General features: G+C 44.7%; 85 protein-coding genes and 4 tRNA genes. 30 read left to right on the top strand and 59 right to left on the bottom strand.

The window, feature by feature from the left end; genetic code table 11:
• Window positions 1-75: 75 nt before the first annotated feature.
• The 3 genes from yiaA to NO989_RS09445 form a co-directional block, all read right to left on the bottom strand.
• A complete protein-coding gene (gene yiaA, locus NO989_RS09455) occupies window positions 76-546 on the bottom strand; it encodes an inner membrane protein YiaA (RefSeq protein WP_371342432.1) in 471 nt (156 codons plus the stop codon).
• A complete protein-coding gene (locus tag NO989_RS09450) occupies window positions 530-1,366 on the bottom strand; it encodes a DUF2145 domain-containing protein (RefSeq protein WP_371342431.1) in 837 nt (278 codons plus the stop codon). The genes yiaA and NO989_RS09450 overlap by 17 nt, the downstream gene beginning before the upstream one ends.
• 153 nt (window positions 1,367-1,519) lie before the next feature.
• The gene (locus NO989_RS09445; protein WP_278346044.1) at window positions 1,520-1,930 is read right to left on the bottom strand and encodes a hypothetical protein; all 411 of its coding nucleotides are present in this window, start codon (window positions 1,928-1,930) and stop codon (window positions 1,520-1,522) included.
• Window positions 1,931-2,061: 131 nt separating this feature from the next.
• Here NO989_RS09445 and NO989_RS09440 point away from each other — a divergent pair, with 131 nt between their 5' ends.
• Entirely contained in the window at window positions 2,062-2,796 is a 735-nt protein-coding gene (locus NO989_RS09440; RefSeq protein ID WP_075177917.1) for a helix-turn-helix transcriptional regulator, read from the top strand.
• A 127-nt stretch (window positions 2,797-2,923) separates the two neighbouring features.
• Here NO989_RS09440 and NO989_RS09435 read toward each other — a convergent pair whose 3' ends face one another.
• From NO989_RS09435 to rutA, 9 genes are all read right to left on the bottom strand, one after another.
• Entirely contained in the window at window positions 2,924-4,426 is a 1,503-nt protein-coding gene (locus tag NO989_RS09435; protein WP_371342430.1) for an NCS1 family nucleobase:cation symporter-1, read from the bottom strand.
• 345 nt (window positions 4,427-4,771) lie between these two features.
• A complete protein-coding gene (locus tag NO989_RS09430; protein ID WP_278344123.1) occupies window positions 4,772-7,090 on the bottom strand; it encodes a TonB-dependent receptor in 2,319 nt (772 codons plus the stop codon).
• Between the two features lie 311 nt (window positions 7,091-7,401).
• Window positions 7,402-8,892 carry a CoA-acylating methylmalonate-semialdehyde dehydrogenase gene (locus tag NO989_RS09425; protein WP_371342429.1) on the bottom strand — a complete coding sequence of 497 codons (1,491 nt, stop codon included), beginning with the start codon at window positions 8,890-8,892 and terminating at the stop codon, window positions 7,402-7,404.
• A gap of 19 nt (window positions 8,893-8,911) precedes the next feature.
• The gene (locus NO989_RS09420; protein WP_014977451.1) at window positions 8,912-9,442 is read right to left on the bottom strand and encodes a flavin reductase; all 531 of its coding nucleotides are present in this window, start codon (window positions 9,440-9,442) and stop codon (window positions 8,912-8,914) included.
• Between the two features lie 22 nt (window positions 9,443-9,464).
• Window positions 9,465-10,085, bottom strand: coding sequence for a malonic semialdehyde reductase (locus NO989_RS09415; protein ID WP_014977452.1), 621 nt, complete (start codon window positions 10,083-10,085; stop codon window positions 9,465-9,467).
• Window positions 10,086-10,262: 177 nt separating this feature from the next.
• The gene (gene rutD, locus NO989_RS09410; RefSeq protein ID WP_014977453.1) at window positions 10,263-11,099 is read right to left on the bottom strand and encodes a pyrimidine utilization protein D; all 837 of its coding nucleotides are present in this window, start codon (window positions 11,097-11,099) and stop codon (window positions 10,263-10,265) included.
• A gap of 58 nt (window positions 11,100-11,157) precedes the next feature.
• A complete protein-coding gene (rutC, locus tag NO989_RS09405) occupies window positions 11,158-11,541 on the bottom strand; it encodes a pyrimidine utilization protein C (protein WP_014950778.1) in 384 nt (127 codons plus the stop codon).
• 132 nt (window positions 11,542-11,673) lie between these two features.
• On the bottom strand, window positions 11,674-12,408 hold the full coding sequence (gene rutB, locus NO989_RS09400) for a pyrimidine utilization protein B (protein ID WP_014977454.1): 735 nt from the start codon (window positions 12,406-12,408) through the stop codon (window positions 11,674-11,676).
• Entirely contained in the window at window positions 12,408-13,496 is a 1,089-nt protein-coding gene (gene rutA, locus NO989_RS09395; protein WP_014950780.1) for a pyrimidine utilization protein A, read from the bottom strand. Before rutA ends, rutB begins: the two co-directional genes overlap by 1 nt.
• A gap of 309 nt (window positions 13,497-13,805) precedes the next feature.
• Here rutA and rutR point away from each other — a divergent pair, with 309 nt between their 5' ends.
• On the top strand, window positions 13,806-14,480 hold the full coding sequence (gene rutR, locus NO989_RS09390) for an HTH-type transcriptional regulator RutR (protein WP_014977455.1): 675 nt from the start codon (window positions 13,806-13,808) through the stop codon (window positions 14,478-14,480).
• 87 nt (window positions 14,481-14,567) lie between these two features.
• Here the strand turns inward: rutR and NO989_RS09385 are convergent, their stop codons facing one another.
• Entirely contained in the window at window positions 14,568-15,239 is a 672-nt protein-coding gene (locus NO989_RS09385; RefSeq protein ID WP_014977456.1) for a Crp/Fnr family transcriptional regulator, read from the bottom strand.
• A gap of 87 nt (window positions 15,240-15,326) precedes the next feature.
• Between NO989_RS09385 and NO989_RS09380 the strand changes: the two genes are divergently transcribed.
• Window positions 15,327-16,232, top strand: a complete 906-nt coding sequence (locus tag NO989_RS09380) for a sterol desaturase family protein (protein ID WP_014977457.1) — start codon at window positions 15,327-15,329, stop codon at window positions 16,230-16,232.
• A 69-nt stretch (window positions 16,233-16,301) separates the two neighbouring features.
• Window positions 16,302-16,541 carry a VF530 family DNA-binding protein gene (locus NO989_RS09375; RefSeq protein WP_014950784.1) on the top strand — a complete coding sequence of 80 codons (240 nt, stop codon included), beginning with the start codon at window positions 16,302-16,304 and terminating at the stop codon, window positions 16,539-16,541.
• A 74-nt stretch (window positions 16,542-16,615) separates the two neighbouring features.
• On the opposite strand, the gene NO989_RS09370 is transcribed toward NO989_RS09375, so the two are convergent.
• A complete protein-coding gene (locus NO989_RS09370; RefSeq protein ID WP_014977458.1) occupies window positions 16,616-17,956 on the bottom strand; it encodes a GntP family permease in 1,341 nt (446 codons plus the stop codon).
• Between the two features lie 260 nt (window positions 17,957-18,216).
• Between NO989_RS09370 and NO989_RS09365 the strand changes: the two genes are divergently transcribed.
• Both NO989_RS09365 and NO989_RS09360 read left to right on the top strand, forming a co-directional pair.
• Window positions 18,217-18,735: a gluconokinase gene (locus NO989_RS09365; protein WP_044583774.1), complete on the top strand. Its 519-nt coding sequence runs from the start codon at window positions 18,217-18,219 to the stop codon at window positions 18,733-18,735.
• Window positions 18,736-18,803: 68 nt separating this feature from the next.
• Window positions 18,804-19,811 (top strand): LacI family DNA-binding transcriptional regulator, encoded by a 1,008-nt coding sequence (locus tag NO989_RS09360; RefSeq protein ID WP_014950787.1) that lies wholly within the window; start codon window positions 18,804-18,806, stop codon window positions 19,809-19,811.
• A gap of 178 nt (window positions 19,812-19,989) precedes the next feature.
• On the opposite strand, the gene NO989_RS09355 is transcribed toward NO989_RS09360, so the two are convergent.
• The 3 genes from NO989_RS09355 to dinB form a co-directional block, all read right to left on the bottom strand.
• Entirely contained in the window at window positions 19,990-20,880 is an 891-nt protein-coding gene (locus NO989_RS09355) for an MBL fold metallo-hydrolase (protein WP_014950788.1), read from the bottom strand.
• Between the two features lie 63 nt (window positions 20,881-20,943).
• Window positions 20,944-21,192, bottom strand: coding sequence for a DUF1653 domain-containing protein (locus NO989_RS09350; protein ID WP_014977460.1), 249 nt, complete (start codon window positions 21,190-21,192; stop codon window positions 20,944-20,946).
• A 216-nt stretch (window positions 21,193-21,408) separates the two neighbouring features.
• The gene (gene dinB / locus NO989_RS09345) at window positions 21,409-22,482 is read right to left on the bottom strand and encodes a DNA polymerase IV (protein ID WP_014977461.1); all 1,074 of its coding nucleotides are present in this window, start codon (window positions 22,480-22,482) and stop codon (window positions 21,409-21,411) included.
• 252 nt (window positions 22,483-22,734) lie between these two features.
• Here dinB and NO989_RS09340 point away from each other — a divergent pair, with 252 nt between their 5' ends.
• Entirely contained in the window at window positions 22,735-22,977 is a 243-nt protein-coding gene (locus NO989_RS09340; RefSeq protein WP_044583775.1) for a type II toxin-antitoxin system ParD family antitoxin, read from the top strand.
• Window positions 22,977-23,276 carry a type II toxin-antitoxin system RelE/ParE family toxin gene (locus NO989_RS09335; RefSeq protein WP_014977463.1) on the top strand — a complete coding sequence of 100 codons (300 nt, stop codon included), beginning with the start codon at window positions 22,977-22,979 and terminating at the stop codon, window positions 23,274-23,276. The genes NO989_RS09340 and NO989_RS09335 overlap by 1 nt, the downstream gene beginning before the upstream one ends.
• 105 nt (window positions 23,277-23,381) lie before the next feature.
• Here NO989_RS09335 and nqrM read toward each other — a convergent pair whose 3' ends face one another.
• The 10 genes from nqrM to NO989_RS09285 all read right to left on the bottom strand — a co-directional run bounded on the left by nqrM (window position 23,382) and on the right by NO989_RS09285 (window position 33,207).
• The gene (nqrM, locus tag NO989_RS09330) at window positions 23,382-23,615 is read right to left on the bottom strand and encodes a (Na+)-NQR maturation NqrM (protein WP_014950791.1); all 234 of its coding nucleotides are present in this window, start codon (window positions 23,613-23,615) and stop codon (window positions 23,382-23,384) included.
• 9 nt (window positions 23,616-23,624) lie between these two features.
• Window positions 23,625-24,650, bottom strand: coding sequence for an FAD:protein FMN transferase (locus tag NO989_RS09325; protein ID WP_014950792.1), 1,026 nt, complete (start codon window positions 24,648-24,650; stop codon window positions 23,625-23,627).
• A 137-nt stretch (window positions 24,651-24,787) separates the two neighbouring features.
• Window positions 24,788-26,020: an NADH:ubiquinone reductase (Na(+)-transporting) subunit F gene (gene nqrF / locus NO989_RS09320; RefSeq protein WP_014950793.1), complete on the bottom strand. Its 1,233-nt coding sequence runs from the start codon at window positions 26,018-26,020 to the stop codon at window positions 24,788-24,790.
• A 20-nt stretch (window positions 26,021-26,040) separates the two neighbouring features.
• Window positions 26,041-26,649, bottom strand: coding sequence for an NADH:ubiquinone reductase (Na(+)-transporting) subunit E (nqrE, locus tag NO989_RS09315; protein ID WP_014950794.1), 609 nt, complete (start codon window positions 26,647-26,649; stop codon window positions 26,041-26,043).
• Between the two features lie 3 nt (window positions 26,650-26,652).
• Complete coding sequence (locus NO989_RS09310) at window positions 26,653-27,285, bottom strand: NADH:ubiquinone reductase (Na(+)-transporting) subunit D (protein ID WP_014950795.1); 633 nt, start codon at window positions 27,283-27,285, stop codon at window positions 26,653-26,655.
• 10 nt (window positions 27,286-27,295) lie between these two features.
• The gene (locus NO989_RS09305) at window positions 27,296-28,060 is read right to left on the bottom strand and encodes a Na(+)-translocating NADH-quinone reductase subunit C (protein ID WP_014977464.1); all 765 of its coding nucleotides are present in this window, start codon (window positions 28,058-28,060) and stop codon (window positions 27,296-27,298) included.
• Window positions 28,050-29,252 (bottom strand): NADH:ubiquinone reductase (Na(+)-transporting) subunit B, encoded by a 1,203-nt coding sequence (locus NO989_RS09300; protein ID WP_014950797.1) that lies wholly within the window; start codon window positions 29,250-29,252, stop codon window positions 28,050-28,052. Before NO989_RS09300 ends, NO989_RS09305 begins: the two co-directional genes overlap by 11 nt.
• 3 nt (window positions 29,253-29,255) lie before the next feature.
• A complete protein-coding gene (locus NO989_RS09295) occupies window positions 29,256-30,596 on the bottom strand; it encodes a Na(+)-translocating NADH-quinone reductase subunit A (RefSeq protein WP_061486584.1) in 1,341 nt (446 codons plus the stop codon).
• Window positions 30,597-31,108: 512 nt separating this feature from the next.
• A complete protein-coding gene (gene fabV / locus NO989_RS09290; protein WP_014950799.1) occupies window positions 31,109-32,287 on the bottom strand; it encodes an enoyl-ACP reductase FabV in 1,179 nt (392 codons plus the stop codon).
• 299 nt (window positions 32,288-32,586) lie between these two features.
• The gene (locus tag NO989_RS09285) at window positions 32,587-33,207 is read right to left on the bottom strand and encodes an FKBP-type peptidyl-prolyl cis-trans isomerase (RefSeq protein WP_014950800.1); all 621 of its coding nucleotides are present in this window, start codon (window positions 33,205-33,207) and stop codon (window positions 32,587-32,589) included.
• Window positions 33,208-33,439: 232 nt separating this feature from the next.
• Between NO989_RS09285 and ppc the strand changes: the two genes are divergently transcribed.
• Window positions 33,440-36,061 carry a phosphoenolpyruvate carboxylase gene (ppc, locus tag NO989_RS09280; protein ID WP_371342428.1) on the top strand — a complete coding sequence of 874 codons (2,622 nt, stop codon included), beginning with the start codon at window positions 33,440-33,442 and terminating at the stop codon, window positions 36,059-36,061.
• A 146-nt stretch (window positions 36,062-36,207) separates the two neighbouring features.
• Here ppc and mdh read toward each other — a convergent pair whose 3' ends face one another.
• Window positions 36,208-37,146: a malate dehydrogenase gene (gene mdh, locus NO989_RS09275; RefSeq protein WP_014950802.1), complete on the bottom strand. Its 939-nt coding sequence runs from the start codon at window positions 37,144-37,146 to the stop codon at window positions 36,208-36,210.
• 237 nt (window positions 37,147-37,383) lie between these two features.
• Here mdh and argR point away from each other — a divergent pair, with 237 nt between their 5' ends.
• A complete protein-coding gene (gene argR / locus NO989_RS09270; protein ID WP_014977468.1) occupies window positions 37,384-37,848 on the top strand; it encodes a transcriptional regulator ArgR in 465 nt (154 codons plus the stop codon).
• Between the two features lie 84 nt (window positions 37,849-37,932).
• Here the strand turns inward: argR and NO989_RS09265 are convergent, their stop codons facing one another.
• Window positions 37,933-38,616 carry a type 1 glutamine amidotransferase domain-containing protein gene (locus NO989_RS09265; RefSeq protein ID WP_014977469.1) on the bottom strand — a complete coding sequence of 228 codons (684 nt, stop codon included), beginning with the start codon at window positions 38,614-38,616 and terminating at the stop codon, window positions 37,933-37,935.
• Window positions 38,617-38,804: 188 nt separating this feature from the next.
• Window positions 38,805-42,014: a TonB-dependent receptor gene (locus NO989_RS09260; RefSeq protein WP_014977470.1), complete on the bottom strand. Its 3,210-nt coding sequence runs from the start codon at window positions 42,012-42,014 to the stop codon at window positions 38,805-38,807.
• A gap of 384 nt (window positions 42,015-42,398) precedes the next feature.
• Between NO989_RS09260 and NO989_RS09255 the strand changes: the two genes are divergently transcribed.
• The 5 genes from NO989_RS09255 to NO989_RS09235 all read left to right on the top strand — a co-directional run bounded on the left by NO989_RS09255 (window position 42,399) and on the right by NO989_RS09235 (window position 47,310).
• On the top strand, window positions 42,399-43,292 hold the full coding sequence (locus NO989_RS09255; RefSeq protein ID WP_014977471.1) for a PhnD/SsuA/transferrin family substrate-binding protein: 894 nt from the start codon (window positions 42,399-42,401) through the stop codon (window positions 43,290-43,292).
• Entirely contained in the window at window positions 43,292-44,245 is a 954-nt protein-coding gene (locus NO989_RS09250; protein ID WP_014977472.1) for a hypothetical protein, read from the top strand. The genes NO989_RS09255 and NO989_RS09250 overlap by 1 nt, the downstream gene beginning before the upstream one ends.
• Window positions 44,246-44,453: 208 nt before the next feature.
• On the top strand, window positions 44,454-45,077 hold the full coding sequence (gene udk, locus NO989_RS09245) for a uridine kinase (RefSeq protein WP_014950808.1): 624 nt from the start codon (window positions 44,454-44,456) through the stop codon (window positions 45,075-45,077).
• Window positions 45,078-45,089: 12 nt separating this feature from the next.
• On the top strand, window positions 45,090-46,301 hold the full coding sequence (locus NO989_RS09240; protein WP_014950809.1) for a NupC/NupG family nucleoside CNT transporter: 1,212 nt from the start codon (window positions 45,090-45,092) through the stop codon (window positions 46,299-46,301).
• Between the two features lie 169 nt (window positions 46,302-46,470).
• Window positions 46,471-47,310, top strand: a complete 840-nt coding sequence (locus NO989_RS09235; RefSeq protein WP_014950810.1) for an isopenicillin N synthase family oxygenase — start codon at window positions 46,471-46,473, stop codon at window positions 47,308-47,310.
• Between the two features lie 55 nt (window positions 47,311-47,365).
• Here the strand turns inward: NO989_RS09235 and NO989_RS09230 are convergent, their stop codons facing one another.
• The gene (locus NO989_RS09230; protein ID WP_061486586.1) at window positions 47,366-48,523 is read right to left on the bottom strand and encodes a lipopolysaccharide assembly protein LapB; all 1,158 of its coding nucleotides are present in this window, start codon (window positions 48,521-48,523) and stop codon (window positions 47,366-47,368) included.
• Window positions 48,524-48,808: 285 nt separating this feature from the next.
• Between NO989_RS09230 and NO989_RS09225 the strand changes: the two genes are divergently transcribed.
• From NO989_RS09225 to NO989_RS09215, 3 genes are all read left to right on the top strand, one after another.
• Window positions 48,809-49,315 (top strand): fasciclin domain-containing protein, encoded by a 507-nt coding sequence (locus NO989_RS09225; RefSeq protein WP_039228607.1) that lies wholly within the window; start codon window positions 48,809-48,811, stop codon window positions 49,313-49,315.
• A 222-nt stretch (window positions 49,316-49,537) separates the two neighbouring features.
• Window positions 49,538-49,957 carry an MAPEG family protein gene (locus NO989_RS09220; RefSeq protein WP_061486587.1) on the top strand — a complete coding sequence of 140 codons (420 nt, stop codon included), beginning with the start codon at window positions 49,538-49,540 and terminating at the stop codon, window positions 49,955-49,957.
• Between the two features lie 134 nt (window positions 49,958-50,091).
• Entirely contained in the window at window positions 50,092-51,072 is a 981-nt protein-coding gene (locus tag NO989_RS09215) for a diguanylate cyclase domain-containing protein (protein WP_061486588.1), read from the top strand.
• Between the two features lie 32 nt (window positions 51,073-51,104).
• Here the strand turns inward: NO989_RS09215 and NO989_RS09210 are convergent, their stop codons facing one another.
• The 4 genes from NO989_RS09210 to NO989_RS09195 all read right to left on the bottom strand — a co-directional run bounded on the left by NO989_RS09210 (window position 51,105) and on the right by NO989_RS09195 (window position 55,703).
• Window positions 51,105-51,794 carry a 3'-5' exonuclease gene (locus NO989_RS09210; RefSeq protein WP_014980376.1) on the bottom strand — a complete coding sequence of 230 codons (690 nt, stop codon included), beginning with the start codon at window positions 51,792-51,794 and terminating at the stop codon, window positions 51,105-51,107.
• A 4-nt stretch (window positions 51,795-51,798) separates the two neighbouring features.
• Window positions 51,799-53,628, bottom strand: a complete 1,830-nt coding sequence (locus NO989_RS09205; protein WP_061486589.1) for a putative nucleotidyltransferase substrate binding domain-containing protein — start codon at window positions 53,626-53,628, stop codon at window positions 51,799-51,801.
• A 98-nt stretch (window positions 53,629-53,726) separates the two neighbouring features.
• Window positions 53,727-55,433 (bottom strand): sodium:solute symporter family protein, encoded by a 1,707-nt coding sequence (locus tag NO989_RS09200; protein WP_014980378.1) that lies wholly within the window; start codon window positions 55,431-55,433, stop codon window positions 53,727-53,729.
• Between the two features lie 3 nt (window positions 55,434-55,436).
• Window positions 55,437-55,703 carry a DUF4212 domain-containing protein gene (locus NO989_RS09195; protein WP_014950817.1) on the bottom strand — a complete coding sequence of 89 codons (267 nt, stop codon included), beginning with the start codon at window positions 55,701-55,703 and terminating at the stop codon, window positions 55,437-55,439.
• Window positions 55,704-55,960: 257 nt separating this feature from the next.
• Between NO989_RS09195 and NO989_RS09190 the strand changes: the two genes are divergently transcribed.
• The gene (locus NO989_RS09190; protein WP_014980379.1) at window positions 55,961-59,404 is read left to right on the top strand and encodes a PAS-domain containing protein; all 3,444 of its coding nucleotides are present in this window, start codon (window positions 55,961-55,963) and stop codon (window positions 59,402-59,404) included.
• A 47-nt stretch (window positions 59,405-59,451) separates the two neighbouring features.
• On the opposite strand, the gene NO989_RS09185 is transcribed toward NO989_RS09190, so the two are convergent.
• Window positions 59,452-60,075: a mechanosensitive ion channel family protein gene (locus NO989_RS09185; RefSeq protein WP_014950819.1), complete on the bottom strand. Its 624-nt coding sequence runs from the start codon at window positions 60,073-60,075 to the stop codon at window positions 59,452-59,454.
• 539 nt (window positions 60,076-60,614) lie between these two features.
• Between NO989_RS09185 and rimK the strand changes: the two genes are divergently transcribed.
• From rimK to NO989_RS09165, 4 genes are all read left to right on the top strand, one after another.
• Window positions 60,615-61,520: a 30S ribosomal protein S6--L-glutamate ligase gene (rimK, locus tag NO989_RS09180; RefSeq protein WP_061095924.1), complete on the top strand. Its 906-nt coding sequence runs from the start codon at window positions 60,615-60,617 to the stop codon at window positions 61,518-61,520.
• A gap of 48 nt (window positions 61,521-61,568) precedes the next feature.
• Window positions 61,569-62,600, top strand: a complete 1,032-nt coding sequence (locus NO989_RS09175; RefSeq protein ID WP_061486590.1) for a succinylglutamate desuccinylase/aspartoacylase family protein — start codon at window positions 61,569-61,571, stop codon at window positions 62,598-62,600.
• Window positions 62,601-62,617: 17 nt separating this feature from the next.
• Window positions 62,618-63,052 carry a RimK/LysX family protein gene (locus NO989_RS09170; protein WP_014977481.1) on the top strand — a complete coding sequence of 145 codons (435 nt, stop codon included), beginning with the start codon at window positions 62,618-62,620 and terminating at the stop codon, window positions 63,050-63,052.
• 68 nt (window positions 63,053-63,120) lie between these two features.
• A complete protein-coding gene (locus NO989_RS09165) occupies window positions 63,121-64,110 on the top strand; it encodes a hypothetical protein (protein WP_014977482.1) in 990 nt (329 codons plus the stop codon).
• On the opposite strand, the gene NO989_RS09160 is transcribed toward NO989_RS09165, so the two are convergent.
• Together NO989_RS09160 and acs are read right to left on the bottom strand one after the other, a co-directional pair.
• Window positions 64,070-64,714, bottom strand: coding sequence for a response regulator transcription factor (locus NO989_RS09160; protein WP_014977483.1), 645 nt, complete (start codon window positions 64,712-64,714; stop codon window positions 64,070-64,072). The two genes, NO989_RS09165 and NO989_RS09160, sit on opposite strands and share 41 nt — an antisense overlap.
• A gap of 18 nt (window positions 64,715-64,732) precedes the next feature.
• Window positions 64,733-66,679, bottom strand: a complete 1,947-nt coding sequence (gene acs, locus NO989_RS09155) for an acetate--CoA ligase (RefSeq protein ID WP_014977484.1) — start codon at window positions 66,677-66,679, stop codon at window positions 64,733-64,735.
• Window positions 66,680-66,924: 245 nt separating this feature from the next.
• Between acs and NO989_RS09150 the strand changes: the two genes are divergently transcribed.
• Window positions 66,925-68,088: a DcaP family trimeric outer membrane transporter gene (locus tag NO989_RS09150; RefSeq protein WP_014977485.1), complete on the top strand. Its 1,164-nt coding sequence runs from the start codon at window positions 66,925-66,927 to the stop codon at window positions 68,086-68,088.
• Between the two features lie 93 nt (window positions 68,089-68,181).
• Here the strand turns inward: NO989_RS09150 and NO989_RS09145 are convergent, their stop codons facing one another.
• The 3 genes from NO989_RS09145 to NO989_RS09135 form a co-directional block, all read right to left on the bottom strand.
• Complete coding sequence (locus tag NO989_RS09145; RefSeq protein WP_014977486.1) at window positions 68,182-69,336, bottom strand: Na/Pi symporter; 1,155 nt, start codon at window positions 69,334-69,336, stop codon at window positions 68,182-68,184.
• 109 nt (window positions 69,337-69,445) lie between these two features.
• Complete coding sequence (locus tag NO989_RS09140) at window positions 69,446-70,498, bottom strand: aldo/keto reductase (protein WP_014977487.1); 1,053 nt, start codon at window positions 70,496-70,498, stop codon at window positions 69,446-69,448.
• An 82-nt stretch (window positions 70,499-70,580) separates the two neighbouring features.
• Window positions 70,581-71,639 (bottom strand): hypothetical protein, encoded by a 1,059-nt coding sequence (locus NO989_RS09135; RefSeq protein ID WP_014977488.1) that lies wholly within the window; start codon window positions 71,637-71,639, stop codon window positions 70,581-70,583.
• 393 nt (window positions 71,640-72,032) lie between these two features.
• Here NO989_RS09135 and NO989_RS09130 point away from each other — a divergent pair, with 393 nt between their 5' ends.
• From NO989_RS09130 to NO989_RS09105, 6 genes are all read left to right on the top strand, one after another.
• Window positions 72,033-74,510: a S8 family serine peptidase gene (locus NO989_RS09130; RefSeq protein ID WP_014977489.1), complete on the top strand. Its 2,478-nt coding sequence runs from the start codon at window positions 72,033-72,035 to the stop codon at window positions 74,508-74,510.
• 92 nt (window positions 74,511-74,602) lie between these two features.
• The gene (locus NO989_RS09125) at window positions 74,603-75,448 is read left to right on the top strand and encodes a DUF6689 family protein (protein WP_371342427.1); all 846 of its coding nucleotides are present in this window, start codon (window positions 74,603-74,605) and stop codon (window positions 75,446-75,448) included.
• Between the two features lie 154 nt (window positions 75,449-75,602).
• Entirely contained in the window at window positions 75,603-76,442 is an 840-nt protein-coding gene (locus tag NO989_RS09120; protein WP_156086953.1) for a GAF domain-containing protein, read from the top strand.
• A gap of 79 nt (window positions 76,443-76,521) precedes the next feature.
• The gene (locus tag NO989_RS09115; RefSeq protein WP_156086954.1) at window positions 76,522-79,680 is read left to right on the top strand and encodes a serine/threonine-protein kinase; all 3,159 of its coding nucleotides are present in this window, start codon (window positions 76,522-76,524) and stop codon (window positions 79,678-79,680) included.
• Window positions 79,673-80,362, top strand: coding sequence for a sensor histidine kinase (locus tag NO989_RS09110; RefSeq protein WP_014950835.1), 690 nt, complete (start codon window positions 79,673-79,675; stop codon window positions 80,360-80,362). Before NO989_RS09115 ends, NO989_RS09110 begins: the two co-directional genes overlap by 8 nt.
• Window positions 80,359-80,988, top strand: coding sequence for a response regulator transcription factor (locus NO989_RS09105; RefSeq protein WP_014977493.1), 630 nt, complete (start codon window positions 80,359-80,361; stop codon window positions 80,986-80,988). The genes NO989_RS09110 and NO989_RS09105 overlap by 4 nt, the downstream gene beginning before the upstream one ends.
• Before the next feature lie 253 nt (window positions 80,989-81,241).
• Here NO989_RS09105 and NO989_RS09100 read toward each other — a convergent pair whose 3' ends face one another.
• From NO989_RS09100 to NO989_RS09015, 18 genes are all read right to left on the bottom strand, one after another.
• Window positions 81,242-83,689: a S8 family serine peptidase gene (locus tag NO989_RS09100; RefSeq protein ID WP_061486592.1), complete on the bottom strand. Its 2,448-nt coding sequence runs from the start codon at window positions 83,687-83,689 to the stop codon at window positions 81,242-81,244.
• Window positions 83,690-83,912: 223 nt separating this feature from the next.
• Window positions 83,913-84,455, bottom strand: coding sequence for a hypothetical protein (locus NO989_RS09095; RefSeq protein WP_014977495.1), 543 nt, complete (start codon window positions 84,453-84,455; stop codon window positions 83,913-83,915).
• Between the two features lie 108 nt (window positions 84,456-84,563).
• The gene (locus tag NO989_RS09090) at window positions 84,564-85,181 is read right to left on the bottom strand and encodes an ankyrin repeat domain-containing protein (RefSeq protein ID WP_014950839.1); all 618 of its coding nucleotides are present in this window, start codon (window positions 85,179-85,181) and stop codon (window positions 84,564-84,566) included.
• A gap of 150 nt (window positions 85,182-85,331) precedes the next feature.
• On the bottom strand, window positions 85,332-86,948 hold the full coding sequence (locus NO989_RS09085) for a catalase (RefSeq protein WP_273070703.1): 1,617 nt from the start codon (window positions 86,946-86,948) through the stop codon (window positions 85,332-85,334).
• Window positions 86,945-87,121: a hypothetical protein gene (locus NO989_RS09080; RefSeq protein ID WP_155279885.1), complete on the bottom strand. Its 177-nt coding sequence runs from the start codon at window positions 87,119-87,121 to the stop codon at window positions 86,945-86,947. The genes NO989_RS09085 and NO989_RS09080 overlap by 4 nt, the downstream gene beginning before the upstream one ends.
• A 273-nt stretch (window positions 87,122-87,394) precedes the next feature.
• Complete coding sequence (locus NO989_RS09075) at window positions 87,395-88,747, bottom strand: alkaline phosphatase PhoX (RefSeq protein WP_061486594.1); 1,353 nt, start codon at window positions 88,745-88,747, stop codon at window positions 87,395-87,397.
• Between the two features lie 171 nt (window positions 88,748-88,918).
• Window positions 88,919-91,477 carry an EAL domain-containing protein gene (locus NO989_RS09070; RefSeq protein WP_371342426.1) on the bottom strand — a complete coding sequence of 853 codons (2,559 nt, stop codon included), beginning with the start codon at window positions 91,475-91,477 and terminating at the stop codon, window positions 88,919-88,921.
• Between the two features lie 415 nt (window positions 91,478-91,892).
• Window positions 91,893-93,077: an elongation factor Tu gene (gene tuf, locus NO989_RS09065; protein WP_014977498.1), complete on the bottom strand. Its 1,185-nt coding sequence runs from the start codon at window positions 93,075-93,077 to the stop codon at window positions 91,893-91,895.
• Window positions 93,078-93,144: 67 nt separating this feature from the next.
• Window positions 93,145-93,220: transfer RNA gene (locus NO989_RS09060), tRNA-Thr, on the bottom strand.
• A 7-nt stretch (window positions 93,221-93,227) separates the two neighbouring features.
• A tRNA-Gly gene (locus NO989_RS09055) sits at window positions 93,228-93,302 on the bottom strand.
• 33 nt (window positions 93,303-93,335) lie between these two features.
• Window positions 93,336-93,420: transfer RNA gene (locus NO989_RS09050), tRNA-Tyr, on the bottom strand.
• Between the two features lie 7 nt (window positions 93,421-93,427).
• Window positions 93,428-93,503, bottom strand: a tRNA-Thr gene (locus tag NO989_RS09045).
• Window positions 93,504-93,612: 109 nt separating this feature from the next.
• A complete protein-coding gene (locus tag NO989_RS09040; RefSeq protein WP_061486596.1) occupies window positions 93,613-94,371 on the bottom strand; it encodes a type III pantothenate kinase in 759 nt (252 codons plus the stop codon).
• A 147-nt stretch (window positions 94,372-94,518) separates the two neighbouring features.
• Entirely contained in the window at window positions 94,519-95,505 is a 987-nt protein-coding gene (birA, locus tag NO989_RS09035; RefSeq protein ID WP_039222269.1) for a bifunctional biotin--[acetyl-CoA-carboxylase] ligase/biotin operon repressor BirA, read from the bottom strand.
• A complete protein-coding gene (gene murB / locus NO989_RS09030; RefSeq protein WP_278344385.1) occupies window positions 95,502-96,533 on the bottom strand; it encodes a UDP-N-acetylmuramate dehydrogenase in 1,032 nt (343 codons plus the stop codon). Before murB ends, birA begins: the two co-directional genes overlap by 4 nt.
• A 176-nt stretch (window positions 96,534-96,709) precedes the next feature.
• A complete protein-coding gene (locus NO989_RS09025; protein WP_371342425.1) occupies window positions 96,710-98,275 on the bottom strand; it encodes a methyl-accepting chemotaxis protein in 1,566 nt (521 codons plus the stop codon).
• A 332-nt stretch (window positions 98,276-98,607) separates the two neighbouring features.
• Window positions 98,608-99,135, bottom strand: coding sequence for a hypothetical protein (locus NO989_RS09020; RefSeq protein WP_371342424.1), 528 nt, complete (start codon window positions 99,133-99,135; stop codon window positions 98,608-98,610).
• Window positions 99,136-99,161: 26 nt separating this feature from the next.
• On the bottom strand, window positions 99,162-99,320 hold the full coding sequence (locus tag NO989_RS09015) for a hypothetical protein (RefSeq protein ID WP_371342423.1): 159 nt from the start codon (window positions 99,318-99,320) through the stop codon (window positions 99,162-99,164).
• Window positions 99,321-99,699: the final 379 nt, after the last annotated feature.

Genomic DNA, 99,699 nt, shown 5'->3' with positions numbered 1-99,699 from the left:
ATGTTCCCTTTATTTTTTATCTTACTGAATTTTAGTCATTATTTGTGGGGATACCTCAGACTCTGACCCCATTTTTTAAGCAGCTTTCACTTTGGGAGAGTCTTTGTGCTCAGTAGCGCTGCTTTGAGTATCGCTTTTTGTGTTGCGTGACTCGTCTGCAGTTTGGCTATCGCGTACGTTCTTCTGCACCGTTATAGCGGCGAAAAGGCTTAGAGTGAAGGCCATACCGAAGAAGCCTTTTTCGCTTAATAAAAGCTCAGCATTTAATAAGCCAATTACCAACAATACGATGGCTGATGCAGTAGCTATAGCTGATGCAAGGAAGTACGCTTTGGTAGTTGGCACACCTTCCATTTTATCGCGTACCGTTTTTTGTAAGCTCACCACAGAAAACAAGCCAAATAACATAATGGCGAAGTAATAACCTTTTTCATTAAGCGCCATTGGGGCATTGTAAAGGCCGATAAAATAAGCGCCTACACCCACAATTAGGGCTGCCAGTGATGCTATTCGAAATGCTTTCGTTGGTTTATTCTGAATCTGCATTGTTAAATTCCTCGATAATAGTTGTCTCACCGCTACTCGCAAAAATGACTGCCTTTTCCGATAAATCGTATTTCTGCATGTAGCGAGCAAGGCTTCCAAATGTAGTCGTTTCTACCTTACGACCGTGATCGGACAGCGTCACGCCGTCACTGAACACACTCGCCAAGCCAAGTTTTGCGCGGCTCATGTTGACCTTTTGCGGCGTAAAATATGCTTTTGCATTAGCTTTTAGTTGGGCTATATCTGTGGTGGAGTACACCGCAGCATTGAGCACGTCTAATGTGTACTCGGTACAGTTTTGTCGTTCACTGTTGAATGGGTTAGCAACCACTGAATAGCGTGGGTTATGCAACAATTTGGCTTTATCTTCGCTGTACATACTTATAAGCGCTTGCTGCACGGCAACCGATGGGATAATCAGGCCTGCTTCGAGCGCATAAGCACTCCAGAAAAAATCTACAGGATAATCGGTAACTAGATGACTCACGTCTTGTTCATCAGCATCTTGATACAAGTTATGGATAGCATAGCCTTTGGCTGTCTCTCCATTATCTAGCTGTATGCTTGAGTAGATAGCAATAGCAGTGTGAGTGAAGCGAATGCCCTCCGGCATGTCTTCAATCGGTCTGCCTCGCCTTGCAATAATGAAGGCACGAGCTCCTTGGCTTGCCGCATACTTTTCTACTTCTTTAGAAAAAATGGCAATGGCTTCTGGTGAAAACGAAGGTTTTCCGTGCTGCTGACTACCTGCCAAAGCGTGATTAGCGTTGGCAGTAAGTAGTACCAAAGCCACAGCTATTGAATACAAAAATGTTTTCATACTCTTCCCTGCTTAAATTCTCTCGACTTGCACTGAATAAGAGCCACCTAAAGCGCTAGATGCACAACGCTTCGCTGTAGCAGTTTTTTACCAAGCTACAGCTACTTTTTTAGCTTCCAGTCGCGCTTCAAAGTTCGAGCAATTAATTAACCGTTAGCGTTTAGTTGTGGTAGTAGTTGTTGTAGTCGTTGTTGTGTTAGTAGTCGCAACGACTTTGTTTGGCGCAGGGTCTGCAGTAATGATCGTTTCGGTAACCACTAACGGCTGGTTATTATTAACGGAGGACTGATGACTAGCTCCGTGAATACTGCGGCTACTCTCGTCAATCACACTTTCAGCAACTGCGCTACCTGCCACTACAGCACTGCCGGTTAGTATCACCGGAACAGCGACTACGGCACTCGCTACTGACGCCGTCGTTGCTAAGCCTTCAGATGCTGCAAGCGCGCTATGTTTACTGGCTTTGCCACTGTGGTCGATGGAATCATCTGCCATTACAGAATGGGTAAGAAGCGCACTACTTAATAGTGCAGTTAACATCAATGTTGAACGCGAATTTTTCATATCACTTGCTCCTAGTATGTAAAGGCGAGATGTGCCTGAACATGTTCTACACTAGAACCAAGAATAAATTTCGTAAACCACAATCGCTGATGTAGTATTAAATTACACCACAAGTATAAATATTTAATACCATGAGCCAAATTAACCTTGTTTATGACACGCTTAAACAATGTTTACGAGAGCAGCGATTTACCTACAAACAGATCGCACAGAAACTGAACGTAAGCGAGGCCAGCGTAAAACGAAATTTCTCTCTACAGGCTTTCAGCCTCGACAAGCTGGAACAGATTTGTGAATGCCTAAATTTGTCATTGAGCGACCTTTTTAGCCTGTCGCAAAAGCAGCAGGAAAAAATTTCCCAGCTATCTGAGCAACAAGAAATGGAGTTACTTGCCAATCCCAAGCTACTGCTTGCAGCCGTATGTGTGCGTGATGGCTGGCGATTCTCGGAAATCATCAAGCACTACAATATTTCTGAGGTCGAGGGCATTAAGCTAATGACAACCTTAGATAAACTTAAGCTTATAGAGTTGTTACCGAACAACCGCTACAAGCTACTTATTGCGCAAAACTTTCGCTGGATCCCTGGCGGCCCGCTAGAGAAGTTTATGGAACAGGAAGTAATGGTGAAGTTTATGGATCCAAAGAAAAACGAGCCATGGATGTTCCGTTTCTATTTACGCGGCCGCTATTCTCAGACCTCGGTTTCGATTATTCAGCGCCGTCTTGAACAACTGCGACAAGAAGCCGCAAAACTCAGCAGCGAAGATAATGCCCTACCAATTGAAGAGCGTCAGCACATTGGTCTTTTAATGGCGATGCGGCCTTGGGAGCCTTCACTTTTTGAAAACATGAAGCGAAAATAACCCTGTCGAAGTATATTTGGGGGGTCAGAGTACATTAAATAGAAAAGTACTCTGACCCCATTAGTTTCCTGCTCAGAAAAGTAATCCGACCCCATTTTTTGCTACTCAGAAATGTACTCTGACCCCATTATTGGGAGGCGCTTTTTGCCTGCATGGTGACGGGTGCTCTGTTGGAGAGCAGCAGATAAACCATGCTGGCGATGATTAACCCTACAAACCATGCGTAGGCGTAAAGCGTATCGAAAACGGCTGGCACGCTTTCTAGAAAACCAGCTGCGTGAAGAAAACCGGGGATATTGGGTAAAATGCCTATAACAAGCGCAGTCACACCCGCCATGTTCCAACCGTTGTTCGCGCCATATTCGCCAGCGTGTTGAAATAGCGCATCTATGTTTAAGGTCGATTTTCTTAAGATAAAATAGTCGGCAATTAGAATACCCGCGATAGGGCCAAGTAGCGCAGAATATCCCGTAAGCCACGTAAATAAATAGCCACCCGCGGTTTCAAGCAGCTTCCAAGGAAAGATAGCAACGCCGATACCAGCGGTTATATAGCCGCCCATTTTGAAGCTTATTTTCGAAGGCGCCATGTTCGAAAAGCCATAAGCTGGGGCTACCATATTAGCGGCTAGATTTGTAGTTAACGTTGCAAGTGCTAACGCAGCAAGTGCCAGCACTACACCCATACCGCCCATTCGACCGGCTAGTGCAACAGGGTCCCATATGGCCTCACCATAAATGGTGACCGTTGCTGATGTAACCGCTACACCGATAAAGGCAAACAGCGCCATGGGTAATGGCAAGCCAATAGCTTGGCCTAACATTTGGTCTTTTTGTGATTTTGCAAAACGCGTGAAATCGGGAATGTTCAACGCCATGGTTGCCCAGAAGCCCACCATAGAGGTCAAGCCCGCGAAGAAGGCTGTCCAAAACTGCCCTTCTTTGGCTCCACCTTCAACAAACTGAGACGGCGTTGACAACATTTCGCCAAACCCACCAGCATTAACGTATGCCCAACCAAGAAGCGCTAAGCCCATTAAGATCAAAAATGGTGCAGCAAAAGTTTCAAGCCAACGAATAGATTCGGTACCGTGTTTTATATAAACCAAGTGCATCGCCCAGAAAGCGAAGAAGCACAGAGTTTGTGTGATATCGATACCTAAAAATGGTAGTGCCTGCCCCACAAATGCGTCGCCGCTCACGCTATTTAAAATAACGTAAATGGCACTGCCGCCCACCCATGTGTTAATTCCAAACCAGCCACATGCAACAAGCCCTCGGGCCAAAGCAGGAATCTTCGCGCCTTTGGTACCAAAGGCGCTACGTAATAATACGGGAAAAGGTAAGCCGTATTTTGCACCTGCATGACCAATTAGCATCATAGGTACAAGCACGATGATGTTGCCCAACAGTACGGTGATAACCGCTTGATACCAATTCATGCCTTCTGATACCAGGCCGGCAGATAAGAGATAAGTAGGTACACAAACCACCATCGCAACCCATAATGCCGCATAGTCTTTCCACACCCAGGTTCTGGTTTCCGCGTTGGTTGGCGCTAAATCTTCATTCCATAAATCGCCATCGTAATGGGAAGGTTTTGTCATGGTCTGATTGTTGGTGTTATCCACGATCTATTTCCTTATTGGGTTTGCTATTACTTGTTGCTTCTTTTTACACAGCGTCATGCTCGGCAAAGCGGTAGGTTAAAAAATGCATCTGCACTCTCAACGGCGAAACGATTAGATTAGAGGCTCGCTGCTAACCTTTATTGGGGCCTGCTGATCTTTGGTGTACAACAAAGGTCAACAGCCCCTATCAAAAAAGAAAAGCAAAAATACTGCCGCTTCGCGCGCTTTGTTAACGCAAAACCTAAATACCGTTTTGCTACGTCGGTATTTAGGTTAGCTACGCACGTTTCTTTTTAGAAGTAGGTGATACGCTTTATATTGTTAAATAAAGCGCAACTACGCTAATTAGAAATTACGTCTTACCGTTACGCCATACGTCCTAGGCTTCGCATAGGAAATCTGGCTGGTTCCATAAAAACCAGTTACGTCAAAGCCAATAAGTTCGTGGTCTGAGTCAAACAGGTTATCTACATAAGCCGCTATTAGCCATTTGTCCTCAGCGTCTACCCAGGTTAAACGAGTATCAGCCGTGGCATAGCTATCAATTTCATGAGCGGTAAAATTCCGCGCATTGTGAAAGGTTTCCGACTGATAATTGGCTGACAGTTGGGCTGCCATATTGCCGTCGAAGGCGTCCCAGTTATAGCGAAGCATGGCAGACGCTTGATACTCTGGGGTGAATGGCGGCGTTGTATCAGCAAAGTACCCAGAAGCCACTTCTAAGTCTTCAACCACTGCATCGGTATATGAAAAGTTAACCATAACATCTAAGCTATCTGTCGGGGTTAAGAACACTTCTAATTCAACGCCGCTAAATGAGGCTTCTTCGTTTGACACCACCCCCGCATTATTCACCCACGAAAACGACTGGTAATCGCTGTAGTCATAATAAAAAACATTGGCATTAAAAACGCCGCTTCCCTGCATAAAACTGTGCTTTAAACCCGCTTCATACGCAGTAAGTTCTTCAGGTTCGTACAAGCTGAAACCTCCTTGAAGCGGGGCATTGAAACTCCCCGCTTTTACGCCCCGATTGATGCCTGCATAGTACAAACTATTACCCACACTGTATTCCAGCTGTAGCTTGGCCGACCACAGGTTTTGATCGTTAGAATCGACCAAAGTTTCTAAAGAGGTCGTAGTGGTATCAATTTCGATAACGCGGTCGTTAGTATTCTCGTTCTGATACACATTACCTACAAAGTCTTTGTCTTCACGGGTGTAACGCAACCCACCAACCAGAACAAGATCGTCACTCAGGCTATAGTCTATTTGCCCAAATACAGAATAAGACTCGGTTTCAAGAGACACTAGGGTGTTATTTTCTTCACCGCCTAAGAAAAAGGTGGTGGGTGAACCCGCCAAGCCTTGGCTATAGTCCGTATCGATAGAAAGGTAATAAAGCCCCCCAACCCACTTTAAGTCTGCGGATTCACCTGAGAATCGAAATTCTTGGCTAAACTGCTCTATGGTGCTGTTAGATTGAAAAATAAGTTCGGGTGACGCGGTTTGGTCGGAGTCGAGGCCAACGGTACGTTTAAACTCTTTGTAATCAGACATGGCGAAGAAATCGAATTCTTCGAAGGAATAGTCTAATGTTGCCGCGAGGCCTTTCGATTTGATTTTGTTTTGATCGTCAAAAGCAAAGTCTTTATTTACTTTATTGCCCGAACCATCAGGGTCGAAGTTACCATTGAAATCGCCGCCTTGAACGGGACGGAAAGGATCGCCATTGAAGTTGCCGTCTACGCACACGCCTGCCTGAATAGTGTCACAGCCAAGCGGGTCGTCAGCAGCATAAATAACGTCAATCACATTGCCGTCGGCATCTTTTATCTCGGTGGTGTTCACCACCTGATACGGGCCTTCACTTTTGGTTGTATCTGACCAGTTACCGCTTAGTAGCAGCGAGCCTTCTTCGCCAATGTCAAACAGCAACTGGGCACGAAACGCTTTAGTGTCATCGTTGTACCCATCTTCACCGCCTCCAACAGAGCCTAAACGGGTATCGGGTGCAGCACCGTCTTCATAAATATTCTCTAGTATCTCACCTTGCTGATTAGTAAACCCAGAAAAACGACCATAAATGCCGTCTGCTATTTCGCCTGATATCGCCCCTTCGAAGCGGTATTGTTCGAAACGTGCGGCAGTAAATTCCGCGTAGCCTTCTGTATCTGCAGTGGGCTTGGCGGTAACCGTATTAACCAGTCCGCCTGTGGCATTTCTTCCGAATAATGTTCCCTGTGGGCCTTTAAGAATTTCGATGCGAGCCACATCGAATAAACCAAAGGTTTGTGCTTGGGTACTGGCTAAATAGCCACCGTCAACGTATACGGCCACCGGCGCTTCCGCCAAGTCAGCGTAATCGTTTTGCACCACGCCTCGAATATTGAAAATAGCACGCTGACCACCGATATCACCGGCCAACGATACGCCAGGGGTAAACGCGATAAGCTCAGTACTGCTTTCAAGGCCAAGCGCCTCTAATTGTTCACCAGAAAACGCAGTAATAGCGATCCCTACATCGCTTATATTCTCGTTGCGCTTTTGCGCGGTAACTTCAATACTTTCCCAAACATTCTCTGCAGCAAAGGCCGCTGGCGTACTTAACGCCATAGCTACGGTTAACGCCAGCAGACGCTTGTGTGTGTTTAACGTATGCATGTTTTACTCTCGTTTATAGTTCTTTTTAACAAGCCTTGCGGCGGTGTTGTCCCGATATTTTTATAAGAGTAACGGTCGACGTGAACTGCATATCGATTGCCACTGGGGTGCAAACCTAAGGCAGGACTGGAGAGGAACTGCCAAAGGCTTGCGGTTTTAAATTGTTATTATTGATGGCTCATGGCTGAGCCTAAATCTCTGTTCTTTTACCTGCTGCGAACAACTTTGCGCCATAAAGGCTTAATAGTTACCGTGCGTGGGCAAAGTTCTTATGGTCATTTATGGTTAATCAAGGTCAATACGCCATGACATTAACTTGGAAATGAAAAGCTCACTCCTTCCCGAATGCCGCTTGAAGGCCAACGTTGAGTAATGGTTTTGCGTTTGGTGTAAAAGCGTACGCCATCCGGGCCGTATGCGTGAAGGTCACCAAAGAGTGAGCGCTTCCAACCACCAAAGCTGTGATAAGACACAGGCACTGGCAGCGGTACGTTTATGCCTACCATGCCCACTTGGATATTGTCTGAGAAGTAGCGGGCAGCCTCGCCATCTCGGGTGAAAATGCACGTACCATTGCCGTATTCATGGTTGTCAATGAGCTGCATGGCTTGTTCCATGCTTTTAACGCGCATAACTTGTAGTACAGGGCCAAAAATCTCAGCTTTGTAGCTGGCCATTTCCGGCGTAACCTTGTCGATAAGTGTTGCACCTAAGAAGAACCCCGTTTCGTAGCCTTTTACGCTAGGGTCTCTGCCATCAACGACTACATCAGCCCCTTGCTCAGCCGCACTGGTGATGTAACCTTCGACTTTCTCTTTGTGCTGTAGCGTAATCAGTGGGCCGAAATCGTTAGTCGCATCGTCAAAAGACCCTACTTTTAAACTTTCCATGGCTGCTTGCATTTTATCTACAATTTCATCTGCCACTTTGTCACCTACGGCAACCACGACCGATAACGCCATGCAGCGCTCGCCTGACGAGCCAAAAGCAGCACCTAAAAGCTGATTTACTGCGTTGTCGATGTCGGCATCGGGCATCACAATAGCGTGGTTTTTAGCGCCACCTAATGCTTGGCAGCGCTTGCCATTAGCATTGGCTTTCGAATAGATGTATTCGGCGATGGGCGTTGAACCCACAAAACTCACTGCTTTAATGCGCTCGTCATCTAGTATTTGATCAACCGCTTCTTTGTCGCCATTTATAACGTTAAAAACGCCGTCGGGTAGCCCTGCTTCTTTAAGTAGCTTTGCTAGGAAAATAGCGCAGCTTGGATCTCGCTCAGAGGGTTTTAAAACAAAGGTGTTGCCGCATACAATGGCAAGCGGAAACATCCAAAGGGGCACCATGGCCGGAAAGTTAAATGGTGTAATTCCCGCCACTACGCCAAGAGGCTGAAACTCGCTCCATGAATCTATACTTGGCCCAACATTTTTACTGTGCTCGCCCTTTAACAACTGGGGTGCACCGCAGGCAAACTCAACATTTTCGATACCGCGCTGTAATTCGCCTGCCGCGTCGTGGCTTATCTTGCCGTGCTCCGCACCAATTAACGCAATAATTTCATCGGCATGTTCTTCTAGTAAGCTTTTAAATTTGAACATAACGCGAGCGCGCTTACTCACTGGCGTATTGCGCCACTCAACAAACGCATTTTGCGCGCTGACGATAGCGTCGTTTACCGTCGCTTTTGACGCCAGTAAAACCAGCTTCTCTGCTTCCCCCGTTGCAGGGTTATAAACATCTTGCATGCGCCCCTTTGGGGTACAGGTTTCACCGTTAATAAAGTGGCCTACTACTTTCATTATTTGTCTAATCCTTTAGTTATGCGTCTTTACATGCGCTGTGATAGCCGCGCTGATAATATAAAAGGGCGTCGGCTTCTGGGTCTTGCTTGATATCCACCACCTGGCAAAAAATAACGTCGTGAGTGGCCACACTTTTAACGTCTGTAATAATGCAATCGAAGCTGACTGCAGCATCGGCAAGTCTTGGGCAGCCGGTCGTCGATTCAACCCAATCACCAATTTCAAAGCGTTCGTTCATGGGCGCTTTGCCACCAAATGTGTTTGAAATTAACTGATGCTGTGAAGTAAGGGTGTTGATAACCAAATGCGTGCTGTTTTTAAAAACCTGATGTACAGACGCACCGCGATTTAAACAAACCAGCAGCGTTGCAGGGTTATCGCTTACGCTACATACGGCGGTCGCCGTAAAGCCTGCATGCCCTTCTGGGCCAGTGGTTGTAACGACGTTTACCGCTGCCGCTAAACTCGACATACCTTCTCGATAAGCTTCGGGAGTTACCGCGGGTAGCACTTCTGTTACTGCGTTTTTTATTGCTGTAATAGTCATACAAATATCCTTTAAATTGGCGTTACACGATGTGGCAGGCTTGCTCGAAACTTAAGCGAGGTAAGCGTTTATGTACTTTTTCTTTATCGCCGTAGCCAATGTTCAGTAAAAAATTTACCTTCCACGTGCTATCTGAAAAGAAAGTTTCGTTAAGTAATGTGGGGTTGAAACCAGACATGGCGCCAGCGTCAAGGCCTAGGGCGCGAACGGCGCTTATTAAGTAAGCCCCTTGCATAGAGCTATTGCGCATGGCGGTCTCATAGGCCGCCTCTGGGCTTGAAGTAAACCAGCTTTTCGCATCTGCATAAGGGAATAAGGTAGGAAGCTCTTCGTAGAACTCTTCATCGTAGGCCACTATAACCGTACAGGGTGCGGTCATGGTTTGCTCAACATTACCGCTTGAAAGGCAAGGTTTGAGCTTTTCTCTCCCTTCATCTGAGGTAATGAAAACAAATCGCGCTGGGCTGCAATTTGCCGATGTTGAACCTACTTTTACTAAATCGTACAGCTGTTTCAACACGGCTTCTGAAATAGGTTTGTCGAGCCATTTGGTGTGGGTATGCGCATCGGTAAAGAGTTGGGCTAGTCCAGCGTCGTCAAGCGGGCTAGTTGTTTTAAACTCTGTATTTTGTGTATCAGTCATTTTAAATTCATTCCAGTTTTATCAAATCTTTTAAGCGCTACGCTATGCTCTCGGTTTTTGCGCTTAGCGCTTTTTAGCCATTACGTCATTGAGGCTGTAGCTTTGCAGCTTGTTTACAATGCATACGCCTCATCAGCTAAGAAACACCTCATAGCCTGATGCAGTGTCATGTTCACGTTAGGCCACTTGCCCTAAATAGCTGCGCAGCAGTTCATTAAACGCAATTGTGTTTGTAATGCTTGATGCATGCCCGCCGTATTCCATGACCGACAATTCGGCGTTGGGCATAGCTTCAGCCAGCATCTGTGAACGCTGCCACGGCACCAAGGTGTCGTCTTTGTTGGCAAGCGCTAACGTTGGTGTGGTGATGGCGTGCAAACTCTTATCAATATTGAACGTACTAAGGGCACCAATGCGGGCGAGCAGGTTTTCCTCGTTAGGGAAATGGTTGAGTAAGTGCGCCTCTTCCTCTGCCAAGTGAGCGGCATTCGCGGCTATCCAATCAGGCGGAAACAGCAGCAGCGCCTGAAGTTGCAAATACATGTCCTTTCTGCCTGCCGCCAGTAACGCTTTGCGTATATTAAAGCAGCGCAATGTGTGTGGGTTTGCACTGCTCCATGCGTTTACCAGCACTAAACTTTGTAAAAGCTTAGGTTTAGACAAAGCAAGCTCAAGCCCCACCAAACCACCCAGCGCGTGACCGACGAAATGGCACGCTTGCACTTCAAGTTTTCTAAGAAGTGCAGCGAGTTCATCCGCCATATGTGAAATGCTGTAATTCGCTGGCAAGTCTCCCACACTTTTGTTGGTGCCATAATGGTCGTAAGTGATCACTCTGTAGTCTTGGGCAAAGTCGCCCAGTTGCGGCTGCCAAAATTTAGCTGCCCCGCCTAGCCCCGAACTAAACACAATCGTGGGGGCGTCGGGCGACGTCAGACCGTGTATTTCGTAATGTAACTTGTTACGCATTTCGCCGCTAATGTGGGCGTAGCTTGCCTGCACATCAGAATGCATAAAGCTCACCTATATAAAACCAGTGGGCGCAGTTCGCGGGAAGTCCAAACATAATCGCCTACCCAATGTGTGCTACAGACGCAATTTCAATTAAGGCTTCAGGCTTTACCAGCCCAACCTTAATGCAGTAGCGCGCTGGCTTTTCACCTGGAAAGTATTCGGCGTACACCTTGTTTACCGCGGCGTAGTCATCCCAATCGGTAATAAAAATTGAGTTGAAGGTGACGTCATCCATAGTGCCGCCCGCTTCTTCGATGACACTTTTAATGGTTTCTAGAACGTGGCGCGTTTGTGCTTCGGCGTCACCCACATGGACTACGTCGTTGTTTTCGTCAAACGGTAAGGTACCTGACACATACAGAATATTGTCAGCCATAGAGCCTGGAACAAAAGGAGCTATTGGCGTTGATGTACCTGCTGGAATAATGGCTTTCTTTGGCATGTTCTTATCCTTGTCGTTGCGCTTTCTATGCATTGCTGCCTAGCGCCTATAAATGATTTACTTCAATTCGTGCTAACTGATTTATCGTGTTGTTTTTGTCTGCGTGGCTAGTAGATGCTAAGAAGAAAGCACCTAACTCGTCCCTTCAAATACTTCACAGAACTGCGCGGTGGTAGACACCCACCCGAAAAACGTCTGAATGTTGAAAAGTGAGGCCTCGTGAATGTCTGGCGGGCCAGCTTGATATGCCGCATCGGCCAGCACCACACCAAAATATTCCAGGTGGAAGCCATCGCGCAGCGTAGATTCCACACAGACATTGGTTGCAATGCCTGTAAACACTAAGTTGCGAATACCGCGTGCGCGCAGCATGCTGTCTAAATTAGTATTGTAAAAACCGCTGTAACGGGTTTTAGGAATAATGATGTCGCCATCTTGAGGCTTTAGCGCATCGACAAGCGCGTAATCCCAAGTACCTTTGGCCAGCAAACTTCCCTTAAGCTCTGGTTGTTTGCGCATGGTTTTAAGGGCATTAGACTTATACCAGTTCGGCGAACCAGGGCCGCCGGCCTCCTTGTAGTCGGCATCCCATCCATTTTGTAAGAACACCACAGGCATGCCTGCAGCCCGCGCTGTTTCAAGCACTTTAATGGTATTTTGAATGACTGGCGCCGTAGTGGACACATCAAAACCCGCTTTGTCTAAGTAGCCGTTTTTACTGGCATAAGCGTTTTGCAAATCCACCACAATAACGGCAGTTTCCGCAGGGTTTAACGTCAACGGTTCAGGCTTAGCTGGCAGTACGGGCTGCCCCGTCTGGCGCGCTTGAAAGCACCCTGAGACCTCAAATATTTCACCTGCTGACATTAGGCGGCTCCCGATGTGCTAAGCAAATGCTGACGGGATTTCATTAGCGGCTGAATTTTAGTGCCGAAATCATCCATGCCTTTAAGGAAGTCATCGAAGGTCAGCAATACACCTTCACAGCCCGGCACTGTGGCTATTTCATCAAGCATAGAGGCCACCGACTCATAGGAACCCACCAGCGTCCCCATGTTCAGGTTTACTGCTGAGGTTGGGTTGGTCATATCGCGGATATTCGTGTCTTTACCCGATTTCTTATCAGCAGCTCCTTGCGTTGCCATCCAATCCAACGCTGACTGATCTTTGCCGTCTTTATAGCTTTCCCATTTCGCCATGGCGGCTTCATCCGTCTCATCGGCAATAACCATGATAAGTACCGCTGAACCTACGCTGCGACCGTGTTTTTCAGCCGCTTCAGTTAAGCGCGCTGCGGTTGGTGCAAAAGCGGTAGGTGTATTTACGCCTTTACCAAAGCAGAAATTATAGTCGGCATGACGGGCAGAGAAATCCATGCCTGCTGCGCTTTGACCGGCACAGATAAGTGGAATTTTTCGCTGTGGCTTGGGCAACATTCGGCAATCATCCATTTGGAAATGCTCGCCTTTAAAATCGCTTTTTCCGGTTTCCCATAATTCTTTGACTACCTGAATGTATTCATCCAAATACTCATAGCGGTTACCGAAAAATTCATCGCCCGGCCACATACCCATTTGCGAGTATTCAGGGCGTTGCCAGCCAGTGACTAGGTTTACGCCAAAACGTCCGTTGGAGATAGAGTCGATGGTACTGGCCATGCGCGCCATGATTGCAGGCGGCAAGACTAGTGTGGCAGCCGTGGCATATAGTTGAATTTTTGAGGTAACAGCAGCAAGGCCTGCCATTAACGTAAACGACTCTAAGTTGTAGTCCCAAAATTCGGTTTCACCGCCAAACCCTCGCAGTTTGATCATAGAGAGCGCAAAATCCATATCGTACTTTTCAGCCTTCATTACAATCTCTTTGTTGAGATCGAAGGAAGGTTTGAACTGAGGCGAATTTTTCGAAATTAGCCAGCCGTTGTTCCCAATCGGAATAAATACACCTATATCCATGTTGTACCTCTGCTTGTATGCGTTTTAAGCGGTTTATCCCGCTTTTTTTAAGGTTGCCGAATTCAAAACATTGAAGTGGCGGTATACTTAGTGAACAGCATAAAGCAGGCCAATTTATTTAATCTATAAATTTCAGTTACTTACAAAATTCGACAACCCAAATTGGACTTATTGGTTCAATTTGGAACACCAAGTCCAGTGCAATTGAACTTAATTGGTGCATATTTGTGCAAATGGGTTTATAGCGACGAGAACTCCACGTAAACTAAGCGCCTGATCACGGAAATTCCGGTAAAGAAGAGACAAGTAGTGAGTAAATCTGAAGGTCAAACAATTACGAAATCAGCGAGAGCATTTAGCCCGACCACGCAAAAGCGAAGAGAAAAAGCGTTATTAGAAAAGCGTACTCGCATTATGGATGCTGCCCTTTCCTTGTTCTCAAAGAACGGCGTGAGTGGCACCACTGTAGAGCAAGTATCGGAACTAGCGAATGTCTCAAAAAGTAATTTACTGTATTACTTTAAAAGTAAAGAGGGTTTGTACTTATCGGTTATTACCCACCTTTTAGATGTGTGGTTAACGCCCCTTCAGAGCTTTTCAGCAGAACAAGACCCTATAGAAACCCTGAACGACTACATTAAAGTAAAACTTGAAATGTCGAGGGACAATCCAGCTGAATCTAAGCTTTTTTGTATGGAGGTGGTACAAGGTGCCCCTCTTTTAATAAAGGAATTAGAAACGCCGCTCAAAACACTGCTGGACGCGAAAAGCGCCGTCATTATCGAATGGATTGAAGCGGGTAAGCTAAAGCCTATTGACCCTATACACTTGATATTCAGCATTTGGGCCATTACTCAGCATTACGCCGATTTCAGCGTGCAGATCAAAGCCGTAACCGGTAAAGATTTAAGCGATCCCGCTTTCTTCGAGAGCACGCTAAGCAACATTCAGCACATTATTTTAGGCGGGCTAAAGCCAGCGTAATACTTGATGCATGAGTTGCCATGGGCGTGGAATAAATTTGAGGGAGGGTCTTTTGGCGCTCTCGCATGTGGAGCGCATTAACCGCTCTTACAATGGTAATAGTGACGAACTTTCTTTCAAAAAACCTTCCAGTCGCTCGACCTGGGTAATTGCCACGCCCCCGTAGCGCTTTTCAATCAACTTTAAATCATACAGCTTCGTTAATGATTTATGTGCGGTAAGTACGGTAACACCCAATCTTTCAGCATAATCGCTTTGCCTTAACGGTATAAAGACGTGCTTAGAGGTAAGATACGATTGATAAATTAGCTTAGCTAACTGGACGTGAGTGGGTAAGCGTCGAATATCATCCAACCTTTCCAGCGCCGAGTGAAGCTTTATTGCCAGTGACCGGGTGATGAATTCAGCAATCGCTGGATGTTGGCTTGTCAGAGAACGAAAAGCAGGTTCAGGTATTTGTAATACCTTACATTCCGTTAGCGCTTCAGCGTGATGCGTTCTTGCAAGTGATGCATACAATGTGAACTCGCCAAACGTATCTCCTCGTTGCAATACAGTAGTAATTTGATAACTGCCGTCCAGGCCATAATTACCAATCTTTACTTCTCCTGATACCACAACAGACAGCCCTTTGTTTTTACTTCCCCTATCGTGAATTGTCGAGGTAGCCGCATAGGTTCTTAGCGTTCCAAAAGGCAAACAAAGCTCGACGTAGTCGTCAGGCATAATGGTTTGCTGCTTGCCGTGAATGTAAGACATGACATTCAAATCTATACAAGTATATATTTTTGCATGTTAACGCAATGTAAATTCACTCTCAACAATCTCTTGGTGGGAGTCATTACAATGGGTTATCAATGGGCAATTTTAGCGGTTTTTATCATGTTTGCTTTGCTGGAAGCGAAGAATGGTAAGCTATTTAAAAAAGCGACAGAAGTAAGCGATGATGGAAAAGTAGAGCTGATAGGCACGTTACTCTTATTTATTGTAACCCAGCCACTGGTTCTATTTTGTTCTGCAACAATGATGGCACTAGCATTTCCCCAATATCAGGGAATACTTGTAGATTCCCCTATTCTCTTGTACATAGCGCTACTTTTGATTTTCGATGACATGATGCAATATTGGTGGCATAGGCTCTCACATTCCACCCGATTTCTTTACAACTTACATAGAGCCCACCATAACGCTAAGTACATGAGCGTTCGCATTATTTACAGAAATAACTTTTTCTATTACCTGTTTATGCCTTCGCTATGGTTTTCCGGCGCGCTAATCTACCTAGGATTGGGTTGGACCTATGCCTTTTACTTGGTGGTTAAACTTACCGTTATCACCGGCGCCCACGCAGAGTGGAAATGGGACAAAACACTGTACAGTATTCGGTGGTTACATCCTGTAGCCTGGGTAATTGAGCGCACGATATCAACGCCTTCTACACATAGTGCGCATCATGGATTAAAAGCCGATGACGGCGTGACCAACTACAAAGGTAATTATGGAAATCTGTTGTTCTTCTGGGATGTGCTATTTGGTACCGCTAAGATCACCAGGCAGTATCCTGCGCAATACGGTATTGAGGGGATGTTTTACGCCAACTGGAAAGAACAGCTTATTTGGCCGCTTTATAAAACACCGCGAAAGCCTAGAGTAGTGCGAAGTCCATCGACGAAAGTGAACGATGCTAGCCAACCTTTGATACCGAACACAAAACAAATACCTACGGGTGAAACAATTGAAAGTAAAGCCTAGCGCATTGATACGCAGCAAGTGGGTTCGTGCTAGAATAGGGTCTTAATCTAGAACAAGCAGCGGCACTTTATGAATCAACAACCTAATAATCCCTTACATGGCTTAACGCTAGAGAAAATCGTCACGCAACTTCACGAGCGTTACGGATGGGATGGATTGTATTACCGCATCAAAGTGAACTGCTTTAATAACGATCCTTCGATTAAATCGTCACTTAAGTTTCTTAGAAAAACCCAATGGGCGCGAGATAAAGTAGAGCAGCTTTATATACAGACGTTTAGTAATAATGCCTCAAATGGTGAATCTTAAAGCCATTTGAGCTGCAAAAACTTGAAACCGGTTTCCACAAAAACGATCCAAGTGGGTCTGAGCCGCTTGGGACATTAGACAAATAAACCAAGCATTAGTACGAGAAAAAGCCCAATAAAACCTATTAGGGTGGCCATACACGTCCAAGACACAAACGTGTCTTTCACAGAAATATCAAAATAACGGTTTACGATCCAAAACCCCGTATCGTTCACGTGAGACATGGCCGTAGCGCCTGCCGCTATAGCAATTGTCATCAGGGCGAGTACTGATGGTGAAAACGCCAGTTCCTGCACTACAGGGCCCATTAAACCAGCAGCTGTTAACATGGCAACCGTTGCCGAGCCTTGAATAATTCTGACTGAAATTGCAATAAGAAACCCGGCTGCCAACGGTGGGAGCGGCGATAATGCGACAACATCGGCGAAGGCCTGCCCCGCCCCAGAATCGATGAGCACTTGTTTAAACATGCCACCCGCGCCTGTCACCAGTATGACTAGGGCAACCGGTTCTAACCCTCTTGATGCAATGTTTCTAATTTGTTCGCTTGATAAGCCTTGCTTCTTCCCTAGCACTTTAAAACAAGCAATGGTTGCAATGGTCAGGGCGATAAAGGGATGCCCAATAAATAGCAACGCCTCCTTCAAGACACCTTCGGAAAGCATAAACTTTGCCAACGTACCCACCAGAATAGCCACTAGCGGAAATGTCAGTAGCGCCGCAACTGAACCAAAGCTGGGGAGTTCCTTTGGCTTTTTATGTGAAGCTTCAATGATATGGTTTGGGACAGGTACGTGCAGGCGTTTCGCTAAAAATGTTGCGTAAATTGGGCCAGCTAAACAGGCGCAAGGAATACCAACGATAAAGCCGAACAAAATGACTAAGCCGATATCCGCCCCTAAAATTGAAGCTACCGCTACAGGTCCTGGTGTTGGAGGAATAAAAGCGTGAGTGACAGCGAGTCCTGCTGTGAGCGGGATTCCATAATAAATAAGCGACTTTCCTGATTTCTTTGCTAACGAATAAATAAGAGGCATTAATATGATAAGCCCCACTTCAAAGAAGACAGGTATAGCAACAAGAAACCCCGTTAACACAACCGCCCACTGACTATTCTTATCACCAAATTTATTGTTGATAGTTTGCGAAAGCCTATCAATGCCGCCGGATTCTTCTAAGAATTGCCCGAACATAGCACCAAGGCCAACAATGGTCGCTACAAATCCCAGCGTGTTGCCCATGCCTGACTGCATGGAAGCCAGTACGTCGGCCGCTTGCATTCCCGTACCCAGGCCAACAAACGCTGCTGCCACAAGGATAGCGATAAAAGCATGAACTTTTCTAACTACAACTAAATATGTGAGAAGTACAATGCTACAAATGGCGACAAAAAGAAGGGAAAAAGTATCGGTCATACGTGCTCTCTGGTACCTGTTAGTGACATTGTCTTCATGTTGACGAAGCCATAATACGGAAATCACCCGCTACCTTTACAAGCTAAGTTGAAAAACCCAGCCAATGTTAAATATTTATTAATACAAGATAGCTATCTGGTAACACTATTATAATCACCCCTTGAACGCAACCGGTTTCCAAACTAATATTTATGAGTAAGATGGAGACCAAATAACTCGCTCTTGATGTACTCCTGAATTTTAATGTGAGAGATAAGCTTATGACCCATTGCCATGTATTTTTCGTTTCGGGAGTTTCAGGGACGGGAAAATCGACATTGAGCCAGCATTTAGCCCAACGTTTTGACATGCCTTTCGAAGAAGGAGATCGTTACCATAGCGAGGCAAACGTAGAGAAAATGTCTTCAGGTATACCACTGCAGGATGCAGACAGATGGGAGTGGTTAATTACGTTAAACATGATTGCCAAGCAACACATTCACGCCGGCCGGAACGTGGTTATAAGCTGTTCAGCGCTGCGCTCAGCCTATCGTGACGTGCTAACCAAAGATATCGCGCCTCACTGCCACTTTATTTACCTTCATGCGTCACAGTCTGTGCTTAGTGCGCGATTAAAACAACGGGAGCATTTTTTTAACGGTGATGCTATGCTCGAAAGCCAGTTTGCAGCCTTAGAGCTGCCTTCTAAAGACAACGCATTCATTATTGATGTTACACAAACTTTCGAGTGTGTTTCTCAGCAGGCGGAAGACTTTATACACCCTTTGATATCGAATTAAACATCACGACATTAACACTCACTTCCGCGCGGATTAGCGGACCTAGCAGCATATAAAAAGATCGAAGAATGAGTAAGGTAAAAAAGTCACGCACAAAAATATCAGACGTAGCCAATCATTTGGGGGTTCACAAAACTACCGTATCTCGTGCGCTTAATAATTCTAGTGGCATTTCTAAATCACTCGCCCTTAAGATCAAAAATGCAGCGCGAGAGCTAAACTATATTCCGAACCGCGCCGCCCAGTCATTATGCTCAGACAATAATAGAACCATCGCGTTATTGCTTCCGTCTTTTGGAAACAATGTGTTTAACGATGTGATGTTAGGCGTAAAGGCCGTTGCCGACAAAGCCAATTATGCACTGATGATTGGCGACTCGACCTATACCGAGCTTGGCGAGGAGCGTACTGTCGAATCTTACATTCAACAAAACGTGAGTGGATTCATTCTTACTTCCACGCGCCACACTGAAGAAACGAGAAAAATGCTGCTAGCCACAGGGACGCCTGTGGCCGAAATTATGGATATTTCTAGTGAGCCTTTTGATATTAACTACGGGGTAAATAACGAATTAGCAGCCCAGTCTATGACCCAGCATCTTATCGACAAAGGGCGCCGCAACATTGCTTTTTGCTCATTGTATTTAGATTGGCGTGCAATATTGAGAAAGCAGGGCTGGGCAACCGCACTGGACAATGCTGAGTTGTCCGCCGAGCGATATGTTTCCTCTAGAGCCGACGCCACATTTCAAGCTGGTGCTGAGCTTCTTTCAGAAACACTGCATAAATGGCCGGATACTGATGCGCTATTTTTTGTGAGTGACGAGCTTGCTGCTGGCGCGGTGATGGAATGTAATAGACGAGGTATCAAGCCTGGTAAGGATATCGATATCTGCGGTTTCAACGACTTGAGTTTTGCGCGCTCAATTTACCCTGCCCTAACAACCGTATCAGTCCCGCGCCGTAAGATGGCAGAAATGGCAGCTGAATCATTGATATCGCTAATAGAGGGCGAAGACGTTGAACAAGCGAGCCAAGTTCTACCCTTTGAGCTTAAAATACGAGAAACCGCTTAGTAGACGTTTGGCAGCTTTCGCCCCTAGACTTGGTGCTCGCAAACCTGCGTTTCCTAACCTATTGCCTTTGAAATTAGTCCTCAAAAACCCAGTGATAGTGCCATTTTAACGAAATTGCAGGGTCGTAAAGAAAACTCCCCTGCACACTCGCTCGATATTAAAGTGTAACCAATACTATTTAGGCGTCAGTATAGAGTGTAGTTATCCACTTCTCTTCATTGATGAAATTCCAGCTCCAGTCGGCCCACTTATCGTCTAAGCCCATCGCTTTAACTTCATCGAGGGTTTTGCCGTCTTGCTTAAGTGCCTTAACGTAGCTGAACGTTTCAGAGATCATAGCTAAAAATGCGCTGTATTCTTGCTTGTTACTGATGTCGCCGTGGCCAGGAATAATAACGGTTTCATCGTCTATTTTAGCAAGCAGCTGTTTTACTGAGTCCATATAGCCTTCCACATTACCGCCAGCACCTTGGTCGATGTAGGGAAAGCGACCATTAAAGAACAAGTCGCCGGTGTGCATAACGTTGGGTTGCTCGAACCACACTACGCTATCGCCGTCGGTGTGGCCTACCGCTAAGTGCATGACGTGAAGGGTTTCACCATTGAAGTAAATTTTTATGCCGTCTTCATAGGTGATAGTTGGCAGCGCTTCCGGTTTTATCTTTTCATCGTTAGCTAGACGAACACGCACATTTTCGTGCGCCAGAATGGTCGCACCTTTGTGGCTGTGGAAAAACGCATTAGAGCCTGTGTGGTCGCCGTGATAATGTGTGTTTATCACATACTTTGGCTTGTCACTCCCGAGCTCACCAAGCTGGGCCGCTATCTTTTCTGCAAGCGGCGCAAATTGATCGTCGATGATCAAAACACCGTCTTCCCCAGCAGATACGCCGATATTTCCACCTGCACCTGTAAGCATGTGCACAGAGCCTTTTATCGCTGTCGCTTTAACTTCGACATCGGCAAATCTATCTTGTGCATTTGCGGGATTAATCGTTGAATAAACCAAAGGGCTCGCAGCAATAAACGCAGCCAAAATGTGTGCGCTAAAACGAGGTGCAGTTTTCATTATTATTTCCTTGTAAGAAGCCTGTTTATTAAAGACCTCTTACACTATGACCTAATTTCACAATTAGATCATTTTTTCATCATCAGGAATATTACCAACATAAGCAAAACGGGGGAGTGTTTCTCCGTCTTTTTCAACCGACTCAACAAACATATTTAGGGGACGAACCCAAAGCGCTTTTTCGCCGTAGCATGGGCGGTATACCACTAGCTTACTTTCATCTTCTGAATGCGTCGCCACTTCGTATACATCGTATAAATTACCTTTGTAATGCTTGTAGCGACCTGGGGTTTTAAGTTCTTTCGAGTCCATAACGTCCTTCATTAAAGTGGAAAAAAATAGTAAGGGTTAGCCAACCGCTTTCATTTGCCAAAGATTAAATGGCCTTAGAAACTAAACTCTGTGGGATTGGCCTTTAATCGGGTAATACAAAACCGTCAGTCTATCGCATAGTATCAGTGCGTTAAGTATAACAAGTGGTTAGATTGAGGCTACTGCATGTTAGTACTTAACAAGTGAGCTTATCGGCTAAATCGGTTCAAAAGGTAACAGCAATTGCTGTGTTGATTGATCGGCAGCAAGACCTATATGAACGCCAACAAGACGAATACCCCGCCCTGTTGCTCGTTCGAAGGCTTCCTGCATTAACGTGCGAAAATACGCTTCATCAAGCGTGGCACAGCGGTGCTCTACCGTAGTTAGTTGGAAGTCGTTAAACTTAAGCTTAACGCCCTGCGTGCGAATACGTACCGGCTTACCAGTACGCTTCTTGTGATTTTCCATTCGCTCTTGAAGCTTTTCAAATAAATGCGGCAAAAAATCTATGCATTGCTCGAAGGTATGAATGTCTTCGCTTAGCGTGCGCTCTACGCCGATAGACTTTCGCTCACGAGATACCGATAGTTCACGCTCATCAATACCGTGAGCACGCTCCCACAGCACACTGCCAAATTTACCCAGCTCTTTTTGAATGCGCTCAAAAGGGTATTGGCGAACATCGTCGCAGGTATTAAGCCCCATACGCTGAAGCTTTTGCATGGTGACTTTGCCTACGCCCGGTATTTTCTTTAGTGGCATTTCGCGTACAAACTCATCGAGCTTATCAGGAGTAATAACACAAATTCCATCGGGCTTATTTTCATCGCTCGCCACTTTAGCCACAAACTTACAAGGCGCAACACCTGCTGAAGCTGTAAGCCCAAGTTCATTTTTAATGCGCTCGCGTATTTCTTCAGCAATTAACGTGGCGCTGCCACCGCAAAATTCACTATTAGTCACGTCTAGGTAGGCTTCATCTAATGATAAAGGCTCAATGAGGTCGGTATAATCAGCAAATATCTTACGTATTTTTTGCGACTCGGCAGCGTACACATCCATGCGCCCTTTTACGAGGGTCAAGTTTGGGCATAGCTTTAAAGCATACGCTGTAGCCATAGCTGAGCGCACACCAAATTTACGGGCGGGATAGTTACAGGTAGAAATAACCCCTCGACGGTCGGCACTGCCGCCTATCGCAATGGGAATATCGCGCAAGGCTGGGTTGTCGCGCATTTCAACTGCGGCGTAAAAACAATCCATGTCGACGTGGATAATTTTTCGCATTACCTGCCTTTGAGCTTAACGTGCTCACACGAAACTGTACAAAAAGACAGTATATTATCAATAGCGTTTAATTACACTATGTCGTTGTCGATTCTTGATAAGATTGATGCCTCACACGCATGATTCAAGGCAATGTTGAACAGGAATTAATACAAATAAGCCCATTAATAACGCTTACTTTTACTTAGGCGTAATTGCGAGTGTGAGACGATCCGGCTATATTGTAAGTAATTTACTTACAGGGTTTGTCATATGGCTAGAACAATTACATTTCAACCAAGTAGAAGTATGAGCGAATTTATCGAAGCGATGGTAAGTTCAGGCAATTATAACAATCAAAGCGAGGTAATTCGCGCTGCATTGAGACTGCTTCAGGAACAAGACGCATCGTCAAAGTTAAATGCGCTGAGGCTCTTGATTGAAGAAGGAGAACAAAGTGAAGACGACATTAATTTTTCAATGGACTCTCTTAAGAAACGGCTAGATAGTAGATAGTGACTAAATTCCGCGTTTCAAAAGCTGCTGCCAATGATCTATATGAGATCGGTGTTTATACCGAAGAGTACTGGGGCAAGGAGCAACGCAATAATTATTTAGATGACCTTGAGTCAAGATTTATCGAGCTTGCAAACGATGCCAACTCGGCGTTAGCTATACCGAGAAATGATATTAAATGGGGGTGTTTTTCTAGCTATGTGAATAAACATATGATCGTTTTTAGAAAGTTCAAATACGGTATCAGAATAATTAGGGTTCTTCATCAATCAATGGATATCGTTCGGCAACTTCAATAGAACTCAACGTTAACGAGCTAGATAGATATACTCACAGAACAAAAAAGCGCTGTCGATTAGTATCAAACAGCGCTTTTAAACCTTAAACCAACGATGGGTTAAGCATTACAAAATTTGGTTCTGCTTCCACTCGTTTAGTTTTTTCTGGCGGGCTTCTTCTTTTTCCATGCGCGACTTTTTACGGTCACACGGTTCTGGACAGTCACAGGCTTTTTCAATACCTAGTGCACCTAAGCCACCACAGCTTCCAGAGATTGATTTTTTCTGAAAAAGGTAACCTACGGCCATAGCCAGTACCATTGTTAGAAAGAAACCAAAAGCAAGAATGAATGTAGACATTGCTACCCCCTAATTATGAACTGTGACCAGTTTATCAAATTCTGGCGATGCATACTCTTCAAATCCGTCTTCTGTGCGACGAATGAGGAATACAGCGAGTTGTTCTTGCTCAGCAACCGCTATCGCTTGTTCCCATCCCATTACATTAAACGCCGTAGCCAAACCATCAGACGTCATTGAAGAAGGATGAATTACCGTAACCGAAACCAGGTTATGTGAGATAGGTTTGCCCGTTGTGGGGTCGATTAGATGCGAATAACGAACGCCGTCTTCTTCGTAATAGTTGCGATAGTCACCTGATGTAGCAACCGCGTTTTCTCCTATTGAGACAACTTTTTGAACAGCACGTTCAGTGGTAACTGGCTTTTCAATGGCAATCAGCCACTCACTGCCGTCGCCTCGTTCACCTTTCACGCGCATTTCACCACCTATTTCTACAAGGTAGTTTTCAATGTTGTGGTTTTCAAGGATCTCCGCCACTTCATCAACGCCAAAGCCTTTTGCAATAGTCGACAGGTCGACATAAAGCATTGGGTGACTTTTCTTTAAGCCTGTAGGCGTGGTTGACAGCTTCTTATAACCCACATATTCGCGAATATCGTCGATGTCTGTCTGGCTTGGTACTTTTTCAGGGCGCTTAGTTGGTCCAAACCCCCATAAATTAACCAATGGGCCAACGGTAACATCAAGTACTCCTCCACTAAGGTTAGCCAAGCGTAATGCCTCATTAACTACGGTTAGCGTATCTGGTGATACGGCGAAATTGTCGGTGTAGCGATATTGATTGAACCTTGATAGTTCTGACGTTGGGTCGTAAGTAGACATCATCTTGTTAACCTCAACAAGACGGGCATCTATTTCAGCTTGTAAGCCTTCTACCGGTGTCTCCGCTACAAGGTACTTAACGTTGTAGGTTGTGCCCATTGTCTGCCCTTGCAGGTGTACTACAGGCGTTTTTTCGTCGCTACAGCTTGCGAGAAGTAGAATACCTACCGCAACAAAGGCGAGGAAAATTCGAATAGCAAATCGAATCACGATGTTGTCCTTAGCTAATATGCACATTATTCAATCGCTATTATGTGCATTCTGCGTTTTGCTTCAACGAAAAAGGGGCTTACGCCCCTTTTAATATGCTTAATAACTTTTAAGCGAGTAGTTCTTAAATTAAACGCCTAGCCACCGAAGTCATCTAGCATGATGTTTTCGTCCTCAACACCTAAATCTTTAAGCATGTTGATTACGGCCGCGTTCATCATAGGTGGTCCACACATGTAGAACTCACAGTCTTCTGGTGCAGGGTGATCTTTCAAGTAGTTCTCAAGAAGTACTTGGTGGATAAACCCAGTGTAACCTTCCCAGTTGTCCTCTGGCTGAGGATCAGAAAGTGCTACATGCCACTCAAAGTTATCGTTTTCTGCTGCTAGCTCGTCGAAGTCTTCTGTATAGAACATTTCACGAAGTGAACGTGCACCGTACCAGAAGCTCATCTTACGCTTAGACTTAAGGCGACGAAGCTGATCGAAGATGTGAGAACGCATTGGGGCCATACCTGCACCACCACCTACGAATACCATTTCGTTTTCAGTTTCTTTCGCGAAGAATTCACCGAATGGACCAGAGATAGTCGCTTTGTCACCTTCTTTCAGGCTCCAAATATACGATGACATTTTACCCGCAGGTAGGCTTAGGTTATTAGGTGGCGGCGTAGCGATACGCACGTTCAACATAATAATGCCTTCTTCTTCTGGGTAGTTCGCCATTGAGTACGCACGAATAGTTTCTTCGTCGACTTTAGACTCGATGTCGAAGAAGCCAAAACGCTCCCAGTCACCGCGGTATTCTTCAGGAATATCGAACTCTTTGTACTTAACGTGGTGAGCCGGCGCTTCAATCTGAATGTAGCCACCTGCACGGAAAGGTACGCTTTCACCGTTAGGAATTTTAAGCTTCAGTTCTTTGATGAAGGTTGCTTTGTTATCGTTAGAGATAACTTCACAATCCCACTTCTTAACACCAAATACCGACTCTTCTAGCTCGATTTCCATGTCTTGCTTAATAGCAACCTGACATGAAAGACGGCAGCCTTCGCGCGCTTCACCTTTAGTGATGTGGTCTAGTTCAGTTGGAAGGATTTCACCACCACCTGAGTGTACATCTACACGACACTGGCCACATGAGCCACCGCCACCACACGCAGACGATACGAAGTAACCTGCGTCAGCTAGTGCACCAAGTAGTTTGCCACCCGGTGCAGTTTTGATTGCCTTGTCTGGGTCACCATTGATAGTGATAGTTACATCACCACTTGGTACCAATTTAGACTTGGCAAACATAATGATAAATACTAGCGCCAATACGATGGCAATAAACATGCCGACGCCAAGAAATATTTCTACGTTATTCATTTATATGCTCCCGAGCTCTATTACAGCTGAATACCAGTGAATGACTGGAAGCCAAGTGCCATTAGGCCCGCGATCATGAATACAGAACCAAGACCACGAACACCATCAGGCATATCAGCATACTTCAGCTTTTCACGTACTGCCGCTAGCAATACAATTGCTAGTGCCCAGCCCATACCACTACCAACGCCGTAAACGATGCTTTCAGTGAAGTTGTATTCACGCTGTACCGCAAACGCCACACCACCGAAGATTGCACAGTTAACGGTAATTAGCGGAAGGAAGATACCTAGTGCGTTGTAAAGCGCAGGGAAGAACTTGTCTAAGCTCATCTCTAGAATCTGTACCAACGCCGCGATAACACCGATAAACGTTAGGAAGTTAAGGAAGCTTAGGTCAGCTTCTGGGAAACCTGCCCATGCTAGTGCGCCTGGAGCAAGAATGTTTACATAAATAACTTGGTTAACGGGTACAGAGATACCTAGTACCACGATAACTGCAACACCAAGACCCATAGCAGTTTTAACTTTCTTAGATACCGCTAGGAATGTACACATACCTAAGAAAAGTGATAACGCCATGTTCTCAACGAAAATTGAGCGAACAAATAACGACAAATAATGTTCCATGACTTACTCCTTAGGCTCTACTTGCTCTGGACGGATAGTACGGATAAACCAAATCATACCGCCGATTAAGAAGAATGAGCTGAATGGTAGGATTAACAAACCGTTACCCTGATACCAGCCACCGTTTTGAACCAGTGGAAGGATTTCGAAACCTAAAATAGTACCGAAACCAAATAGCTCTTTAATTGTACCAATAACAATTAGAATGAAAGAGTAACCCAAGCCGTTACCAATACCATCAAGGAAGCTCATCAGAGGTGGGCTCTTCATGGCGTAAGCCTCAGCACGACCCATTACGATACAGTTAGTAATAATCAGACCAACGAATACCGACAGCTGCTTCGATATTTCATACGAATACGCTTTCAGAATTTGGTCAACAACGATTACCAACGACGCAATGATAGTCATCTGGATAATAATTCGAACGCTAGATGGGATCTGGTTACGAATTAGTGAAATAAACAAGTTTGAGAACGCTACAACGCTTGTAAGCGCAAGCGACATTACCAATGCTGTTTCCAGCTTAGTGGTAATTGCCAGTGCTGAACAGATACCCAATACCTGTAGGGCGATCGGGTTGTTGTCCAGGATTGGCCCAAAGAGGGCCTTTTTCATTTCTTTAGTATCTGCCATGAGACTTCCCTTATGAACGCCATGCTTGGTTCTTCAGGAACTGGCCGAAGCCTTGCTCGCCTACCCAGTAACGAATAGTGTTTTCAACACCGTTGCTGGTTAGGGTTGCACCTGAAAGCGCATCGATAGTGTGAGGATTGCTAGGGTTAGCATTTTTCACTACGCGAATAGCAACTTCGCCATTCTCGTAAAGCTCTTTGCCATCCCATTTGTCCTGCCATGCAGGGTTTTGCACTTCACCACCTAGTCCTGGCGTTTCTTTTTGCTGATAGTAAATAAGCTCGCGAACCGTTTGGCCGTCTGCGTCTACCGCTAAGAAACCGTACATAAGATCCCAAAGGCCGCTGCCGTGCACAGGAAGGATGATACGAGATACATCACCTGCGTCGTCGCGAACTAAGTAAACACTTGCCACGTTAGGGCGGCGTTGAAAACCAACATTACTGTTAGTCACCTTAGTGCTGTACTCAGTTTCTTTGGCTGCTTTATACATATCGTAATCTGGCTTAGGCGCTTCTACGAAAGTACCTTCGTCAAGATTTACATAACGCTGCTCTACTCGCTCGCTGTACGTGCTTTCAATTGCGCTATTGCTCATGCCCATTTCATAAAGGCCTGCAGCATTAAGAATGTTGCTCTTTTTATCTAGAGCTGCGTTTGTTTGTTGTAAAGAGCGAAGACCAACAGCCGCGCCAGAAACAACAATTGAACAAACTAAACATACGGCAACAACAATACCTACCGTTTTGCCTAAAGATTCTTTCTTAGCCGACACGTGCTACCCTCCGCTTGATATTGCTTTGTGCGACGAAATAGTCGAACAGTGGCGCCCACAAGTTAGCAAATAGAATTGCTAGCATTACACCTTCAGGGAAGGCTGGGTTTAGGACGCGGATTAGTACCGTCATGAAACCAATGAAGATACCGTAAGCCCACTTACCTTGGTTTGTGAACGACGCAGAAACTGGGTCTGTCGCCATAAAGAACATACCAAAAGCAAGACCACCAACAACAAAGTGCCAATGAGCAGGCATAGCAAACATAGGGTTCGTATCGCTGCCGATTAGGTTTAGCAAGGTTGCGAAGAACGCCACACCAATTGCTACACCAGCAACAATGCGCCAGCTTGCTATACGCATGTACATGATGAACAAGCCACCAAGAATAATAGCAAGGGTAGACACCTCACCCGCTGAACCTGAGATAGTACCGATGAAGCTGTTCATCCACTGATCCATGTTCGCGTAATCAAGGTTGCCAGAAGCCGCTTGGCTTAGAGACGTTGCACCAGAATAGCCATCTGCCGCTACCCATACTTGGTCACCTGAAATTTGTGCAGGATACGCAAAGTAAAGGAATGCACGACCAGACAATGCTGGGTTAAGGAAGTTACGACCTGTACCACCAAATACTTCTTTAGCAATTACAACACCGAAGGTAATACCTAGTGCAACTTGCCATAGAGGAATAGTAGCTGGAAGTGTTAGTGCGAACAGTACCGATGTAACGAAGAAACCTTCGTTAACTTCGTGCTTGCGCACAGACGCGAATAATACTTCCCAGAAACCACCTACCGCGAACGTTACCGCGTAGATTGGCAACCAGAAACATGCGCCATAGAAGAATAGACCTAGTGTACCCGCATTTGCCAAGTCACCGCCAAGGGCAGCGAATAGGCCTGCTTGCCACGTATCAGGTAGTGTTCCTGCGCCAGCAGCAATAGCTTCTTGCGCTTGGAAACCAATGTTATACATACCAAAGAACATAGCTGGGAATGTTGCCATCCATACCATGATCATGATGCGCTTAAGGTCAATGCTGTCACGCACGTGCGTGTTAGCTTTATTTACTTTACCTGGGGTGTAGAAAATGGTCGCCGCAGCTTCGTAAAGCGCATACCACTTTTCATGCTTACCACCTGGTTCGAAGTTTGGTTCGATCTTTTCTAAATACGCTTTTAAACCCATGACTTAACCCTCTTTCTCTATCGTGGTCAAACGGTCGCGTAAGATAGGAGCGTAGTTGTATTTGCCAGGGCATACATAAGTACACAATGCCAAATCTTCTTCGTCCAACTCTAAGCAACCCAACGTCTGAGCACCGTCAGTATCACCAGAAATCAGGTCCCTAAGCAGAAGCGTAGGAATGATATCTAGGGGCATAACGCGTTCGTAATTACCAATTGGAACCATAGAACGTTCAGAACCATTGGTAGTTGTTGTCATATCAAATTTCTTGCTGCCACTTAGGTGACCTAAGTAAGCACGAGTCACTGAGTGTTGGTTTGAGCCAGGTAGGATCCAACCGAACAATTTCTTCTCGCGACCTTCTTTTAGTAGTGAAACTTGGGTGTGGAAACGACCAAGGAAGCCGTGAACGCCCATCGCTGTGGTACCGCTAAGTACAGAACCAGAGATAACACGTACTTCACCGTCTACTTGCTCGCTAGCAGTAAGCTCGGTCAAGTCTGCGCCCATTACGGTGCGCACTAGGCGTGGGTTGGTTGCTGCAGGACCTGCAAGTGAAATAACACGACGGTTATCTAGCTCGCCAGAGGTCAGCAATGCGCCAATTGCCATAACGTCTTGGTAGTTGATGTGCCAAACCGTTTTGTTCATGCCAGCAGAATCAAGGAAGTGGATGTGAGTACCCGGTAGGCCCGCAGGGTGAGGACCGCCAAATTCTTCAACATCAACTGCCGCATCGCCAGTAGCAACAGATGCACCTGCCGCTTTACAAACGTAAGTCTTGCCACCGCTCAATTGCGTTAATGCTTTAAGACCATTTACGAAATCGTCTTGGCGCTCAGCAATAATCACTGCAGGATCTGCTGCTAGTGGATTGGTATCCATTGCTGTAACAAAAATTGAACTTGGAACAGAGTCTAGCTTAGGAGATTTGCTAAATGGACGTGTACGGAACGCTGTCCACATGCCTGACTCTACAAGGATTGACTGAAGCTGCTCGCGTGAAGCGCTCGCGATCTGGTCAGCTGCAATTTTATCAAAAGTTACAGCATCGCTGCCGTTCACTTTGATAACTACAGACTGAAGAACACGTTTTGCACCACGGTTAACCTCTACCACTTCACCCGCTGCTGGGGCAGTGAATTTAACGCCAGGGTTCTTTTTGTCTTCAAAAAGCACCTGACCTTTCTTCACTACATCGCCAACTTGGACGTGCATGGTAGGGCGCATACCCACATATTCTTCTCCCAGAATGGCAACGCGCGTTGCAGCAGATGCATCAGCAATCTCCTGCTTTGGCGCTCCCTCAATTGGGAGGTCGAGACCTTTCTTGATTTTTATCATATGTAATCGCACTACTCTAATAGAAATACCCTTTTGCATGACCGCAGAAAACCTGCCTGTCAGCATGCAAAAGCGCACTATTAACAGGTGTAGAACACCTTTTCGTTGTTGATTGATGGAACTTGCTGCAATTGCTACGGTCAGCCTGTTATGAAGCCGTAACGCATAATTCCTTTTTGCGGACGCTTACTCGCCCTTTCTTTATAGACCACCAGCAGAAATTCACACTTATTATTATTGTTGTGTTGCTGCAATCGCCACTGCCGTTTTGGTAGAGGCAGAAAAGACCCCTACTTAATTTCGGGATTTTAGCATTAACCCATACGTTTGTGCCACGCTATTTCAAGATAAAGGCAAATTTTTCTACAATTTAATGTAAACCTTTGGTCTTATTCATTTACATTTTGCGAATCCATACGCCGTATCAACTTGTAATCAGGTACAAAAAAGCCGTCAAATCAGACGGCTTTTGCGCATATAAGCATTAGGTTAATTAATGGTAAGTTTAGGTTTTACCAATTAACCATTGGGTCAACTTCACTGTCGTAATCAACGCTTGAAATGTCGAAACCGAACAGTTTTAAGAACTCATGGTTGTAACCTTTGTAGTCACTTAAGTCATGAAAGTTCTCTTGTGTCACTTGATCCCAAAGCGCCTTAATTTTTGCCTGTGTTGCATCGTTAGTCTCTTTTCCATCCATGCGATAGCGATTTGCTTCATCTAACGTTGGTGTATTGCCGAACAGGCACTGTGTGAACAAGCCGTGAATCTGCTCAATGCACCCTTCATGCGTCCCTTCCTCTTTCATCACTTTGTAAATAAGTGAAATATACAGAGGCATTACAGGAATAGCCGAGCTTGCTTGCGTTACCAGTGCTTTCAACGAGCTCACATTGGCTTGCACAAGCAAATCACTGTTTTTACCAATAATGGCTGCGGCAGCGCGATCCAGGTCTTCCTTCGCTTTACCAATCGTCGCTTGACCATAAATAGGCCATGTTAGTTCTTTACCGATATAGGTATATGCGGTGGTTTTACAGCCTTCAGCAAGCACATCGGCTTCACGTAAAAAGTCCATCCAACGTTCCCAATCTTCACCGCCCATCACTTTGATGGTGTTAAGGATTTCTTCGTCGTTGGCTGGCTCTAGCGATACTTCATGCACTTTGTCTTTATCAGTATCGTAGGTTTTCGTAGTGTACGCCTGCCCTACAGGCTTAAGCGTAGATTTATACGTTACGCCTGTTTCTGGGTCGGTTCTACGCGGGGATGCAAGGCTATAAATGACCAAATCAACCTTGCCCATTTCAGCTTTGATTTTTTCGATGGTTTCATTTTTGATTTCATCGGAAAACGCATCGCCATTAATAGTTTCTGCATACAAGCCTTTTGCTTTGGCTTTTTCGTGGAATGCAGCGGTGTTGTACCAACCGGCAGTACCCGTTTTACGTTCCGTTGGTGCTTTTTCAAAACACACACCCAGCGTTTTAGCGCCATAGCCGAACGCAGAAGTAATGCGTGATGCTAGGCCGTATCCCGTAGAGCTACCAATAACCAATACATTTTTAGGGCCTTCGCCTAAGTCGCCTTTTGCTTCTACATAAGCAATTTGTTCGTCAACCGCCGTTGCACAGCCAACAGGGTGCGCGTTTGTACAAATGAAGCCTCTCACTTTAGGCTTTATAACCATAATAATTTTCCTTATTTGAGCGTGGGGCTATTGTAATGCCGAAGCCACTGATAACAACTCGGAGCAGATGAAACCTAGCATATCGCAAACGCAAGGCGACACCAATGAAACAACGTGCCAAATTTAGCTTTGCTTTGTATTTACGAGAAAAGACAGAGAAGAAAAGAGATAGGAAAAAGAAACATTAGGCCATATCGCTAAATTCAACGAAGTGCGGGCTAGTTTTTAAAACGTTATGAACTATGAATAAGAAAAAATGGAACACAGGTGTACAGAACTGCACACCTGTGAACAACACATTAACCTAGAACGTCTAGAAGCTCTACGTCAAAGATAAGCGTGCTGTATGGTGCAATAGCTGCACCCGCACCTTGCTCACCGTAAGCAAGATCATGTGGCACGTATAAACGGTACTTAGCACCTACTTTCATAAGTTGAAGTGCTTCAGTCCAACCTTTAATAACGCCGCCTACTGGGAATTCAGCTGGCTGGCCGCGCTCGTAAGAGCTGTCAAAAGTGGTACCGTTAATAAGTGTACCGTGGTAGTGAACACGTACAGTGCTAGCCGCAACTGGTGTTTCACCGTCACCTTCAGCAATAACTTCATACTGAAGACCAGATTCAGTAACGGTTACTTCGTCACGCTTCGCATTTTCTTCAAGGTACTTTGTGCCTTCTTCAATAACCGCTTTGCTAGCTTCTTCTTTAGCCGCTTGCATACGCTTGTGAATTTCGCCGAACGCATCACGTAGTGTGTCGTTGTCAACCTGAGGTGCTTGACCTGCGAAGGCGTCTTTTAGGCCAGCTACAACAGCGTCAATCGCTAGTCCGTCAAACGGATTTGATTGTAATTGTTGACCCATTTGAAAACCAATGCCGTAACTTGCTTGGGTTTCTACTGTATTGAATGTATCAGTCACAAGAACTCCTGAAATTAAATTACAAATGCAGTACAAATTTCAAACAAAACGCATAACGCGAGAATGTTTCTGCATTTTCCGGTGCAAGAGTGTATCACACCACAAAATATCTTGCTTTGAGCAATGTTAACTAGGGTGCAAAAGTATCAAAATGTTGTAAATTATAACCGAAAGTGGTTAGACAAGTCGCAAAGGACACAGTATGGTTAGGCCATATATTTAGGAGGATAGCATGCAAACACACTATGATGCTGAACTGAAAGATACCGTTCGATACCTTGGTAAGACCCTTGGTGAAACAATCAAAAATCAATTAGGTCAGGAATGGCTAGACCGTATTGAAAAGATTCGTAAAGGCGGCCGAGCTTCTTATCAGGGAGACGCTACCTGTAGCGAAGAACTGAAAGAAACTTTCAAAACAATGTCTGACAGCGATTTGCTTACTGTTGGTCGTGCCTTCGCACAATTCTTGAACTTGGGCAACATTGCTGAGCAAGAATACAACGCAGCAATGAATGTTGACGCGTCGATTGATGCGCTATTTAAGCACCTAGATAAAGCTGAGTTAACCGCTGAAAAAGTACAGGATGCGGTTGCAAAACTAAATATCGACCTGGTACTTACAGCGCACCCGACTGAGGTAACGCGCCGTACCCTTATTCACAAGCATAAAGAACTAGCAGACTGTCTCCAGGCTGTGCATCAAGCATCACTAAGCGAAGTTGAGCGTAAAAAAATCGAAACCCGCATTGCTGACCTTATTGCCCAGGCTTGGCACACCGAAGAAATTCGTTCAGTACGTCCAACGCCTGTTGATGAGGCGCGCTGGGGCTTCTCTGTTATTGAAAACTCATTATGGGAAGCAGTGCCAGACTTTATGCGCGAGCTTGATGGTCGCCTAAACGAAGATTATGAAGTATCACTGCCACTAGATGCGTCTCCCGTTCAGTTTAGCTCTTGGATGGGCGGCGACAGAGACGGCAACCCATTTGTAACGTCAAAAGTGACTGAGCAAGTATTATTACTTGCTAGAAAACGTGCGGCCAAGCTTTTCGCGATTGATCTTGATCGCTTGCAAGTTGAGCTTTCAATGTACGACTGCAACGACGCGTTACGCGAAAAAGTCGGCGACGCCAACGAGCCATACCGCGCCCTTCTTCGTCCACTTGTGGACAAGTTCATCGCAACCCGCGATGGCATTAGCGACTACTTAGCAGGTAAAAACCCAGATACTTCAAACTGGGTTGAAAGTGATGATGAGCTAATTGAACCACTGATGCTTTGCTACCAGTCACTGTTAGACTGCGGAATGCAAGTTGTAGCAAACGGTCTGCTGCTAGACACTATTCGTCGTGCTCGTGTATTTGGCATTCACCTTCTGCGCCTTGACGTGCGTCAGGACTCTGAACGTCATGCAGACGTTTTCAGCGAACTAACACGCTACCTAGGTCTTGGTGATTATGCTCAGTGGAGCGAAGCCGACAAGCAAGCGTTCTTATTGCGCGAGCTTGGCTCAAAACGCCCGCTATTCCCTGCTCAATGGGATGCGTCTGATGACGTGAAAGAAGTGCTTGATACCTGTAAGGTAATTGCGAAGCACAGCAAACACGGTTTTGGTATCTATATTATCTCTATGGCCAGTGAGCCATCGGACGTTATGGCCGTTCAGCTGCTACTTCAAGAAAGTGGTGTAGATTGGCCAATGCCAGTGGCGCCATTGTTCGAGACGCTAGACGATTTGAACAACTCGCCTGACGTAATGCGCAAACTTCTGTCTATCGACTGGTATCGCGGTTACGTTAAAGGTCGTCAATTCGTTATGATTGGTTATTCAGATTCAGCCAAAGACGCAGGTGCACTTGCTGCGGGCTGGGCTCAATACCAATCACAAGAAGCCTTGGTTGCGATTGCTGATGAGTTTGACGTAAGCCTGACGCTATTCCACGGCCGTGGCGGTACAATTGGTCGTGGTGGCTTGCCAGCACATGCTGCCATTTACTCTCAGCCTCCTGGCTCGCTAGACGGCGGCTTCCGCGTAACTGAGCAAGGCGAAACTATTCGCTATAAATTCGGTATGCCTAAGCTGGCTAAACGCAGCCTAGGTATTTACGCCAGCGCCATAATTGAAGCCATGTTATTCCCGCCTCCGGCACCAAAAGAAGAATGGCGAGAGCTTATAACTGCAATGGCAGCCCAAGGTCGCGATAACTACCGTGCAACCGTGCGTCACGATAAAGAGTTCGTACCTTACTTCCGTGTTGCAACGCCAGAGCAAGAGTTAGGCAAACTCCCACTAGGTAGTCGTCCAGCGAAGCGTAAGCCACAAGGTGGTATTGAGAGCCTACGTGCGATTCCATGGATATTTGCCTGGGCACAAACCCGTTTGGTACTGCCAAGCTGGTTAGGCGTTATGCGCGCTATCGATAGCGTGAAGACACCGGAAAATGAAAAAGTGGTTAACGAGATGTTCAGCGAATGGCCGTTCTATCGTTCACGTCTTTCAATGCTGGACATGGTGTTCCATAAAGCCGATCCGCGAATCAGCGAAGCTTATGATGAGCGCTTGGTACCCAAAGAGCTTAAACACTTTGGTGAAGCATTGCGTAGCGAGCTTAAAGAAAGCATCTCGTCGCTGTTGGCTATAACCGGTGACGGCGACATCATGAAGAACGACCCGCAGGGTAAAGAGTCTATGGAGATCCGTGCAGGATATCTTCAGCCCCTTCACTACCTGCAAATTGAGCTTCTGGATCGTATTCGTAAAGCCGGTGACGATGCACAAAACACTAGCCTAGAGCGTGCCATGATGGTTACCATCGCGGGTATTGCAATTGGTATGCGTAATACAGGCTAGAGCCCAATGAACGCGTAACGTTATAATGAAAAGCCTGCTCATTGAGCAGGCTTTTTTTGTAATGTCTTAAATGCAAAAAAGGCTGGGTACGTAAGAACGTATCCAGCCTTTTCTAGCAGATGCTAGTACATCCGCTTCAGGCGTTACTAGCCGTTTACGAAGTCTACGCCTAGCTTGATGTCGCCACGTAGGCCTTCAAGCATGTCGTTTTTCGCTTTTTCTTCAAATGCGCTTAGCTCGCCGTATGGCAAGATTTCTTCAACACCGTTTGCGCCTAGGCGAACTGGATGTGCAAAGAATGCTGCGTCGTCGCTGTCGTCAGTTTGTACATAAGTGTACTCAACAACGTTCTCACCTTGCATTGCTGCAACTAGAGATAGACAGAAGCGTGCCGCTGCTTGACCCATTGATAGGGTTGCAGAACCGCCGCCCGCTTTAGCTTCAACAACTTCAGTACCCGCGTTTTGGATACGAGTAGTTAGGCTAGCAACTTCTTCGTCTGTGAACTCTACGCCTTCAACTTGTGAAAGTAGAGGAAGGATAGTTGTACCAGAGTGACCACCGATTACCGGTACGTGCACAGAAGATACGTCTACACCTTTAAGTTCAGCAACAAACGTTTCAGCACGGATAACGTCTAGTGTCGTTACACCGAAAAGCTTATTCTTGTCGTAAACGCCTTTTGCTTTAAGCGTTTCAGCTGCAATAGCAACAGTAGTGTTAACTGGGTTAGTGATGATACCAACACACGCGTTCGGGCAGTTATCAGCTACACCTTCGATTAGGTTTTTAACAATGCCGGCGTTGATGTTGAATAGATCAGAGCGATCCATACCTGGCTTACGAGGCATACCCGCTGGAATTAGAACAACGTCTGCTCCAGTTAGTGCATCAGCTAGGTCATCTTTACCGTGACCGGTTACTTTTACCGCAGTGGGGATGTGGCTCAAATCAACGGCAACACCAGGAACAACTGGCGCTACGTCGTAAAGCGCTAAATCTGAACCTGCTGGCAATTGTGTTTTCAACAACAAAGACAGCGCCTGACCAATACCACCGGCAGCACCTAACACGGCTACTTTCATACCATTTCTCCTATGGGATTACTTCACGTATTTAAACGGAACGTCACACTAATGCAACGCGGGGGAAAACTCAATCACCGGATCGTCTTATTAACGTTATTTATGGCGATTTTATCTCGATATTCATTATCATGAATGATTATGCAAAGAAATTGCGCAAAGTCTACCTGTACGGCACAATATACGCATACTAAATATAATTCCTAACGATAACCCTCAAAAAAGAAAAGAGCGCTAATGGCAAACGCAAAACAAGAGCTACTCATCAAAGCTTTTAAAGAAATTCTTAAAGCAGAAAGTTACGGTTCACAGGGTGAAATTGTTGATGCATTAAAAGCACAAGGCTTCGACAATATCAGCCAGTCTAAAATCTCTAGAATGCTAAGCAAATTCGGCGCGGTACGCACGCGAAATGCCCGAGGTGACATGGTGTATTGCTTGCCTCCAGAGCTAGGTATGCCTACGGCTAAAAGCCCTCTTAAACAGCTAGTACTGGATATCGTTCACAACAACGTAATGGTAATCATTAGAACCAGCCCTGGTGCTGCACAGCTTATTGCTCGTCTACTTGATTCATTGAGTAAAAAAGATGGCGTATTAGGGACGATTGCGGGTGATGACACGATTTTTATTGCCCCTGCTGACGTGACAAGAATTGAAGAATTAAGACAACGCGTTGAAGATTTATTTGAAAACGTTTAGCCATGGCTCCAAAAGCTGACAATCAAAAAATAAGAAACCGCATACAAGATGCGGTTTCTGACTCGGTAATTAACTGAAGCTTTCCTAAGATAAAAGCTTAATTAGCGCATCTGCTGCGGGGCGTGACGATGGTGGATTCTGTCCCGTTACCAACAAGCCATCAGTACACACTTTTACGGCGAAATCGTCGGCACTTTCATATTTTCCACCCTTTTTGACTAGCTCATCTTCAACTAAGTAAGGCACTACGTCAGTGAGTTCCATTGCCGCTTCTTCGCTGTTTGAAAATCCAGTTACCTGTTTACCATCAACTAAGTACTTGCCATCTGGAGTTTTAACGTCCTTAAGCACGATTGGAGCGTGGCACACTGCACCAACAGGCTTATTCGCTGCAATTGTGTCTTCGATTAACTTAATCGAGTGCGCGTTGTCAGAAAGGTCCCACAAAGGGCCGTGACCGCCCGGGTAAAATACGGCGTCAAATTCTTCAGCACGCACATCTTCAAGCGGTATGGTCGACGCCATTGCACTTCGCGCCAGTTCATCTTTTGTATATCTTATTGCGTCGTCTGTCATCGCATCATCTGCAAGGCTATTTGGGTCGATAGGTACTTGGCCTCCCATTGGCGACGCAAGGGTAATCGTATAGTCTTGATCTTTAAATGCGTAATATGGCGCTGCGAACTCTTCTAACCACATGCCTGTTTTCTTACCCGTATCACCCATTATTTCATGAGACGTCATTACCATTAGCATACGTTTTGTCATAAGCCCTCCTTGCGAGCATTTAAAAAATTTTCTCGTCAGTTAATTCGTGTAGTGGAGGGACTTAGATCATAAGCAAAGGCTATGCGCGGTAAGTAACAGGTGTGTGAGATAAATCGCAGACATAAAAAAGTGCCACTTCCTGTTAAGGAGAGTGGCACCTAACACTACAACTTTTTTAAACTAAGTAATTAGAAGTCGTATTTAATACCGAACTGAACTTGCCATACTGATTGGTCAAGCACTTCTAGGTTTTTAATACGTGAATCACTGTTCAAGTCAAAATATTCATATTGACCATCTACGATATTTGCAGAAACTACAGCACGCTCATATTCATAGCGAGTACGCTCGATGCGGCCCCAATCGTCATTCAGTAGGTTACCGAAGTTTTCTATATCAAAGAAAACCGTCAACTTATGCTCAGGGTAAAGCGCTGGTAGTTCTTGTTGAATACGCACATCAATGATTGTTGACCAGCGAGAGTTGTCGCCATTACGTTCAGCAATTCCACCCTTGTACTGAGCTAGCTCTGAACTATTAATATAGTCGATGAACTCTTGCTGAGCTGCTAGGTCACCACCAAATGAAGTTGCTGCAAACAATGGATCATTGATGCCATCTGGAACGTAAAGCAGGTGTCCTGCATCATCGTTACGGCTTTCACGCGCACAACGACCACCACCAACATCTAGCACACATGCGTTGTTTTCATCGAATGTGTAGCTATAAGGCTGGCCAGAGCGACGCTCGGCAAAGATTGAAACAGTCGTTTCATAGCCGTCAATTAACTCTTTCTTCCAATTGAAGCGCATTTTCCAAAGGTGCTCGGTCTGGAAGTTAGACGTGCCAGCTTGTGGTTGTTGACGATCATAAGCAGCAAAGTCGGAGTAGTTAGATGTCGCAGTTGAAGATGTACCATAGCCGATATCTTCTACGTCAGCATAAGTATAACTTGTAAAGAAGTCGAATGAGCCATAAGAGGTATCCCAAGCTTTTGAAGCAGACAAGGCGTATAATATTGAATCACCTTCATCAATTGAGCTTGTTACGATAGCTTCTGGACCTTCGCTACAGTCATAAACACCACGACCATCAGGCGCTGTACTAACTGGGTTTTCGCAGCGTTGATCATACCAGTAAGTAGCATTTTCAAGCTTGTTGTAAAGCACATCAGCAGAGAACAACCAACCTTCTAGTTCTTCCATCTCTGGCTCGTGCGCAACACCTAAGCTTACTTTCCAAGTTGTAGGTATATCAAAGTCATCTGCCAGCGCGTTCACATCGCCATCTGGGTCAATGTTAGCAAGCTGGTCAAGAATGTTCTGTGGAATGTACTGGCCTGTAGCAGCATCTGGTGTAGTAGGAACTTGGTATGTCTGACCAGAACCAAAGTCTTGATAATTGTCAGAAATTACGCCGTCATTTGAGTAGCTGTTTGATACCCAAACGCTTGGCGCCCCACCAGAGAAGCGACCAATACCACCACGTACAGTTGTATAATCAGACGCATACCACTGGAATGACACACGAGGAAGAATTACATCCAGCCCATCAACATCATTGGTGTTTGAATAGCCGTAGCGGTCTACAAAGTTTTGGTTCTCGCGGATAGAGCCTTCAGCTTCATACCAGTCATAACGGATACCAGCGTCAATAGTTAACTCAGCTGTCGCTTCCCAAGAATCTTGGAAGTAAAGTGAGTTGTAGTTGTAACCCCAGATCGCACGAAGGTCGTTCTCATCGTTTGTAATAGCATTATTGTAAAGCAGCGCAGAAGCTTCAGCATTTGCAAGGTCTTCTAGGCTGTTAAATAGGTATGAACCTTCAGAGTTTTGTGCAAATAGGTTATTTACGTCAACTTCTTCACGCTCATAACCAAACTTCATGATGTGGTCGCCAGTTGTGTAAATACCAACTAGTTTAACTTGGAAGAAGTCCTGATCAAGAGAGTTACCGTGACGGAAGCGGTCTGGACCAATCGTCAAGTAATTTTCATCGCCATCGACTTCACGTAGGAAAACGGCAAAGTTAGGGAACTCAGAACCATTTAGCGACTCTTGGCCTGTAGCTTGCGTTGTTTTTGCTACTTTGAACTGTGTAGAGAAGTCTGAAGTCCAGTCAGAGAAGACGTGTGCAATGAAACTTTCAACCTTTTCTGAGCGGTCATACCACGCAGAAGATGCGCCAAGTACTTCGTCTTGCGCTAGGAAGTTGTTACCATTTTGCTCATTGATTGAGTTACCGTCGGTAAGCATATAAGTAAACTTAGCGCGGTGATCATCGTTGATATTCCAATCGATATTTGCAAGAACTTTCTCGTCTTGTACATCGTCTTTCTGGAAGTTGCCTATGTCAAAGCCCCAAACGTCAGAAACGATTTGAGAAACTTGGGCAACATCATCTAGCGTGATATTTGGAACTTCATTAACGGCGCCTGACCCAGCAGGCCCACGATTAAGCGGTGCTACAGATTCAAATTTATCGTAAGCTACAAAGAAAAAGAGCTTATCTTTTATTAACGGACCACCTAAAGTGGCAACAAACGTTTCTTCTTCGAAATCAAGATTGAATTCTTCATCACCATTGTTATCGCCAGCGAATGAATCGTCAGTGTAATAGTAACCAACTGAGCCGTGGAATTCGTTCGTGCCTGATTTGGTTACAGCGTTGATTGTACCACCGGTAAACCCGTTATACTCAACGTCAAACGGCGCGGTCTGGATTGACAAAGATTCAATTGCATCATAAGAAATTGGAGAGCGCTGAGTAGGGTAACCGTTAGCGTTAAGGCCGAAACGGTCGTTTAATGCTACACCATCCACTGTCAAAGAATTGAACTTATTATTCGCACCCGCAATGCTAAGCTCTTTTGAACCACCGCTTTGAACGTTTACTGATGCAAAAGGGTCAAGTTGAGCCGCATCTGTAATATCACGGTCAATCGATACTACTTGCTGAAGCGCTTGAAGACCTAGACTTGTGCTAAGAGCTTCATTAGTATACCCAGTGCCTGCAGTACTACCAGTTACAGTAATAACTTCAGTGCTACGAGACGACTCAAGTTGAATTGGAAGATCCAACGCTTGGTCTAGAGAAAGATAAACGTTTTCTACTTTCGCAGGAACGAAACCATCACCTGAAATAGTGATAGTATAAGGGCCACCCACGCGAAGACCGCGCGAAGAAAAAGTGCCGTTTTCATTTGTGGTCGCGACCGAGGAAGTACCTGTAGGTTCGTGTTTAATTGTGACTGTCGCGCCAGAAAGGTCTGAGCCAGCTTCAGTGACAACATTGCCTCGAATAGACGACGTTGTTGTCTGTGCCGTGGCTGTACCAGCCAAACCTGCAGCAACAGCAACAGCGATCGCTACGCGACTTAGCTTTGCTTTGAAGTTCATGTGTGTGTTTCCCTTTTGTTTAAAATTCTTTTTTACTCGGCCTAGTGTAGTGCAAAAAGTACTACATAAAACCTATGACTTTCACTGAACCCGACAAATTGTCGTAAAGGTTCGTGTCAAATTTATTACAATTTTATATTTTTATTTAACAGCAATCGCCCGAGGCTATTGAGTTTGCAAAATAATACTTGACCATATGGTCAGGTTAATTTACTTGTTATTATTATTGTCAATCTGCGACGAATAGCTGATTCTATTCTTGGCAGATATGCTACTAATAAACAGCGTTTAATAAAAATCAGGTTTACTCATAAAAATACATAACTTTTCAATGAGTTAACACAATAAAATAAATTTACCTATTGCAATAAATAACCTTAACTGATGAAATCACTATATAAATCGTTAATTCATTTGGTCGTTTTTTTGACGAATTTCAGAATTGTTGCTACCGGAAAGTGGATAATTTTTATCTTAGCTGCACTTGTGTGCGGTTCGATAAACTATTTTCAAAATTCCGATGAGTATAGTGACATCGCCCCACAAACCGGTCAATATTTGACCTGCAAAACTGATTTACAGGGCAATAGCGACGTCTTTTCTGTGTATGTTACTGACGGTAGAATTGCTGAAATGGCAAGCGAGCGCCTATGCAATGATAAAACGATTAAGCGCCAATACGGTGAAGTTAAAGTTACAATAGGCCAAAGTGATTACGATACCTTTCGATACATTAATCATGGCGTTGTTGATTTAGCGCTGGTGAAAAGTAATGTCGTAGATGCGTTCGGGGCTGACCAAATTTATGGATTAACCAAAGTAGCATCGCATCCTGACTACTCAGCTTTTTTTATCGCGCTAAGAGAACGACCTCTACTATCTAAAGAGTACTTGCTAGGTAAAAAGATAGGATTGCTCGATTATCCGAGCAGCCGTTCTGGTCATATTGTTCCCAAAACTGTTTTGCAGAACCTCGGACTCAGTGACTCCAATTTAGATATTGTTTACTTCAGTTCTCACCAAGAACTGCGACGAGCTTTGCTCGCGGGTGATATTGATATTATCTCCTCATATTGGGCAGAAGAAGACAAAGACAACTTCTCAAGAAACTATGCAACGCCGCTGCAGGAAAGTGTAAGTGGAATGCAATGGTATTTGAAAATGCAGACGCAAAACACAGACTTATTTTGCGCTATACAGTCGGTAATTCATGAAGTTGCAATGTCTCATCCTAGACCTTATTACAAAACTATTACATTAGAGGAAGGGTGTAACTAATGGGTAGTAAGAGAATATATTTTAAGCCCAAAGCCTTTATCATCTTTAATGGTCTTGTCTTGTTAGCATGTTTCCAATGCATCGCTTTGACTGCACAATACTTTTCACACCATACTTCTCTTCACCGTGCACTTGATAAGGTAGAGCGAAGGGTAAGCCTAGACAGCGCGTTTTTAGACGTTGGAAACAACACCCTTAACACGCCTGTAAATCAGTTCGCCATTTACCGTTATCTTGGAAAACTAAACGGCACGCTTAAGGACGAAAACTACCCCGTTCTAGTCAGAGGAATCCAAGATATTGTGACGAGCAATGAAGACTTTACGGGTTACCCTTTGTCTTTTACGGCAAATTTCGTCAACGCTGAACAAGTCATTAAGGTAGAGATGCGAAGTAAAGCCGTCACCAGTACTTTTGCTTTTAGTTGGACTGCGCTTATCGCATCATTACTCGTTACACCATTTTTTGCTGTTTCGAGTAAAACCAAAAGGAAACGCGCAACCTTAGAAGAAGTTATCCCTCCTTCCCCAAAACTCGTAATCAACTTAAAAGATAAAACGATTTCTAACGGAATCGATGACAAAGCCATCACGTTGCAGAATAAACCACTGTGCTTTTACACGGCTCTAGTAAAATATTGTATAGAGCACCCCGATCAGCCTCTACAGCCACATAAAGACGTTCCGACTGAACTACTGGCTCTGGCCAACAAGAGTTTTGGTCGATTAATCGAATTGGGCCATACCAAGCGAAAACGCCCAGATTTCAATGCAAATTTAGATAAAACCCTCAGCGAAATACGCGCAGCACTTGACGATGTATTTTCTGGTTATGTTGATGAAAAAGAGACCTACTACCCACCCAGAGCGCAAGGTGAGGGCTCTCGCTCAAAGCAGCATTCGTATGCATTACCGAGTATTAAGGACGACGATATAGAGATAATTGGTAACTAGCGATATTTTGACTTGTTCAGTTAAAAACTGACCACTTGGAGAACTTTTTGGTATTTTTTGCATGCTGACTAAACACCCTGCAATACCTTGAAAATACGATAAAGTTCTAGCAAAGACCGATCCAAAAACCGAGAACTTGTGAATATAACATTGATTCGCGAGGCCTAAACGCGTATCTTTGCACCAACAAAATCAGCTTTATAGTACTATGCAATCGCCACTTATTATTGCCATTTCTGGAGCTTCTGGCTCTGGGAAGTCTCTTTTTACAAAAAATTTGTTTAACGGCTTCAGTGCTCAAGGCCGCCCTGTTCAAGTGCTGCGCGAAGATCACTACTACCGTGCGCAAGATCATCTTCCCATGGAGCAACGTGAGAAGAACAACTATGATCACCCGAATGCCTTTGAACATGAGCTTTTGAAAGCACACTTGCAAGCATTGCGCGATGGTCAGCCTATTGACTATCCACATTACTGCTATAAAACGCATACGCGTTTGCCTGAAACTGAGCGTCTAAATCCTGCGCCAGTCATTATTCTTGAAGGTATCATGCTACTTGCTCGTACTGATCTACTTCCTTTGTACGACGTGAAGATCTTCATTGATACTCCTCTTGATATTTGTTTGATGCGCAGAATGATGCGCGACCTAAAAGAACGCGGTCGTAGTATTGAATCTGTGGCAAAACAGTACGAAGAAACTGTTAAGCCTATGTATCATCAATTTATCGAACCTAGCCGCTTCACTGCCGACGTAGTAGTGACGCAAGGTGGCAAAAACCAAATTGCATTAGATGTGATCAAATCACACATTCAGCAAGCGCTTCTTTAAGGGAACATTACTATGGTGAGTTTACTGGGCATTGCAGTCCTTCTGGGTATTGCCTTCGCGTTATCATCGGCGAAACGCAATATAAATTGGCGCACCGTTGGTGGCGCATTTGCTATTCAAGCATCCGTTGGCGCGTTTGTCCTGTATTCTGAACCTGGTAAAGAAGTATTGTTGAGCGCAACGCGTTTTGTCGCCAACATCATTGCTTATAGCCAAGAAGGCATTAATTTCTTGTTCGGTCCTATTGGTGACAAGTCGATCGCGTTTATTTTTGCCTTTAACGTGCTTCCAGTTATCGTGTTTTTCTCGGCGCTTATTGCCGTTCTTTATCACCTCAAAGTAATGGGTTTGATCATCAAGGTTATCGGTGGCTTTTTACAGAAAGCGCTGGGAACTAGCCGACCTGAATCCATGTCTTCTGCTGCCAACATTTTTGTGGGCCAAACAGAAGCGCCTCTTGTGGTTCGCCCTTTTATTCCACACATGACGAGCTCTGAGCTATTTGCCATTATGGTGGGTGGTTTGGCGTCAATTGCTGGTTCAGTAATGGCGGGCTACGCTGGCATGGGGGTAGATCTTAAGTATTTGCTAGCAGCTAGCTTTATGGCTGCGCCAGGTGGCTTACTTATGGCAAAAATCATGTTGCCAGAAACCAGTAAGCCAAATGAAGATTTACATGACGTAGATGCGGAAGATACCGGCTACGCCAATGTATTTGATGCAGCCGCCAGTGGCGCTGCATCAGGCATGCAACTTGCGTTAAACGTAGGTGCAATGCTACTCGCTTTCATAGCACTTATTGCCATGTTTAACGGCCTTATTGGCTGGACAGCAGGATTATTTGGCTATGAAAACGTGACGTTTGAAGGGATCCTGGGTTATGTGCTTCAACCTCTTGCATGGGCAATCGGCGTACCATGGGAGGAAGCGCAACTTGCAGGCAGCTTTATTGGTCAGAAAATGGTAGTTAACGAATTTGTTGCCTACCTAAACTTCCTAGAGAACCAATCACAGCTATCTGAAGCATCTCAGGCCATTATCACCTTTGCACTTTGTGGTTTTGCAAACTTCTCTTCTATCGCTATTTTGATGGGTGGAATTGGTGCCATGGCACCAACACGCAGAAAAGAAATTGCGAGACTGGGGTTAAAAGCTGTTATTGCTGCAACGTTATCTAACTTAATGAGTGCCGCGCTAGCGGGCTTTTACCTCTCTCTTGGTTAAATTTCATTAATTTGGACCAGTTGGTCAAGATTTTACTAGACTAACTGGTCAGGTTTCTGTAAATTACGCGCAAATTCCTCGCGGGGTTGATTTATGTCAATTTCTGCGACTTTTTTCTGTAGCCCGTCTACCTTTATAATGCCGCAGTCAAAATATACGGGATAAAGTTATGCAATTAGTTGCTGTTGATTACCAAGCGGAAAACGCACAAGAAGAATTCGTGAAGTCACTTCGCGAGACAGGGTTCGGTGTTTTAAAAAATCACCCTATCCAACAGTCATTAGTTCAAGGTATTTACGACAATTGGCAGGGCTTCTTCGACAGTGAAGAGAAGAACGATTACCTGTACAACAAGGGTAAACAAGACGGATTTTTCCCTCAGAGCGTATCTGAGGTAGCCAAAGGCTTTACGAAAAAAGACATTAAAGAGTATTACCACTTCTATCCGTGGGGTCAGTGTCCAGAAGCGCTACACCCGCAGATTTCCCAGTACTATGGGGAAGCAAACACACTAGCGAAAGAGCTATTGGGTTGGATAGAAAAACATTCTCCTTCAGAGGTGAGCGATAAGTACAGTCAACCGCTGGGTGACATGATCAAAGATTCTGATCAAACCTTGCTACGTATACTGCACTACCCACCACTAAAAGGTGATGAAGAAGTAGACGCAATTCGCGCAGCTGCTCACGAAGATATTAATTTGATTACTATCTTGCCTGCAGCCAACGAGCCTGGATTGCAAGTACAAGCTAAAGACGGTAGTTGGATTGAAGTTCCGTGTGATTTCGGGAACTTGATTGTGAATATTGGCGACATGCTTCAAGAAGCATCTGGCGGATACTTCCCATCAACTACGCATAGGGTTGTAAACCCAGATGGTGCTGACATGACGAAATCTCGTATTTCATTGCCGCTGTTCTTACACCCTAGACCAGATGTTGTTCTTTCAGAACGTCATACCGCAGGGTCATACCTGCAAGAGCGCCTTCGTGAGCTGGGCGTTATATAAATTAAGTTCCTTTTGTAGTGTTATTCTTTTGCCGCAGCTAGTCTGCGGCTTTTTTTTAACTGCTTGCTATCGTTGCCAGTTTTGACGAATAGCGTTGCTTTTCTTGCTCATTGGGCGAATACCTGACCGCTCGCTCTAAATAACGTTGAGCTTCACTTACATCACCTAACTCGTGATAGGCCTTTGCCATCCCAAATAGAATCTCATGGCGCGCGTTATCAAGTCTTAGTCCTCTTTCGTAATGAACTATTGCCAATGCAATATCACCTGCCTCAAGTGCCTGTTCTCCTAAAATGTAATGGTAATATGGATTATGCTTCCGCTTAGCTTCTACCATTTGCGTTATTTTTAAAGCCTCGTTATCTCTATCTTGATAAGTGTAAAGAATGGATAAATTTTCCCATGCGGTTAAGTTTTCTTCATTTAACGATAGTGCGTGTTTGTATGTCATTTCAGCCTGTTCATATTCATCCACCATCCTATAAAGCACACCTAAGTTCACCCAGCTCTGCTGAAGTTCGGGAGCGACTTTTGCTGCTGCACGAAAATAGCTATAGGCCCGAGTGTAGCTGTTCGCCACTAAGGCATCCGCTCCTTTGTTGTTGTAATACATTGCTATTACTTTGTTTTTGGAAACGGCATTTCTTGGGAAGTAATTTCGCAGCATTTGTGGATCAAAATCAACGTCTGCCCACGTTCCTCCCACAGCTGCAACAGGACTTTCATTTGGCAATGAGAGTCGAAGGTTAATGTGCCCATTCAGTAAGCTATACCCTTCTCGTCGTGTCCAATATTCCGGAATTTTCACCTCGTAAAATGTTGCATTGAGTCCAACGTGTTCTGCCAAAGCGTACGTCATAATAGAAAGAGACAGACAGTTCGCGGCTCGGTTATTAAATGTTGTATTTGCCGTTGTATTTGCGCTGTTACGATAAAGCATCCCATGATCAGAATGATCGAAAATTGCTTTTACTAACCCTTTTACATTCTTTTGCAGGATACTTTTTTCGTAAACTGCCCTTTCGGCAAAAAACTGTGCGTCTTCGTCTAAGTAAAAAATTTCATCTGAAGACTCTACGGGAAATAACGTATAGGAAGGAAAGAGACTGTCGTTTAACAAAGTGGGCGCAGCTTTTACATGCTGATTATCAGTAGATTGGCAAGCGGCAAGCACTATGCATAACAACAAAGGAACAGCGAGTCGAGCATTCATAATAGGCACCTTTCTTATTTACTCGATAGATTAAGTATAGCAGTGCGCCTTGAATTTACATTTTATTTACAACTCAGTTTAAAGCTCATTCAACGCATAATTTTACTCGCTTCCTTAGGTGCTCATACATTGCGACTTGGCATTACACAAAGTTAATCATCAAATTTCCCTGAAGTGCCGTAACAATTCTCAATTCAGTAGCTTTCAGTGGCGTAGGTCAGTAGTTGGCTAAACGAAGGATGTTGAATTTCACTTAACGTAATGTAATAGGCAAAAGGAAAGAGTATGAAAAAGTTAATTAGTGCGTTCTTCTTAGTTGTATTGAGTGCCTCAGCGGTTGCTGGCCATCATGCAAAGGATGGACATAAAGATATTGTCGACACGGCAGCAAGCAACGACATGTTCTCAACACTTGTCACCGCAGTTAAGTCTGCCGACTTGGTCACTACACTAAAGGGAGATGGGCCATTCACTGTTTTCGCTCCCACCGATGAAGCTTTTGCTGCACTCCCGGCAGGCACCATTGAAATGCTATTGAAACCTGAGAATAAACAAACCCTTGTTAAAATTCTCACTTATCACGTAGTAACGGGTAAAGTCACAGCAAAAGATGTAGCTGGGCTATCTGATGCCACTACCGTCGAAGGAAGCAAGGTAATGGTCTCAACTGATATGAATAAGGTTATGATAAATGACGCAAATGTGATCAAAGCCGACATCATGACGAGTAACGGTGTTATTCACGTGATCGATACTGTGTTGCTTCCAAACGATGTTAAAGCGGCGCTGTAATCCCTCTTGCAAAGAAAAGCGCTGAAAACGAAAGCACTAAAAGTTGGTGCTTTCGTTCATCGATTTATGCATGTGCTTCGATCTCTTCAACAAGTCTCGGCGTAGAAACATTAAACGGTTAGTTAGTCACGGGCATGTTTAACATACGCATGTTTAAACAGTCCTTCGTTGTCATCTAACCAGTTGTCTGAATCCATTCAAGGAATAAAGAAAGGAGTTCACGTGTTCACAGTCTACACATATAGTATTGCGGGCCTTTTGCTTATAAGCTTTACCGTTTTCGTGCAAAACATCGTTGCCGCTATCGCTCACAGAAAACAGTCTCGCTATATTCCAGGGAAAGTCAGGGAGGAATTGAGTCATGATAGTTTCGTATTCAGAAGCCACAGAACATTTCACAATTCGCTCGAAAATATTCATCAGTTTACGCTTCCAGCTCTTCTTTGCATTTTTCTTGGCGCATCAACCAGCATACTTGCGGCTCTTGTTTGGATTTACGCGCTAAGTCGCATCATTCATATGGGGCTGTATTACGCAATCGCTACAGAAAAAAATCCAAGCCCAAGAAGCTATTTTTATATGATAGGCACACTGTGTACCTTCGGCGTATTTGGTCTTGCAGTGTTTAATTTGTTTTCTTAGAAACGATATAAAATAAGAAGATAAGAGTGAAATTGAACCAAATGGTTAAATATTAAACTTTTGGTTAATCCACATTTTCTAAAATTAGGCGTACTCTTGAACCTGAACACTCACCTTTGTGTTTAGGAGTACTTGTGTATATTGAACAAGTTGGCGACCGAACTTTAGCAGATTGCAAAGTACTGATTGTCGACGACCAAGCCAGCAGCAGACTTGTTCTGGAAACTTTACTTGAAGACACAGTCGCCTGCGCCTCTGTGGGCTCAGGTAAAGAAGCAATTGAATATTGCAAGTACCATACGCCTGACCTAATCCTCATGGATGTTTCAATGCCCGAATTAGACGGGCATCAGACCACCGCATTGTTAAGAAAAAAGCCGTTGTGTGCTCACATTCCTATTATTTTCGTAACCTCTTCGTCAAGTGATGAAGAAGAGTCGAGATGTTGGGAATCAGGCTGCGTTGACTTTGTGGTGAAGCCGGTAAACGCTTGTACCCTACGCAACCGTGTAAAATCACACATCAATCACAAGCTTAGAAACGATTTGCTCGAAAAGCTTATCTATGTAGATAAGTTAACAGGTGCCTACAATCGCCACTATTTAGACGACTATTTACCCCGTTTAGTGAGAGATGGGTTGCGTAATGTTACTCCTCTCTCCTTGGTTATTTTTGATGTTGATCACTTTAAACTGTTCAATGATATGTATGGTCATATAGATGGCGATAGCTGTTTGTGGAAGGTCAGTAAAACGATCAACGACGCCCTACTTCGACCTATGGACAAATTAGTGAGAATTGGCGGTGAAGAGTTTTTGGTTATTCTGCCTAACACCGATGTAAACGGCGCGAAGGCCGTCACTGAGCGCTTATTGCGAACGGTTTATGACCTGAATATTCCTCATGCGTCATCTGAGTATGAACGCGTTACGCTAAGTGCTGGCTTAGCCGTCAAGCATGCTGATGACAATAAAACTATCGACTACGTCATGTTAGAAGCAGACAAAAATCTGTATGTGGCCAAAACCTCTGGGCGAAATCAACTCGTGGCGCCGACAGCAGTAAGCGCTGGCAAAATAAAAGCATCGAGTCATTCCACAAAACTTAAGGCTTAGGCACTATAATTAGCGTTGCCTTGCTCTAGACGCTAATGCGGTACTCCCAGCTTAAAACTGCCGACAGCATTCGTGTGAGCCAAAGACTCGAGTGAATTCTCCAAAGTAATTCCCAATTCATTTAGCTGGGCGTAAAACAACTGCATTGTCGCTAGCGCGTCATCTAGTGCGTTGTGTTCAGGAAACGCGGGTAAGTCTAATCGTTGCCTACAAACCGTTAGCGTTGCACTATTACTCGGTAACACCTGATGTTGTTTGTTTAACTGATAAAGTGCGAGCTGAAGCGTATCAATATAGAGCACTTCCATCTGCGGTAATCCACACCGTTTGAAGGCACTATCAAGCGCCATCAAATCTAATCGCGCATTGTGAAAAATTAGAACATGTGTCTTCAGTAGTGGTAGCAATGAATTGATGGCGTCTGCTAAGCCTTCGCCTTGTTGCAAAATATCTAAGGTCAATCCGTGTATTACAGGGCTTTGTCCTAAGTCCGCTGACGTATTAATAACGTGATAGCCACTGGAGGAAAGCGTAATTTTTCCAGCTGAACCACTTACATAGCCAATCGATGTAATTTGAGTTGTCACAGGGTCTAACGATGTGAGCTCTAAATCAACAGACGCCAAAGGGGTGTCGCCCAACGTTTTATCACGTAACGACTTTCTGAATTGACGCTTCCCAAACAGTACCGATGCACAGGCTTCGATTATTCGCGTTATCATGGAGTTAACTTACGCCGCCAGAAAACTTCATAACCATTGCTTGATTGGTTCGCTCTATAGCCTTGAATGCGGCTTTTAGCTGATGCTTTTCTATCGATGATAAACTTGAAACCGACACACGATTGTCCGTTACTTTATTTTCCAACTGATGACGCCAACGCAAACGATTTAAAAACAGCCAAATATCACGTAGGTTAGTCGCATCTCTTTTTGAGAGCTGTGAATTTTCCGATAGCGCGTCTAACCGAGCAAGTGTGTTAGGCAACGTCACGCCATCAGCTAGCGCGTATATACGGGCGATATTGTTAATTAAGGCCACGGCTCGGGTTTTAAGGTCGATCACGTCCTTCTCTTTACGGCCTTTTTCATAAATGAACTTTTGAAACATGGAAAGCGGAACCGATATTTCGTTACTATTTCTCGTAAGCGCTGCTAAGAACATATTTTGCTTCATCAAGGGGGCCCTTTGACGCTGCAACTGCTTAAATAAACTTATATCCCCGGCTGCGCAGCGAACATCAAGAAAAATATTAAAGTGCATAATCGCATCTTTAGTTGGTGCTTTTACCCATCGCTTCGCTTCTTCAATGGCTTCCTCAAGCGAGAGTCTAAGTTTAGAATTGCTCGCCATAATATTACCATCGCACAGTTTAATGCCGCATTTGGCCAAACCGTTACACACATAATCAGCCATTTTTGCGAAATATTCTGCTTGCGCTTCGCTTGGCCGCTCAGCAAGAAGCAGTCCATTGTCTTGATCCGAACCCATCGTCTGATCTTCTCTTGCCTGCGATCCATAAACAAGCCACGCAAACATCATGGGGGCTTTCCCGTTAGCCTGTTGGAAAAAGCCAATAAGCTTTCTTGTCATAATATCGGTAGCTTGAGATAAAATTTTGCCAGCAATGTCATAGTCCCCTGCTTTTTTCGCATGAGCAGAGAAATAATGCGGCAACTGCCAGGATAGCCGTGTTAGTTCGTAAAGGTTCTCCGCTTTGCTTAGCTCTCCAATAATAAAAAGAACGTTACCACGCTGATGACGAATGATATCGCTGGCTGTCACCATACCCAATGGCACAAGGGTTTTCTGGTCGATAACCGGTAGGTGATGGATGTTCCTTTCGGTCATAAGCGCCAAGGCATCAAATAGCGTTCTATTTCCCATTATCTGCGCAGGATTAGGCGTCATTATATGGCTGACTGGATGATGAATATCGAGAGAGGTGGCAACCACTCTTGAACGTAAGTCTCGGTCGGTGATAATGCCAATAAGTTTATCTTCTCGTGTAACCAGTAATGACGATACCTTTTGATTCGTCATGATCTGCGCCGCCACTGTTATTGACGTTTCTACGTCCACCGACACGGGAGACTTATTAATAACATCCTCAAGCCCTTTATAAAGCCACATGGAATTACTATCGGAAATAGCATGGTTTTGAAGGGCATTATTGCGCAGCCCATCAAAAAAATTTCGAATTGCTGGCAGTTCAAATAACGGGATAACAGCAGACGCTTCAAAACAGTAAACCAGACCTGGACTGTCTACACTGATGCTTAATGAAAAATTACGTTTTTCCATTATATTGGTGTAGCCGAAGTAGTCGCCCTCACTTAAATGGCGCAAAGGGGCATCTGAATCTTGGACGGAAAACTGTCCATTTTGAATAAGAAAAAGTGACGCTCTGCCCTTTTGCAGGTCGCCCACATTATCCGCTGTCAGGTAAATCAATTCAGTATGTTTTACTAGCTCAAGCTTCTGCTCTTTATCCAGCACGTCAAAAGGTGCTGATGTGTTGAGAAAGTCTTCAACTTGTTTAGCCATCGCAGTCATAGGGAATGTCCAGTTCACAAAAAGAAAAAACCAACCTACTCACTTTCGCCAGTAGATTGGTTTTATTTTGCTAAAGCCTATCTTAAGGCAACATTAGTTTAGTGGGCTGATGCTTCACCCGCTCCTTTAGGATAACGAATGCTTTCAACCAGTTCTTGGATTTCTTCTGGCGCTTCATCTGTTGCTTTGAACACAAGGAAAGCCACAATGAAGTTCACCATCATACCTAAGGTACCAATACCCTCAGGAGAAATACCAAACCACCAGTTGTCAGGCGTATTGGCCGCTGGGTTTACAAATTTGAAGTAAATAATGTAAGCCGCAGTGAAGGCAATACCTGAAATCATACCAGCAATAGCACCTTTATCGTTCATGCGCTTGCTGAAGATACCCATAATAATTGCCGGGAAGAAACTCGACGCCGCTAAGCCGAAGGCAAATGCTACCACCTGTGCAACAAAGCCTGGCGGATTGATACCGAAGTAACCTGCTATAACAATGGCCACCCCAGCAGCAAGTCGCGCATACATGAGCTCGGCTTTATCGGTTATGTTTGGCATAAAGTTTCGTTTCAGTAAATCATGGGAAACAGAGGTTGAAATAACCAGCAGCAAGCCTGCGGACGTTGACAGTGCTGCTGCCACACCACCCGCTGCAACGAGTGCAATAACCCACGCAGGTAAGTTCGCAATTTCAGGATTAGCCAATACCATGATATCGCGGTCAACTTTCATTTCGTTGCGCTCGTCACCCGAATAGAACATCTTGCCATCACCGTTCTTATCTTCATATGAAATAAGGCCAGTTTGTTCCCAGTTTTTAATCCACGACGGCGCTTCTTCATAGCTGGTTCCCGTCATTTCAGGTCCATTAATGGTTTCGATCATATTCACACGGGCAAACGCTGCTAGTGACGGTGCTGTGGTATATAGAATTGCGATAAACGCTAGTGCATAGCCTGCAGATTTACGCGCATCGTGAACTTTAGGCACAGTGAAGAAGCGAACGATTACGTGTGGAAGACCCGCTGTACCTACCATTAACGCAAAGGTGATAAAGAATACATCAATGGTACTTTTTGTTCCTGAGGTGTACTCGTTAAAGCCTAACTCGACAGATAAATTATCGAGTTTCTGCAGCATATGCACCCCCGAACCGTCTGCTAAGGTTGCACCAAAGCCGGTTTGCGGCAGGATATGTCCTGTTACCATCATAGAGATAAATACCGCCGGCACAATGTAGGCGAAAATCATTACACAATACTGTGCAACTTGCGTGTAAGTAATGCCTTTCATACCGCCAAGTACGGTGTAGAAGAACACGATAACCATACCGATAACCACGCCAGACACAATATCAACCTCTAAGAAGCGGCTGAATACCACACCTACGCCACGCATTTGACCTGCAACGTATGTAAAGCAAACGAAGATTGCACAAAATACAGCAACTGTACGCGCGGTTTGTGAGTAGTAACGATCCCCAATGAAGTCAGGTACCGTGAATTTGCCAAATTTACGTAAATAGGGAGCTAAACAAAGCGCAAGTAGAACATAACCACCTGTCCACCCCATTAGATATACTGCACCGTCATACCCCATAAATGAGATAAGACCCGCCATTGAAATGAACGAGGCTGCCGACATCCAATCTGCTGCCGTTGCCATCCCATTCATAACGGGAGGTACACCGCCACCTGCAACGTAAAAATCGTTAGTTGAGCCTGCGCGAGCCCAAATAGCGATGGCGATATAAAGCGCAAACGATGCGCCAACGATAATAAACGTTAAAGTTTGAACGTCCATGATTTACTCCTCATCTACGCCGTAGCGTTTGTCCATGGCGTTCATCTTCGCCATGTAGACAAAGATCAATGCAACAAATACGTAAATTGCGCCCTGCTGCGCAAACCAGAAGCCTAATTTAAAGCCAAAAAATTGGATTTCATTTAAGATATCGACAAAAATAATGCCGGCACCGAATGATACGATAAACCAAACGACTAAAAGCTTGGCGAGAAGAGCGAGATTCTCCCTCCAATACGCTTTTTTGTCCTCTTCGTTTCTAAATGCCATTGTTTCACCCTCATGTCAGGTTAATTGATTGTTATGATTTTACATATTCCTAACGCCCGGCTTTGTTAACGTTATTGCTGCGTGTTACGTGGTTGAGGAAAAACAATCACAGGCAGCAAAGTCAAGCATTTAGGAGCTCGCGTATTACTCTAGACCTGCCTTTAAAAATTCAAAATGAGACCATGGTCGTAGGTAGACCATGGTCGAAATGATTATAATAGCGACAGCATTGTTAAAACTAAGTTAAAAGGAACGTTATGGTTTTTGGTTGGGTAACACTTGCAGTACTGTACCTCTTCTTGCTGTTTTCACTGGCGAGTTGGGGTGAAAAGAACTCGCCCACCGCTAGAGCACTAACGTCACATCCCGCTATATATTCGCTGGCCCTCGCTATTTATTGTACCGCATGGACTTTTTTCGGCATGGTAGGCCAAGCAAGTAGAGACACCTGGATTTACCTGCCAATCATGCTTGGGCCTATTCTCGTTTACGTCTTGGGTTATAAGTTTATTTACAAGTTAACCCTCGTCAGCAAGAAGCAACACATCACTACCATTTCCGACTTCATCGCGTCGCGCTATGGCAAGCGCCAAACCGTAGCTTTGGTAGTTACACTTATCGCGCTCCTTGCCACTATTCCTTATATCGCGCTTCAATTAAAAGCAGTGGGCGCTACTTTCCAACTCCTTACTCAGCAGCCTAACAGCAACGGCATTATTATTGCCGCCACTGGCTTCATCGCGGCATTCGCAATATATTTCGGTACCCGGCAAACGGACGTCACCGAATACCGACGGGGTTTGATGCTGGCTATCGCCTTCGAGTCGACCATTAAATTGCTGGCGTTAGTGCTGGTTGCCATTGTTGGTTATAGTGCGTGGAAGCGCACCCAGTCTGGTCCATTCTTCGAAAGTTTCACCAATGAAATAGCCTTGGCGCAGTTTGGTTCGTTTACTTTCATCGCTCAAACTATCATGGCGGCAGCGGCCATTGTTTGTTTGCCTAGGCAGTTTCACGTTGCCATTATTGATAACCTAAGCCTAGGTCATCTGCGCACGGCAAGGTGGTTATTCCCTCTCTACCTGACCATTATTTCAGCGGTAATTCCTATTATCGCCATTGCAGGCAAAGCCATTTTTGCTGGCGCTAATATCGAGCCCGACTCTTACGTACTGTCGCTGGCTGTATTTTCAGAGTCAGTTCTTCTTCAAGTGATTGTCTTTGTAGGTGGGCTCTCTGCCGCAACAGCTATGATCATTGTGGCAACACTCACGCTGAGTACTATGCTCACCAACGATGTGATTTTGCCGCGCATTCTTGCATTTACAGGCAATACCGATGACAAACAGGACGTGTCGAGCAAAATCAGGCTTATTCGCCGTATCGTCATCGCGTTTATCTTGCTTATGGCGTTTTTGTACCACCAGCAAATGACCAGCAGCCGCTCGCTTCATTCAATTGGGCTTATTGCGTTCTCGTTAGTTATCCAGCTTATGCCAGCCATTGTTGGCGGACTTTACTGGAAGCGCGCGCATGCGCACGGGGTTTACGCAGGGCTAATGGTGGGATTAGTGATTTGGGTATTGTGGCTTGTGCTTCCCATTGTGAGCGAGCAAGTTTCACAAATGGAACAAAATGAACTCATTAGCCAAGGCGCCATGATTAGCTTAGCGGCGAACAGTTTTGTTTACATACTCTTTTCACACTTTGCACCGCAGCGTCTTATCGACAGAATGCAAGCTGAGGCCTTTGTATCTCCTGCCATTTCCACTAACAACACCGTTAAAGCGCAGGCAACTAACGTGACCGTCTCCGATCTCATAACGTTATTGTCGACCTTTATGGGATCCGGTCGTTGTGAACAATTATTAGAGCAATATCAGCAACTCAATAATTGCCAATTAAAGCACGACGATACGCCAAATGAGTCGTTTTTATCATTTTGCGAACGCGCCTTGGGTGGCGTTATTGGCGCGTCGAGTGCCAAAGTACTACTAGACAGTGCATTGCGTGGTAAGAAGATGGACTTTACCGAGGTTATCAACTTCTTCGATGACACAACGCAAGCCATGCAATTTAATATGACTGCACTACTCACGTCACTTGAAAACATGGACCAAGGCATTAGCGTAGTCGACAAACACTTAAATTTGGTAGCGTGGAATAAACGCTATGCCAACCTCTACCCTTACCCTGATAACTTGTTGGCAGTAGGTACGCCTATAGAAAAGCTTATTCGGTATAACGCTTCACAAGGTGAGTTCGGCACAGATAACGTAGACGGTGAAGTGGAAAAAAGGCTGGCTCATTTGCGCTCTGGTATGCCCCATCGCTTCACGCGACAACGAATGGATGGACGGGTTATTGAGATGGTAGGTAATCCTTTACCTGGCGGAGGCTTCGTAACAAGCTTCAACGACATCACCGGACACGTGGAAATACAGCAAGCGCTTGAAGAATCAAACATTGACCTTGAGGCTCGTATTAAGAAGCGTACTGAAGAAGTACACTCCATAAACGCCGAGCTTCGACTTGAAATAGAACGGCGCTCTGATGCCGAGAAAGAACTGATAAGGGCACGAAAGGCTGCAGAAGATGCCAATGCTAGTAAAACCCGCTTCTTGGCGCTCGCAAGCCATGATGTTTTGCAGCCGCTAAATGCGGCCAAGCTCTACGTGAGCGCCCTTGAAGAACAAGAACTGACTGAGTCAGCGCTAGCCATTATTCAAAAGCTTAGCCATAGCGTGACGTCTAGCGAAACACTGATTGGCACTTTGCTGGATATCGCACGCTTAGATCAAGGTGAAATGAAACCCGATATTGAGTCTATTGATGTAAGGACCCTGCTGTCACCACTTGTGGACGAAATGGCAATGCGCGCGCGGGAAAAAGGACTTGGTTTTAAAGCGATTATACGCCCGTGCTGGGTAAAAGCTGACAAAACGTACTTATACCGAATAACGCAAAACTTGCTTTCAAATGCGGTGAAATACACGGAAAATGGCCGCGTCTTGTTCATTATCAAGCCTGTCAAAGACACCGTTTATTTCAAAGTTATCGACACAGGCATTGGCATATCTACCGATAAAAAAGACAGCATTTTTGGTGACTTTTTCCGCGCAAACGAAAGCAAGGAACATGGTATAGGTCTTGGCTTGGGGGTTGTACGACGTTTAAGTCTGCAGTTGAACAGCGATATTAGTGTTACCTCAAAAATAGGCAAAGGCAGCTGCTTTGCGTTTAGCTTGGATAAAGCTGAGCCAAAACAGGTATCCAACGTTACAGCAAAGCCCCGCAGTACAACATTTACAGGAATGGACGTGCTTTGCGTGGACGATCAAAGAGAGAACTTAGATGCCATGCAGACCCTATTACAGAAATGGGGAATCAATGTGGTGCTTGCAAACAACTGGGATGACGCGTTGAAAGTCTGTGAGACTATTCAGCCTCAAATCTTACTCATGGATTATCAGCTCAGTCATGACAGCGAGAAAAATGGGCTAGCTTTGATTGAAGAGATAAGACATCGACTTAATATTGTGGTGCCAGCAGCGCTTATTACGGCGACACCAGATGAAAGCTTAGTTACACAGTGTAAAGCCCAAGGCGTAAACTTCTTAGCTAAACCGCTAAAACCAGCGAAACTGCGCGCACTACTTCAAAGTATGACGCGCTACATCAGGGAGGCGAAAAACGTGTAGCTAGTAGCTCGCTGCAGGTTTTTCGCTATGTGAGTAAGGAAAGACGTCTAGAGTAATTCGTCGTGTGGTTTACTTTCTTCAATTTTAACCACCGGCGTTTCTACGCTCGACTTCGCCACCACTTTTCCCATTGCTCCCCACTTCTCTTTAGGGTTGAGCAAAACAGGACGGGTTAAAATTAGGTTATTAGGATACATGAGGGTTTCACGCTCAGCAGTAAGCAAGCGCGTGCTAAACGGCCCTACATCGGCAATCACACCTTCAATGAAGTTATCGCCGTCGAGAATGCGCACATAATTACCTCTGCGATACGCTACGTTTGTGAGCAAAATAAAATACGCAGTGATGTTACTGATGAGTGACCAACTAGCAAAAAGCGCAACACCGGTTACCGTGATGATAGAAGTGGAAAGCACTAAGAGCCCAGAAAAATCGATCCCCCATGCTAGCAACAACAAGGCTAACGATACTGTAGCGACAATAACCCGTGCAGCAAAAAGTCCTTTAATAGCACTATTTGATTTTAGCTTTGACTTTACGATGTTGGTTTCTAATTTTGGTAGCAACTTACGAGACATCGCCAAATAAATTAGTAAAACCAAACCACTCCACACGACATTTGACTGGTACTGAGTTAACCACGCCAAAAACCCATGCCACCACTCATTCATTAACCCAAATCCTTACATTTTTTCGTTAAGCAGACTGACCTTAAATTCTGATTTTACGTTAGAAAGGCCAACGCGCTCTAATGCTAACGTGAAAAACACTCAAGTTCATGCATTAAAAGCAATCGACACAACAAGAATTATTCGTAAGACACCCCCGAACACTTACATTAGTATGCGCGCAAAAATGACTTGTCTAATTAATACCAGTCCGCATAGATAATTACCCACTCAGCGAGAGTTAAAATGTTCGTAATCGCGGCGTGTTACCGCAGGTATAGTGGTTCTACATCAAGGTGACACAACAAAGAGTACGGACATTTTAAACTCGCCCTTCGGGAAGGTCTGGCAAGCTTCCTAGCTTCATTCTGGGAATTTGAAAGGGAACAGCCATTCCTGCATTCCCACGCTTCGCTAGGAAACTTGCCAGCGCCTTCTGAATGGGCAATTATCTATACGGATTGGTATCATCACGTTCTAACGTGGTAATAGATTGGTCGATAAAACGACAAAATAAAACACAAACTACAGGCTTTTTTATAATGCGCATTGCAATTCTTTCTAGAAATCCTCGTCTTTACTCTACTTCACGCTTAGTCGAAGCTGGGCAGGCTCGCGGGCATCAGGTTGACGTTATCGATACCATGCACTGCTACATGGATATCACCAGTGCGCGACCGTCAGTTCGCTATAACGGTAAGCGACTACCCTATTACGATGCAGTGATCCCGCGAATTGGCGCATCGGTTAGCTTTTACGGCACATCGGTCGTTCGCCAATTTGAAATGGTGGGCACATACAGCCTTAACGAGTCGGTTGCTATCAGCCGCTCTCGAGATAAATTGCGTTCATTGCAGCTTTTATCACGTAAAGGCATAGGTATGCCTAGAACAGGCTTTGCACACCACCCTGACAAAATCGACGATGTTATTAAAACGGTTGGCGGCGCCCCAGTGGTTATTAAGTTACTTGAAGGCACGCAAGGTATTGGCGTGGTATTGGCCGACACGCAAAAAGCGGCAGAGTCGATCATTGAAGCCTTTATGGGCCTTAACGCCAGTATTTTAGTGCAAGAGTTCATTAAAGAAGCGGGCGGTGCAGATATTCGTTGCTTCGTGGTAGGTGGAAAAGTTGTAGCAGCGATGAAGCGCCAAGCAGCACCTGGGGAATTCCGCTCTAACCTTCACCGTGGCGGTCATGCAAGTTTAGTTCGCCTAAGTCCAGCGGAACGCAAAACAGCGGTAGATGCGGCTAAAACGATGGGACTAAATTGTTGTGGCGTAGATATTCTTCGTTCGAACAACGGTCCAGTCGTTATGGAAGTAAACTCTTCGCCGGGCCTTGAAGGCATTGAGAAGGCGACCAATAAAGATGTCGCCAGTATGATCATTGAGTTCATTGAAAAAAGTGCAGAGCCGCACAAAACAAAAACCCGTGGAAAGGGCTAGCGCCCTTTACCCTTTGCTATGCAATAACGTAAATATAGGAAAACGTTAGTGGTAAATGATGTTTTAAGAATTGGGGGTGAAAACATTGCTCCTGGCGAAACAAAAAAGATTGAGTTAGAAATGCCGCCGCTGTACACGGCCACCAATATGAGCATTCCGGTTTACGTTAAACGAGGAAAGCGACCAGGTCCCATTATGTTCGTCAGCGCAGCCATTCACGGTGACGAATTAAATGGCATCGAAATAGTAGGCAGACTTATCCGCTCAAAAGCGATTGAGCGGATAAGAGGAACCCTTATCGCGGTGCCTATGGTTAATGTGTACGGCGTACTAAACCAGTCTCGTTATTTACCCGATAGACGCGATTTGAACCGCAGTTTTCCAGGGAGTAAAAAAGGTTCGCTTGCCGGTAGGTTAGCCAACTTGTTTTTCAAAGAAGTGGTAAGTAAGTGCGATGTCGGCATTGACCTTCACACCGGCGCTATACACCGTAGTAACTTGCCACAGATTCGCGCTGACTTAGACGACCCAGAAGTACTGGAAATGGCAAAAGCGTTTGGCGTACCTGTACTACTTAACGCAGAGTTACGCGATGGCTCTTTGCGCGAAGCGGCCAGTGAAAGTGGCGTTAAAATTCTGCTTTACGAAGCAGGCCAAGCGTTACGTTATGACGAGTTTTCTATTCGTGCCGGCGTAAGAGGCATTATTAATACCATGCGTCATTTGGGCATGCTGAATAAAAGCCGCAGTAAGGGCCACAGTATCGAGCGTTTTATAGCGCGCCAAAGTGGATGGGTTCGCGCGCCAGAAAGTGGATTTGTGACGCATTTAGCACAGCTAGGTGACCATGTTGAAAAAGGTGACAAACTGGCCATTATTGCTGATCCGTTTGGCAATTATTTAGATAGCCTTGAAAGCCCTGCAGAAGGTGTTGTAATTGGTAAACAAAATATTCCACTTACCCAAGAAGGTGAAGCGGTATACCACATTGCATACTTTTCAGAGCCTGATACTGTTGCAGAACACGTAGAATTATTACAAGACAATTTATTGCCACCAGAACAGGGTCCTGTTTTATAAAATTGGTAGAAAAACTGATGAACAATAAAAAAATTGTTGGTGCGGTAGAGCTGTGCGATTTACCAAAACTCGCCATCTCTGATTTGAACGTACGCGTTGATACAGGGGCGGCAACGTCTTCACTTCATGTTGACAACATTGAAGAGTTTGATCAAGACGGTGAATTATGGATTAAATTTGATATCCATCCCGACATTCACAACGTTGAACGCGTGGTTCGCAGAGAAGCACGTGTAGAAGGACAAAAACGCGTAAAAAGCTCAACGGCTACACTTGAGAAGCGCTATGTTATAATTACGCCTATAATAATGGACGGGTACCAGTGGGATATTCAGTTAACCCTAACGGACCGCTCTGAAATGACCTATTTGATGCTGCTCGGAAGAGAAGCGATGAGGGGTCAATTTATTGTAGACCCCGAGCACGACTTTTTGCTGACGGGAAAAGACTAGCAATACAAGTTTGCCAATGGATATTCAGCGTTAAAACCTGCGGCAACTTGCAGTAAGGCATGCGTTTAGTGCATGAAATACAAAATATGGACGTTACGAAAAAAGCCCTAAGTGTTGCCTCTCTGCTGTTGAGTGTATTTACACTATTGAGTGCTAATGCTCAGCAGCAAAACACAAACGAGGTAAGTACTGACTTACCTCACACCGTTCTCCGCCTGCCAAATATTCACCCTGGGCGAGACGCCGTATACGCCTACGCTAAACGTCTTCTCACAGAATCACTGCGCGTTACTGAACCTCAATACGGCTCTTTTGAACTGATTGTCAGCGACCAAGAAACGGCGCAAGAGCGTCAACTACGCAGCCTTGAACACCACATGCTAGACGTGACGTGGAGCGTTACCTCGACAGAGCGTGAACGTCAGTTCCTGCCCATTCGCATTCCCATTATGGCGGGTCTTTTTGGTAAGCGTGCACTGCTGGTCAGAGAAGGCGATACGCGACTTAAAGAAGTAAAGTCATTAAACGCGTTACGAGCATACCGAGCGGTTTTGGGCTACGACTGGCCCGATACGAAGATATTTCGCGCAAACGATATCCCGGTGTTGGAAACGACCTACCGGGCGTCATTTCGCATTGTTTCGGAAGGCTTCGCTGATATGTTTCCAAGAAGTGTTATGGAAATTAAAGAAGAACTCGCTGACAAGGCGCTCTCACGCGGTCTGACTATCGACGATCACCTTATCATTTCATACCCAAGCCCCATCTTTTTCTTTGTAGGAAGCGACAATCAGGCATTAGCAGGGCGGATAGCTGAGGGTCTGTTAAGGCTCTTCGAAACGGGTAAGTTTCAGGAGCTACTGTTAGCTCATGATAACTTTAGAGAAGGTATGGCACTTACCGAAGGGCGAACGGTTATTGAAATTGACAATCCTTTGCTAAGTGAACAAAGCCGCTTGGCATTGGAAAAGTTCTTACCGGAATTTGCTACCTCAGAAGCCGTGCTTAAGTTCGACGCTACTGAGCTGGCGGCTCCAACTCAAGTTGTGAAGCAATAAGTACCGCTTGTGTGCGGTTGTTTATGCCCAACTTTTTAAAGATAGCAGTGACATGCGCTTTAACCGTGGCCTCTGCGATATCTAAATTAAAGCCAATTTGCTTGTTCAGCAAGCCGTCTCGCATGTAACAAAGCACCTTGTATTGCGAGGGCGTTAGCGAGGCAACTTTATCCGCTAATTCAGAGAACTCTTCATTCACCTCATCAACGTCTTCACTTAAGTTATCAGGTAGCCATACATCGCCATCCAGAATTGCTTCTACGGCGTTTGCAATATCTTGCGCACTGGCAGTTTTGGGGATGAACCCTAGCGCGCCCACGCTAATAATCTTTGAAATAAGTGTGGTGTCTTCTGTGCCAGAGACTACGGCAACAGGAAGTTCGGGAAAGAGTTTTCGAATATGCAGCAAGCCAAACAAATCATTGCTACCCGGCATGTGCAAATCAAGCAACAATAAGTCGATATCCTCATTGTTGAGAATATCGACTGTAGTGTTAAGGTCTCCCGCCTCTTTGAGGGTTAAGGCTGGAAGTGACAACGACAACGCGCCTCTTAGTGCATCGCGATACAGCGGATGATCATCAGCGATTAGAAGGGTTATCATTGTCTATATCCTTAGTTTCTACTTATTTAGACGTTCCTCTATCAGTGTATCAACAACCGATGGATCCGCCAACGTTGATGTGTCACCTAATTGCTCATGCTCATTGGCGGCAATCTTACGCAAAATACGGCGCATAATTTTACCAGAGCGGGTTTTAGGTAATCCACGAGACCATTGGATCATATCAGGTGTAGCAATCGGGCTTAGCTCTTGACGCACCCACGCCTTAAGCTCTTTAGTAAGGGCTTCATTTGCTTCAACCCCTTCATTTGGTGTTACGTAAACGTAGATACCCTGCCCTTTGATATCATGTGGGAAGCCAACAACGGCAGCCTCAGCTACTTTAGGATGGGCAACAAGTGCGCTTTCGATTTCAGCGGTGCCCAAACGGTGACCAGAAACGTTTAGCACGTCATCTACACGACCAGTGATCCAGTAAAAGCCATCTTCATCGCAACGAGCACCATCACCGGTGAAGTACACACCTTTGTATGCGCTAAAGTAGGTGTTGATAAAGCGCTGATGATCGCCATAAACCGTTCGAGCTTGGCTCGGCCAGCTGTCTTTAATAACAAGATTACCTTCTGCTGCCCCTTCAAGCTCATTACCGTCAGCATCAAATAGCGCTGGCTGAATCCCGAAGAATGGGCGAGTCGCTGAGCCAGGCTTTAACTCCGTAGCGCCAGGCAAAGGCAGGATCATGTGTCCACCTGTTTCTGTCTGCCACCATGTATCGATAATAGGACAACGGCTCATACCAATTACGCGGTGGTACCATTCCCATGCTTCAGGATTAATAGGCTCACCTACTGTCCCCAAAAGGCGAAGCGATGAGACATCACACCCTTCAGTTGGAACATCTCCGTGCGCCATTAATGCGCGGATAGCAGTTGGTGCGGTATATAAACTATTTACTTTGTATTTTTCTACTACTTGAGCAATACGTTTAACGTCTGGATAAGTTGGTACGCCTTCAAAGAACACTTGTGATGCGGCGTTCACCATTGGGCCATAAACCATGTAGCTGTGGCCTGTGATCCAGCCTACATCAGCGGTACACCAATAAACATCGTCTTCTTTGTAGTCAAAAGCATATTTAAAGGTCATCGCAGAATATAAGAGATACCCGCCCGTAGTGTGTACTACACCCTTTGGCGTTCCAGTAGAGCCTGATGTATAGAGGATAAACAGTGGGTCTTCCGCGTTCATTACCTCTGGTTCACACTGCGCTGACACGCCATCAACAGCGTCATGCCACCACACATCGTGCTTAGCATTCCAGTCTACGTCTCCTCCTGTTAGCTTATGAACTAAAACATGAGTAATAGACGGACACGCATCACCAGCCAGTGCTTTATCCACATTCGCTTTCAGTGGAATACTTCTTCCAGCACGACGGCCTTCATCTGCAGTAATCACGACTTTGGCGTTGCTGTCGTTGATACGATCGGCAATAGCGTTAGGTGAAAATCCACCGAAAATCACTGAGTGAACTGCACCTATTCGGGCACACGCTAACATGGCGTAGGCAGCCTCGGGTACCATCGGCATGTAAATCGCAACACGATCACCTTTTGCTACGCCCATTTCTTTAAGTGCATTCGCTAATTTACAAACTTCATAGTGCACTTGTTGATACGTGATATCTTGGCTATCTTCTGGTGAATCACCTTCCCAGTGAAAGGCAACTTTTGTAGCATTATCAGCTAGATGGCGGTCAATACAGTTATAGCTGGCATTTAACTCACCATCTTCAAACCACTTAATAGACACATCGTTTTCACCAAACATTGTGTTTTTAATTTTGGTGGGCTTTTGATACCACTCAAGCATGGATGCGTGCTCAGCCCAGAACGCTTCAGGTTGCTCTACAGATTGCTTATACATCTCATCATATTGAGATGCGGTTAGATGTGTAGACTGAAGAATGTTCTCAGGCACAGGATAAGTTTTGCTGGCGGTCATAAAGATTGCCTCCAATATCAATGATGTAAAATTCTTGTTGTATGGTGAAACACTCTAGCCATTCACCCACAAAGCAAAATGAGACTTTGGTCTTAGCAGCATACAACTAAGGTTCTACTAGAAAAGTATTACGACTATAGTCTTATGCGACCATTGGCTTATTTAATTTTTAGATAATAAGTACACAATCAGCAATGTTAACGTTGAATTTACATTTATTTAACCACTTTTTTGGAACAGACACGATGAAAGCTAAAATAAAAAATACGGTTACAGCAGTAGCGCTGTGCCTGGCAGCATCTACAGGTGCAGCACAAGCAGCAACAATCGGCGACACAAGTGTGAAATTCACAGGCTACGTTAAAGTCGACGCTATGGTTAGTGACTACTCAGATGGCACCATTGCATCAGGTAGCGTAGGTCGCGATTTCTATATTCCTTCACTAACACCTGTTGGTGGCGTTGACGAAGATCCACAATTTGACGCGCATATCAGAACGTCACGATTCCGCTTTGCAACGTCAACGCCTACGGCTGAAGGCGACACAATTAACGGTGTATTCGAACTCGACTTCCTTGTAACTAGCGGCGGTGATGAGCGAATCAGTAACTCCTACACTCCGCGAGTACGCCACGCGTACTTAACTTACAAGAATTGGTTGGTGGGCCAAACATGGACGACCTTTATGGACGTAGGTTCATTACCAGAATCACTTGATTTTATTGGTACCACTGACGGCATCACCTTTGCCCGTCAAGTTATGGTGAGATATACCAACGGCGGCCTACAGCTTGCGCTTGAAAACCCAGAATCAACCATTACGCCATTTGGCGGTGGTAGCCGAATTACGAGTGACGACAGCAGCGTTCCAGACTTTGTAGCTGCCTATACGTCAAAGTATGACTGGGGTTATGTAAAAGTAGCGGGCTTATTAAGACAGTTGTCTTACGATAATGCCGCTGGCATTGATGCGGACGAAACCAGCTTTGGTGTATCGGTAACCGGTAAATACAATTTGTCTAATGGCGACGATATTCGCTTCACGTTCAACACGGGTAAAGGTTTAGGCAGATACTCTGCGCTAAACGCAGTTAATGGTGCAGTACTTACCGAAAGCGGCGACCTTGAAGCCATAGACTCAACAGGTTACGGCGTTGCGTATCGTCACAAGTGGAGCGAAAAAGCGCGCAGTAGCATCATGTTCTCGGCGTTTGAAGCAGACAATGACGTATCATTAACGGGTTTAGCTACCACTGAAAGCACTTATAGCACACGTGTAAACTACTTGTACTCGCCAACTAAAGCGCTAACCGTTGGCGCTGAATACGCTTTCGCAAAGCGTGAAATTGAAGCCGGCCTTGAAGGCGACATGAACCGCTTCCAAGTTTCAGCAAAATACGCATTCTAATACATGCACTAAGTTAAAAAAGAGAAACGGCACTGAGCTCATCAGCGCCGTTTTTTTGTGCATACAGAAAAATAGAATGGCGCGCTACATTAGCTACATAGTAGTGAAGATAATACCCAAAGGCATAATAAAGAATAAGCCACCGATATAAGCTGCGCCGTACATTTTCCGCTCTGCCGCTATCACTGATAATTGATAAGACAAATTGAGCGGAATATTGCGCAATAAAGGCAGCCCGTAAATAAGCGTAACGCCCAGAACGTTATAAATCAGGTGCACAAGCGCTATTTGTAGTGCAAATCCACTATTAACCCCCACTACACCCAACGCTGCGATAAGCGCAGTGATACATGTGCCTATATTTGCGCCCAATGTGAACGGATAGATATCCTTAGCTTTTAAAATTCCACTGCCAACCAAAGGAACCATGAGCGATGTGGTGGTTGACGAGGATTGCACTAGCACTGTCATCACAGCACCCGACGTTATTCCAGAGAGTGGCCCTTTTCCTATGCTGGTATGCAATAACGCCTTTGCCTTGCCTACCATAAGTGATTTCATAATTTTACCCATGTAGGTAATTGAAAACATAATAAGGCCGATACCAAGAATTATTTTCGCTACGCCCGGATAAATAGAAGGTAAAAAGGAGAATGCTTGTGTAACTATGTCTGTTACCGGTTGCGTCATCGCTTTAATAGGATTAACACCAGACACACCGATGGCTTCACCTGTATGGATAAGCGCAACCAATTGGGCACTTAAAAACTCCAAAATACCAAACGCCATTTCAAGAGGTAAGAAAATTAGTACCGACAGTACATTGAAGAAGTCATGAATAGTGGCCGCATTGAAGGCTCTTTGAAACTCATCTTTTTTTGCAACATGACCAAGGCTCACCAAGGTGTTGGTAATACTGGTCCCAATGTTGGCGCCCATCATCATGGGTATAGCGATAGTTATGGGTAAACCACCCGCTACCATTCCGACAATAATAGAGGTAACCGTACTTGAAGACTGAATAAGTGCGGTACACACCATACCAATAATCAATCCCATGACAGGATTAGAAGCAAAACTAAAAAGAGATTTCGCGTGGTCGCCAGTAGCAAATTTGAATCCGCTGCCAATCATGCTGACAGCTAATAACATCACATAGACTAACAAGGCTAAAAGAAGCCACTTACGCCAGTTATGTGCTTTTTCTAGCACGCTGTTCTGGGCTAGTTGAGGGTCAATCATTGACATAATACGCACAAATTCATACTTGAAAAACACATAATATGACGTGCGTATTACACAAAAATGACGGGGGAGTGAAGTGCTACCCCGCCATTCTTAGGAAGAAAAAATTCGCTTAGAAGCCTAAAGGATACTGCCTTAGTACACCGTGAATGTCGTCTAATGTTTCCTTCGAAAGTGAAATATCAAACGCGTCTATATTTTCTTTAAGTTGAGGCACAGTGGTAGCGCCAATAATTGTTGAGGTAACACCAGGCACTTGCTTACACCACGCCAACGCGAGCTGCGAAGGTGTTATTCCTGCTTTTTCTGCAATCTTCATATATTCAGCTGTAGCTGCCTGCGCTGGCGCTTTATCTCTAAATAACCCCATACGCTGAGCTAGTGTCCAACGACTACCTTCCGGTCTGGCTCCATCCTGATACTTACCACTTAACATACCCGTTGCTAACGGCGACCACGGAAGGTAAGCAATGTTCTCTAGTTCACACATTTCAATTAAATAAGGCCAGTCTTTCGCATGAAGTAAACTGAACTCATTTTGAATAGAAACTGGAAGCGGCATATCCAGCTCTTTGCAAAGTGTAAGAAAGGCGTGAATGCCCCAAGGCGTGTCATCTGACAGCCCCCAGTGTCTAATTTTCCCTTCATCCAGCGCGCGCTTAATGCCTAAAAGGATATCACGCATACCATCCAGTTCTTTTTCTCGATTGGTTTTGGTTGGATCAGCACCATCCGGCCAATGCTTACCGAAATGAGGTGTAACTCTATTCGGCCAATGAAGCTGGTAAACGTCGATATAATCGGTTTTTAAGCGCTCTAATGAATAGGTGAGTGCGTTTGCGATAGCGTCAGCTGTAATGGGCCCTGCGTTGCGAATGTATTTCAAACCGCTGCCAGCAATTTTAGTCATTAAAACAATGTCAGAGCGCTTTGATTCGTTCCGCGAAATCCAATTACCGATAATGCGCTCTGTATCGCCATAGGTATCTACATTTGGGGGAACAGGATACATTTCGGCCGTATCGACAAAGTTCACGCCTTTATCCAGGGCAAACGCCATTTGCTCGTCTGCATCTTGCTGGGTGTTTTGAATGCCCCATGTCATTGTGCCCAAACACACATCCGACACCTGTAAGTCGCTATTTCCTAAGCGGTTAAACTTCATTTTTGCTTCTACCTTGCTTGGCTTATACCTTATTGATGCAATAATGAGTCGACCGCTTAAGAAATAAAAGTGCCCTCTGTGGTTATGAGGCTTTCTTAGTGGCCAACTCGGCTTCTACACTTGCTAGCCGCGCCTCAATATCTCTTTTGGACTCGACCATTTCATTCGCCAATTCTGCGAGTGATTTTAACTCTGCAAACCCTAACTTTCTCGTATCAATCATTTGATACTGACGCTTACAGCGATAAAAGAAAGTAAGAAAGTTAACAAAAGCGCGGTGAAATGTCGCAAAACTCTTGATCAATACCAGAATTAACACGATAGACGTGAGCGCAGCAATACTTAGACTGTAAATACGCACTTGGCCTTCTTGTTGTTCAATCATAGGTTTCAAGGCGGTATCGACACCCTTTAGCTGTGTCTCCACATTATGTGCGCTTTGTCTGAACTCTCCGCGAAGGCCTTCATTGTGAGTTACACCAAACGTTGTGAACGCATCAACTAATTGCAACAGCGCTTCTCTATATTGTATCAATGACTCATCAAGCGCCGAACTATTGCGGTAATCAGCAACTAAACGCTCAGTCATTTCGTTCATCAACTTCGCATAATACCCTTCTTGGGTTATTTGATAATTTCGCGTGGCGAGTTGAATATTGGTTAACAACTCTCTTGATAATGGGTCTTGAGAAAGTGCCCCTTCGTTGAGTACCTTTTCTAGCTCGGAAATACGCCCTCTCAGCCCGTCATTTTGCGTGAGCCCAATTCGCTCTTGAAGAGAGACAACCTGTTGGAATACCCCACTGTAGGCCTCCATTGAGGCAGACAGGCTTTCGACATCGGCCACAGGAAGACGGTATTCATTGAACATGGGGACAAGGGTAGTAAGTCGCCCCTTGAACAAATAGGACTGCTGAAGAAACTTGTCAAAGTAATCGGTGCCGTGGCGAAGTAAGAAATCCTTTTCGTGTCGTCTCATCTGAAGCAAATCTTGCCCCATTCTCAGTAGCGCATCTCGCTGCTGATTTAAGCCAATTAAACGCTGAGTGAAATAATGCTGACTTATCACCAGCATAGCCATTCCAATCACACAGATAAGGGTCATTAAAACCAATCGAGACTTAATTGAATCAAACTTCATGACAAACTCCTCTTGGGAGAAAACAGAGCGAACAAGACATAAACAAAAACTAATAAATGTTTAAATTTCGCCAACATACGCCATTACTATAGGTGCTTAACGTGACATTTTTTATTAAACCTTTGTAGCAATTTTGCACATTATTACATCAAAAAAAGTCACACATTTAGGGTGAAACCCCTATGTTCGAACAAAATTCAAACGGCCACTATTAGTGCGTACTTTGCTGCGATGACGTTAATCAAAAAACGCCGCGTTTTAATTAAGTACATGGCACGAATGCCATGCGCTTCAGCAACATAAACGCGTTCGGTAATGCTAACGACACAACAAGTCAAATGATTGTCTTAAGCATCTAAGAAAAAGCGCAGCCTCAAGAATTTGGAGAAGAATATGAAGAAGTTCGCCCTATCTACGTTAGCTGCAGCTATGCTAGCAAGCCCGTCAGCCCACACACTTGCCGATGCCTACATTGGCTCACAAATGGCTGAGAAACTTGTGTCGCTCTCCCCTGCTGAATCGCTGATGGCTGTTGTTACGTACGATCAAATGTCACCACTTGCCGAGTCACAAATTACGCAATTATTAAACTTGGGTATTACAGAAGGCGTGCAATTTAAGAACCTTCCAATCATTGGTGTGGTGGCAACGAAGGCGCAAATTGAGGCTATTGCTCAATTCGACGGTGTACGATCAGTTTTTGCGAACCGCGAAATGAAGCTATACAACGCTGATGCACGTGAGATCACAGGCGTTGCTGATTTGCAGGGCGAAGGATTTGCTTCAAGAAACAACGTTGAGTTCACTGGTAAAGGCTCAACTATTTTAGTGATTGATTCGGGTATTGACGCTTCTCACCAAGACCACTTCTTTGGCGATACTGTGGTTGATAACGTGCAAGCAATATTGAATCCGGGTGCGCTTTCTATCGTTGGCGTAACGGGTCCAACACTATCAAACCAAGTGAATACCGACCTAAACTCAGGACACGGCACACACGTTGCCGGTACTATCGCGGGTAGCGGTGTAATGTCTGATGGCAAGCACCGTGGAGCAGCCCCAGATGCTGACATCATTGGCTATGGTTCAGGCGCAGCAGTGCTGCTTTTAGATACTATCGGCGGCTTCGACTACGCAATTAGCAAGCAATACACCTTCGACAACCCTATCAAAGTTATCAGCAACTCGTGGGGTTCTAGCGGCAAGTACGAACCACTCGGCCCTGTTTCGTTGGCAAGTTACAAAGCACATAACATGGGAATGATTAGTGTATTCGCAGCAGGTAACGATGGCCCTGGTGAAGACTCGCATAACCCATATGCACAAATTCCTTGGGGTATCTCTGTAGGTGCGGGTGACAAGTTCGGAAAACTCGCTGGCTTTTCATCTCGCGGATTAAAAGGCGAGACTGGCGACTTTACTATGCCTGACGGCACGCAATGGACATATAACAACGAAGTCTCTGTTGTCGCTCCAGGTGTGGACATTATCTCTACTCGCGCCGTACTGAACGCCGCCGCGAATGGTGGAGACGCAGACATAGATGCAATTGAACCTCAGAACCTTCCTTTCTACACCATGATTTCTGGCACATCTATGGCGACACCGCATGTTTCAGGCATTATCTCATTGATGCTGGAAGCGAACCCGAATCTTGATAACGCGACCATTAAGCGCTTGCTGCAAGAGACAGCCACTAACATGCCTGGTTATGAGCGCTGGGAAGTCGGAGCGGGTTACGTTAATGCACGTTCAGCAGTTGCTGCTGCCCTACTTGAAGATATGGGCCATAAAGTTACGGTTAATAACTTAGATGGTAAAAGCTTTAAGGCAAATGCACTTGTAACCACCAGCGATCGAGTAGAAAACTTCGATGTTTTTTATTCACCGGTAGGAGAGCCTGAAGTTATTCCTTTTGAAGTAGGTTCGAAAGAGGTACTTGTCAAAGCGTCTGCCGATAGTTTTGCAAACTTAACCAAGCTTGTTCTTGTAGCCCCTGACGGCACTGAATATCGCGGTAACTTAACTACGCCAGTACTTTCTACCACCATGCGTGTTGCTGCACCAGCCATGCCTGGTACGTGGGGCGTATATGTTTATGGTTTAACATCACTCTCTGGTGTAGAAGCTGACCCATTAGGTTTAACTAACGGCCCAGGTTTACCTGAAACATTTAACGTCACCGTGTCGTTCGAAAATAGCGGCGGCTTTGAAGGTATGGACGACGTAGAAGGTCACCCTCAACAAAACGCCATAGAGTTCGCGGTAAGTGAGCGCTTAATGGACGCCATCAATAGTCGAGGCTTCTCACCTGATGCTCGTCTTAAACGCAAGGACTTTGCGCGCTATGCGGTAATGGGTGGAGCCGTTAGACAGTACCGTGACCTTTTGAATGAAGAACGTCCTAATATTGGTTCAGTACCTGGTTTTGACAAAGCGTTCGTTGAATCAGTAATGGTTAAAGGTGGCGCACTTAAAGATAAGCTTCGTACACAGTCTCCTGTACTTCGCAGCGAAAATGGTAGTGCTGACCCGTTCGCTAGTGTTACTAAGCTAGATATCGCTTACTCACTGGTACAGATGCTTGGCTTGGAAGAAGCAGCACTTAGTTTTGACCCTAACGCCGACATCGTTGTTGACTATAACGGTGAGCAAATTGTGCTAGAAGATCAAGACAGTATTCCGGCTGATATGAAAGGCTACGTTCAGTTAGCACTTACCTTGTCGTTGATTAACGCAGAGTTTGGTGTAGAGCAAAGTCCATTCAGCATCACGCCTACTATCACTGCGAGCTTCGCGCCAGATACGGTTATAACCAGAGCGCATTACGCTGTATTGGCTTCGCGCTTCTTTGCTCAGTATTTCGAATAAAATCGCAAACCACTGAAAACGGTGCCATTATATTAATTGATAATGGCACCATTTTAGGTTAAATTTTAACCAATACTGAAAGAGGTCATCCTATGATGTTTACTGCGATGAAATTCAGACAACTTACCACCGTTGTTGCCACCACAGCTCTACTTTTGTTTTCCACTGCACAAGCACAGGTAGTCACGCCTGCAACTCTCACTGTCGACGACAATAAGATTCAGGCCAAACTGACGCTAAGCAGCTTAATTGAAGTAGATTTAACTGTAGAGTTCGAAAACAGTATTGGCCTTAATGCTAACAACATTGACATTACCGCTGAGCTGCTTGATCCCACAGATTTGACCATTACAGACCGCCTGCCCTCAGCATTAACAAGCGCTGTTTCGGATTTTCCGGTTCTTGTATCAATCTCTCCGAAAGCTGACGCCGGTTTTGGGTTTGAAGGTTTAGCGATGGTTGAGCTTTACACTAAAGCTATTCACTACACGCCAACCATTCCATGGCGCTTGTTTACGTCTCACGACGGTGGCGAGTTTGAAGACATAACAACGTTAACGTCATCAGGCAGTTTTCGTGCACGCGGCAGCACAGGACAATTTTCAGATTTTATTATCTTATTAGATAATCGCCCATCAGGTTCTGTTATCAATGACAAAGTTGCTTCTTTAAGCACGATCGTAAATGGCAATCGCAATAAAATTGCTGCGCTATTAGAGGCAGCCATAGACAGCGGAATAAACGATGTCCAATCGGCATTGGCGGTAAACGATGACGATGCGGCACTGGCTGCTGTAGATAGCCTTATATCGCTTATTGATAATGCGTCTGGCAATGAAATTGCAGATGTATGGCGCTCAAGTGGTGACGTTGTGAACGTGAAAGGTTTACTACTTACTCAGCTACAAACATTACGCTTTAGCTTAAGAACATTGTAAATCAAGCTGGAGACTGAAACGTTTAATTGCGTTGAAATCGACGCAATTAAACCAGCGTTTGGCGTCACTGATAAGCAAGAAACTCTCTTATTTGTGTAATTTTATACAAACAGATGGGAGGAGATGGCACCAGTGACGCGACGAGGAATATGCCATGCCGTTACAAATAGCCTTTACAGAAAATAACGGAAGCGTAAGTAAGCACTTGCTTTTTGAAGGTCGAGAGTATCAGGTCGGCCGCTCTGAAAGCGCGGACATCGTTATACCCCACCCCCAAGTTTCTCGCTCTCATATTGTATTACGAGCAAACAAACAAGCTGACAACGATCACGTTTGGCAGCTAAATGACATGAGCTCTACAGGGTGCTTCAGTGCGGGAATTCAAATAAAGCACCTGACGCTAGACAAACCCCATGTATTACAGCTTGGTCCAGTACCCTGTGAATTTACTCCCCTTGCGCTCAATAATGTGGTCAAACTTGACAGCCAACGAGAGTGGAGAAAGCAACAACTAAAGCAGTACCAAACGCAGCTTCAACAGTGTAATAGCAGTACTGCTCTTATTAACCTTGCCAGAGAATGTTTAACCCAATCATTAGGGTGTGAACGGGCATCACTCATTTTGTTTGATAAGATAAATAACTATCAACTCGGGATAGGCTATGAAAGCTGGATGCAAGGTGAGGACTTTACCGGTAGCCGTACTATCATCAACCAGTGCATGCAAGCTAACGCTGTTCGTGCCATTGGCAATATTGTTTGCGACAAATCGTTAAACAAGCAGCATAGTATAATCAGTCACGGCATTCAGGCTGCCATCTGTGTACCTGTTTGTATTGATGAAAAGCCCGTTGGCGTATTGTACGCAGACTCGACGCTGGGACGCCGTTACTTTACCCAAACGGACATAGATTTTGCCACCTCTTTAGCGAATATGATTTCGATGCGTTTGTTATTCCACACAATTGAGCATAAACTTTCACTTATAAGCTAAAATAAAAATAACAATTTAGTGACGCAATTCGTCTATTCGATTGCGTCGCTGTAGTGGTTAGTGAAGTGTGGAGAAGGCTTTGAACAGGCCCGATGTATTCTCGTCGCAAAACAATTCTCTTAAAACTGAGGCGCTTGCTTTAGGGACTTCTATTGCGCCAAATTCCCGTCTAGCTAACCGGTTTCAAATTGTTGAACAACTTGGCTCAGGTGCTCAGGCCACCGTTTTCAGCGCCATCGATGAATTACTTGATGTGAAAGTTGCACTTAAGGTCATTGAGGGTGGCGCCAGCGACCCGGTTAAAATGCAAACCATCCGCAATGAAGTCAACATTGCTAGGCAACTACAGCATCCTAATATCATCCGTGTTCATGACGTTTTCTCTGATGGAGATACCGCCTTTTTTACAATGGCGTTTATTGAAGGCGAGCCTCTGTATACACGCATTCAACAACCTATCAGCAAAGCCGATTTCGACAAGTGGCAGCAACAGCTCGTTGAGGCACTGTTGGCCTGTAAATCGATAGGCATTAAACATGGCGATATAAAGCCAGACAATATTCTTCTTGATCACAATGAAGACATTAAACTGATCGACTTTGGAATTGGGCAGAGCGCTGCATCTGGCGCTCAAACGAGCGGACACCAACACTATACCGCTCCTGAAGTCATCCAGACTGGAAAAGCGAGCGAACACTCTGACACCTACAGCTTAGGAAGAGTGTTAGAAGATATGCTGGGCTGTGTACAAAAGGAAGGACTGGGCTTTTCTCAATACCTGTGGACGAAAAAACGCAAAGCTTGTATTGATCAATTAACACACCATTTGCCCGCGAAGAGACTCTCTTTGGAACAGGCACTTAACATCAGCTCATCAAGCGATAATGGCAGTGCTAATGTAACTTACAAAACCCTTGTCACCTTTTCCGCCATTGCCATATTGGTACTTGTGATTAGCGCCAGCATTTTTTCTTACTCTTGGTATCAAAAAGCGCAAACCAGACTGCCCTCTGATACTCCTATTCAGCTACTCGTACTCAATGATCCTCAATATCCACTTTTAGATACGATAAACACGTTACTGCGCTATCCCCTGTCTACTCATCCTCACATTGTTTTAGATGATAAAGAGCAAACCCAAACATTGATGTCAAACTTAGCGTTATCCCCATTTAATAACGACAATGACAGAGTAGACTTAGCCGCTTCCACGTCGGTAAACAGCGTATTATTACTTGATGCTACGCCTACCAGTAGCGATAGTTACTTACTTCATGCCAGCGTACTTAGTATGCCCGCTAACAAACCTATTTTTACCGTGTCGCATAATGTAAATGCAAACACCCTGTCCGATGATTTAAGTGTATTTGCTAACAAGCTCATTAAATCGTTATTTGACGCCATCGAAACGCAATCGCCCCAACCACTTCCTGACTTACGCTACCTTGATGCCTTGGATACCGCTTGGCAAAAAGGAGAAGCGTTAAATAGCGCAGACACCGTTGAGGCGATTATAGCAACCACACCGGACTATCCGGGTGGATGGGTGGCAAAGGCTCGAAACGATTTAAATACGGGCGACTATGACGGTGCCAGGCAAGCGGTAGAAACTTTATTCCAACTCTCTGACTTGGCAGTGTATTGGCGTTTACAGGGCGAGCTATTAAGAGCAGAGCTAAACGAAGATCTGTCTCTTGCTCAACAATCAATAGATGCGCTTGTTTCTCAGTTCCCTGACAGACCAGACTTGCTGTCGATGCGTGCAGACATATATCAGTGGGCTGGCGAAGATGCCAAAGCAATGTCCGACTATAAAGCTGCTTTAGCCCTTCGCCCCAATAATGGACAACTTTGGTTTGAACTTGCTCGTCTGCAAATTATTAATGGGGACATTGAAACTGCCACCAGCGACTCATTAACTCGAGCACTCGTAGCGTTTCGTCAAGCAAAAGATCCCCGAGGCGAGAGTTTAGTACTTAACGCTTTTGGTATTGCTTACCTACGTACAGCTGACAATGTGGCTGCAGCGCAGTATTTTAAAGACGCACTGGCATTGCGTGATGCAAAAACGCAGCCCTCTCAGCGGGCTAAAACCTTAGCCAACCTCGCCATTGCCACATCTCTTACGGGCGACTATACCACTGCAGAGGCGTCATTAGAAGAAGCGGTAAAACTACTCCACGATTTAGGTGACTTGGCACAAGAAGCCCATGTAAACGATACACTAGGTTTTATGTTTGAAGAGCGAGGCCAGTTCGCAAGAGCGTTAGAGTACTACAAACGCGGTCTTGATATTCGTGTGCAAACCGATGACAAGGTGCTTCAGCCGCAAAGTATGAGCAATGTGGCCTATATGCATTTTCTAATTGGAGATATCTCTCTTGCTGAGATTTACTGGCAGCAGGCGAAAATGCTATTTGAAAGAAATGGGGACGAGTCTCACTTACTTCGAACCCATCAAAATCTTGCACAGTTGAGTTTGGTAAAAGGGGACAAGAATACCGCCACCAATTATTTAACCACTGTCGAGCAACGACTCGGTACACAGCACAATCAAGAAAAGCTTTATAACCACCTGCTATTCAGCTACTTAAACTTTGCAAACGGAAATTTGACTGAAGCCACGCAGCACGCCGCTGACGCAAGGCGCTTAGCTCAGGCTTCTGAAGATGTCAGAGCCCAAACCGAGGTATTACTATGGCAGGGAGAGATGTGTTTACTTACCGCAAACTGGTTATGCCTAGAAAACAGTCTTGAAACCGTGACGCCTACCATTAGCGAAGAGCGCCACGAGCAATTTGCCGTTTACCAATGGTTAACATTGGGATTGAAGCATCATAAAGGTACACTAAATAACGAACGAGACGAGATCTACACTACACTTGTCGATAACACCAACGTGCCGGTCATCACTGAAATTAAAATTCTGCTCGACATACAGCAGCGACTTTCTTTGAATGAAAATAGCAGCGCCATGGAGAAGCTTAGCTCGCTCATTAAACCAACCTACTACCAGCCTTACCTGCAGTGGCTATACGTAAAGGCGTCACTAGGTGATGAAGAGTCCATCGAAAAGTTAAAGCAAAAATTAGCGTTATATCCTAACTACTGGCGTAACCACCTTTACTATCGCGCCATTCCAGGTAAAGAAGACACGGTGGATGACTTAACATCCAAATGGCTATCTCAATTACCTGAGCAACAGGTTGGAGACTACAGGAACGCCTATTTTGACTGACTTGGCCACCGAGATAGAGAACATTAAAGCGTTACAGGCGACCCTTCAGGCTCGATTAGATGCCGATCAAGAGGTTTTGCAACAGCTCGCAAAACGATTGTGGGCTCAACAAGAATCAGAAAAAGCGAAGCTTTCTCGTGAATTACATGATGGGATTGGTCAGCTGCTCACAGGGCTGACACGAAGACTGCAAGCATTATCAACCTCATCGCCTGAGCTTGAGGCACTACACGGCATCGCTGAAATGGCGTTAAATGATGTCAGACAATTATCACGGCTAATGAGCCCAACAATCCTTGATGACTTAGGCCTTAAACCAGCACTTAACTGGCTTTGTAGAAATTTGCTTAGTGGTGAAGATATTGAATATCACACCGAGATTACCGTACCTCCTGATCTGCCCAAAGACATAAGCACATTATTATTTAGAATTGCGCAAGAAACGCTGGTTAATGCTATAAAACACAGCGAGGCCACCAACCTTACTTTATCAATTTCTTACCATCATCACGTTATTCGTTTGGATATTCTTGATAATGGTGTAGGGTTTGATAGTAAAGCCATAGAGCCCGGCATTGGCCTTTCTAGTATTCGCGACAGAGCAGAAGCGTTCAATGCGACACTGGAAATAGACTCTGCAGTAGGGCAAGGCACCAGAACAACAGTAACGGTACCCGTATGACAATTCGTGTAGTGCTAGCCGATGACCATGTGCTTATGCGTCAAGGCGTGTCTCAAATGCTAAATGCCAACCCAGATATCAGCGTAGTGGGAGAATGCGACGATGGTGTCGCATTAATCGCTGCAGTGTTAAAGCTCTCGCCAGATGTTATTTTGATGGACATTTCGATGCCACGTATGAGTGGTCTGGTCGCTATTGATAAAATTCTATCTCAGCGCAGTGACGCGAAAATTCTTGTGCTTTCTATGCACAACGAAGTGGAATACATTGAAGCCATGCGCGACGCAGGCGCTAAAGGCTACATATTAAAAGAATCTTCCGGTGAAAGCTTGGTTGAAGCCATCAAGAAAGTGGCCGCAAACAAAACCTGTTTTCCCGATGAACTAACCCAGTCATCTAGCGATCAATGCCAAAAGCACGTATCGCCGCTAAGCGTATTAACTAGAAGAGAGCGAGAAGTTTTTTTCTTAGTTGCTGCAGGCAACACCAGTAAGAAGATTGCTGAGCTACTAGATATGAGCCTTAAAACTGCAGAAAATCACCGCAGTAATATTTATAAGAAGCTTAATTTAAGCAGTTCGGCAGAACTTATCAGAATGGCAGGAAAAGCAGGTTTGTTAGAATAGTTGGGATTTATTCTCAGTGTGGAACTCTTTTCCATTCCCCCCTACCATATTCCATATTCAGCGAATGCTGGTTGCGGTAATTAAAGCCCTAAACAAAAAAGAGGGGCCTTACTTCAGCCACCCCTCTCTAAAAAGTGTGCGAGGGCCGGTTGTGGCATTCAAAACCCTCAGCAGCAGGGATGCTGCTGTGGAGCGCCCATGGATGGGTTTACCGCGTGTTTTGAATGTTACAACCGGCCCTCGCCTCAAAGGACTAAAGTTCTGTGTATTGCGTTAGGATAAACGCGGCTTCGCCTCTTGATACCCCATTTTGTGGATTAAAGAAGGCTTTAAGCGTAGGCTGTAGGTCAAATGGGCCTTGCTCTACTTTTACTTCTACCTGCATTAGCCCTGCAGCCAGTGCTTGTTGAACATAGCCGCGATACTCAGGAGCAATCGCATCGGTGTCTTCAACTTCCACCGCTTCACCAAGAACAATTGCGATAACCTTCTGAGAGTCAAAGCTTTGCGCTGCATCTTCAAGACCTAATGCTTGAACCATTGAGTACGCCATTTCTTCTTTGCTCACCTGCATGTTGCTACCAAAGAAGTCACCATCAGCTTGCATTACGGGCTGCGTATTCATATCTAAATCTCCCAACACCGCACCTGTCGCTGTGGCAGAGTTTACCGCTGCAGCATTTTCTGCACTCACATCGGTGTAGTTAACTGTGTTACCGTCGTTTGTTTGACGAAGGTTTGCACTAAGCGCTAGCGTATCAGCAAGCTCTACACGAGTTAGTGGTGCGTCTGGTGCAAACCCACTTTCTTTTGCATCCATTAGCTCATTAGCAACAACGTATTCAATGAAAGGTTTAGCAGGATGACCTACTGCATCATCAATACCGGTGTAACCTGATGTGACTAACAAGCGAATATTCACATCGTTAGTGCCAGGGATACCCACACCGTTTGTAACACCTAGTGGGTCAACTGACACACCACTAATGCTACCAATTCCGCGGCTATATAGTTTCCATGTACCCGGCATACCCGGCGCAGCTGTGCCAACAGAAGAACCTAAAACAGGTAGGCCGATACCAGAGCCATAACGGTTGCCTGCCGGGTCTTCTAGTACGAACGCTGTTGCCGTTTCAATTGACGCGCTCGCCACCACCATAGATACGTCAGACGTTACTTCAAACTCTTCTACAGGTGACTCACCTACGGGTAGGTAAGTCGTAGGTAGCGTAAAGCTATCGCCTTCAGCAACATTAGCAAATGCGTTAAATTCGCGATTTTTCTTCACGGTATCGCCAAATACTTCTTCACCTTCAAGCACTGCAGTTACCGCAGCATAAGCGTTAACATAACCAGCGCCCACTTCCCACTCGTCCATACCAGCCATTGGTGTTGCGGTTTCCTGAAGAATACGCTTCACATCTTCCCACTGAAGGTTTGGATTCGCTTCTAGCATTAATGCAACAATACCTGACACGTGCGGCGCAGCCATTGAAGTACCGCTAGATACGGTATAAAACGGTAGGTGTTGTGGTTCAATCATTTCCGCGTCGTCAGCTGCACTTAAACCGCCTAGGCTAGACAGTGATGCACGAGCAGAAATAACGTCTACACCTGGCGCCGTTACGGTAGGACGGTCTTCCCACGTGAACACTTCACCATCAACAACCGCTTGTCCGCCTTTTCCGTCGACACCGCGAGAACTAAAGTCAGCTAGCTCGCCTTGCTTGTTGCCCGCAGCCACTGTAATTACCCAAGGTGCTTTTTTGAAGTTACCGGTAATTGTCGATTCGCCTGGGCCTGAGTTACCTGCCGAGAACACGGTAATAATACCGTTGTCTGCCAGTGCTTTAGTCACAACGTTTGTTGGATCATCTGGATTAAATTCTGTACCCACATCGCCAGTGTTACCGAATGAGTTAGAAATAACACGAATGTTGTAATCAAACTGGTGTGTTAACGCGTAGTCGAAGCCACCGATCGTATCTAAAATAAATAGACCTGCGCCCGAGCCATAACCGATGATGTCTGCACCCGGTGCTACACCTGCATGCAAGCCACCGCTCTTGGCGCCATTACCGCCTACTGTGCCTGCCACATGCGTTCCGTGACCGCCTAAAATATCGGTGTTAGATACGTTTTCTTGGTATGTAATCGGTAAAATGCCGCTGTAGCTGTTTAAGTTTACTTGCGCTAAGACGTTTTGAACTACGTGATCAGGGAATGCTAAATCACCGTGTGTGCCGTCAACACCCGAGTCGTTTACTACTACACCAATGCCTTTACCTGATACCGGCATGCCATTTATGCGAATGTCACGGTCAGCCTGTAGTGCCTGTACACCCGTGATTTGGGTAGACTCATGGTTTTCTAGTTCTAGTGGGTCGTTGTTCCACACTGACACCACGTCATCGCGTTGATAAAGCGCTTCAACTTGCTGTTTGTTGGCTAACACACCAACAATAGGCACGTTACGTAGGCTAACACCTCCAGTGATACCTAACGATTCAAGTGCTGTAATTTGTTCTGTTGTGGCAGGTCCCTTACCTTCAAATGTAACAATAACTTGTTGTAGTTCTAGTGGCGAAGCCGCAAGCGCATCAGCCAATGTTTTATCGAAAGTTTTTGCATTCACCATGCTCGCTGGTAGGGCACAAGCAATAGCTACTGATAATACTGTTTTGTTATTAAGGAACTTCATAATACACCTCTCTTTGAGTACCCCTTGAGTATTTAACAACCAAAGAAGCAAAACTATGGGGAGTTCCCCCTATTCGATGTAATTTATAAAAGCGTTGAAAAAGCAGAAACTTAAAAAGAAAAAAGCCCTCACAAAAGGAGGGCTGAAAACACCAACTATCGAGAAACATAGATATGTTGGAGGGAACGAACGAGGTACCAGAAACACATTAACTTAAAAAGGATTACTGTTTGCGCTTTCTCATTGAAGTAAACGCAAACAGAATTAGCATCGCAGTGGCAAAAGAAGCAGGTTCACTCACTTGAGTTGAGCCATTATTAGATTCAACAGTTTTAACTACTTGAAACAAGCCACCCGCACAGCGGTCGCCACCGTCAAAGAAAACACAGGTGTCTGTTTCGCCTAGACCGGCTAAACCTGAGCTAATAGTGAATTCGTAGGGAACGCTTGAATCTTCAATGTAGAACTCAAATCCTTCACCGCTTTCATCACCAAACACACCATTATTTAAATCAACTACTGCAAATTCAGCGATGTCTTCTTCTAGAATGTTGTAAGAGACGTTATCGAACTTTAACTGAAAGAAAAACGATAGCCATGTATTCATATTGAACTGGGTTTCGTTTTCATCAAAGGTGATTTGCCCAATTAAGCTGGTTTGGTCAGCTTCGTCACCTAACACTAATCGTGTGAAATCATAGGTAATTACGCCAGCGAAAGAAGGCATAGAAAACAGAACGAACACAGCGGCAATTAATGACTTCATAGTAAACCCACTTCTAAATTCTTATGGGCTTAGTATTGAACTTAATGCATTGAATACAAATAGGGAGTTCCCCCTAGTTGTATTCAATGCTATCTAATATGACGTGGTTTAATTAGCGTTTTGTTCGCGTAGTACTTTTGCTAGTTCGTAATTACCTTGCGAAAGAGCGATATCCGCTACCGAATTACCCGCTTTATCCATGTGAGCTGGGTTAGCCCCTTTATCGATAAGCGTATTGATAATTTCTTGTCTATCGAAAAGGCTTGCGAACATCAACGCCGTTTGGCCTTGCTCGTTTTCTTCATCTATATCGCAATCGGCAAAAACCAATTGCTTAGCTACACTGACGTGACCTTTAAATATGGCCCCCATAAGTGCGGTGTTTCCGCGGTTGTCTTCTTGACATGGGTTGGCATTAGCTTCGCTGATAAGAAAGTTCACGGTGTCGGTATGCCCATGGTACGCCGCAAGAATAAGTGCGGTGTAGCCTTTTTCATCGGCCACATTAACATCTAAACCGGCTTGATAAAACGCACTCAGCATGGCGCTATCACCTTCCCGCGCTGCATCAAAATAACGTGCTTTCAAGGTCTCCATATTAGGCCTAGTTGCACTTTGTTGAGTATCAGCTTGAGTGGTTGCGTCACTTACCGCACTAGTATAAAAACTGGTGAAGGTGGCAACGACGAACAGCGCTGCCGTAAGTGTTTGCTTTAAAAAAGACATTGTGCCCCCTTACTGGTAAATCTAAATTTGGTTACTACAAAACTGTTTTCAGTAAAGCTGTTACAGAAAGATTGTTAAAGAAGAATTGTTTGAGAAAAATGGGAGTTACTCAACACTGTGATGTAACTCCCAACCCTATTGCTATTTAGCTTATTGCATTAGTGCGGTTAGGCTTTCAGCAACTTGCTTTGCTTTAGCGGCACGTGCAGCTTGCTGTTCCATTAAGTCTTTCGCCGTTTGACGAACTTTAGACATTGGTGCTTTCGCTAATTTTGCTACACCTGCACCGTAGTCTTTATCAGCGTTGTACATATAAGCACTAATAATGACGCGAATTTCTTCTTCAGGCACCGATGCCAACGCACCACCTAAGTTACTAATTAGGTTTTTCTGACCTTCTTTAGTTAGGTTTCTGAAAAACTCACCCGCTTGCTTGAAGTTCTGTTCTTTGTAGAACGGAATTTGTTGCGTCATACCTGCAAGCGGCTTGCTTGAGTAACGGAACGCTGGATCTTCGTTAAGATCAAGACGTCGACTTGGCTGATAATTCACGTCGCGCGCAGTGCTAGTCGTTCGAAGCTGACCATGCTGTTCGTGGTTATTAATAACCGTATTTTTAGGCGCATTAACCGGAATGCGGTACGCGTTTACACCTAGGCGATAGCGCTGTGTATCAGCATACGAAAACAAACGACCTTGAAGCATTCTGTCTTCTGACGGCTCAATACCAGGAATTAAATTGCTTGGTGCAAATGCCGCTTGTTCAGTTTCTTCAAAGAAGTTATCTGGTACACGATTAAGCACTAGACGACCAATCTTTTTAGCCGGCACAAGCGATTCAGGCCAAATCTTAGTGGTATCAAGTGGGTTAAACTCAAAATCATCCAATTGCTCTGGCTCCAGCTCTTGTAAATAAAGATCCCAAGACGCTGTTTCACCTTTTTCACCAATTCGCGTGTAGATGTCGGTAGTATGCGGCTGCATATCCATTCCCTGCACTTTCATGGCTTCTTCATTGGTAAAGTTCTTTATTGGCTGGTTCGACTTCCATGTGAACTTCACGTACTTGTAATTACCTTCGTCATCAACAAACTTGAAAGCATGTACACCTGAACCATCCATATTTAGATAGCTTGCCGGTGTGCCGTAGTCAGAGAAAAGCATAGTTAACGTGTGCGTTGACTCTGGTACGTGCGAGAAAAAATCAAAAATGCGCTTAGGCTCTTGCTTGTTCGTTACCGGCGATGGTTTAAATGCATGCACCATATCTGGGAACTTGATTGCATCGCGAATAAAGAAAACCGGGAAGTTGTTGCCGACGAGATCCCAGTTACCTTGTTCAGTGTAAAACTTCACTGCAAAGCCACGCGGGTCGCGCAGCGTCTCAGGTGACAGATGACCATGTACTACCGATGAAAAACGAACAAAAACGTCGGTCTTTTTACCCGCTGATTGAAACGGCGCAGCCAGTGTTTCATCTGAAAGGTCGACCAGGTTTTCATAATACCCATATACGCCTGTACCACGTGCGTGAACAACGCGCTCAGGAATACGCTCGCGGTCAAATGCCGCTAGCTTTTCAATAAGGTGCGAATCTTGTAGTAAAACCGGTCCCCATGGGCCTGCTGTTTGCGAGTTTTGATTATCGCCTACGGGGGCACCATTTTGACGTGTTAGTGTATCGGCGCTTACGCCTAAGGTAAGCATACTGGCAGCTACGCCGCCTAGGACAAACTTAGTTAACGTTGATTTCATTGAGGTTCTCACAGCTGTACTCCCACATGAAGGTTGGTACGAGGTTTAGGGGCTTTGACTTCTACGCAAACTTGGTCGCCATAATAGTTATCAGCGTAATTGCATTGCGTTCGAATGGGTTGATTAGTTGTGGAGGAAACACGGTGGCTATTCGCCGTTGTTAGCTTTTTTAATAGTGCGCTCATTTGGCTCTCCTTCTTAAGTTGAGAGCATTATCATTAATTGAACAAAACTATTAAAACGGGTTAAAACGATTCAAATAATTAATTTATTTGATTGTAAAGATGCTAGCTAATTGAGAAAAGGTATGAAAGTAAGTAAATGATGCGTGACGAAAGAAAGGTTGATAGAAATTTGCAGTTCACACTTGGGGGATAACGGCGCCATTTTAAAGTAATGAGAATAAATGACGCCAGTTTTCTAGATAACCGTAATATCTGGTCTCCAACCTCTGATCTCTAACCTTCAAGCCATGGCCCGGTTATAGCTAAGGTCTTCGTTGGAGAGTAAATATTCACGAAAAGCGTATTGCCGTCGGGCGAGAAACACGCGCCGGCAAGTTCAGTTTGCGCATGGAGCTTTGCAAAGTTATACACTTCTCCATTTGGTGTAACACCGCGTAAATGATTATCAACAATGTCGGTATATTGGTCTTCGCACACCAATAGATGCCCGTTTGGACATACGGTTAGGTTATCGCCGAAGTTATATAAGTTCTTGTCTTCACTTTCTAAAAATAGCTGCAGCTTGTCCTGTTTACCATCAGCAGAAGGAACAAGTTTCATCACCTGACCGAGCTGCTTTTGGCCACCATTAGTACAGCAAAAATAAAGCTCATTTTCACCCCAATGTATACCTTCACCGCGAGCGAATAAGGCAGCACCTTTCTCATATCCTCTAGCGCGTAAGTCATCGTTCGGGCTTTCTGGGTTGTCTAATACTATCCACTCAACGTCGAACCACGTCGCCAATGGCATAGTTGTGGAACTCCAATTACGTGTATCAAACTGAGGTTTGTTTTTTACTACCAGAGCTTCTAATTGGCCGCCAGCTGCCAGGTTAGCGTACTCGTTAGGCACAAAGCGATATAGCAAGCTGTCACCCTGATCTTCAGTCAGGTAAACAATGCCTGTTTTGGGGTCAACACATGCCGCTTCATGGTTAAAGCGCCCCATTGCTTTAAGTGGTTTAGCTTCAATGAGTGAGTCAGCATTTGCAGGTACTTCAAATATGTAGCCGTGATCTTTGTTTACTACATCGCCGTTCGGGCCATGAGGTCGGTCTACTGACTCTTCACACGTTAGCCACGTGCCCCAAGGCGTAATGCCGCCCGAGCAGTTTCTTACCGTTCCAACAAGACTGATAAACTCTCGCTCTACCATTTTGGTGGTAAGGTTATACACCATGGTTGTGGTGCCGCCTGGTAAAGCTACCCCACTATGATAGTTGTCATAGGCCAACTCGCTAGTATGCATTTGAATAGACTGTGGCTGAGCACTTAAGTGTTTGGGGTGCAGTTCGTGGTTACGTATTAGCGCAACTTTGTCGCTACTGCCTTCTACAGGCAAACAACCCATGCCATCCGCTCTGTCAGGTACATGCAAACCATCAGACATGCTATTTCCAAGGCTTGATATAACCTTATAGCTAAAGCCTTTAGGTAAATCGAGCAGCTTTTGAGGGTCGGCGACTAGTGCACCATAGCCTTCACTAATCGGCATAGACGCCAAATTTATTTTCTTACCAAAAGCACTGGTCGCTAGGCCACCAAATGCCAAAGAGCCTACTAAAAACTGGCGTCGTGTTATCATCAAAGTCTCTCACAGCACTAAATTCAAAAATTATAACTCGGTATTGTTACAGTATGACAAAAGGAGCTTATAAAACTTACAAGAAAGCCGCTTTTTCAGGTGAAAAAGAGAACCTAGAACACGATCAAGACTGGCTAGCCAATAGCGGATAATTGCAAACTTTCTTTAAATTTAGGGTAGTTTTGTGTTTTCATTGATTCCCGCCCAATGTGCTTCCGGTTCAGGCCTTGAGAAGTAATAGCCTTGAAATTTTCCACAGCCTTTACCTATTAGGTATTTTAGCTGCTCTTCACTCTCTACACCCTCTGCAATACATGTGACATTCAGTGCTTTGGCCATTTCAATAATTGCATCAACAATCTGCGCCGCTTTTCCATCAAAGTCTTTTCCTATGTCGTCCACAAAGTACTTATCTATTTTAAGCTCACTGATTGGGAGAACTTTCAGGTATGCAAGACTGGAATATCCGGTACCGAAATCATCAATTGAAAAGCGAAAGCCGAATCTTGCGAGTTCAAGCATGGTTTCCTTAACCAGCTCAATATCCACCACTAAAGCGGTTTCTGTTAATTCCAGCATTAACATGTGAGGTGGAATACCGTATTGATTTACGCGAGAAAGTAGCGAATTTATAAAGTCAGGCACAACTATTTGTCTAGCGCTTATGTTGATCGCAATACTGGTATTTAAACCGCTTTTCACGAAGTTACTAATAACGCTCAGCGTTTTTCTTAAAACTATGTCACCTATTTCGCAGATAGCGTAGCTCTCTTCGGCAATAGGAATAAATTCACTTGGGCTTACTGGACCTAACTCTTTCGAGTACCACCGCACCAACGCTTCGAAAGAAGAAACCGTTCCATCATGAGTAACTTGAGGCTGAAGTACTATTGATAATTCATCGCGTTCTATCGCTTGTTCAAGCTTAGATTTTATATCTAAATAACGGTCGAACTCTTTAAACCCATCCTCTGAAATATGACAAAGACCAAAAGGTGCCGACCTTTTTGCCCTTTTAACAGCCTGTTCGATTACATTGATGATTGACTCAAAGCTTTGACCTTGCGGGTTAAAGATAGCACTGCCAAGTGACGCAGTAAGAGACCATTTCACTGAATTTATGACAATATCGAAATGACGTGGACTAAGGAGTGCGCTTTCCACTAAGTTCGCATCAAATTTATGAAGGTCTTCTTTTATGTACGTTTTTTTAGACAGTACGACAAAACTATCACCGCCATATTTAAAAATTTCATAATCGTGGCCGATGACGAAAAGCAACTGCTCTGCAATCTTTCTTATAGCATAGTTGCCGTTACCAAAGCCGAAACGCGTATTGATTTGCGCCATATTATCGATATCTAACAACAAAATATGTATATATTCTTGCTTTAACGATGCGCGTAACATCAAGTCTTTAAAGCGTTGATGGAACCACTGCTGATTTCGAAGGCGGGTAACAGAGTCAGTATAAGCGAGGTTATAAATGGTATCCTGCGCTTCTATACGTTCACTAATATCCCGTATAACACCTATAAATCCCCTTTCACCCTGGTCAAAACTCTCCGACAATGACAATTCCATCTGGAATATATCGCCGTTTTTTCGCTTAGCCGGAAGCTGACGACCTACTCCTATAATTTTACCTACCCCAGTCTCCATATAATTGCGCATATAAAAAGCATGGTTAGACGCATAAGGTTCTGGCATTAGAATCTCTACAGACTGAGCGATTAACTCCCTTCGCGTGTAACCAAACGTTTTAAGCGCAATGTCGTTACAATGTGTGATTGTGCCCTTGACGTCGATACTAAATACAGCATCATTGATATTATTCAAAATATTTTGAATTTTCATCGCTCGCTCTTCATTGAGAGTAAGCGCGGTTTTATATTCAGTAATATCTTCAAATGCACCGAAAAGACGCTTCACTGCGCCATTCTTATAAAGCTCCGCTTTCCCAGAGGCTCTTACCCATCGAATAGTGCCTGACGAATCGATAATTTTGCACTGAATGTCATAGGGCTGTTGGTGAAAACGGAGGTTATCAAATGCGAGCGTTAACTCCTCAGTATATCCCGGGGCGAAAGAGTTGATGGCTTTTTGGACGTTTATGGCACTACCGACTGGTAAACCGAAGATACGGTATGTCTCTGATGACCATATTAACTTTTCAGTTTCAGGATAAAACTCCCATGACCCTGTTTTCGACATACGGCTTATTTCATCAATAAGGCTTAGGTTACGCGCGGTTTTTATTGCGAAAAAGTCCTTCTGCAGTTGTGTAGAAAACAACTTAGCTTGAAGTGAGAAAACTTGTAACCACTCATTGATGTCATGCTTGGGAGTGTTAAAAATAGCAACGAGTAAACCAATATCTTGGTTTTTCTCATTAAAGAGGCCCGCGCCTAAATACGCTTGCGCATTAAGCTCACTGAGGGTTTGATCATCGGGAAAATGCTCGCAAATGTCCGACTTGTAACCACACGCTCCAGTTAGCAAGACAGTTTCACAAGGCGAACCCTTCAGGTCATATTCAATTTGTGAAATTGGAGAGTCGTGCGCAAGCCCTACTAATACGGAAATTTTATCCGCTTTTTTGACGCCTAAAAAGAGATAGTCAGCGTGAAGTAACTCATTAAACCCTAATAAATCTTGCTCATAAGCACTACGATTTTCCAAAACAATTGTGCTGAACTCCGATTCATTTAAAACTGACTCGAATGACATTACTTATAAAACCTTGTTAAAACATTAAAATGGAGTTTGCCACTTCGCACTGACGGAAAAAAGGCAGGACGATAATAAGTTTCAAATTTATCAATGCCTAAGCATAGCTCAACTTGCGATTAAGGCTAGCCTCGAACCTAGTCATTTTGAAATAAGTTTGTCCGCTTCCCCATAAAACCCACTGGGCCTTAAGTTATTTCTGTATTAGAGAGTGGGTGCTGTGCCCTCTGAAACTCTACAACGCAGGGGGGGGTGTCGAAGCTCTAACTTAAAAAGAAGGGTAAGTTTACGGCGTGTTTCCTTCTCTCCCCAAAGCTTTCTGTTATGCAGATTGCGAGGGAGTGACGTTCTAAATCGCAGGCATAAAAAAGCGCACCTAAGTGCGCTTTTCTTGGCTTGTGTTGCTAAGTCTAGATTAGTCTAGGATCTTAGATACAACACCAGCACCTACTGTACGACCACCTTCACGGATTGCGAAACGAAGACCTTCTTCCATCGCGATCGGAGCAATTAGCTCAACTTTGAATTTAAGGTTGTCACCAGGCATTACCATTTCTACGCCTTCTGGAAGCTCTACAGCACCAGTTACGTCAGTTGTACGGAAGTAGAACTGTGGACGGTAGCCTTTGAAGAATGGAGTATGACGGCCACCTTCATCTTTAGATAGTACGTATACTTCTGCTTCGAAGTTAACGTGTGGAGTGATTGAACCAGGCTTAGCTAGTACTTGACCACGTTCAACTTCATCACGCTTAGTACCACGTAGAAGAACACCAACGTTCTCACCTGCACGGCCTTCGTCAAGAAGCTTACGGAACATCTCAACACCAGTACAAGTAGTCTTAGTAGTGTCTTTGATACCTACGATTTCTACTTCTTCACCAACCTTGATGATACCTTGCTCAACACGACCTGTTACAACTGTACCACGGCCTGAGATTGAGAATACGTCTTCGATTGGAAGAATGAACGGCTTGTCGATTGCACGCTCTGGCTCTGGGATGTATGAATCAAGCGCTTCACCAAGCTCGATGATTTTCTTTTCCCACTCTGCGTCGCCTTCAAGCGCTTTAAGAGCTGAACCTTGGATAACTGGTAGGTCATCACCTGGGAATTCGTATTCGTTAAGAAGTTCACGAACTTCCATTTCTACTAGCTCTAGAAGCTCTTCATCGTCAACCATGTCACACTTGTTCATGAATACGATGATGTAAGGAATACCAACCTGACGACCAAGTAGGATGTGCTCACGAGTCTGTGGCATAGGGCCATCAGTCGCAGCAACTACTAGGATACCACCGTCCATCTGAGCAGCACCAGTGATCATGTTTTTAACGTAATCAGCGTGTCCTGGGCAGTCTACGTGTGCGTAGTGACGAGTAGGAGTGTCATATTCTACGTGTGAAGTAGAAATGGTGATACCACGTGCTTTCTCTTCAGGCGCGTTATCGATTTGATCGAAAGCCTGTGCGTTACCGCCGTAAGTTTTAGAAAGAACTGTAGTGATAGCTGCAGTTAGGGTAGTTTTACCGTGGTCAACGTGGCCGATTGTACCCACGTTTACGTGGGGTTTCGTACGTTCAAACTTTTCTTTTGCCATTTCTATTATCCCAGCAAAGTTACATTAAAAAATTTAGAAATTTTACATGAGCTGGGGAGAAATAAACTGGTGCTGATAGGCAGATTTGAACTGCCGACCTCACCCTTACCAAGGGTGCGCTCTACCAACTGAGCTATATCAGCACTGATTTGGAGCGGGCAGCGGGAATCGAACCCGCATCATCAGCTTGGAAGGCTGAGGTAATAGCCATTATACGATGCCCGCAATCCTAATTCTCTGGCCACCTCATAGAGAAAGTGGTGGAGGGGGCAGGATTCGAACCTGCGAAGGCTGAGCCGGCAGATTTACAGTCTGCTCCCGTTGACCGCTTGGGTACCCCTCCAGATTGATGGTGCCGACTGCCGGAATCGAACTGGCGACCTACTGATTACAAGTCAGTTGCTCTACCAACTGAGCTAAGTCGGCACTACATCAAGTGGGTGCGCATTCTAGAGTATTGTTTAACTCTGTGCAAGTGTCTTTTTGAAAATTTTTCAATTTTCTTTTTTGACCAATTTTTCAACTAATCAAAAACTTACGTCGATGTTCCCTTTAGAAGTTCACTTCGAGCGTAGCGGGCAAGACCCTGCATCACCAAATGAGCGAGGCGCATGTTATCAGCAGATTTTAAGAATGCAAACACTTTTTTGTCTCCACCCCCTAAAATTATGTCAAATTCGGTTTGTTTGCTTGATATGTAATCAACTGCGCTCAAATAAACACCATATAGGGCAGCATGACACCCTGTTGCCACACAATCTTCTGTATCGGTCCCCACTCCAAAGGTGGTCGGAATTTCATCATTCGCGAATACTTTTTTAGTTGAAGCAACCAATGCATTACGCATTACTTGAAATCCAGGTATGATCCAACCGCCTAAATGTTGACCATCCACCACAAAATCAACCGTTATTGCCGTACCTACATCCATAACAAAAAATGCTTTTTTTGACTTTTCTGCAGCACAGACCATGGCGAGCCATCTATCAACGCCCATTTTTTGAACATTCGCGTAACTATTTTTTATGCCGAAGGCTTCTTTCTCGGTGTGCTTTTCTACAAAAATAATATTTCGCTCGTTACACATGGCGGATATTTCATCAACCAGCTCCTGATTTCTTACTGAAGCTATATATAAATGGGAAATTTTTTTCTGAGAATCAATAAAAGAGAAAAGAGAATTGGCATCTTCACATGCATTAGGCTCTTCTTCTGCATGACAAAGCAGTGAATATTTTATTCGGGTGTTACCGATATCCACTAATATGACGTGGTTTTCTTCAATGTTGTTCATATTTTTGGTTTCAATCGCAAAGCAATGCGTAAAACGAACGGATAAAATGCTATTTAAAAATCACAAAGATGAACTACGAAGTACTTTTATTATAAAAATGGTCAAAATCTTCGTAGCTCAGCTATAAAGCAAAACAAAAATAAAAAGTTAATTGCCTCTAAGGCTAACTTCGCCGCCGTGGAAACGGGTAATACCGTCTTGCGTTTCAACAAGAAGCGCGCCGCTGGCGTCCACTCCCCTATCAATTCCGGAAAAACGCTTCTCACCCATTTGTAAAACAATGCGTTTATCGGCGTACAAGTCGAGCGCTTCCCAATATGCTGTGAATGGCCCGAAGCCCTGCTGGGTAAATTTAGGTAAATAAGACCATAGCGATTTAATTATTTCTGCAGCTAATGCATTTCTATCTGGGATAGTGCCCAAATATGACGCAAGATCGCTATGAGGCTGACCAACATCGTACTGATTATCGGGTACGCAAACATTCAAACCTATGCCGATAACACTATGCGCCGTAGCGCCTATTTGCCCTTCTACTTCAATAAGTACGCCCGCAAGCTTTTTACCTTGCAAATAAATGTCATTCGGCCATTTAAGCTCGGCGTCTTCTACGCCAAATTCTTTAAGTGCATCGCAAACAGCCAAGCCCACCAATAAGGAGAGCCCAGCCATACTCTGATAGCCGTCGGGAAAAGACCAGTACATAGAAAAAGTTAAGCTTCCGCCAACTGGCGCTAACCATGAACGGCCGTGTCTACCGCGTCCATCGGTCTGAATTTCAGCAAAAACGACATCGCCGTTTTCAAGATCTTCTCGTTTGCTGGCAATACGCTTCTTCATTTCCGTATTGGTGGAAGGTAATACTGATTCCACATCAATAACCGCTCGTTTTGTATTGCCTAAATGACGTTTAATGCTGTCGGCGCTTAACAATGGAAACCCTCGTTCTAAACGGTAGCCTTTACCTTTTACTTTAAATACATCTAATCCCCAATCGGCGAGTTGGGAAATATGCCCTGCAACTGCTGTGCGCGAAAGGCCCACTTGCTGTGCAATGGTTTCCCCTGAGTGAAACTGGCCGTCGGACAACAAAGCGAGTATATGTTTTCTTATAGCTTTTGATGCTTGTCTCATAGCGAAATAAGTCCTTTGCTTCCTAATAAGCGCACTTCTGGCTCAAGCTGTATGCCGAACTTACCCTGTACGCTTGCTATGATATCTTTTGCCATGGTTATTACATCGTTTCCGGTGGCACCACCTAAGTTAGTAAGTACCAATGGCTGTGTAGGGTGGCATCGTACTTTATTCAAAGTCTTGCCCTTAAAACCTGCCTGGTCGATAAGCCACGCGGCAGGAATTTTTATTTGTTCTTTTTCAGTGGCTGGCAGCTCAACACCTCCGTGCACCACAAAATGGGGCACTGAATCATACCCTTGTGCGATCGCTTGAAACACAGCTTTTGAAACCACTGGGTTTTTGAAGAAACTTCCTGCATTGCCTAGCTCGGCAGGATCGGGAAGTTTGCTCTTCCTAATTTCTATTACCTTACTATACACCTCTTCTGGTGTAGGCTCAGTGAGTGCCGCTAGTTCGCCATAGCTGGTCTCGAGTTCGTAGTGCTTGGGCAGTTTAAAGTTTACATGAGTGATTAGCACTTTGTTCGCTAGTGCATGCTTGAACACACTGTCTCTATAGCCAAATTGACAGTCTTCATTGCCCAACAATACCTGCTCGCCGGTTTCAAGAAATACACACTCTACTTTGTCGATTAACGTATTCACTTCTCGTCCGTACGCACCAATATTCTGAATTGGGCATGCGCCTACTGAGCCAGGTATTAAGGCGAGATTTTCGAAACCATACCACTTCTCTTTCATACACAAAGTGACGAAGTCATGCCAGTTTTCACCTGCACCTACACGTAAGTAATGGTGACTTTCAGTATCAAAATGGCTTATTCCCTTAATCTCGTTAACCAGAATTGTACCGTCAAAGTCGTCAGTGAAGACTGAATTGCTTCCACCGCCTAATATATAAATGGCTTTGTTATTGTTTTTAGAAGTTTTGAAGATAGACAGGAATGAAGTAATGTCGCTAAACGACTGGATAGAATCACAAGAAGCGGCGAGGCCAAATGTGCTGTATGGTTGTAGTGAAGGCATAGAGTTTTACGAACTGCGAACAATTCGCTAATGGTAGGGTAACGAAGCAGCAAATAAAAGCGCAAAGAAGGAATAATATTGTTGCCAATATTGCTAAGCGCTATGGCATCACCACTTTTATTCCTTAAAGTAAGAAAACGGAAGCAAGCGCTTATACGTTGATACAGAGAACTTACTTACTGTTCTTTGGCTTTATAACCAATACGAAACCCTCCCCAATGTTTACCGTTCACATATATCGGTGCAGATAGATCGTGCATGACCTCACCTGTATCTCGCTTGTAAGTTTGTAGCAAGAAAGTAGAGGTATTGCTGCCACAACGACTTCCGGTTTTGTCATCGAATATCCGTTTCGTTCTGTTATTTGCTAAATCCGTATCGTAGTTACCAGTAAGGGGCTGACTAAATTTCTTGTTGTGGGTAGGAAAGTAACCATTTATGTCAACTGCGCCGGCATAAATAATGAAACTATGTGTTTCTAATAAAGGTTCTTGGATAGCGGGAAGTACGTCGTCGGTGAACTTATCAAAAGGTGTCGTGTGCTTTATAGGATTAGTGTTCGGTATAGGTGAATAGTCAAAATTAAACAGCTTTGCTTCCGATATTTTCCCTTCTGAAATCGCTTGCTCGAAACGCTTTCCAACAGTTTTAGCTGCATTTACTGCAATGTCTCTAACTTCGCTGTTTCGATCATTTACGTCGAAGCTTTCCAGCAGCCTGAAAATATCTTCAGCTTGACTACTCAGTGATAGCGCCTGAGTAGAAACATCAGTGAGGTCGTGCTCTAATTTTTCGGTCGTCGTGTGCAACTGAAGTATATTGGTACTTATACCTGCGCTATGTTCTGCATTATTTTCTACCATTGCTTGCATAGCGCCCATCGATTCCCGGGCTTTTGTAGAGAGCATACTGGAGTGTGAGATAGCTTCTTCGCTCTCCTTTAATTTCACATTCATCTTATCACTAGAGTTAAGCACCGTTTCCATAGTAGCCACTGCGGCCTGGCTACTTGTATTCATATCCTGCAGCAAACTTTCAATTCCTGAGGTGGCATCGGTTGTTTTCTTGGCAAGCTCTCGTACTTCATCAGCAACGACGGCGAAACCACGTCCTTGATCTCCCGCTCTTGCAGCTTCAATAGCCGCATTAAGCGCTAGCATATTTGTTTGATCGGCTAATTGGTTAATGGTGTTTGTTATTGTACTTATTCCCTCGGCCTTACTTTTTAATGTAGTAAGCGCTTCAGATGACGCATTTATGTTTTTAACCAGCTGCTGTTGCTGGCTTAATACTTCTTTTAACGACGTACTCCCGAACTGCGTTTTCTCGTCAGATTCATTCATAGAAGATGCAGCATTCTTGGCAAGATCATCTAACTGAGTTGAGGAGACTTCTAACTGTTGGAGTCTACCGCTCATCTCGCCGATGTTCGCGACTTGCTCATTAAATGCTTTTGATAACTGTTCTAAAAAGAAAGAGATAGAAGCACCACCAATTGCAATGTTACTCGCGGCATGACTAACTTTCGTTGCATCATTGCTGTGTGCACTGTTCTTATAATCGTCAGTTAGAACAATTTTACTAGCGGCTATATTTTGGTTTTGAAATACCTTCTCAATAATAAAGGCCGCGAAAAGGATAGTAAGAAACGTAGCAACTGTAGAGATTAGTAGATGTGAAGTAACAAAAGACATCACTACATTAACGAGACCAGTAATAACAGCTAAAACTAAATACTTCATCAGGCGCACTTAACATTTCATTAACACCTTAAAAATGTAAAGCGTTTTAAACCAATTATCCATAAGCGGATAGTATTAGTTATGGGGTCAGAGTACTTTATTAAGTGAGCACTGTATTCATTAGCAAATGAAATAAACGCTTCAAGGTACGAGTTGTCAGATTAATGAAGTGAGTAGATTGACTCTCCCCCATTAGTAATGGGGTCAGAGTACTTTATTGGCTGAGTATTGTATTCATAGTAAATAAAATAAACACTTCAAGGTACATGTTGCCTCACTCGTAAGGAGTGTACTTTACTTGGACTCTATCGCTTATAAACGCTTTTTTATTACTAACTGTTATCTGGTACTAACTCGTTAAGGTGCAAAACCATCCAACCGTTAATATAAATATTTCGAGGCCGCCTAGCATCGTAAATGGCACCAGAAGTAACCAAGTCATTTACTTTTGTTTTGCTAAGCACAAGGTTATCAACACGATAGTAATTGCGTAGTAATAACGTTTTATCAAATTTCGCATGTTGACTCGGCGAGACAGGTGTTGTGTGAGCAATGTTTCCGACTTTAAAAGTAAGAGTATCATCATCAACACTAAGTAATTTCAGGGGGACGTAGCGAAATCGAGCATCCGATGAAGGGTCTATAGCTCTATAGTCAATATAGAAAAAGTCGTTTTTCTGAGGATTATCTAAGACCCGCACTTTTTCACTATTTTCAATAAATGCATTACCAACAAAGAAGAATGCTATTAGAAGAAAGCAAACAAGTTCTGCATGCTGCTTTAATAGAGCGGTCAAAGGTTCAAGTTGAAAATTCCCTCGCAAGTAAGCTGGGTTATTATTGAATGGTAAGGCTGACATACAAACTTCCTAGCTGTTTAGTGTTTTTATACCATACCGATTATTTTTCTACCTGTCGCTTTTTCTATACATTCAAACAAGTCCACAGCATTGATCCCTCGAATAATGGGGTCAGAGTACATTTCTCCAAAAAGGCATGCTAAAGAGTTAAAGTGCTTCTCCCACACTGTTATGAAATCACGCATAGTTAAATTCATTTTCTCATAAAAGTACTCTGCCCCCTTTATTATCTTTAGCTGCTTAAATGTGTAAGCTATTTGTGCAATGCGACCTAGCACTGCCTAAGCATTAAAAGCGGCCTAAAAGTAACTCGCCTTAATTCTGGGGTCAGAGTAGATTGTTACTTCTCTAAAAAATGGAGGTTAGAGTACATTTCTCTGAATTAGCTGCACTTAGGGATAAGGGAATAACTATTGTGTCCTGATGTTTAAAGCAATAAAGTACTCTGACCCCAATTTGAGGTTTTGCTTGGGGTGAGCGGGGATTAATACCAATTGCATTAATTAATTGACCAACTTTATCCACTCTCTCCAACAGAGATTTTTGACTCGTTCAACATCCGCA

Origin of the sequence: Alteromonas sp. DY56-G5 (assembly GCF_041414725.1) — a bacterium.
Classification (GTDB): domain Bacteria; phylum Pseudomonadota; class Gammaproteobacteria; order Enterobacterales; family Alteromonadaceae; genus Alteromonas; species Alteromonas macleodii.
Note: the sequence above shows the minus strand (reverse complement) of the source record. Positions and strands in the feature narration are given on the sequence as shown.

What these genes read in the sequence shown, in the direction of transcription:
- yiaA (WP_371342432.1), bottom strand. Translation starts at nt 546, where the DNA reads ATGCAGATTCAGAATAAACCAACGAAAGCATTTCGAATAGCATCACTG.
- NO989_RS09450 (WP_371342431.1), bottom strand. Translation starts at nt 1,366, where the DNA reads ATGAAAACATTTTTGTATTCAATAGCTGTGGCTTTGGTACTACTTACT.
- NO989_RS09445 (WP_278346044.1), bottom strand. Translation starts at nt 1,930, where the DNA reads ATGAAAAATTCGCGTTCAACATTGATGTTAACTGCACTATTAAGTAGT.
- NO989_RS09440 (WP_075177917.1), top strand. Translation starts at nt 2,062, where the DNA reads ATGAGCCAAATTAACCTTGTTTATGACACGCTTAAACAATGTTTACGA.
- NO989_RS09430 (WP_278344123.1), bottom strand. Translation starts at nt 7,090, where the DNA reads ATGCATACGTTAAACACACACAAGCGTCTGCTGGCGTTAACCGTAGCT.
- NO989_RS09425 (WP_371342429.1), bottom strand. Translation starts at nt 8,892, where the DNA reads ATGAAAGTAGTAGGCCACTTTATTAACGGTGAAACCTGTACCCCAAAG.
- NO989_RS09420 (WP_014977451.1), bottom strand. Translation starts at nt 9,442, where the DNA reads ATGACTATTACAGCAATAAAAAACGCAGTAACAGAAGTGCTACCCGCG.
- NO989_RS09415 (WP_014977452.1), bottom strand. Translation starts at nt 10,085, where the DNA reads ATGACTGATACACAAAATACAGAGTTTAAAACAACTAGCCCGCTTGAC.
- rutD (WP_014977453.1), bottom strand. Translation starts at nt 11,099, where the DNA reads ATGCATTCTGATGTGCAGGCAAGCTACGCCCACATTAGCGGCGAAATG.
- rutC (WP_014950778.1), bottom strand. Translation starts at nt 11,541, where the DNA reads ATGCCAAAGAAAGCCATTATTCCAGCAGGTACATCAACGCCAATAGCT.
- rutB (WP_014977454.1), bottom strand. Translation starts at nt 12,408, where the DNA reads ATGTCAGCAGGTGAAATATTTGAGGTCTCAGGGTGCTTTCAAGCGCGC.
- rutA (WP_014950780.1), bottom strand. Translation starts at nt 13,496, where the DNA reads ATGGATATAGGTGTATTTATTCCGATTGGGAACAACGGCTGGCTAATT.
- NO989_RS09385 (WP_014977456.1), bottom strand. Translation starts at nt 15,239, where the DNA reads ATGTCTTACATTCACGGCAAGCAGCAAACCATTATGCCTGACGACTAC.
- NO989_RS09380 (WP_014977457.1), top strand. Translation starts at nt 15,327, where the DNA reads ATGGGTTATCAATGGGCAATTTTAGCGGTTTTTATCATGTTTGCTTTG.
- NO989_RS09375 (WP_014950784.1), top strand. Translation starts at nt 16,302, where the DNA reads ATGAATCAACAACCTAATAATCCCTTACATGGCTTAACGCTAGAGAAA.
- NO989_RS09370 (WP_014977458.1), bottom strand. Translation starts at nt 17,956, where the DNA reads ATGACCGATACTTTTTCCCTTCTTTTTGTCGCCATTTGTAGCATTGTA.
- NO989_RS09365 (WP_044583774.1), top strand. Translation starts at nt 18,217, where the DNA reads ATGACCCATTGCCATGTATTTTTCGTTTCGGGAGTTTCAGGGACGGGA.
- NO989_RS09360 (WP_014950787.1), top strand. Translation starts at nt 18,804, where the DNA reads ATGAGTAAGGTAAAAAAGTCACGCACAAAAATATCAGACGTAGCCAAT.
- NO989_RS09355 (WP_014950788.1), bottom strand. Translation starts at nt 20,880, where the DNA reads ATGAAAACTGCACCTCGTTTTAGCGCACACATTTTGGCTGCGTTTATT.
- NO989_RS09350 (WP_014977460.1), bottom strand. Translation starts at nt 21,192, where the DNA reads ATGGACTCGAAAGAACTTAAAACCCCAGGTCGCTACAAGCATTACAAA.
- dinB (WP_014977461.1), bottom strand. Translation starts at nt 22,482, where the DNA reads ATGCGAAAAATTATCCACGTCGACATGGATTGTTTTTACGCCGCAGTT.
- NO989_RS09340 (WP_044583775.1), top strand. Translation starts at nt 22,735, where the DNA reads ATGGCTAGAACAATTACATTTCAACCAAGTAGAAGTATGAGCGAATTT.
- nqrM (WP_014950791.1), bottom strand. Translation starts at nt 23,615, where the DNA reads ATGTCTACATTCATTCTTGCTTTTGGTTTCTTTCTAACAATGGTACTG.
- nqrF (WP_014950793.1), bottom strand. Translation starts at nt 26,020, where the DNA reads ATGAATAACGTAGAAATATTTCTTGGCGTCGGCATGTTTATTGCCATC.
- nqrE (WP_014950794.1), bottom strand. Translation starts at nt 26,649, where the DNA reads ATGGAACATTATTTGTCGTTATTTGTTCGCTCAATTTTCGTTGAGAAC.
- NO989_RS09310 (WP_014950795.1), bottom strand. Translation starts at nt 27,285, where the DNA reads ATGGCAGATACTAAAGAAATGAAAAAGGCCCTCTTTGGGCCAATCCTG.
- NO989_RS09300 (WP_014950797.1), bottom strand. Translation starts at nt 29,252, where the DNA reads ATGGGTTTAAAAGCGTATTTAGAAAAGATCGAACCAAACTTCGAACCA.
- NO989_RS09295 (WP_061486584.1), bottom strand. Translation starts at nt 30,596, where the DNA reads ATGATAAAAATCAAGAAAGGTCTCGACCTCCCAATTGAGGGAGCGCCA.
- fabV (WP_014950799.1), bottom strand. Translation starts at nt 32,287, where the DNA reads ATGGTTATAAAGCCTAAAGTGAGAGGCTTCATTTGTACAAACGCGCAC.
- ppc (WP_371342428.1), top strand. Translation starts at nt 33,440, where the DNA reads ATGCAAACACACTATGATGCTGAACTGAAAGATACCGTTCGATACCTT.
- mdh (WP_014950802.1), bottom strand. Translation starts at nt 37,146, where the DNA reads ATGAAAGTAGCCGTGTTAGGTGCTGCCGGTGGTATTGGTCAGGCGCTG.
- argR (WP_014977468.1), top strand. Translation starts at nt 37,384, where the DNA reads ATGGCAAACGCAAAACAAGAGCTACTCATCAAAGCTTTTAAAGAAATT.
- NO989_RS09265 (WP_014977469.1), bottom strand. Translation starts at nt 38,616, where the DNA reads ATGACAAAACGTATGCTAATGGTAATGACGTCTCATGAAATAATGGGT.
- NO989_RS09260 (WP_014977470.1), bottom strand. Translation starts at nt 42,014, where the DNA reads ATGAACTTCAAAGCAAAGCTAAGTCGCGTAGCGATCGCTGTTGCTGTT.
- NO989_RS09255 (WP_014977471.1), top strand. Translation starts at nt 42,399, where the DNA reads ATGAAATCACTATATAAATCGTTAATTCATTTGGTCGTTTTTTTGACG.
- NO989_RS09250 (WP_014977472.1), top strand. Translation starts at nt 43,292, where the DNA reads ATGGGTAGTAAGAGAATATATTTTAAGCCCAAAGCCTTTATCATCTTT.
- udk (WP_014950808.1), top strand. Translation starts at nt 44,454, where the DNA reads ATGCAATCGCCACTTATTATTGCCATTTCTGGAGCTTCTGGCTCTGGG.
- NO989_RS09240 (WP_014950809.1), top strand. Translation starts at nt 45,090, where the DNA reads ATGGTGAGTTTACTGGGCATTGCAGTCCTTCTGGGTATTGCCTTCGCG.
- NO989_RS09235 (WP_014950810.1), top strand. Translation starts at nt 46,471, where the DNA reads ATGCAATTAGTTGCTGTTGATTACCAAGCGGAAAACGCACAAGAAGAA.
- NO989_RS09230 (WP_061486586.1), bottom strand. Translation starts at nt 48,523, where the DNA reads ATGAATGCTCGACTCGCTGTTCCTTTGTTGTTATGCATAGTGCTTGCC.
- NO989_RS09225 (WP_039228607.1), top strand. Translation starts at nt 48,809, where the DNA reads ATGAAAAAGTTAATTAGTGCGTTCTTCTTAGTTGTATTGAGTGCCTCA.
- NO989_RS09210 (WP_014980376.1), bottom strand. Translation starts at nt 51,794, where the DNA reads ATGATAACGCGAATAATCGAAGCCTGTGCATCGGTACTGTTTGGGAAG.
- NO989_RS09205 (WP_061486589.1), bottom strand. Translation starts at nt 53,628, where the DNA reads ATGACTGCGATGGCTAAACAAGTTGAAGACTTTCTCAACACATCAGCA.
- NO989_RS09200 (WP_014980378.1), bottom strand. Translation starts at nt 55,433, where the DNA reads ATGGACGTTCAAACTTTAACGTTTATTATCGTTGGCGCATCGTTTGCG.
- NO989_RS09195 (WP_014950817.1), bottom strand. Translation starts at nt 55,703, where the DNA reads ATGGCATTTAGAAACGAAGAGGACAAAAAAGCGTATTGGAGGGAGAAT.
- NO989_RS09190 (WP_014980379.1), top strand. Translation starts at nt 55,961, where the DNA reads ATGGTTTTTGGTTGGGTAACACTTGCAGTACTGTACCTCTTCTTGCTG.
- NO989_RS09185 (WP_014950819.1), bottom strand. Translation starts at nt 60,075, where the DNA reads ATGAATGAGTGGTGGCATGGGTTTTTGGCGTGGTTAACTCAGTACCAG.
- rimK (WP_061095924.1), top strand. Translation starts at nt 60,615, where the DNA reads ATGCGCATTGCAATTCTTTCTAGAAATCCTCGTCTTTACTCTACTTCA.
- NO989_RS09170 (WP_014977481.1), top strand. Translation starts at nt 62,618, where the DNA reads ATGAACAATAAAAAAATTGTTGGTGCGGTAGAGCTGTGCGATTTACCA.
- NO989_RS09160 (WP_014977483.1), bottom strand. Translation starts at nt 64,714, where the DNA reads ATGATAACCCTTCTAATCGCTGATGATCATCCGCTGTATCGCGATGCA.
- acs (WP_014977484.1), bottom strand. Translation starts at nt 66,679, where the DNA reads ATGACCGCCAGCAAAACTTATCCTGTGCCTGAGAACATTCTTCAGTCT.
- NO989_RS09150 (WP_014977485.1), top strand. Translation starts at nt 66,925, where the DNA reads ATGAAAGCTAAAATAAAAAATACGGTTACAGCAGTAGCGCTGTGCCTG.
- NO989_RS09145 (WP_014977486.1), bottom strand. Translation starts at nt 69,336, where the DNA reads ATGTCAATGATTGACCCTCAACTAGCCCAGAACAGCGTGCTAGAAAAA.
- NO989_RS09140 (WP_014977487.1), bottom strand. Translation starts at nt 70,498, where the DNA reads ATGAAGTTTAACCGCTTAGGAAATAGCGACTTACAGGTGTCGGATGTG.
- NO989_RS09135 (WP_014977488.1), bottom strand. Translation starts at nt 71,639, where the DNA reads ATGAAGTTTGATTCAATTAAGTCTCGATTGGTTTTAATGACCCTTATC.
- NO989_RS09130 (WP_014977489.1), top strand. Translation starts at nt 72,033, where the DNA reads ATGAAGAAGTTCGCCCTATCTACGTTAGCTGCAGCTATGCTAGCAAGC.
- NO989_RS09125 (WP_371342427.1), top strand. Translation starts at nt 74,603, where the DNA reads ATGATGTTTACTGCGATGAAATTCAGACAACTTACCACCGTTGTTGCC.
- NO989_RS09120 (WP_156086953.1), top strand. Translation starts at nt 75,603, where the DNA reads ATGCCGTTACAAATAGCCTTTACAGAAAATAACGGAAGCGTAAGTAAG.
- NO989_RS09105 (WP_014977493.1), top strand. Translation starts at nt 80,359, where the DNA reads ATGACAATTCGTGTAGTGCTAGCCGATGACCATGTGCTTATGCGTCAA.
- NO989_RS09100 (WP_061486592.1), bottom strand. Translation starts at nt 83,689, where the DNA reads ATGAAGTTCCTTAATAACAAAACAGTATTATCAGTAGCTATTGCTTGT.
- NO989_RS09095 (WP_014977495.1), bottom strand. Translation starts at nt 84,455, where the DNA reads ATGAAGTCATTAATTGCCGCTGTGTTCGTTCTGTTTTCTATGCCTTCT.
- NO989_RS09090 (WP_014950839.1), bottom strand. Translation starts at nt 85,181, where the DNA reads ATGTCTTTTTTAAAGCAAACACTTACGGCAGCGCTGTTCGTCGTTGCC.
- NO989_RS09080 (WP_155279885.1), bottom strand. Translation starts at nt 87,121, where the DNA reads ATGAGCGCACTATTAAAAAAGCTAACAACGGCGAATAGCCACCGTGTT.
- NO989_RS09075 (WP_061486594.1), bottom strand. Translation starts at nt 88,747, where the DNA reads ATGATAACACGACGCCAGTTTTTAGTAGGCTCTTTGGCATTTGGTGGC.
- NO989_RS09070 (WP_371342426.1), bottom strand. Translation starts at nt 91,477, where the DNA reads ATGTCATTCGAGTCAGTTTTAAATGAATCGGAGTTCAGCACAATTGTT.
- tuf (WP_014977498.1), bottom strand. Translation starts at nt 93,077, where the DNA reads ATGGCAAAAGAAAAGTTTGAACGTACGAAACCCCACGTAAACGTGGGT.
- NO989_RS09040 (WP_061486596.1), bottom strand. Translation starts at nt 94,371, where the DNA reads ATGAACAACATTGAAGAAAACCACGTCATATTAGTGGATATCGGTAAC.
- birA (WP_039222269.1), bottom strand. Translation starts at nt 95,505, where the DNA reads ATGAGACAAGCATCAAAAGCTATAAGAAAACATATACTCGCTTTGTTG.
- murB (WP_278344385.1), bottom strand. Translation starts at nt 96,533, where the DNA reads ATGCCTTCACTACAACCATACAGCACATTTGGCCTCGCCGCTTCTTGT.
- NO989_RS09025 (WP_371342425.1), bottom strand. Translation starts at nt 98,275, where the DNA reads ATGAAGTATTTAGTTTTAGCTGTTATTACTGGTCTCGTTAATGTAGTG.
- NO989_RS09020 (WP_371342424.1), bottom strand. Translation starts at nt 99,135, where the DNA reads ATGTCAGCCTTACCATTCAATAATAACCCAGCTTACTTGCGAGGGAAT.
- NO989_RS09015 (WP_371342423.1), bottom strand. Translation starts at nt 99,320, where the DNA reads ATGCGTGATTTCATAACAGTGTGGGAGAAGCACTTTAACTCTTTAGCA.